Annotated in this window: 71 protein-coding genes and 3 tRNA genes (1 of these 74 only partly in view); 31 read left to right on the plus strand and 43 right to left on the minus strand. The window is 40.1% G+C overall.

The genetic code is table 11. The features are described 5' to 3' along the window. Positions 1–1,327 carry the 3' portion of an Asp-tRNA(Asn)/Glu-tRNA(Gln) amidotransferase subunit GatB gene (gene gatB / locus N3A72_03130; protein MCX7918604.1) on the plus strand. Its footprint begins 101 nt before the window's first position, so 1,327 of the gene's 1,428 nt are visible here — the last part of the coding sequence; the start codon falls outside the window, past its left edge; the stop codon is at positions 1,325–1,327. A gap of 278 nt (positions 1,328–1,605) precedes the next feature. Continuing rightward, positions 1,606–2,397 carry an SAM-dependent chlorinase/fluorinase gene (locus tag N3A72_03135; GenBank protein MCX7918605.1) on the plus strand — a complete coding sequence of 264 codons (792 nt, stop codon included), beginning with the start codon at positions 1,606–1,608 and terminating at the stop codon, positions 2,395–2,397. Position 2,398: 1 nt separating this feature from the next. Here N3A72_03135 and N3A72_03140 read toward each other — a convergent pair whose 3' ends face one another. The 3 genes from N3A72_03140 to N3A72_03150 form a co-directional block, all read right to left on the minus strand. After that, entirely contained in the window at positions 2,399–3,757 is a 1,359-nt protein-coding gene (locus N3A72_03140) for a deoxyribodipyrimidine photo-lyase (GenBank protein ID MCX7918606.1), read from the minus strand. A 10-nt stretch (positions 3,758–3,767) separates the two neighbouring features. Continuing rightward, positions 3,768–4,571, minus strand: coding sequence for an A/G-specific adenine glycosylase (locus N3A72_03145; GenBank protein MCX7918607.1), 804 nt, complete (start codon positions 4,569–4,571; stop codon positions 3,768–3,770). 137 nt (positions 4,572–4,708) lie between these two features. Further along, positions 4,709–5,329, minus strand: a complete 621-nt coding sequence (locus tag N3A72_03150; GenBank protein ID MCX7918608.1) for a hypothetical protein — start codon at positions 5,327–5,329, stop codon at positions 4,709–4,711. Between the two features lie 187 nt (positions 5,330–5,516). Here N3A72_03150 and rsmB point away from each other — a divergent pair, with 187 nt between their 5' ends. The 9 genes from rsmB (at position 5,517) to N3A72_03195 (ending at position 16,321) form a co-directional block, all read left to right on the plus strand. Beyond that, positions 5,517–6,899 carry a 16S rRNA (cytosine(967)-C(5))-methyltransferase RsmB gene (gene rsmB, locus N3A72_03155; protein ID MCX7918609.1) on the plus strand — a complete coding sequence of 461 codons (1,383 nt, stop codon included), beginning with the start codon at positions 5,517–5,519 and terminating at the stop codon, positions 6,897–6,899. Positions 6,900–7,354: 455 nt separating this feature from the next. Further along, entirely contained in the window at positions 7,355–8,029 is a 675-nt protein-coding gene (rpe, locus tag N3A72_03160; GenBank protein MCX7918610.1) for a ribulose-phosphate 3-epimerase, read from the plus strand. Positions 8,030–8,115: 86 nt separating this feature from the next. Beyond that, positions 8,116–9,198, plus strand: coding sequence for a glycine cleavage system aminomethyltransferase GcvT (gene gcvT, locus N3A72_03165; protein ID MCX7918611.1), 1,083 nt, complete (start codon positions 8,116–8,118; stop codon positions 9,196–9,198). Positions 9,199–9,326: 128 nt separating this feature from the next. Beyond that, positions 9,327–9,707 carry a glycine cleavage system protein GcvH gene (gene gcvH / locus N3A72_03170; protein ID MCX7918612.1) on the plus strand — a complete coding sequence of 127 codons (381 nt, stop codon included), beginning with the start codon at positions 9,327–9,329 and terminating at the stop codon, positions 9,705–9,707. A 54-nt stretch (positions 9,708–9,761) separates the two neighbouring features. Beyond that, on the plus strand, positions 9,762–11,111 hold the full coding sequence (gene gcvPA, locus N3A72_03175; GenBank protein ID MCX7918613.1) for an aminomethyl-transferring glycine dehydrogenase subunit GcvPA: 1,350 nt from the start codon (positions 9,762–9,764) through the stop codon (positions 11,109–11,111). Between the two features lie 94 nt (positions 11,112–11,205). Next, positions 11,206–12,657, plus strand: coding sequence for an aminomethyl-transferring glycine dehydrogenase subunit GcvPB (gene gcvPB, locus N3A72_03180; protein ID MCX7918614.1), 1,452 nt, complete (start codon positions 11,206–11,208; stop codon positions 12,655–12,657). Positions 12,658–12,729: 72 nt separating this feature from the next. After that, entirely contained in the window at positions 12,730–13,941 is a 1,212-nt protein-coding gene (locus N3A72_03185; GenBank protein ID MCX7918615.1) for a TIGR00300 family protein, read from the plus strand. A gap of 142 nt (positions 13,942–14,083) precedes the next feature. Then, positions 14,084–14,950, plus strand: coding sequence for a lipoate--protein ligase family protein (locus N3A72_03190; GenBank protein MCX7918616.1), 867 nt, complete (start codon positions 14,084–14,086; stop codon positions 14,948–14,950). Positions 14,951–15,070: 120 nt separating this feature from the next. After that, positions 15,071–16,321: a metallophosphoesterase family protein gene (locus N3A72_03195; protein ID MCX7918617.1), complete on the plus strand. Its 1,251-nt coding sequence runs from the start codon at positions 15,071–15,073 to the stop codon at positions 16,319–16,321. Positions 16,322–16,393: 72 nt separating this feature from the next. Here N3A72_03195 and N3A72_03200 read toward each other — a convergent pair whose 3' ends face one another. The 4 genes from N3A72_03200 to N3A72_03215 all read right to left on the minus strand — a co-directional run bounded on the left by N3A72_03200 (position 16,394) and on the right by N3A72_03215 (position 23,024). Beyond that, entirely contained in the window at positions 16,394–16,939 is a 546-nt protein-coding gene (locus tag N3A72_03200) for a hypothetical protein (GenBank protein MCX7918618.1), read from the minus strand. Between the two features lie 178 nt (positions 16,940–17,117). Further along, entirely contained in the window at positions 17,118–19,931 is a 2,814-nt protein-coding gene (locus N3A72_03205; GenBank protein ID MCX7918619.1) for a CBS domain-containing protein, read from the minus strand. 76 nt (positions 19,932–20,007) lie between these two features. Continuing rightward, positions 20,008–20,463, minus strand: a complete 456-nt coding sequence (gene rimI / locus N3A72_03210; protein MCX7918620.1) for a ribosomal protein S18-alanine N-acetyltransferase — start codon at positions 20,461–20,463, stop codon at positions 20,008–20,010. Between the two features lie 140 nt (positions 20,464–20,603). After that, on the minus strand, positions 20,604–23,024 hold the full coding sequence (locus N3A72_03215; GenBank protein MCX7918621.1) for a PBP1A family penicillin-binding protein: 2,421 nt from the start codon (positions 23,022–23,024) through the stop codon (positions 20,604–20,606). A 379-nt stretch (positions 23,025–23,403) separates the two neighbouring features. Here N3A72_03215 and N3A72_03220 point away from each other — a divergent pair, with 379 nt between their 5' ends. The 6 genes from N3A72_03220 to N3A72_03245 all read left to right on the plus strand — a co-directional run bounded on the left by N3A72_03220 (position 23,404) and on the right by N3A72_03245 (position 32,544). Further along, positions 23,404–24,285 carry a mechanosensitive ion channel family protein gene (locus N3A72_03220; protein ID MCX7918622.1) on the plus strand — a complete coding sequence of 294 codons (882 nt, stop codon included), beginning with the start codon at positions 23,404–23,406 and terminating at the stop codon, positions 24,283–24,285. 227 nt (positions 24,286–24,512) lie between these two features. After that, positions 24,513–26,843 carry an O-antigen ligase family protein gene (locus tag N3A72_03225; protein MCX7918623.1) on the plus strand — a complete coding sequence of 777 codons (2,331 nt, stop codon included), beginning with the start codon at positions 24,513–24,515 and terminating at the stop codon, positions 26,841–26,843. A 70-nt stretch (positions 26,844–26,913) separates the two neighbouring features. Further along, entirely contained in the window at positions 26,914–28,095 is a 1,182-nt protein-coding gene (locus tag N3A72_03230) for a glycosyltransferase (protein ID MCX7918624.1), read from the plus strand. A 76-nt stretch (positions 28,096–28,171) separates the two neighbouring features. Beyond that, entirely contained in the window at positions 28,172–30,865 is a 2,694-nt protein-coding gene (locus N3A72_03235) for a YfhO family protein (GenBank protein MCX7918625.1), read from the plus strand. A 3-nt stretch (positions 30,866–30,868) separates the two neighbouring features. Further along, complete coding sequence (locus N3A72_03240; GenBank protein ID MCX7918626.1) at positions 30,869–32,011, plus strand: glycosyltransferase family 4 protein; 1,143 nt, start codon at positions 30,869–30,871, stop codon at positions 32,009–32,011. A gap of 209 nt (positions 32,012–32,220) precedes the next feature. Then, positions 32,221–32,544, plus strand: coding sequence for a hypothetical protein (locus N3A72_03245; protein MCX7918627.1), 324 nt, complete (start codon positions 32,221–32,223; stop codon positions 32,542–32,544). A gap of 8 nt (positions 32,545–32,552) precedes the next feature. Here N3A72_03245 and N3A72_03250 read toward each other — a convergent pair whose 3' ends face one another. From N3A72_03250 to N3A72_03330, 17 genes are all read right to left on the minus strand, one after another. Beyond that, positions 32,553–33,041 carry a hypothetical protein gene (locus tag N3A72_03250; GenBank protein ID MCX7918628.1) on the minus strand — a complete coding sequence of 163 codons (489 nt, stop codon included), beginning with the start codon at positions 33,039–33,041 and terminating at the stop codon, positions 32,553–32,555. Between the two features lie 173 nt (positions 33,042–33,214). Further along, complete coding sequence (locus tag N3A72_03255; protein MCX7918629.1) at positions 33,215–33,616, minus strand: PaaI family thioesterase; 402 nt, start codon at positions 33,614–33,616, stop codon at positions 33,215–33,217. A 112-nt stretch (positions 33,617–33,728) separates the two neighbouring features. Then, entirely contained in the window at positions 33,729–36,470 is a 2,742-nt protein-coding gene (locus N3A72_03260) for a phosphoenolpyruvate carboxykinase (protein MCX7918630.1), read from the minus strand. A 137-nt stretch (positions 36,471–36,607) separates the two neighbouring features. Further along, a complete protein-coding gene (locus tag N3A72_03265; protein ID MCX7918631.1) occupies positions 36,608–37,693 on the minus strand; it encodes a sugar phosphate nucleotidyltransferase in 1,086 nt (361 codons plus the stop codon). Positions 37,694–37,746: 53 nt separating this feature from the next. Beyond that, positions 37,747–39,276: an RNA polymerase factor sigma-54 gene (gene rpoN / locus N3A72_03270; GenBank protein ID MCX7918632.1), complete on the minus strand. Its 1,530-nt coding sequence runs from the start codon at positions 39,274–39,276 to the stop codon at positions 37,747–37,749. A 132-nt stretch (positions 39,277–39,408) separates the two neighbouring features. Continuing rightward, entirely contained in the window at positions 39,409–40,347 is a 939-nt protein-coding gene (bamD, locus tag N3A72_03275; GenBank protein MCX7918633.1) for an outer membrane protein assembly factor BamD, read from the minus strand. Positions 40,348–40,444: 97 nt separating this feature from the next. Next, positions 40,445–41,050, minus strand: a complete 606-nt coding sequence (pal, locus tag N3A72_03280; GenBank protein MCX7918634.1) for a peptidoglycan-associated lipoprotein Pal — start codon at positions 41,048–41,050, stop codon at positions 40,445–40,447. Between the two features lie 136 nt (positions 41,051–41,186). After that, positions 41,187–42,497 carry a Tol-Pal system beta propeller repeat protein TolB gene (gene tolB / locus N3A72_03285; GenBank protein ID MCX7918635.1) on the minus strand — a complete coding sequence of 437 codons (1,311 nt, stop codon included), beginning with the start codon at positions 42,495–42,497 and terminating at the stop codon, positions 41,187–41,189. 17 nt (positions 42,498–42,514) lie between these two features. Then, a complete protein-coding gene (locus tag N3A72_03290) occupies positions 42,515–43,216 on the minus strand; it encodes a TonB family protein (protein ID MCX7918636.1) in 702 nt (233 codons plus the stop codon). Between the two features lie 4 nt (positions 43,217–43,220). After that, a complete protein-coding gene (locus N3A72_03295; protein MCX7918637.1) occupies positions 43,221–43,640 on the minus strand; it encodes a biopolymer transporter ExbD in 420 nt (139 codons plus the stop codon). A gap of 55 nt (positions 43,641–43,695) precedes the next feature. Beyond that, complete coding sequence (locus N3A72_03300) at positions 43,696–44,445, minus strand: MotA/TolQ/ExbB proton channel family protein (GenBank protein MCX7918638.1); 750 nt, start codon at positions 44,443–44,445, stop codon at positions 43,696–43,698. 15 nt (positions 44,446–44,460) lie between these two features. After that, positions 44,461–45,846, minus strand: a complete 1,386-nt coding sequence (locus N3A72_03305; protein ID MCX7918639.1) for a DUF4340 domain-containing protein — start codon at positions 45,844–45,846, stop codon at positions 44,461–44,463. Positions 45,847–46,098: 252 nt separating this feature from the next. After that, positions 46,099–47,196: a hypothetical protein gene (locus tag N3A72_03310; protein ID MCX7918640.1), complete on the minus strand. Its 1,098-nt coding sequence runs from the start codon at positions 47,194–47,196 to the stop codon at positions 46,099–46,101. A 54-nt stretch (positions 47,197–47,250) separates the two neighbouring features. Further along, the gene (mnmA, locus tag N3A72_03315) at positions 47,251–48,321 is read right to left on the minus strand and encodes a tRNA 2-thiouridine(34) synthase MnmA (protein ID MCX7918641.1); all 1,071 of its coding nucleotides are present in this window, start codon (positions 48,319–48,321) and stop codon (positions 47,251–47,253) included. Positions 48,322–48,468: 147 nt separating this feature from the next. Continuing rightward, positions 48,469–49,182: a hypothetical protein gene (locus tag N3A72_03320; protein ID MCX7918642.1), complete on the minus strand. Its 714-nt coding sequence runs from the start codon at positions 49,180–49,182 to the stop codon at positions 48,469–48,471. A gap of 317 nt (positions 49,183–49,499) precedes the next feature. After that, positions 49,500–49,646 carry a hypothetical protein gene (locus N3A72_03325; protein MCX7918643.1) on the minus strand — a complete coding sequence of 49 codons (147 nt, stop codon included), beginning with the start codon at positions 49,644–49,646 and terminating at the stop codon, positions 49,500–49,502. A 243-nt stretch (positions 49,647–49,889) separates the two neighbouring features. Further along, the gene (locus tag N3A72_03330; GenBank protein ID MCX7918644.1) at positions 49,890–50,438 is read right to left on the minus strand and encodes a hypothetical protein; all 549 of its coding nucleotides are present in this window, start codon (positions 50,436–50,438) and stop codon (positions 49,890–49,892) included. A 104-nt stretch (positions 50,439–50,542) separates the two neighbouring features. Here N3A72_03330 and N3A72_03335 point away from each other — a divergent pair, with 104 nt between their 5' ends. After that, on the plus strand, positions 50,543–50,941 hold the full coding sequence (locus N3A72_03335; GenBank protein MCX7918645.1) for a hypothetical protein: 399 nt from the start codon (positions 50,543–50,545) through the stop codon (positions 50,939–50,941). Between the two features lie 249 nt (positions 50,942–51,190). On the opposite strand, the gene N3A72_03340 is transcribed toward N3A72_03335, so the two are convergent. The 9 genes from N3A72_03340 to N3A72_03380 form a co-directional block, all read right to left on the minus strand. Continuing rightward, the gene (locus N3A72_03340; protein MCX7918646.1) at positions 51,191–52,471 is read right to left on the minus strand and encodes a response regulator; all 1,281 of its coding nucleotides are present in this window, start codon (positions 52,469–52,471) and stop codon (positions 51,191–51,193) included. Positions 52,472–52,595: 124 nt separating this feature from the next. Beyond that, entirely contained in the window at positions 52,596–54,536 is a 1,941-nt protein-coding gene (locus N3A72_03345) for a HAMP domain-containing histidine kinase (protein MCX7918647.1), read from the minus strand. A 33-nt stretch (positions 54,537–54,569) separates the two neighbouring features. Continuing rightward, positions 54,570–55,043 carry an N-acetyltransferase gene (locus tag N3A72_03350; protein MCX7918648.1) on the minus strand — a complete coding sequence of 158 codons (474 nt, stop codon included), beginning with the start codon at positions 55,041–55,043 and terminating at the stop codon, positions 54,570–54,572. Between the two features lie 104 nt (positions 55,044–55,147). Then, positions 55,148–55,369 (minus strand): DUF4911 domain-containing protein, encoded by a 222-nt coding sequence (locus N3A72_03355; GenBank protein MCX7918649.1) that lies wholly within the window; start codon positions 55,367–55,369, stop codon positions 55,148–55,150. A gap of 60 nt (positions 55,370–55,429) precedes the next feature. Then, the gene (locus tag N3A72_03360) at positions 55,430–56,527 is read right to left on the minus strand and encodes a type IV pilus twitching motility protein PilT (GenBank protein MCX7918650.1); all 1,098 of its coding nucleotides are present in this window, start codon (positions 56,525–56,527) and stop codon (positions 55,430–55,432) included. A gap of 56 nt (positions 56,528–56,583) precedes the next feature. Next, positions 56,584–57,681 (minus strand): PilT/PilU family type 4a pilus ATPase, encoded by a 1,098-nt coding sequence (locus tag N3A72_03365; GenBank protein MCX7918651.1) that lies wholly within the window; start codon positions 57,679–57,681, stop codon positions 56,584–56,586. Positions 57,682–57,746: 65 nt separating this feature from the next. Further along, complete coding sequence (locus tag N3A72_03370; GenBank protein ID MCX7918652.1) at positions 57,747–57,926, minus strand: hypothetical protein; 180 nt, start codon at positions 57,924–57,926, stop codon at positions 57,747–57,749. 2 nt (positions 57,927–57,928) lie between these two features. Then, the gene (locus N3A72_03375) at positions 57,929–58,426 is read right to left on the minus strand and encodes a hypothetical protein (GenBank protein ID MCX7918653.1); all 498 of its coding nucleotides are present in this window, start codon (positions 58,424–58,426) and stop codon (positions 57,929–57,931) included. Positions 58,427–58,444: 18 nt separating this feature from the next. Further along, positions 58,445–59,419: a sugar phosphate nucleotidyltransferase gene (locus tag N3A72_03380; protein ID MCX7918654.1), complete on the minus strand. Its 975-nt coding sequence runs from the start codon at positions 59,417–59,419 to the stop codon at positions 58,445–58,447. 243 nt (positions 59,420–59,662) lie between these two features. On the opposite strand from N3A72_03380, the gene N3A72_03385 reads away from it, so the two are divergent. The 7 genes from N3A72_03385 to N3A72_03415 all read left to right on the plus strand — a co-directional run bounded on the left by N3A72_03385 (position 59,663) and on the right by N3A72_03415 (position 70,883). Beyond that, complete coding sequence (locus tag N3A72_03385) at positions 59,663–60,799, plus strand: alanine--glyoxylate aminotransferase family protein (GenBank protein ID MCX7918655.1); 1,137 nt, start codon at positions 59,663–59,665, stop codon at positions 60,797–60,799. A gap of 123 nt (positions 60,800–60,922) precedes the next feature. After that, the gene (gene serA, locus N3A72_03390) at positions 60,923–62,503 is read left to right on the plus strand and encodes a phosphoglycerate dehydrogenase (protein MCX7918656.1); all 1,581 of its coding nucleotides are present in this window, start codon (positions 60,923–60,925) and stop codon (positions 62,501–62,503) included. Between the two features lie 123 nt (positions 62,504–62,626). Continuing rightward, the gene (locus tag N3A72_03395; GenBank protein MCX7918657.1) at positions 62,627–63,913 is read left to right on the plus strand and encodes an adenylosuccinate synthase; all 1,287 of its coding nucleotides are present in this window, start codon (positions 62,627–62,629) and stop codon (positions 63,911–63,913) included. A gap of 268 nt (positions 63,914–64,181) precedes the next feature. Next, positions 64,182–64,256, plus strand: a tRNA-Lys gene (locus N3A72_03400). Positions 64,257–64,356: 100 nt separating this feature from the next. After that, positions 64,357–64,434: transfer RNA gene (locus N3A72_03405), tRNA-Glu, on the plus strand. 264 nt (positions 64,435–64,698) lie between these two features. Continuing rightward, entirely contained in the window at positions 64,699–67,857 is a 3,159-nt protein-coding gene (locus N3A72_03410; GenBank protein ID MCX7918658.1) for a UvrD-helicase domain-containing protein, read from the plus strand. A 170-nt stretch (positions 67,858–68,027) separates the two neighbouring features. Next, complete coding sequence (locus tag N3A72_03415) at positions 68,028–70,883, plus strand: PD-(D/E)XK nuclease family protein (GenBank protein MCX7918659.1); 2,856 nt, start codon at positions 68,028–68,030, stop codon at positions 70,881–70,883. A gap of 231 nt (positions 70,884–71,114) precedes the next feature. On the opposite strand, the gene N3A72_03420 is transcribed toward N3A72_03415, so the two are convergent. From N3A72_03420 to N3A72_03445, 6 genes are all read right to left on the minus strand, one after another. Next, on the minus strand, positions 71,115–71,981 hold the full coding sequence (locus tag N3A72_03420; protein ID MCX7918660.1) for a diacylglycerol kinase family protein: 867 nt from the start codon (positions 71,979–71,981) through the stop codon (positions 71,115–71,117). Positions 71,982–72,044: 63 nt separating this feature from the next. Further along, a complete protein-coding gene (larA, locus tag N3A72_03425; GenBank protein ID MCX7918661.1) occupies positions 72,045–73,361 on the minus strand; it encodes a nickel-dependent lactate racemase in 1,317 nt (438 codons plus the stop codon). Between the two features lie 13 nt (positions 73,362–73,374). Then, positions 73,375–73,463, minus strand: a tRNA-Leu gene (locus tag N3A72_03430). Positions 73,464–73,532: 69 nt separating this feature from the next. Next, complete coding sequence (locus tag N3A72_03435; GenBank protein ID MCX7918662.1) at positions 73,533–73,982, minus strand: nucleoside 2-deoxyribosyltransferase; 450 nt, start codon at positions 73,980–73,982, stop codon at positions 73,533–73,535. Positions 73,983–74,106: 124 nt separating this feature from the next. Next, entirely contained in the window at positions 74,107–74,661 is a 555-nt protein-coding gene (locus N3A72_03440) for an Omp28-related outer membrane protein (protein MCX7918663.1), read from the minus strand. Positions 74,662–74,697: 36 nt separating this feature from the next. After that, complete coding sequence (locus N3A72_03445) at positions 74,698–74,832, minus strand: hypothetical protein (GenBank protein MCX7918664.1); 135 nt, start codon at positions 74,830–74,832, stop codon at positions 74,698–74,700. 137 nt (positions 74,833–74,969) lie between these two features. Here N3A72_03445 and rsmI point away from each other — a divergent pair, with 137 nt between their 5' ends. After that, on the plus strand, positions 74,970–75,650 hold the full coding sequence (gene rsmI / locus N3A72_03450; GenBank protein ID MCX7918665.1) for a 16S rRNA (cytidine(1402)-2'-O)-methyltransferase: 681 nt from the start codon (positions 74,970–74,972) through the stop codon (positions 75,648–75,650). A gap of 32 nt (positions 75,651–75,682) precedes the next feature. Continuing rightward, a complete protein-coding gene (locus N3A72_03455; protein ID MCX7918666.1) occupies positions 75,683–77,002 on the plus strand; it encodes an ATP-binding protein in 1,320 nt (439 codons plus the stop codon). Positions 77,003–77,115: 113 nt separating this feature from the next. Here the strand turns inward: N3A72_03455 and N3A72_03460 are convergent, their stop codons facing one another. Beyond that, entirely contained in the window at positions 77,116–78,240 is a 1,125-nt protein-coding gene (locus tag N3A72_03460; protein ID MCX7918667.1) for a sugar phosphate isomerase/epimerase, read from the minus strand. A gap of 172 nt (positions 78,241–78,412) precedes the next feature. On the opposite strand from N3A72_03460, the gene N3A72_03465 reads away from it, so the two are divergent. Further along, positions 78,413–79,621, plus strand: a complete 1,209-nt coding sequence (locus N3A72_03465; protein ID MCX7918668.1) for a methyltransferase — start codon at positions 78,413–78,415, stop codon at positions 79,619–79,621. Between the two features lie 72 nt (positions 79,622–79,693). Here N3A72_03465 and N3A72_03470 read toward each other — a convergent pair whose 3' ends face one another. From N3A72_03470 to holB, 3 genes are all read right to left on the minus strand, one after another. Then, entirely contained in the window at positions 79,694–80,269 is a 576-nt protein-coding gene (locus N3A72_03470) for a Maf family protein (GenBank protein MCX7918669.1), read from the minus strand. Between the two features lie 140 nt (positions 80,270–80,409). Then, positions 80,410–81,180, minus strand: a complete 771-nt coding sequence (locus N3A72_03475; protein MCX7918670.1) for a stage 0 sporulation protein — start codon at positions 81,178–81,180, stop codon at positions 80,410–80,412. A gap of 73 nt (positions 81,181–81,253) precedes the next feature. Continuing rightward, complete coding sequence (holB, locus tag N3A72_03480; GenBank protein MCX7918671.1) at positions 81,254–82,282, minus strand: DNA polymerase III subunit delta'; 1,029 nt, start codon at positions 82,280–82,282, stop codon at positions 81,254–81,256. A gap of 509 nt (positions 82,283–82,791) precedes the next feature. Between holB and murI the strand changes: the two genes are divergently transcribed. The 3 genes from murI to N3A72_03495 form a co-directional block, all read left to right on the plus strand. Beyond that, positions 82,792–83,610, plus strand: coding sequence for a glutamate racemase (gene murI / locus N3A72_03485; GenBank protein ID MCX7918672.1), 819 nt, complete (start codon positions 82,792–82,794; stop codon positions 83,608–83,610). Positions 83,611–83,690: 80 nt separating this feature from the next. After that, positions 83,691–84,830 carry a M20/M25/M40 family metallo-hydrolase gene (locus N3A72_03490; protein ID MCX7918673.1) on the plus strand — a complete coding sequence of 380 codons (1,140 nt, stop codon included), beginning with the start codon at positions 83,691–83,693 and terminating at the stop codon, positions 84,828–84,830. A 171-nt stretch (positions 84,831–85,001) separates the two neighbouring features. After that, the coding region (locus N3A72_03495) for an HD domain-containing protein (protein MCX7918674.1) at positions 85,002–85,874 on the plus strand (873 nt) is incomplete at its 3' end.

Raw genomic sequence — 85,874 nt, forward strand, 5'->3', positions numbered from 1 at the left:
CTCGCAAATCTGTCCGATATGTAGTGGATTTCCTGGGGTTCTACCGGTTTTAAATAAAGAAGCGGTAGCGATGACGATTAAAACTGGATTAGCGCTCCATTGCGAAATTGCAACGTATAGTCGGTTTGCCCGGAAGAACTATTATTATCCGGATTTACCGAAAAATTATCAGATATCCCAATATGCAGAACCATTATCCCGAAATGGATACATTGAAATACCAACAAAAACTGGGTTAAAAACTATCGGAATAACTCGCGTACATCTAGAAGAAGATGCAGGAAAATTATTGCATTCACCTGACGGATACAGTCTCGTTGACTTGAACCGAACTGGGGTACCGTTAATGGAAATTGTTAGCGAACCTGATATTCGTTCACCAGAAGAAGCTAAAGATTATCTCATGATGTTGCGGGCGATTTTGCAATATTTAGAAGTTTGTAATGGAAATATGGAAGAAGGAACGTTCCGCTGTGATGCGAACGTATCGATTCGTCCGGTCGGAACAAAAGGATTGGGTACAAAAGCTGAAATTAAGAATATGAATTCATTTAAAAATGTACAAAAAGCGTTAGAATATGAAGTCGAACGGCAGATTGAAATGATAGAAAGTGGAGAACGGATTATTCAAGAGACACGATTATGGAATCCTGATAAAGGAATCACTGAACCGATGCGGTCAAAAGAATACGCTCATGATTATCGCTATTTTCCAGAGCCGGATTTGGTACCAATGGAAATAGCTAAAGAATGGATTGAAGAAATTCGAGCGACGATGCCAGAATTACCTATGGCACGGAAATCCCGATTTATAACCCAATATCAACTTCCGGAATATGATGCCGAATTATTAACGGTTAGCAAACCGGTAGCGGATTTCTATGAAGCAGCGGTTAAACTTCATCCGAACGCAAAATCTATCAGTAATTGGATAATGACCGAACTCATGCGAGAGTTGAGCGGAAAAGAATTCCGATATACCGAATTTCCTATCACTCCTATGCAGTTAGCGAATCTAGTTAAATTGATTGATACCAATATGATTAGCGGGAAAACTGCTAAACAAGTTTTCAACGCAATGCTGCGAACGGATATATCACCAGAAAACTATGTGAAAGAAAAAGGACTTATCCAAATAACTGATACATCCGCAATCGAAAAGTTAGTCGATGAAGTTATTGCCCAGAATGAAGCAGCAGTTGCTGAATATAAAAAAGGAAAGGAAGGAGCAATTAACGCGCTTGTCGGTCAGGTGATGAAAGCATCTAAAGGGAAAGCGAACCCGCAGGTCGTTAACCAACTGCTGAAACAGAAATTAAGTTCTTAAATCAAACTGAACAGTGTACAGTTTGTTCCATAACTATAGTAATATCAAAAAACAACGTTTTACCCCTGTTTTCTTGTGATTAAATTGACTTGATTTACAAATTCTACCCGCTTCATTTTCAATCTTAATCCCATTTTTACCTATCAATCATTACACCTATGAACAATGAAAGATTTTATGGTTTGATATTATTTGAATTAACTTCAACTTCTTCAGAACCAATTGATTGGAATCTAAAAAATCTAGCAAAAGGTCAGGTTTCGAGGTAAGATGATAGTATGAAATCTAAAATAATCACACTAACCACCGATTTCGGAACCACTGATACGTATGTTTCGGTGATGAAAGGGGTTATACTATCAATCAATCCACAGGTAACTATTGTCGATATAACTCATGCTATTTCACCGCAAAATATTCAGGAAGCAGCATTCATATTCCATACCGCATACCGCTATTTCCCAAAAGGAACGATACATATTTTCGTTGTCGACCCCGGTGTTGGTAGCGAACGGAAAGCGTTATTAGTTCAAACTGAATCCTATTATTTCCTCGCGCCGGATAATGGAGTGCTCAGTTATGTTTTCCAACATGAGAAAATCAAATATGTTATTCACCTCGAAACTCGCAAATATTTCCGACATCCTATAAGTTCAACATTTCATGGTCGGGATATTTTTGCACCGGTTGCTGCACATCTATCTTTAGGTATTCCACCGACGAAATTTGGGCCAGAAGCAGAAACCCTAATAAAATTTTCCATCCCTGAACCGGGAATGATTGATAACCGCATTTATGCACATATCCTGCATATTGACCATTTCGGGAATATCATTTCCGATATCTCAAAAGAATTCTGGAATAAAACGATTGCGAAGAAGAAGTTCGTTATCCTGATTGGGAAAAAGAAAATAATGCAGATTAAACAAACCTATGCTGAAGGTAAATCAGGAGAATTAATCGCTTACTTTGGCAGTTCAGGATATTTAGAAATCGCACTAGTTAATGGAAATGCTAAATCGCAACTAAACTTAAGAAAAGAAACTCCTATACTTATTGATTTCAAATAACCTATTGAACCGGAGTTGATAAATATTTATTGATATACCGTTTCACATCAAACTTCGATTTGCAGCCGTTGTAACTCATATATCGGATTTTACCGAATATCGGTCGTTCATTCCAAGGACGATCGTGTACCCCGCCGATACTCCATGCGATACCAGTATATCCGTTCGGGTCTCGTCCATCGAGCGAATATTTATCGTTCAGATATATTGCGATTTCCATCGCCTGTTCCGGTGATTCCGTCCATTCAAGAATCTTTTTCGCCCAATACATTCTGAGATATCCATGGAGTTTACCGGTTCTGACCATTTCCAGTTGTGCAGCGTTCCAGAGCGGGTCGTGCGTTAGTGCATACTCAAATTGTTCTAAAGAATAAAGATATACTCGCAGGTCAGCTCGATGGTTATCGAGCGTTTTCTTTGCCCATTGAGGGAATCCTTTAACCGAATCATAGTTTGGATTATAATAACAGTAATTATCTGATAGTTCCCTACGGATTATGAGTTCTTCGAGAAACGCATCTTTAACCTTTTTAGGGTGCTTGCTTTTAATAACTTCTAATGCAACTCGCTGCGCTGATATCTGACCAAAATGGAGATATGGTGATAGGTTCGATTGTGCGTCCTGATTCGGGTTATTTCGGTTTTCGGCATAACTACTTAACTTCTGGTTAATAAAATATTTCAGAACTGTTCCAGCTGTTTTTTCTCCAGAAACGAATTGTGAGACTTCTGGAACCGAACGGTCAACGATAAGCGATGCGAGTATCCTATTCCAAGTTATATTATGTGGTTTCTTTAGATTATAAGAAATAGGCTGTTTCTTAACTTTCGGAAACTCTTCTAAATATTCTGGAAGTAACCGATGTAGTTTCGGTCGTATCGTATACGCGCCAAACTCCTGTTTCGAAGATGTTAACCAACACGGAACGATATTATGCGCATCAACTTCATAGAATGGGATGTTAATGTTCTCGCCAACCTGTTGTTTCCAATTCCGTTTAATTGTTAACGGGTCAAAATCAGTTATCAATACACTACTTTTCGACTGGAGAATAAATTTCGGGATAACATGTTCTGGTTCGCCGGTCAATAGAATAAAAGGAATATGGTGTTTCGCAAGGATCTGCTCAACCTCTTGTAATCCCTTCACCATAAACGTATACTGCCGAATGGTTGCTCCCAAGAATTTCGGGACTAAACAGAATATTACTATCATCGGCACTTCCCGTTCTATTGCTAATTCTTGCGCATGGAGTAATGCCCAATTATCATTAACGCGCTGGTCTCGACTCATCCAGTAGATAACCGGACCTGACCTAATCTCACCTTCTTTTAACAATCTAACCCTATTTTTATTCATAATCTTGCTTTCATTCCGGTAAATCCGTGGCTAAGAATCCTTCTTGTTTCAGTCGAATTAAGTTGTATTTTATTTTCTCTTTCTCCAACTGCAATTTACGGACTAATTCCGATTCAGTTAGGTTCGGGTTTTTTAACAATGTTTGAAGAATCAGTCCTCGTATCTGCCGATTTGACCCTTCAAACCGACTCTGTTTCGTATAATGTGCACTTCTTCGATTTGGGTTCGGCACCTGTTTTCTAAGCATAGCCCCATAATCCATTAACGCATAATACCATTCTCGCGGATTCGTTCTATCAACGGTTAATTCTACTAGTGGCAAGATATCTTTATCTTTAACTCGCCGTTTCTTCTGAAAAAAGAAATGAATATATACTCGGCGAATATTCGTTTCAATAAATATAGTTGGCTGATTATATGCAAACGCACAGACCGCTGCCGCTGTATACTGCCCTACCCCAGGGAGTTCGATAAGTTCACCCACGGTTTCTGGTAAGTTTCCTTGATACTTCTCTACAAGAATCTTTGCCGAGCGATGTAATGCAATCGCTCGACGATTATACCCTAATCCTTGCCAAAGTTTAAGCACTTTGTTGAGCGAGGATTTCGCGAGAGATTGCACGGTGGGAAAAGTTTTTAGGAATAACCTATATTTATCCACTACTCGCTCAGATTGTGTTTGTTGTAGCATGATTTCAGAGATGAAAATATGATATGGATTTTGGGTATCCCGCCAAGGGAAAAAACGTTTATTCTTGTGATAGTATTGGTAGATAATTTTATGAAATTCTTTAATTTTCGGTTTGGACAACACAATTTGATTCTACGGCTCGAATTATAGAATGCGTTACTATGTTTTGTTTTAGCTAGGTGACCAAACTGAACTTGCCACCGATAGGACATAGATTGTAAAAGATAATATTGGGTAGTCTGACACCTAAATAACTGGTCCTATCTACTCGGTCGGGTAAGAATACTATCTAGATCGCGGAGCGCTTGTTCCATGATACTTTCTAATGAAGCACCGAGCATTTTTGCGGTCCAGACACGCTGATTCATTGTACGTAATAAATCTTTATTTGCTTCTCCAGAATAGGTGGTCGTATTAATTTTTACGCCATCCGGTTTGCTGATAGTTATCCGGAGTTCAGTTTTTCCGACAATCATTTGCGGAATCGCCCATTGGGTGATTTTTTTCCCAGGTTTCGGTTGGGTTATTCCAGAAAATAATAAGATTTCGATATCTATTCGATATAAGTTTAAACTCGAAATTGCAGTAGGCGGTTTTGCTATTCCGCTTAACTGTAATTCTTTCTCGAAGATAGATTTCATCATCTCTGCGACTGGCCGCATCCAGAGGATGGTATCCGCAGCAATATCAGCTTCGGGACGTGTATCAGTTACTTGCAATTCGAGATAAATCGGTTTGTTAAATTTCGAACTATATTTTGTATAGGTATAAAACTTGGGATTATCTAAATCAAATCGTTCCTGTTTCTTATCTTTTGCTACCGCAACTGAAAATAAAAATAAAATACCTATCGATAAGATACTGGATAATACTTTTTTCATATCAACCTCCAAAGCAATAGCTATTGGTAAATCATTGTAGCATAAAAACTAAATAATAAAAAATATGTGAGTTACTTCAAGGACGATTAACCATCTCAATGTTAATTCTTTCAATAGGAAAAGCTATAGCCACCGTTTGCAGGAGCATTCATAAACAGGTATAATATTGCCGAAAAACGAATTATCCATGAGTAAATCGAGTACTAGAAAACCATCCGCGCGATTGATAGCGTATCAGGTGTTACTTCGTGTTGAGCAAGATAAAGCATATGCGGGATTAGCGCTGGATAGTGCCTTAGCTAAATCAACATTATCTAACCGAGATAAGCGACTGGTTACCGAGCTGGTGTATGGAACGATTCGACATCAGGGAACAATTGATTGGCTGATTGGCCAGTATGCGAACAAATCGGATAAATGGATTTCTCTAAAGTTAAAACTAATCCTGCGATTGGGCGCTTATCAACTGTTATATTTAAATAAAATCCCGGAATTCGCAGCTGTCCACGAAACGGTTAAACTCGCAAAACAATCGGGATTAACGAAATTTGCTGGAGTGGTTAATGCGGTATTACGTCGTCTTGCGGAACATCGTGACCGGATAGAATATCCGGATAAAACGGTAGATATGGTTCGATATCTATCCGTGAAGTATTCGCATCCGGAATGGATTATTCGAATTTTTTTATCGCAGTTCGGTGTTTCAGAAACAGAACATTTATTAGCGGTGAATAATCAACCTGCGCCGATAACTCTTCGGGTGAACCAATTAAAATGCACTGTTAACCAGGTAGAACAACTATTGACTCAGGCGAACTTGGATGTTGTGAAACATCAATACGTATCGAACGCATTACAAATTAGCCGATTACCGAGGTCAATTCAGGATTTACCTGGATATCAAGAAGGGTATTTTACGGTACAGGATCCCGCTTCAATATTAGTTGCCGATTTAGTGCATCCAAAACCAGGGCAGACGATAGTCGATTTATGTGCGGCACCAGGTGGAAAAGCAACTCGACTTGCAGAACTAATGCAAAATCAGGGAAAATTATTTGCTATTGATTTACATCCGAAAAAAGCGAAATTAATCGAACAGACCGCTGTTCGGCTTGGACTAACGAATATCAAAGTTATTGTTGCTGATGCTACACGATTAAACGAAATAATCTCAGAACCAGTTGATGCCGTTTTAGTTGATGCACCATGTTCCGGGTTGGGAGTCCTGCGTCGCAAAGTTGATAGCCGATGGAGAAAACAACCGACGACAATTCCTGAACTTGTTCGTTTACAGGAACGGTTGCTAGAATCTGCATATCAGATTTTAAAACCTGGCGGTGTTCTCGTATATTCAACCTGTACGTTAACTAAGGAAGAAAACGAACTCCAGGTTAGTCGATTCCTGCAATTACATCCGGATATGCACCTTGGTTTAGCAAAAGGCTATCTTCCTTCTTCAGCAGTGGAATTGATTACTAAAGAAGGATATTATTTAGCTTTACCGCATAAACATGGAACCGACGGCATCTTTGCAGCACGTATGATTAAAAAAACTTCATCAGGGCTTTAACTTATGGTTCATAACCCTATACTTTTGACTGATCTCCGATATGCATCGAGGTAAACTTTAGCTCAGGGTTAATAACCTTTAGAGCTAAAAGATTATTGGTAGGCTAAAGCTAAGTCCAAGTTGGTCGTCCCGTATATAAGAGAGGGCGAATACCCCGTAGTAATTGCTCAGGCGAAGATTCAGTTTATCCTGGCGGGATTAGCGGTACGTGGTTATCCATAACAACCCAGTTATGAATAATTGGGCTAATATCAATCATCCGCTTTCAGCGGATTTACAAGAAGCAGGTTTGCAAGAGGAATCTTTGACGGCGATTTAGCGCACGATGAACAACCTTATAAGGTTGACTGTTTATTTCGGCTTAAACCTATTGAATCCTCGGCTGAAGGTGGGTTGAAGGGTTTTCAGGTTAACGGCTCATCAACCTCGACTCAAGGCAGGTAGAAAGCAAAATTATGAAAATGAAACCGAAAATCGTTCCATCAATTTTATCTGCTGATTTCGGCAATCTTAATACTGCCGTTAAATCCGTCCAACGGGCAGGATGTGATTGGGTACATCTGGATATTATGGACGGTCATTTCGTTCCCAATATATCTATGGGGATTCCGGTAGTCGCTTCGTTACGGAAACAAACGAAATTATTGTTTGATACCCATCTCATGATTTCTGAACCGGAGAAATATCTCAATGCATTTATCGATGCTGGCGCTGACCTGGTAACGGTTCATATTGAAGTCTGTCCGGATATAAGAAAAATGATTCGGGTTATTCAGAAAAAGGGAGTGAAAGCAGGGGTATCACTCAATCCGGAGACACCGGTTGATTCGGTTTATCCGGCGATTGGATATGCGGATTTAATTCTGGTGATGAGCGTCCATCCTGGATTTGGCGGCCAGAAGTTTATCAAATATTCGCTAGACAAACTCCATAAATTACGGTATCAGATAGACAAACAAAAAGCGAAAACCGTTCTAGAAATAGATGGTGGCATTAATGAACAAACTATCCCGCAAGTTGTCAAATCTGGAGCGGATTGGCTTGTTATCGGGTCAGCCATTTTTGAAGCAAAAGATATCATTCGACAGATAGATAAGTTTAGAAATATGATTACCAAGGCATTAAAATGATTAAGAAATATAGTATACCCTATTTTGTGTTACAGGAGATTAACCTTGGTGTCTTGGTGGTAATATAGTTCTATTGAGTAAGGACCATGAATAAGCGAACTCCCTTATATGACGAACATTTGAAATTGAAAGGGAAAATCGTTGAATTTGCTGGCTGGCAGTTACCGGTTCAGTTTTCTGGAATTATTGAAGAACATCAGCGGGTTCGCAGTGATGTCGGCATTTTTGATGTTTCACATCTCGGTAGAATAGAAGTGAGCGGTGAATCCGCACAACCGTTCTTAAATCGGATTATAACCAATGATATCAGCAACCTAGAAATCGGCAAGATTCGATATTCTCTCATCTGTAACGAACAAGGCGGAATTATTGACGATATTCTGGTCTATCGCTTGCCAAAATATTTTCTGGTTATTGTTAATGCAATCAATACGGACAAAGTATATGAATTATTACTCTACTACGGGCAAATCGAGAATGTGTTTATCAGCAATCTAACTCCACATACTGCGATGATATCAGTTCAGGGACCGAAAGCAATATCTGTTCTGCAACCAATTACTACCGCTGATTTATCGTTATCGGCGTTTCCACATTATACAGTTACGGCAACTACAGTTGCTGGATTAAATGTTTTACTATCACGCACCGGATATACTGGTGCTGATGGATTCGAACTGATTATCGTTGGCGAAAAGGCACCGGAATTATGGAAGAAAATACTAGCAGCAGGTACATCGTCGAATATTCTCCCATGCGGATTAGGTGCACGGGATACGCTTCGATTAGAAGCTGGTAATCTATTATACGGACAAGATATGGATTTAACCACTAATCCTTACGAAGCGGGATTAGGGTTTGCGGTTAAACTCGATAAACCGGAATTCATCGGACGACAGAAATTGATTGAACTTCATCAGAAAGGAGTTAGTCGAAAATTAGTCGGGTTCAAGATGATGGATGCTGCTATTCCACGGCATGGATATCAAATCTATAAATCGAATCGGGAAATTGGCAAAGTTACCAGCGGGTCGTATATTCCATCCCTTAAATGCGGCATAGGATTAGGATATATCGCTCATGAGTATACGCAACTTGATGTGCAGATAGAAATTAAAATCAGGGATACTTTGCATCCTGCAAAAATTGTTAAGAAAAAACATGTGTAATAAATCAATGGGAGAATGAAAAAACGAAAGAACGGAAGAACAATATACTCAAATAATTTATTCCAGTTTGTTGTTTTTTCGGTCTTTCGGTTTTGCGATTTCCATTCCCGAAAGAACGGAGGTATAGAATGGATTTAAGCCAATTTAAATTTAGTAAAACGCATGAATGGGTTAAACTAGAAGGCGAAATTGCAACGATCGGAATAACTGATTTCGCTCAGAAAGAACTCGGTGACGTGGTTTATGTTGAACTCCCGAAAGTAGGAGCTGAACTGGTTGCTGGGAAAGAGTTTGGAGTAGTTGAATCAGTTAAAGCAGCGTCGGATTTATATTCACCGATTTCTGGGACAGTGGTTGATGTCAATACTTCGTTAAATGATAAGCCCGCTTTACTCAATAATGACCCTTACGGTGCAGCGTGGTTGATTAAAGTTAAATGCAGTAATCCTGCTGAACTCGATTCGTTGATGGATGAGAAAAAATACAAAGAGTTGACAGAAGTATCTTAATAGTAATAGAAAACCTAAATATGGACTCATTTAGTTTTCGTTCATTCGTTTACTATGAAGGAACATTATATACCTTTTTCAGAAGAAGAACGACAGCAGATGCTAAATGCAATTGGAGTCAATTCAATTGCAGAGTTATTTTCCGATATTCCAGAATCCGTTCGATTAAAAGCCCCGGTATCTTTACCTCCAGTATTATCCGAACCGGAACTGCTCGCTTATTTTGAATTTTTATCGGATAAAAATCTTGGAAAGAGATATATCTGTTTTCGTGGTGCTGGTGCATATGACCATTATATCCCTGCAGCAGTGGATACCGTTATTTCCCGGAGTGAGTTTTATACCGCTTATACTCCTTATCAAGCGGAAGCTAGTCAAGGAACGCTGCAGACAATATATGAATATCAATCGCTAATCTGCGAATTGACCGGAATGGATGTAACGAATGCGTCGATGTATGACGGGGCAACAGCATTAGCTGAATCCGCATTGATGGCAACTCGCGCTACTGATACCTCTGAAATTTTAGTTTCTCGAACAGTTCATCCGCATTATCGACAAGTGTTGAAAACTTATTGTCATACCGCAGGTATTAAATTGACCGAAATTCCGTATCACGAAGGGATAACTGATGTAGGTGAATTGCAGAAACGGATACATCGTTCGATTGCAGCGGTTATTGTCCAGCATCCGAATTTTTTCGGGTTTCTTGAACCAGTGTTTGATATTAGCGCGATGATTCATCAACACGGTGGATTATTTATCAGTTTCGTCAATCCGATTTCAATAGGTATGTTTGCTCCGCCGAGCGATTATCAGGCGGATATAACGGTTATGGAAGGACAGCCGCTAGGAAATCCGTTGAATTTCGGTGGCCCGTATCTGGGCATACTCGCTTGTAAACAAGATTTTCTTCGACTACTACCCGGTCGAATAGTTGGACTGACGAAAGATGCTGCAGGTAATCCCGGATTTGTTTTAACCCTACAAACTCGGGAACAACATATTCGCCGGCAGAAAGCAGTCTCGAATATCTGCTCAAACCAAGCGTTAACCGCACTAGCCGCAACGGTATACTTAAGTTTGCTCGGAAAACATGGACTACAAAAAGTCGCTGAACTGAACATTCAAAAAACCCATTACGTTAAACAACAAGTCGCGCAACTTAATGGATATGAAATTATCTGGGATAACCAACCGAGATTTAACGAATTTATCGTTCGATGTCCGATATCTGCACAAGCGGTTAATCAGAATCTATTACAATCCGGAATCATCGGTGGGTATCAGTTGGAAACCCATTATCCTGAACTTAAACATTGTTTATTATTCTGCGTAACGGAAAAAAGAACGAAACAAGAAATCGATAAACTCATAGACATTTTATCATCGCTAAGACACTAAGCCACTAAGATGTTTTCATTTAGAATTTAGTATTGAGTATCTTAAATTTCATAGTTCTTGGTATTCTCGGTGTCTTTGTGGTAAAAAAGATTTTATGGAATTGATTTTTGAAAAGAGTATACCCGGGCATAAGGGCTATTCGATTCCAGATTGCGATGTTCCGACTACTTCAATCGAAAGGCTTATCCCGACGAAATATCTACGGAATAAACCGGCTGAACTTCCGGAACTAGCTGAACCAGAAATTATCCGACATTATGTTCGTTTATCGCAGAAGAATTATGCGGTTGACACCCATTTCTATCCCCTCGGTTCTTGCACCATGAAATATAATCCGAAAGTTAACGAACGAATCGCACGGTTTGCTGGTTTTACGGGTTTACATCCGCTCGTTGACGATTCTTTAGCGCAAGGAACCTTACAACTGCTCTACGAAATGGAACAGTGTCTCATAGAACTTTTTGGGTTTGATGCCTTCACGTTCCAACCCGCAGCAGGTGCTCATGGTGAACTGACTGCATTGATGATGGTAAAAGCTTATTTCAATGATATCGGGGAACGGCATCGAACTAAAATTATCATACCGCACACTGCCCATGGAACGAATCCGGCAAGCGCAGCGTTATGCGGATTCCAGGTGATTGAAATCGAATCAAACGGGCATGGCAATATTGATTTTACTGAACTGAAAAACCAGTTAGACTCGACTGTCGCTGGGGTGATGATAACTAATCCGAATACACTCGGATTATTTGAAGAACAGATTCTCGAAATCGCACATGCAGTGCATCAAGTTGGAGCGGTGCTCTACGGTGATGGTGCGAATGCAAATGCTCTCCTTGGTAAAACACGTTACGGCGATTTAGGATTCGATATGCTCCATCTGAACTTACATAAAACATTTTCTGCACCGCATGGTGGTGGCGGTCCTGGCAGTGGTCCGGTTGGAGTGAAATTGAGATTTGCGCCGTATCTACCTACGCCGGTGGTGATAAAAAATAATGAATCATACTCCTGGGACTACAATCGTCCCAAATCCATTGGTCGGATACATTCATTTTACGGGAATATCGGCGTGGTAATTAAAGCGTATGCGTATATTCGTTCACTCGGTGCATCTGGACTAAATGCGGTCTCCGACCAGGCAGTTCTTTCTGCGAATTATTTAAAGAAATTGGTTGAACAAAAAATCGAGGTACCGTATTCACGAACATGTATGCATGAATTCGTCGCTTCCGGACAAAACATACTCCAGCAGACTGGAATAAAAACCGTTGATATCGCCAAACGATTGTTAGATTATGGATTTTATGCACCGACGGTATATTTTCCATTAACGGTTAAAGAAGCGCTAATGATAGAACCGACGGAAACTGAAAATAAAGCAACGTTAGATGCGTTTGCGGCAGCATTGGAGAAAATAGTTCAGGAAAGTATGGATAATCCGGAATTAGTCAAATCCGCACCGCAGAAAACGCCGGTGCGCCGGCTCGATGAAGTTACTGCGGCGCGACAACCGAATCTTAAATTCAAAATACGGAGTTAGAAGCCAAGATTGAGAAACTAGGAACCCGTCCTAGATTCTATCTTTTTGATTCTAACTTCGAAAACCATAATTATGCTAAATGAAACGATTGTTCTCGAAGGGCACATCATCAATTCGCTAGCGTTAACTCGGGTACTTGATACCATTCTCGAATTAGGTGGAAATTTTACTATCGATGAAATTCGAATTGGTAAACAAAGTACTGACCCGAGTTTCGCACAGATAACCATTTCCGCTACTGATGAAACGACATTAAACAATATTCTTGGCAATATCCAGAAACTTGGTGCAGTGGTCAAAGAAAAAGCTGAAGTTCAGTTTATCCCTGCAGATATGGATGGCGCATTTCCAGAAAATTTCTATGCTACCACCAATCTCGATACTTTCGTTTTCTATAAGGGAAAATGGATTCCGGTCGAGAACATTGAAATGGATTGCGGAATTGTTCTTGATACGAAACGGAATACAGCTCGATGTATTGCAATTAACGAAGTGCAAAAAGGGGATAATATCGTGGTTGGCCATCAAGGGATTAAAGTTATTCCGTTACCCCGAGAGCGTGAAAAAGAGATATTCAGTTTTATGACCAGTTCGGTTTCATCAGAGAAACCGAAAAAGCTGCTCATTAGTGAAATTGCGCAACGGATGAAATTGATACATAACAAGAACGGAAAAATTCTAGTAGTAGGCGGTCCGGCAATCGTTCATACCGGTGCTGGAAAACATTTATCCGCATTACTCCGTGCCGGATATGTTAACGTTCTTTTTGCAGGAAATGCGTTAGCAGTTCATGATATCGAATCTGCGTTATATGGGACATCGTTAGGCATCTCGTTACAAGATGGACAGGTTACCACCGGAGGACATCGTAACCATCTCCGTGCAATTAATACGATTCGGCGTTGCGGGTCAGCGAAATCTGCTGTTGAACAGAATATTCTACGGCAAGGGATAATCTACGAATGCATAAAAAATCACATTCCGTTTATTCTTGCTGGGTCAATTCGCGATGATGGACCATTACCAGAAGTTATTACGGATACAATGCAAGCACAAAAACTAATGCGGGAATATGCGCAACAAGTCGATATGGCGCTGATGCTTGCGACTACGTTACATAGTATTGCAACGGGTAATGTTCTGCCAGCACGAGTTTTCACCGTTTGCGTTGATATCAACCATGCGGTTGTTACCAAACTTATTGACCGAGGTAGCGCACAAACGCTCGGAATTGTTACCGATGTCGAATCATTCCTTAGAGAGTTAGTCCAAGAACTGATATAAGTTCTAAAGATTTTAACCGAAATAACGTAACGTATATTCGTTATACCCACAAAATGATATAAATTTCTTAGGTATTTTCTGGTTAGCTTTTCATTCAACATACATATGAAATTTGGATTTTGACATTTAACGTGTATTCTTTATGATATGGAGACTTATACTTGACGGAGCTAAAGATGCGTTCACCAACATGGCGATTGATGAAGCGATTCTACAGTATACGGTTAGCAACTCACTTCAATCCCCTACCCTACGGTTCTATACCTGGTCGAAACCGTCAATCAGCATCGGCAGATTCCAGAATATCGAGCAGGAGATAAATTTAACTGCATGCAAACAAGATAATGTTCCGGTAGTTCGTCGGCCTACCGGTGGTAGAGCGGTATTTCATAACTCTGAACTAACCTATAGTCTCGTTATTCCGGATAGCTATCCGAATATCCCGAAGAATATCACCGAATCGTATCGAGTTATCAGCGCAGCGTTTGTCAAAGGTCTGAAGTTATTAGGGATCAACGCGACACTCGAACGCCCGAAGCTTAAAAAGCAAGAGTCGGTAACTCGGAAAATAGAAGACCGAACGGAAAACGCTGGTATCACCGGTTTCGTTTCGAAATCACCGCTCTGTTTCGCCGCTACGAGCCGATATGAAGTAACCGTTAACGGAAAAAAACTAATCGGGTCAGCGCAACGCCGTATTCAAAACGCGATGTTGCAGCAAGGGTCAATCCTACTCGATTACGACCCGAAACAAGACCAGCGATATTTTCTTGCAATCGCTAATGAAACTATAGCTCCCTGTGTTACTGCGATTAACCATCATCTTCCAACGCCGATTCAATTAGAGACTCTTATCAACCATCTCATCCAAGGGTTCGTAATTCAATTCCGAATAGATTTCGAACCGATTGAATTAACGAACTCTGAACGAACTCTTGCGGAAAAACTCCTTACCCAAAAATACCGTACTGATAGTTGGAACTATCTACGTGGAAAAACAGCTGAATAGCACAACGAAGTTTGCCTCACGATTGAACCGGTTTTATGCATGTTCATTGCCAAATGGGTTCCGTTCATATTATAATCTATTGAGGAATACACAAATCTACATTTCAAGGAGATTACCCGAATGGTTTACGCTAAATCGCTTAGATATAGATATGGTAAAGTTCTCTTCGTTTTTTTCGTTTTATCCTTAAGTAGTTATTTACTTTACGCTGCGCAACCGCAGCTGGATAATTCTCCTGAACGAATTATTTTGAATTTAACCGCAACACCAGCGAATAGCGTAGCGGTTACCTGGCGGACTAACGCTGCGGTGATAAATCCGCAAGCACAGATTACACTCGCCAATGAATCAACGGATTTAACAAAAAGCGCGAAAACCGTTCCCGCGAAAACAGAATCAGTGCAATTAGATAACGGAACGACGGTATATCAGTATTCGGTTATATTCGATGCGTTAAAACCGAATACACTCTATGCGTATCGAGTTGGTAATGAAAAATATTGGAGTGAATGGAATCAGTTTAGAACCGCAACGGATACCATTGCAGCATTTAAATTTATCTATTTCGGCGATCCGCAGAATGATATCAAATCGATGTGTTCGCGAATATTTCGTGCAGCATATACGAAAGCGCCTGATGCTCGGTTTTGGCTCATAACTGGAGATATAGTTAATAACGGTAATAAAGATGAACTATGGGCGGAACTATATGATGCGTTCGGTTGGATACCGCGAATGACCCCGATAATCTTACTCCCTGGAAATCATGAATATCTGCCGAAACCTGGCGCTACCGAGACTACACCGGCGCTTACCTATCTATGGCGTCCGCAATTTACATTACCGGAAAACGGTCCTGCAGGATTAGAAGAATCCGTTTATTACCTTGATTATCAAGGGGTTCGACTAGTTATGTTAAATGGCAACGAAAAGCTCGAAGAACAGGCGCAGTGGCTGGACTCAGTTCTAGCGAAAAACCAGCAACGGTGGACAATTGTTGCGATCCATCAACCGTTTTATTCAACTGCGGTCAATCGAGATAATCCGCAGTTACAAAAGCTGTTCTTACCGATTTTCGATAAATATACCGTTGATTTAGTTCTCCAGGGGCACGACCATACCTACGGTCGAACTTATAAACTGCGCAATGGCAAGAAAGTTGCAGATACTGAACCAGGAACGGTATATGTGGTTTCAGTTAGTGGAACGAAAGTGTATGGTCTAGGTCAGAAGTATAAAGATGTAATGGTGAAAATGGAAAACGGAAGGCAGTTATTTCAGGTTATCAGCGTAGATAAAAACAGCTTATCGTATGAATCGTATAATGCGTTAGGCGAATTATATGATTCTTTCAAATTGAAAAAGAAATAAAAGTAATACTGCATAGATTATACAGAACTACCAACGTATTGTTTATCCATAGCGCACGCTGCGGTTAGTTTTTTACGGTTTAAATCCGAGCTTCGGATATTGTCCAGTTTCTTTCCCAATTTTAAACCAGTGTTTGATATACATCGTTTGTCCGCTAGCGAATTCTATCTTTTTTGCGTAATCATTCCATAAGGATTTAATTGCGTCCGATTCATGTTTCCATTGTTGGCTAACCTGTTTAAACAGAGTCCGATGTTCAATTCGTTTTGCGGTGAGCGTGTTCTTCGGATTAACCCATTTCCGAATATACGGTTTATGTTTTTCCGTACCGGGAACATAAACGATAGAACCTGCATCAGGGTCATCGAATTTCCCGCTAGCGGACAGCGAACCTAACGGAAACTGTACCAGTTCTACAATCCCTTCATTCGCGAATTTTGATACCAGAATTTCGGATATTGCAGATTCAAACGAATTTATAACCTGATTTTTAAGTGCTGGATTAAGGTTAAGTTTATTTAATTTCACTTGAAACCTTGTTTTCGCTTCCCGGATAAACTTTTCTAATGGAATTTTTATTGTAACCTGCGGCGAATCAGTTGTTTTTTTCCTTTTCATATCCTTTTTATATCCTAGGTATAGAGTGGAGATGAACCAGTGTGCCTTTAACCCACACTGGTTCATCTCCACTTTTACTTCAAGAAGTCATCAATTTAGCACTTAATATATATCTATATATTATTATAGCATAAATATTCCGGTAAGTTTATATTTATATTTTTATTATGCGATTTGTTTAAAGAGGAAAAACCTTGGAAAGATACTTCAATTCATCTTCTTTTGTCAGTACAATTCCATCTAATTTTGCAAGTAGGAGAGAGAGCAATATCTTCTTATATTCCGGACCAGGGGGATAACCGAGATTTAATAAATCGTTACCGGTAGTGAATATTTGGACAAATCGATATTCGGCTAAAAATCGTTTGATTTTTTCAGCAACCGGTTCTGATGCTTGAGCATGTCCCTGAATATACTGCTTACTAGCCGGCGATACCGTTTTCGCTAGCCAGAATAATACCGATTCGAGTTTCTTCTCATAGAGGACTAGGTAGATTCGGCTCGGTTTATTTATTTCAGGTTCTGCAAGGTTATCGAGAACCGTATTCGTTTCGACCTTAACCTGTTTAACCACCGTAGTTGCATACATCGGCATAACCAACCGGTTACAAACGGTAAGCGCAGTATCCAAATCCAATTGGTCGAGTAACGCCAAAAAATATAATAACCAACTTTCAATTGCAGAGTGCAAAGTGCAAAGTGCAGAGTGTTTCTCTTCTCGCTTTTCACCTGTCGCTTCTTGTTTCTGATTTTCCCAGTCTGACGGCTGAGTTCTGAGTTCTATCCTCTCGAAGTTCTCTCGGTACCAAGTCAGCGTTTCCTGAACCGAATTGAATAGCTGGGTCAATGCCTGATTGAGTCGAATCTGCGGATGGATAAACTGCAAGATATTTAGTTCTTGCATACGTCGAATCGCTTTAATCGGATTAGGTTCACTTAATATCTGCACGAGTTCTTCGCGCACCCGCTGATTCCCGAGTTGCGCAAATAGCTCTAACTCTAATGCATTTTCCAAACAATGTCGGGTATGTTTATCTATCCGGAAATTATACCGCTGTTCGAACCGAATCGCGCGGAATATCCGGGTCGGGTCTTCAACGAAACTCAAATTATGGAGAACGCGTACAGTCCGTTTTTTTAAATCTCGTTGCCCGTTGAAATAATCATACAGCAGACCGAATTCTGTCGGATTGAGTTTTATTGCCATGGCGTTAATGGTGAAATCGCGCCGGTATAAATCGTGTTTTATGGTACTCGCTTCAACTTGCGGTAACGCTGCTGGATATTCATAGAATTCGGTTCGGGCAGTAGCGATATCAATTTTTTGTACCGGAGCTAACATCCCTTCACCACGAAGCGGGTTTGCTAAAGTTACAATAGCTGTGTTAAACCGTTTATGCGATTTACAGTGCCCGTTAATGATTCGGGCGAATTTCCGTGCAAAGGTTATGCCATCACCTTCGACTACAATATCAATATCATAGTTCGGAACATTCAGTAACAAATCACGTACAAACCCACCGACGACAAACGCTGTATATCCAATCTGGTCAGCTACCTCACCGATTTGTCGAAGGAACCCAATAAGTTCAGCTGGTAATCGTTCGCGCATAAGTGCAGCGATATTCTGAAATTTAGCGGTGGCAGATTCGGGTAGCGGTAACGTAGTTCTTGAATCTGATTGTGGTTCTGCGGTTATGAATTCTTGATGCGTTATTTTCAACAAATCATGACGGGTAATAACGCCAATAAGTCGATTCGAATCGATAACTGGTAAAAGGTTAATATCATGTTCAAGCAACAAAGCGCGAACTTGATGTAACGAAGCGAGCGGGTCAACGGAAATAACATTGGTACTCATAAACTTATTAATCGGCGATTGTGCCAATCCAAGGTGCATTGCCCGGTCTATATCGAATCGAGAAACAATTCCTACGACATTATTTCCTGCCATAACGGGAAAACTACTATGTCCATAACGGAGAATAATCTTCCGCACCTGGTCAACAGTATGATTCGGCGAAACGGTCATTACCGGTGAACTCATCATATCTTTGGCACGAATTAAGGGAACGATACAACCTTGGATAGTTTCAATTAACTGCTGTTGTAATTGTTCCGCCGTAATATCCTTAACCAACGCAGAGGCTGCGGTCCGATGTCCGCCACCACCGAAATGAGATAATACTTCTGCAACATTTAGCGCTTTCGTCTGGCTTCGAGCAATAACCTGGACACGGTCAGGGAGCTGAACTAAAGCGAAAATAACCGGTAGATTCTCGATATCCCGAAGTTTATGGACTAAATACGCTAAATCGCCGATATATTTCTCCGCACGAATTATTGAAATTGCAATTTTCACCCCGTCAATATAGTGTTCGGTTAACGCACGAATTAAATCACCTAACATCGGGATTTGTTCAGTATCTAAATCATGGAATACATACGTCGGGACTAGCGTCAAATCCGCACCGCAATCCAGCAAATATTTAACCGCATCAAGGTCAGCTTTTGTCGTGGAAAGAAAGGTTAGTGACCCAGTATCTTCGTAGATACCGAGCGCCATTAACGTCGCTTCTTCCGGAGTAAGGGTAAGGTTCTGTTTTTTGATGAGTTCGATCAAAATAGTCGTGGTAGCACCAACTTCTTGAATCACTTCAACATCTCCAGTAATATCACCTTGACTTTTCGGATGATGGTCAAACACGGTAATTTTAACATTAGGACGATTCAATAATTCAGCGAAAATTCCAATGCGACTCGCATACCGAGTGTCGACTAGAATCATCTCGGTTACCTCAGCTAAATTAATCTGTTTCGCTTTCACTGCAGGAACAAGCTGCGGATATGCAGCGAGATAATTTCGAACTGATTTTTCTTGCGACCCAGCGAAAACCAATTGCGCATGCGGGTAGAGTTTTTTCGCGGCTACCATTGACGCAACGACATCAAAATCACTATTGCTATGCCCAACGATAATTGAAAGATTCATTGGAGAATGTAACATTAGCAAAGCACAATGTACAATTGAAATGCTAATTGTTGTTCAATGTTAAATGTGAAATGAATTATAGCATGCTTTTCAGCATGACATACGCATCTTCGATAGGATTGTGATAGAAATTATGGCGAATAGCGATTTCGCGGAAACCGAATCGGCGATAGAGTTCAATTGCGGGAGTATTTGAAACCCGAACTTCGAGTGTGATCTTTTTTATCTTCCGTTTAATGGCAAGTTCAATGATATGCTGCATGAGTAAACTACCGATATGTTTTCGGCGATATTCTCGATGGATAGCGAAATTGCCAATATGCGCTTCGTCAAGTACTTGCCAGAATATCGCATATCCAATGACTTTACCGTTATCTTTAACGACTAACGGTGTAGAAAATCCCTGTTCTTTCAATTCTGTAGCGAACATGCTCTTTTTCCATGGGTCGCTGAATGATTCTTCTTCAATCTGCACTACGGCATCTAAATCCGATTCCTGCATGAGCATGATTTGGATATTATGCTCTACCATTGCTAAAAACATTAACCGTGATGACACGTAAAGATGTTCTTTCTGTATTATACTTCAGCGATTGCTGTGTGTCTTTTACGGTTAATTTTTTGTGTTAATCTCGAGTTTCAAATTTCGATATTCACATTTCGTTTAGAATTTTACGGTGCATCTGTCGGAGGCGCTTCCGCATCAATTTCCCCTGTCGAAATTGGAGTTAATCCGGTATGTTCGGAATCGCAATATTCCCTAGGTTCGGTACCTTCTTTGAATGCTTCTCGATATATATAGAAGGTTTTCCCGCCATCTAAATCAGAGGCTTCTTTACATCGCGCGGTCGCCTTTTTCCCAGTGGCACTGCATAAATCAACAAAAACAATTCCCGGCGGAACTGGGAAATCAGTTACTTCTGTTCCTTCTAATACTCGCAGCATAAAATCTCGCCAAATTGGTCCGGCACAACGACCGCCAGTCATCGCATGTCCGAGTGGAGCGCGTTTATCATACCCGACCCAGACGCCAACCACTAAATTCGGCGTATACCCAATAAACCACGCATCAGAATAATCACTCGAGGTTCCGGTTTTCCCGGCAGCAGGTCGATTGAATTTACTTCCAACATAATAGGCAGCGGTTCCGCGTTTGATAACCCCTTTCATCATATCGGTTATCAGATAACAGGTTTGTGGACTGATTACTTCCTTCGATTGTATGGTAAACTCTTCAATCACCCGCCCACTATGGTCAGCAATTGACCGAAATATGTTCGGCTGATACCACGTTCCACCATTGCAGAAAATCGCATAGACTGAAACGAGTTCTATCGGCATAACATCGCAACTTCCAAGCACCAACGATAAATCCCGATTTAATGTTCTATCTTCCGTATCCGGTATTCCTAACCGATGTGCATATTCGAGTATCGTATCAATCCCTATCTTCGACCCGAGCCGAACCGTAGCGGCGTTTAACGAATGCTCTAATGCATATCGAAGCGTTACTGCCCCGCGATATTTCCCATCATAATTTTTTGGTGCCCAGGTTTTATTACCGAACGTGAAACTAATCGGTGCATCCGTGATAATATCCGAAGGAACATACCCATTATCTAACGCAGCAGCGTAAACAATCGGTTTAAATGCAGACCCCGGCTGACGATACGCCTGTATTGCACGGTTAAACTGACTTTCATTAAAATCATATCCACCAACCATAGCTTTAATTCCACCTGTCTGTGGGTCAATCGCAATCAATGCCGCTTGGACATGCGGTTCTTCGACTAAAACAAGCACAGGATCACCTTTAGCATCAACACTAACCAGTTTAACCAGCAGATAATTCGCTGGTTTCAAAATATTCTCCGGCGCTAACCACGGCAACTCCTCCGGAAGTTTTAGCGTCACTTGTTTTCCAAGAGCATCTACGATAACCGATTTCGGAAATTTTCGGGTTTTCAAATCGATTGGTTCAGATAATCGGACGATTTTAACCAATCCAGTCTGATTCAATTTCAATGCGGTTTTTTTACTCTTGCCAGCGAGATTCCGCAATTCCTGTTGTTCTTGTTCAATTCGCTGTAAATGGAGTTTGATTAACTCTTGGGCAGCTAATTGCATTTGCATATTCATCGTGGTATACACACGGAGCCCTTCTTTATAAATTGCATTCGTTCCATAGTTCGGATCGCTTTCCAACTCGCGCCGTACCTGTTCAGTAAAATATGCAGCTGCGGTAAATCGTTCACGGCGTTTGGACAAGATGATTGCAGAAAGTTGCGCCCGCGTTGCAAGATTTTTAGTGATATAACCTTCTTCGAGCATTCGAGAAATAACATAATTCCGGCGTTTTTTCGCTCGGTCAAGATTCCGAAACGGCGAATAATATTCCGGAGCGCGAATTAATCCAGCTAACAACGCGCATTCTGCTAGATTTAATTGTGTAGCAGATTTCCCGAAATAGAGATTTGCCGCTGCTTCAACTCCGTATGCGCCATGACCAAAATAAATCTGATTCAAATAAATTTCAAGGATTTGTTCTTTCGAATACTTTTTCGATATCTGCATCGCTAGTACTGCATCTTTTATTTTCCGTTTAATTGTTCGTTCTCGACCGGTATAGAGGATTTTCGCTAGTTGCTGCGGGATCGTTGACCCGCCTTGAACCACTTTCCCTGCTAATAAGTTCCGCCAGGCAGCCCGAACTAATCCACTATAATCTATCCCATGATGTTTATAAAAATTTTTATCTTCAACAGCAATAACCGCATTCTGCAGATTTTTGGGGATTTTCGAGAGTGGTATGCGAATTCGGTTCTCAATGGCAAGTTCGCCAACCAGTTCATTCGTATCGGAATATATTTTGGTTACCTGAAATGGCTGATATTGCATTAGAGCGTCCAGGTCAGGCGTTTTGAATACCGCCGGTGCAGTTATCGCGAATACCACCCCAGAAACTAAAATGAGTCCGATTAACACTAAACAAATAATTAACATTCGACGGAACCACGGATGTCGATGACGCCAAGTACCGCTCGTTCTCTGAAGATATCTAGGCGGGTTCCGTTGCGCAAAATCCTTTCCCATCTTCAATTCCTCTTTCCTAAAATAATAGTTAAACCATAATATATGAGCAAAAAATACACCAAGATATTAATTGGATTTTAGTAGATACATTTTTAATTGATTTTATTTAAGTTAGAAAAAATATTCAATTTGTTTATTTATATAATTAAGAATACCCTGAATTCTGTTCTGTGTCAACTTATCTACATAACAAAAAGATAACGTTTGATATTAACCAATTTACATTTTTTTAAGTTTAGTTTTGTACCAATCTTTTACAACGATTTTATCCGATAAAAATTAACGTTATCTCTATTGTTATGAAGATTATATTGTCAATAAATTTATGATATACTATTCATTAATTTATAAAACCGGCAAATATTACTTGATATACAGTATGACGTCAAATACCACGAGCCAGTATTCAGGTCAAACTACGATAAATTTCTTTGATTTCCATCAAGTTATTTTGAATTATATTGACCGATTTTTTAATCTTTTACCGAATATTTTCCTCGGTCTACTCATTTTCCTACTATTTTATCTCCTATATCGGTTTTTGCGGGTAATTTCAGAACGCGCAATGCAGAAAGCGAAATTAGCCCCTTCGGTTATTGACGCGCTCCTATCTCTATTAAAATATTCAGTGCTCGGGTACGGTATCATTCTCGGTTTAGAACCGATTTTCCCGCGGATAACTTCGCTTCTCGCTGGATTAGGAATTCTCGGAATTGCTATCGGTTTTGCTGCAAAAGATACACTGGCGAACCTTATTGCCGGATTTAGCATTTTTTGGGACAAACCATTCGAAATCGGCGATATTGTTACACTCGATGGCACTACAGGGAAAGTTGACCGGATTACCCTTAGAACAACTCGATTGGTTACTCCGGAAAATTATATGGTTAGTATTCCGAATCAAAATGTAATTAATAATAAAGTAATTAATCTAACTAAACTTAAAAAACAACGCATTGTGGTTCCGTTTTATATCGAATATACTGATTCGATAGAAAATATGCGCAGTGAAATTCAGGCATTATTCAATCAATGGCAAAAAGAAAATCGGATACTTGCAGAACCAGCTCCACAAATTGTCGTGACCGAACTACGCTCTCCACTTCCCGCTCAACCGATTGCGACATTGGAAGCGTGGGTATGGATAGACCCGACAGATAATAAGGCTTTAACTCCGTTTATCCTACGGGAAAAAATACTAGCGATACTCACATATTATCGTAAGATAACCGGACAAAAATCTTCGAATAACGTTAGTTAAAAAGGTTACTGCTTTTTAGGTTTAAGGCTACAAGCAATATTGGATTCTTTGCAATGACACGTTCTCTATTTTGGATTAGTTTTATTTTTTTCCTTATTGCTTTCGGTTTATTGCTTATCGACTCTGATTATCTCCCCTGGCTGGTTATCCTAATAACAATCGTATATTTATTTATTCTCAATCTGGACTTACTATCCGGTTTAATATTATTTATTTTTATTTTCCCAATGCTTACACTTTTACCGACACAATTAAAGGGGTTTCCCATTTCGTTAGCTGTAATCATGTTATGTTGGTTAATGTTTATCACCTTATTTAAAAGAAAAGAAGCTAGAATCCTGAAAAAATCACCGTTGGATATTCCCCTAACCTATTTAGTGATTCTACTATCATTTTCAGTTGTTACTACACTTCTTACTCTTAGTTATGCACCGATAACATTCGTTTTCTTGAAATGGTTCCAAAGTATCCCAAGTATTTTTACGACTTATCCAGAAGACCGGTTTATCAGTGCTATTCACAGTTATCGAACCCTAGTTATCGGCATTGCGTTTTTCTATTTATTATTATTCTACCTGAAAGAACACGATAAAAATTGCGACCGTATTATCACTACGCTCTTAATTGCAAGCGGGTTTATGAGCGGGTACGGTCTCATTCAATACGTTACTCAATGGAATCTATTGGAATACTGGAAACACATTTCACCGAACTTAACCCGGATAAACTCAACATTCACTGACCCGAACACCTATGGTGTATATCTTATTCTCGTTATTCCGATAGTTATCGCAAAGGTGTTATCCGCTCGAGGGGTATCATTCATCAAATACAGTGGATTAATCTTCTTATTATTGCTCAATTTACTTTGGACAGGCTCGCGTGCTGCTTGGTTTAGTTTTGTATTGAGTTCAATTTTCATGGTAATAATCATTTCCTTTTCTCGAATGCGGAAAGAAATTTCATATCAGTTTATTCGAAACCATTTCACTAAAATTAGTATTATACTGCTGATTGTAGGCATATCCACCACCATAATCCTGATTATCATTTCTACCCAAAATCCTACCACAACAGATTTAAGTCAACATAAATCGTATTGGGATGTGTTGAAATTTTCGCTTAATACCCACGCGGACGCAGATACGATTCTCAAAAATCGGATTCCGTTATGGCAAGCAGCATTCGCTATGGTTACTTATCAGCCGTTGGTAGGAATCGGGATTGGTTCATATCCATTTTGGTTAGAATATTTCCTTAAACCGGGTGTAACCACTTTTTTGCGAATCGCATATGCCCATAATTATTATTTACAATTTGCAGCAGAACTCGGGTTAATTGGATTCGGTTTATTTCTGTGGCTGATTATCGTAATCTTCATTATTGGCTGGAAAGCGATTAGAAATAATGGATTGGTTCCCTTAGGGTTGTTGACGGGGCTTATAGCATTCCTGCTAGCGCAATTAACCCAGCATTCTCTCGTTCAAGTTGAAATGCAACTTTTATTCTGGATCCCTGTTGCATTACTCACTTCGTTGTCCCCTGATTGTTCTTCGACTACAACGTTCCGACACGAAACGAACCTGCAAAGAAAAAATATAAATGTCATATCTGCAAAAGCGAACATTGGAGTATTTATTCTTCTTCTTATCGCGGTTTATGGGTATAATTCTATTACTTCAGACAAAGTTAAAGACCGGTTGGATTATACGGTGGGAATGTATAAACCGGAACAAAATTCCGGATATTATTTTCGCTGGATAAATAAACTTGCTTATAAAAAGATTGGTATCCGTGCGCGGAAATTTACGCTACCGATACTTACCTATCGACTCGATACCACACAATATCCGGTTACTGTTTCAATTTATCTGAATCATACACTAATTGACCGATTGACTCTAACCCGAAATGGCTGGGGAGAATATGAATTTATCGTTCCGAATACTATTCCATCAAGTAAACCAGGGAAAAAAGATGCGGTATTATCCATTCTGGTTGATAAAACTTGGAATCCTTGGCAGAGGCAGGAAGGAACGACCATCTGGGATTACCGTCGGCTTGGGATAGGTGTAGCGCAAATTCAATGGGCACAACCGATGGAACCTACTGATCACCTCGAGCTCGATCTCGGTAACATCTCTGCTCGACCTTATCTGGCAACCGGTTGGTTTGCTGATGAATTAACAGCTGATAAACGAACTTCTTACATCTGGTCACAAGGAACCCGTTCAGAACTGTTTCTCCCGTTAATTCCCGAAAAAAATTATGCAGGAATACTTCGAGTTATGCCATTTGTTTACCCAAATGCACCGCCGCAAATAATTCATATTTTTATGAACAATTTCCCGCTACAATCAATTACTTTAAAAAATGAATGGTCCTGGCAGGAGGTTAAATTTTCAATACCTTCATATACCTTATCAACAACTGCAAATAATATTCTCAAATTGGAATATAGCCGTGTTAATGTGCCGAAAGATGTGATTCCGGATAGTATTGATACGCGGGAGATAGCGGTTTCGTGTGATTCTGTTATCGTTATACCTGAACCTTGATACCAGACAGGTAATTTCGTAGACAAAAACTATGATACCTTACGATTCAATCAAATCCATTTAAAAATGTATGAAAATAGCTATCGTTATACATCGGTATGGTCTCGACATAAACGGCGGCTCAGAACTGCATTGTCGATGGATTGCAGAACGACTCGCTAAAACCAATCAAGTTGATATACTAACAACCTGCGCGAAAGATTATATAACTTGGCGAAATGAGCTCCCGGAAGGAACCCAAGAACTCAACAGCGTTACCATCCACCGATTTAAGGTTGAGCGAGAACGGAATATATATGAATTCGCCTTGCAATCAAAAAGAGTATTTCGCAATCCGAAGATGAACTCTGAAAAAGCGGAACTTGCCTGGTTAAAATCAGAAGGACCGTATGCTCCGAAATTGATTGAATATATAACACGATACCAACATAATTATGATATATTCATTTTCTATTGTTATCGTTATTATTTAAGCTATCATGGCATACTTACTGTTCCTAAAAAGAGTATCTTAATCCCAACTGCTGAACACGACCAGACGATATATTTAAAAATTTCGAAAACTCTGCTGAATAAACCGAAAGCCATAATCTATCTAACCCCGGAAGAAAAACAACTGATCGAAAGTATAACCCATAATGAATCGATACCAAATGCAATACTCGGGGTCGGAATCACCCCTCCTGCTACTTTACAAATAGAAGATTTTAAAAAGAAATATCAGCTAAACGATGATTTTTTACTATATGTTGGCCGGATTGACCCGAATAAAGGATGCGACCAGCTATTCCAATATTATTTGCACTATTTAAAAACTCATCGTGAAAGCAGACAAATCCCTAAATTGGTTTTGCTCGGGAAAAATGTAATGAAAATCCCAAAACATCAGCAAATTGTTTATCTCGGTACTTTAAATGAGCAAGATAAATGGAACGCACTCGCTACCGCGAAACTATTTATCATGCCATCAAAATATGAAAGTTTGTGTATAGCATTACTTGAAGCAATGAGTGTAGGAAAAGCAGTGCTAGTTAATGGAACCTGTGACGTACTTAAAGGGCATTGCCGACGGAGTAACGGCGGACTATATTATCAATCATACGAAGAGTTTGTAGCAACCCTAGACTATTTATTACATCACGATGCCGAACGAAGACAACTCGGCGTTCAAGGTAAAGAATATATAGATAAAAATTATTCTTGGGAAACGGTAGAATTTGCTTATCGTGAATTTATCGAAAAACACATATAATCAATTCCATTCAATCTATTACATGCATCGGTTGCTAAAATACATTACAGAATACCTATTTCCATTAGTATTATTTTTGTTTATAGCTTTATTGATTTTTGGTAAACCTATTATTACCGGAAAATGGTTGGTAGTCTTCGATGAATTTGATGAAGCATATCCGTTACAAAAATATTTTTTTGACTCTATAAAATCTGGTATATTCCCATTATGGAATCCATATATTCTTTCTGGATATCCTCTAATTTCACAGACGCAAGCAAGTATTTTTTATCCCTTAACCTGGCTGTTGTTAATCTTGCCGTATCGTATAGCAGCAAATACTCTATTAACCTTACCTTATGTGTTAAGCGCTTTTTTCACCTATCTTTATTGTCGGGAAATCAAATGTAGTCGAATAGCTAGTATCCTTTCCGGTTTAACCTTCGCTTATTCGGGATATCTTATCGGTCATTTTTCGTATAACCTCGGCGTAACGCATACTGCGATTTGGCTTCCGGTTATCCTATTTTTTGTTCAAAAAGCAATATACCAACATAATTGGATATACCTTTCCGGTAGCGCATTAGGTTACGGGCTAGCAGTATTAGCTGGACATGGACAAATTTTTGTATATACTGCTCTGTTGATAATTGGATATGGAATCTATATGAGTTATATTCAGAAACGTTTTTTCCCAATAGTATTTTGTTCGCTCACCATATTTCTTGGTGGACTCCTTGCCAGCATCCAAATTCTTCCTTCTTTCGAAGCATTACAACTTAGCATCCGGAGTAAATTATCCTACGCTGCATTTAGTGCAGGTTCTCTCAACCTGCCACAAATCTTAAAAGCGATATTAGTTCCCATCACCATTTCACCCGATGCAAGTATATTCGTTTTACCTGTTTCTTTATTCCTCGTAGGTCTTTTGGTAATTGTAATATTCACAAAACGAAACCATCTTGAATTAATCCATAACCAATTGGTTATATTTTGGGGATGCATAGCATTTCTAGCCTTACTGCTCATCGCGGGTCGACATACTCCATTGTACCGTTTATTATACCTTGTGCCTCCATATAATTTATTTCGGGGTGCATTTCGGAATAGTTTTGAGTTTTGCTTTGCCCTATCTATTCTTGCAGGAATCGGATTTGATATTGTACAGAACCAAATTACTAAAACGCTCCAATGGAAATGGTCTTGTTACCTCGGGACGATTATTCTCTCTATCATTTTCATTTTCTTATGTCTTTCCTCACAACTTGCGATGCAATATTCATTATGGTTTCTTATGTTGAAATTCATATTAGCTGGCAGTATAATCAGATTACTTTTTTCGATTAAAAAACCGGCGATACAACTTGGGTTAATACTGATTTTTCTATTCGAACCAACACTCTATTTAAAAACCTGGTTTATTCAATATTCACATACTTGGTTATCAACCTATACAGAATTACCGCTAGTTAAATTTCTTCGTTCACAATGTCCTGTTGAACGATATCGATACTTACCCTATAACTTTTTCGAAAATCTGCCACAAAATACTCGAGTGTTTGGAATGAACCTACCGAATCTTATCGCTGCAGGCAGTATCGCTGGTGTTGAACCGGTTATGCTGAAACGTTACGACCAACTTCTTGGCAATAACACTGGAACAATACCTCCTAGCATTGGAAGCAATACATTTTCTTTTTCTAGTATATTCCGAAATCATCAGCCCCTTTTAAATTTACTCAATACCAAATATGCCTTAATCCCACATGAATGCGAAAATCTACATTTTGAATATCCTGATGGCACTAGCGCTACCGGTAGAACAGTTGCTGTAGAAATTAAACCCACTTATATTTCTCGAGTTGATGTTGTTTCCTATCTCAGCAATGCGGTAGAAATCGCACAAAATGAACCTGTAGCTAATATATATCTCACTACTACCCAAAATCAACAGATAAAAAAAACGATGCGTGCCGGGGTAGATACCGCAGAATGGGCTGCGGATAGACCAGATGTCACCTTGCGCTTAAAACATCAGAAAACCGCAATTCAAACGAGTTTCCTGGTTGCTTCAACGTATCAAGGGCATATATATCGAACTAGCTTCAAACTTGATACCCGTTCAGAAATAAAACATATTGAATTTGAATTTATAGCACCTGTTCCGCAAATAGGGATTCATATTTGTGATATACTTGGATATGATGCATCAATAAAACAGGGCAAGCGATTTTTTATCATCAAGACACTGATAGACCCTATTTGGCAAAAAATAACCACGATATCTCAAATTGAAATTTACGAAAATAGAAACGTTCTCCCTCGAGCCTGGTTAGTATCCCAAGTCAAAAGTTTACCAGCTGAAGAAATTTGGAGAACAATTTATACCGGAAAATTTGATGATGGTCATGAATTTAACCCTCATAACGAAGCGCTGATAGAACGTGAGGTAAATTTACAATTTGAGAAACCAACTCAACAACCATCGGTAAATATTATCAAGTATGTTCCAAATAAAATAGAATTAGAAACGTTCTCTCTTACTTCATCATTCTTAGTATTGAGTGAAATAGATTATCCCGGTTGGAAAGCGTTCGTAAACGGTAAAGAACAGCAAATATATCAGACGAACTATATTTTACGTGGGCTCATATTACCTCCGGGAAATAACCGAATACAGTTTATATATCAACCAGTTTCATTTAGGGTTGGATTTATTATCTCTAGCATTACCTTCATTGTTCTTATGGGAATGATTGTAATTAACTTTCTTAGAAGGAAAGAATAACCTATGAACGTTGCTATTGATGCTCGTGCATTAATACCTCAGCCGACGGGAATTGGTGTTTATCTAAAACATCTGCTTGATGAATATGCGCAAATGACAGAGGAACATACCTATTATCTCCTTTCAAGTCGTAATATCTGTTATACAGCACCAGCAAACTTAGCACGATTTAATCGTATTGAACAATATGGTCTACCAGGTAATATCTGGCTACAACTACAGGTACCGAAATTGCTAAAGCGATTGGGAATAGATATATTTCATTCGCCGTTCGGCGTAATCCCATTTCGGTGTCCCTGTGCCTCGGTAATTACCGTCCATGACTTAACGTTCCATTTTTATCCGAAATTAACCGATATAAAGAATCGGTTACTCTTGCCGCGATTAATTCCTAAATCATTGAATCGAGCAACAGCAATCATTGTTGACTCAAAAGCGATAAAAAACGAGCTGGTTGAGCTTTACAAAATCCGAGAAAATCAAATCGAAGTTATTCATCTCGCTCCAAGTTCTTTTTCACGTCTTATCCCAAAAGAAACCGCTAGAAAATATCTTGCTGAGCGCTACGGTATTCAATCTCGATTTATCCTTTTTGTCGGTACGTTAGAACCACGGAAAAATATCGAAGTATTGCTAAAGACATACCACCAACTTCCTACAGAATTACGGGAAAAATATCAACTCGTTCTGGTTGGTAAAAAAGGATGGCAATATCAATCTATTTTTAAATTAATTGATGAATTAAATTTACAAAACCAGATCATTTTCATGAATTATGTTTCCGAAGAAGATTTACCTTTTTTTTATAATGCAGCAGCAGTGTTTGTGTATCCTTCACTCTATGAAGGGTTTGGATTGCCGCTGGTAGATGCACTCGCTTGCGGAACTCCGATTATAACCTCTAAAATCTCATCTATGCCGGAAGTTGTTTCGTATGCTGGAATTTTAATAGATCCGAAAAATGAATCTGAGTTAATTAAAGCTTTATCCCGATTGCTCACCGACCAAGAATTAGCTAACCATTTATCGGAAAAAGCATTGAGTCGAGCACACCATTTCTCTTGGCAGGATACCGCACGTAAAACGTTCGAGGTATACCGCAATGCGGTTCGGAAATTTACCGTCCAGCAATTTCAATCAAAATAGATAAATATAGAATTTTTCACTTGACAAAAGCATGGGTTAGGAGTAAACTAAGAGTGGTAAATGGTTATAATCATACTGAGGGTATTCTTATGAAACAATAAACCCACCGAAGTATTATTCAAGGCTACTGCGGTGGGTTTTTCTATTGATAAAAATAAACCAACGGTTAATCCAGGGATTTGAGGGGGACGGCTAATGAGGTGAGCCAAATGTATTATCCATTAAAAAAGAAGAATTTTTTGGATAGAATCAAACAGTCCCCAGATGAACAGCAAATCGTTAATTATTTCTATCATCATCCAAATGCTTGCCAGACTTTAGAAGAAATTGCACAAGACCTCGGAAAACAACCTGATGAAATCGAACCATTCGTCCGTGAACTGGAAGAACTCGGCGTGTTGCATAACTGCGGTCCGTTATGGGGAAGTCCTTTCTATGCTAGCAGATATACCGAATTCTATTCTCTGTCAAAAAATGAAGAATTGCAAAAGGTTTTTGAAGAATTAATTGATACCCAACTGCTTAGTTCGTAACTATCCTTCTATTGATATCGCGGGATATATCGTATCCAAATAACGGCTTCAACAATTTGCCTGCCGTCATTGTCATACATTATCTTGTATCCTTTAGAGATATTTTCGATATCCCGTAGATTTATTCCACGTTCAATTGCATCAATAAAATTGAAAATATCGTTTTTATCCCGGGCACGTAGTCGCATTGTTACGGTACCGATTTGCAGTTCATCGAACGACAATATTTGCACCTGATTTTCATCCGCCATACGCCGTATCTTAAGGTATTCAGATATCGGTTTTCCTAGCGGTGCAGATTGGGGTTGACTTGGCTGATAAACTTGCTGCGAATTAGGTTGTGCTTGGGTCGTGTTCGTCGCCAATTTCTTTTCTTGCTGTTTAATCGGATTAATCGAATCGCTGAAATATCCGATAACATTTTCCCGTGGAAAATAAAGATATACTAAAACCCCAACGGTTATCAATATTCCGATAGTCACTAATTTTCTACTCATAATTGCGAACGGCCTCTATTACGGTAAAAGTATAATACTAAACCAACTCTTTATCAACTAGTCTGTTAGTTACTCCCATCCCAATATACAGTTCAATTAGCTTCCAAGCAAAAATTACCGTAGAATAAAATCGAAGCATTTGATAAATTCATCTCGACTCTTAATGAAACTGGTTATAAGAGGATCAATTTTGCCGTAGCAAAAGCATACCGGATAGTTCGATCAGCTGAGAGAAGCTCAGCTTCCGTTTGGACTAATCGTTTATTCTGCTGGATTAGCTTTGATTCCGCTACTAACGGTGTACCTATTTTAACTGCTTTTTTATATCGGATATTAATTTCCGCGGTCATCACACGCAAACCAAGTTCATAAGCCAAGCGAACCATAACTTCGTCAAGAATCGTTGAAATTAATCCACCATGAAGATATTCTGCCCAACCCTGATGATATTCCCTAGGAGTAAATGTAGTTCGGAGAGAATTCTGGTCTATCCGAGTAAATTCCAAATGCAAACCGTAAGGATTAAGTTTTCCACAAGCAAAACATTTCTGTTCATCCTTCAAAGGAATTACCATAAGATTTTTTTCTTTAACAAAAGAATACCTCCATTAAGAAACGAATAACATCTATCTCGCCACAATTAGACCGATATCCAGCGTGAAGATTTGAATATAAAATAGATTAAATCTATAATTCTTTAACCGCATCAACAATTTTTGAATCTAATCCTTTGAAATTCTGGATATATTCAATTCGTTCAAGTCGTAATTGATGTACTAATTCTTCTATTTTAACCTCGGGATAAAATTTTGTTAATTCAAATCGATTGATATCCATACCTTCTACACTGTTAGGAACCATCACATTCCAATATTCATCTTTCTTCCATTCAATAGAACCTCGCGCAATACCTCGAATGATTGCAGCCATTTCTGGTATCTGGACTCGTAGTACTTTTTGTCGGACAACTTTTGTCCCCTCTTCAGAAATTTCGGTTATTTCACCTACTCCGCCAGTGTTCAATAAATAACAATGTACTTTCTCCGGATGTGATTTTAAAAAGTTGTAGAAAATATTGCCTTCTTCAGCTTCACTACCAACTATGAAAGGATTAGTTCCTACTTCACGCACGGATTCGCCAGCTCGGCGCGGGTCTGAACCCGAACTCTCGATTGATTCTCCAAGCATAAACGCAGCTGCTGCTTGTTCGATAGTTAATTTGGATACGATTGGAACGACTGTATTCCTGCGAGTGATAAAAGCAACAATCATACCGTCAACTTCTTCTAACGGCGGTAAATTAATACTCGGACTTGCATAGGTACCAAAATCTGAGCGCTGCATAATTCCGCGTCCATTTCCGGTAAGCGTTTCATCATCAAAAAGAACATTACCGAGATAATCTACCATAACATTTTCGAAAATAGCGTTGGGAGTTGTTGCCGCTTGATAGATTAATGGCTGGACTTCCGGATTAACCCCTTCCGTTTTAAGATAGAACCCTTGTTCTGTTCCTAAACAAGCCCCATCTTTCCGTAATGCAACAAAATCATCCTGTACGATTTCTATTCCTTCACCTTTTCCGGTCAAACCATGGTCATGACAGGAATGAGTTGTTTTCCCTGTGGCAGTTAATCCGAAAATAATCATACTATATTTACGAATCTTACCATCTATACCACGAGCTTTCAGGATTTTTGCGCCTGCATGTAACCCAAGCATACCTTGTTCTTTCGCGTGCCACATTGCCATCCGCAAAAATCCTTTTTTTGCTTCTCCATAATAATCTGACCCAAGCACATAGGTTATCCCAATTTCCGGAAACACCAATATCTGTCGGTCTTTTTCTTGCCATTCTGGAATATAAACGAGGTTAAGCAATGGTCCTTTTGTTTTTTCTTTTAAAGGCAACAATGTTTGGTTAATCATATGCGCTAACCGAACCATCTCTTTTCGATGAACGGAAACAAATAAACGGCATCGAGGCGCAAAATAATTATTATCTCCCATAGTTCGTTCAGTGCAGACGAATGGGGCTCGTTTTAAATATTTATTGACTTCTTCAATTGTTCGGGGTAGACTTTTTAATATTTCTTTCTGTCGCGGATTCAATTTTGACTGCATTACCCGTGGACTACCAACATACACGGTCAATCCTGCACTGCGATTTTTTACGGTAGAAACAAAATTATAATTCCCGAACCGAGTTTTCGTACCATAAGGTTCTGCCATGCGTTTCGCTTCAAGCGGAGTAATATGTTGTACATTCGACTGTTGATATAATTCCGTTACAGCTGCACTTAATAATTTCGTATCAATCTGTGGAAGTTTTAATTCTAAAGCAACCGGCATAACAATTTCTTTCATCGGTTTCATATATTCGCCGGAAATAATAATCTCGCGCATTTTCCGTTGGACTTCGAAAACCGGATGGACAGTATTAATTTGATATGCAGCCGCGAAATTGAATACTTCTTTAAAAAATTCGGTTTGTAATGCTTTCCGTTGATTGTTGATTACTAAAGCATGCGGATTAAAAAACGGCTGTTTGGCATTGACTAATAGAGATAACGCTTCTTCTGGTTTCAATCGCTTCGCTAATTTTGGATCATTCACGTCAGGTACAAGAAAAAAGAATAGTTTGATACGAGTCGTATCGAGGTATTTCTCCTGACCACCGATCCAAAGTGGGTCGAGCATTATATATCCATCTTTTTCTTTACATTTTTTCAACAGTTCTTTAATTCGCGGATTAATTTTAGCTGTGCTGGATTTGAGATAAAATTTTCTATCAGAAACATGAGTGGATAACCGTCCTTTTTCACCACCAAGATGTTCAACATAAATCCATTCATTCGAATGAATCCGAGCGCGATCCATTTGTAATAATAAAAAACTATGAGTCGAACGACCACTATCGGTCAATCCGGTGATAACGACTCCTTCACCATTAACATCAACGAGTGCTCCCCGGATAAAATGTACCGCATTGTGCTCTTCAGAAATATCTAACGCTATGCCAAGCGCTAAAGACCGTACTTCACCATAAAAGTTTGAACTCAATATAAATCCGGTTTTACTTCCTGAATGATAAAATAACCCCGGTGCCATATCAGTTATTCCACTAATTGCATAGAGTGTCCCATGAGGACGTAGACTATGGTCAAGGAGTGCAGGATACCAATTTTCACGCCAGAAATCATCTAGATGCGCATCATTAGTTCGTAATTGCAAAATTATCCCATTGAGGTTTGCGTTCCAAATATAAAGTGAGTCGTATCCGAGATATCGTTCAGCAAGTTTAATCAACTCATTTCGTTCCTGCAGTGAAATATTAAGGTTACGTGATATCGGTTTCGGTTCAGCCAATGGTATCACTTCATTTACTTTTTCATGGCTTGGTTTTGGTTTATCTTTTTCTTTTTTCATACGTTATTAACCATCCTTATTTAATCTAACAATTGACTGATCTATTCATTTTGTCAAATTAGAGAAAAATATAATTCCGTTTTATAGAACATTGTTAAAAATTCAATAGATAAAAGTAGTTTAAAAAATTAAAGATATTACAAATATCGACCATATTTGGGATCTGACGCTAATTGGGTAACAATCTGTTTAACTTCCTGGGTTCGCTCCTTAGGGCAAATCAAGACCACATCTTTCGTTGCTACAACCACCATATCTTTAATTCCTATCGCTGCCACTAATTGGTTGTCAGAAACTATAATATTATTTTTAGTATCTATCCCTAAGTAATCTCCAAGCGCAACGTTTCCATCCCCATTTTTTTCTCGAATTAAATCTAAGGTCAACCAAGAACCAATATCTGACCATGGAAATATACTTTTAACTACTGCAACTCGGTCAGATTTCTCCATAATTCCTTTATCAATCGGTATTTTATCGAGGTTACGATAGACAGCGTGAATAACTGATTGTTCCTGTGGCGTTCCAATAACCGACTGGATTTTTTGTAAACCATTATAAAGCTGCGGCATAAACCGCTGGATTTGTGCAAGGATAGTTGACGCACGCCAGACAAACATCCCGCTATTCCAAAAATAGGTTCCGCTGACGACATAGCGTTCCGCAGTCGGTTTATCGGGCTTTTCAATAAACCGTTTCACCCGATACACTGATAAACCATTGGAAGTAAGTAACATATCTCCGGATGCGATATATCCAAATCCAGTTTCGGGATAACTCGGATTTATCCCAAAAGTTACCAAATAATCATGCTGTTCAGCGATTTGCACCGCTAACAAGAGATGTTGTCTGAAACTATCACCATCCGGTATTAGATGGTCGGCACAAATAACCGCAATGATCGCATCCGGATATTTCTGGGTAATATATACCGTTCCTAATCCGATACAAGCAGCGGTGTTTCTTCCCATCGGTTCGATAATAAGATTCTTTGCTGGAAATGTCTGCGGAAGAACCGCACAGATCGGTTTCGCAACCGATTTTTCAGTAACAATAAAAATCCGCTCTTGCGAGATCACAGGGGTTAACAGATTCAGTGCACTGTTGATAAGGGGTTGTCCATTGAATAAGGTTAAGGTTTGTTTTGGGGATTTCTTTCTACTTTTCGGCCAGAATCGTTCTCCTCGCCCTCCAGCCATGATGAGTGCAGTTAATGTCATCATATGTTGTCCCTGCTGATTTGTAACGTATAATGTTTTTCCCAATTCTTCCGTTTTTAGGTAATTCGTTTCCGCATATGCGCAGGTAGTATTTTCATTTGTTCCCGATATTTTGCGACAGTCCGGCGTGCGATGTTTATTCCTTTCGCGTTGAGAATATCCGCAATAGTCTGGTCAGATAACGGCTTTTGGGGATTTTCATTTTGGATTAATGATTGAATCATCTGCCGAATACTCCGTGCAGAAACCATATCACCGCCATCACTATCAACGCCGCTGCTAAAGAAATATTTTAATTCGAACAATCCATGCGGTGTCTGAACATATTTATTGGTAGTTACTCGCGCTACCGTAGATTCATGGACACCAACCTGTTCGGCAATTTCCCGTAGTTTGAGCGGTTTTAAAAATTCTATTCCTTTTTCAAAAAAATCACGTTGCATTTTAACGATACTTTCAGTAATCAGTAGTATAGTCTTCTTTCGGCGTTCAATATTGCGAATCAAATTTTTCGCTGATTTATACTTGTCAAGGAGAAATTCATATTGTTCTTTCGATAGTTTCTCTCGGTTACGTAGCATCGATTGATACACCGGACTAATCCGCAACTGCGGAATATCATCATCATTCAACCGAACCTGATATTCACCGTCAACTTTTTCTACAATAACATCAGGAATAATTGTCTGCGGAACAATTGCAATAAATTGCCGACCTGGTTTAGGTTCTAATGTAGAAATAATATCGATTGCTTTCTGAATGCGACTTAACGGTACTTTCAACTTTTTGGCTAATTGCGGATATTTATGTCGTTCTAACTCTTGGAAATGATTCGTTAATATTTCTTTTACAATCGGGTCATCAATTTTTCTTGCTGGGAGTTGAAGCAGGAGACATTCTTGCAGAGAACGCGCTGCTACCCCTGGTGGGTCAAACTGTTGGATTTGATCGAGAACTTTCTGAACCTCTTCTGCCGTTATATCTTGTAATCCTTGGATACCGCGTTCCGCTGCTTCTTTTTGTACCTCTTGAACAATTTCCTCGATGGTAACATTCAAATAACCATCAACATCAATATTACCAATAATTGTCTCTGCAATCAGCGATTCGCGCTTAGATAACTCGGCGAAACTAAGTTGGGAAAGCAGATATTCTTGTAAAGTCTGGCCACGAGTTGCTATATTAGAAATATATCCGCCCCGTTTTTCTTCACTATATGGTTCAACTTCTGATGATGTACTTTCCCAAATTCGGTCATCCGAAAATAAATCATCCCAATTTATCTCTTCAACGGCTTTTAAATCATCCGCGGTCAATTGTTCACTCGAATCTGACCCTTCGGTTCGCTCAGGTTCTGATAAAGGGGGAACGCTGATTGATGTATCTACCTCATCAGAAGCCACGGTCGGTTCTTCTTCCGGTTCAATAGCCTCAACCTGCTCTAGCATCGGATTCTGTTCCATTTCTTGTTCAATCAACTGGGCAAGTTCCATGGTTTGCAGCTGCAAAAGTTGGATCGCCTGCTGCATTTGCGGTGTCATGACCAATTTTTGAACCTGTCGTTGTAATAACCGTTGAGTAAGCATAAGATATGCCAAATTATGTTGTTTTGACTAATATCTTACCATAATCTACCTATTCTGATAAATAAAAAATGGGAGTGAATACATTTTTCCGAATGATTCACTCCCAAATTATGTCTCGCTAACTGTTAGAATTTATTTTTCTGATTTCAATTCATCAATGGCAATTTCTGCTTCCGGAGACAAGGGATACTTTTTAATCAACGATTTCAATTCTGCAACGTATTCTGTATCCTTTTTTTGTTCGCGGTATATATATGCTCGTTTCAACATCACAGCAGGAATTTTATCGCTTGTTGGTGTCTGTTTAATAATTTTATCAAATTCAGCTAATGCCAAGTCATATTGCTTTTTGTTGTAATAGCAATCACCTAGCATATAGCGAATAGAATGCGCGTTTTCGGATTCAGGAAAATGTTGAAGATAGAGTATCATTTGTTCAATTGCTATATCGTAATTCCCTTTGACGTAATCACTATAAGCGGTACGATACAATTGGTCTGGATCGGGTGGTTCAGTAGTATCAATCGTTGGATTAACTCCAGTAGTATCACTGATTGGTTCAACAACACCACTCGTTCCACTAGCAGCAACTTTTGCTTCCAACGTATCAATCCGTTTATTAATCGTTGATTTTAATGAATCTAGTCGTTTCCCTAAATTCACTTCAATAGTATCAACTTTTTGCGCGGTAGCAGTAATTCGGTCTTTATATTCATCCAATTTCCCTTGAACGACACTAATATCTTGACTTAACCCATTGATTTTCATATTCATTTCCGCCTGATTCTTCTGGATCCGATCTATATTATCTCTCAATGCTGCTGTTTCTGCTTTTAGCTCTTTCGTATTCTGGGTTAATATTTTTGCTGTTTCTTCTTTATTCATCAGCATATCTTTACGTAACGTTGCAAAATCATCACGGTTTTGAGCTAATTGTTGTTGAATTAATCTTAAATCTATGGACATCTGTTCAGCTTGTTGAGTTGTTACACAACCGGAAAAAAGTAATAATATAGCTATACCTGAGATACCTATAATGATGCCAGTATTATTTTTTATGAATGTCTTCATAAGAAACGTAAGAAAGAAGCTGAAGGTTTTATTTATAATATGCATAAAACCTTCAGCTATACTCAATCTGGTTTAACAAATACAGCACAGCAAGATATTATTGAATTTCTTTGACGGTCTCGCTACGTCGATTTTTCGCCCAAGCTTCTTCGTTATGTCCAGGATCAATCGGTCGTTCTTCACCGTAACTAATAATACGAATACGACTTTTATCAATTCCAGCAGAAATATAGTAATCCCGGACAGCTTTCGCTCGCCGTTCACCTAACGCCATATTATATTCAACTGTCCCCCGTTCATCGCAATGTCCTTCAACGACTACTTTCAGGTCCGGATTCGCTTTCAGCACTGCAACGTTTTTATTTAAGGTTGCTATTGCTTCAGGAGTTAAATCCGATTTATCAAACGCAAAATATACCGGCAATAACTCGATTGCTTTCGGCGGTGCTGGCGGTGGCGGCAATTTAACCTCTTCTTCAGTTGGTGGCGCTGGTGGTGGCGGTTCAGGTTTCTCCATGGGCTCTTCCGGTGGTTTCACCGGTGGTTTCGCTGGTGGTGGCGGCGGTGGTGGTGGTTGCTGTTTTACTTCCGGTTTCGCTTCAACCTTTTTTGCTTTTTTAAAACAACTACAACCGAATGAAAAAATCAACACTACTACCAACGTTGTTACCACCATAAACCACATCGTTCGTTTTAAGGTCATAAATCGTTCTCCCCCCCTTCAAAATTAATTTTCTTAAACAACACAATTAACTATACTATATCAAATTTTAATAGTTTTGTAAACATAAATCGGATGATTTTTTTGTCTTTTTACCCGATATAAACAGTTATAAGTATCATTTCGTCCAGTCAGGTTCGGTATTATTCCCTTTCAAATTGCTCAGCTGAACAATATGGTTATCGGAAACTCTCACTGCAAAAATCTGTTCACTCCCATATCGATTTGAACTGAAACAGATATGCCGACCATCGGGAGACCACGAAGGATTTTCGCAATTACCATATCCAGTAGTCAATTGTCGTAATCCTTGCCCATCAACTTGAATAATACAAATATTCAATTCATTTCCCTGCATGGTAACATAACTGATATAGTCACCTCGCGGCGACCAGTTCGGCGAAGCATTATATTTCCCTTCAAAGGTTAATCGGCGGAGATTACTACCAATAGCATCCATAATATAAATTTGCGGACTCCCACTCCGGTCAGAAACAAACGCAATTTGCTTGCCGCTCGGAGACCAACACGGAGATGTATCAATCCCGCGGTCAAACGTCAATCGGCGTGGAACACCATGTCCATCAGCAGGAATTAAGTATATTTCCCCATTCCCATCTTTGCTCAACGATGCGGCAATATATCGTCCATCAGGGGACCACGCCGGTGCTGTATTTTGCCCTTGAAACGAAGCAATACATTTCGTCACTCGAGACGAAACATCAATCACATATAGATCCGGATTTCCGCGTTTATAACTTACATAGGCGATTTTTGTTGTATCCGGAGACCACGATGGTGATAACGTGATAGATTTATCGTTAGTTAACTGGATGACATTATAACCATCATAATCCATCATGTATAACTCTTTATTTCCTTTCGCATTGGAAATGAATGCAATTTTACTATTTCCAATACCAGATAGACCAAAACTTGCTAAAATAGTATCAGATAACCGATGCATTATTTCCCGTTGTGATTCTACATCGCCGGTATATCGTTTGCCCCAAATCATCGTTCCTTTCGCCACATCATAAACTTCCGTGTCAACCTGCAATTGCTCCCCTTTCAGCGAATAGGTTCCTTTCGTCGCAACGATCGCTTTCAATTCACGTAAAAACGGATAATCGAGCTCCGCAGTTAATTCCTGACTGGTAGTTATCACATCAAATAATCCGGTAAACTCTAAATCAAATTTTGGAATTGCAGATAAATTCTTCACTGAGTAATGTGAAGGAGATGATTCGGATCCAGATTGTGCTAACCATTCATTCAAAACCACTACTATTTTCCGAACCGTGCCTTCCGTTTGCAGATATACATCCTGCGTATGAACTATACTTCCAAAAAGGAAAATGAGCATGATAAGTATTAATAATTTGAATGTTATTTTCTGTTGTACAATTATTTTATATTTCAATGCCATATGTTTCTCACTTTCGGTTATTCTGCATAGTAGACGAACCCAAAATGGATCCGTAGTACCTCCGATTGAAACCCTTGTGGTAATGGCGGTAATGGGTCAGCTAATTGCACTGCACGAACTGCCGCCGCATCAAGCTGTATCGAGCCAGAACTCTGTTCAACTTGAATATTAGTTATCCGTCCAGTTCGTTGTATCTGAAAAAAAACAACGGTTTTTGATTCACGTGAAGCGGTAGCTCTCGCTGGCGGTTGCCAATTTTCACTAATTTTATTCTGAACGGCGACTAGATAATATGGATACGGAAACGGAATCCCATCGGTTGCAAGTCCGGTCCCTGCTGGACCGATAACAATGGTTGGAGATTCTCTACCAGCAGAACTTACGGACGGAACATTCGTCCCTGGTATTGATTCTTTCAGGAATGACGTGGATATTTTCGGTTCAGGAATTTTCGCAACGATGACCGGAATTTTTTCTTCTTTACTTATTTTTGGCGTAATATTAATTTGAGGAATTTGTTTCACTGTCGGTTCTACTAGCTGTGGTGCCGCTGCATTCGGCACGAAAAAGCCTACACCTGATGGTAAATCAACTAAACTAACATTATATACCGGTACATAGTGTGGTTTCGGTTTTAATGTAGTGCCCCAAACCCATAGCATCGAAATGAAAAGTAAATGTATTGCCGTTGAAAATGATAATGAAATTCGCATGTTCATAATCTTATTGGGTTCCGGTTATATCCGGACTCGTTACAATACCTAACCGATGTATTCCGGCTTTCTTAATAACATCCATGACCTGAACTACATAGCCATACGATACTCTTCGATCCGCACGAAGAAACACCTCAGCACTTGATGTAGTCTGTCCAATCGCATTCATTTTCGATGCTAGTTCAGATAAGGTAATCGATTTATCATTCAAATAAATCTTTTTATCATCTGCGATGGTAACCACCCACTTGCCGGTCACTTCGGTTCCTTGCGATTTGGTTTTTGGTAACTGAACGTTTAAACTCTGATGTAATACCGGCGTAACTATCATGAAAATAACTAATAATACCAACGCTACATCTATCAATGGAACCACATTGATAGTTGACATTGTTGTAATCGAATCATTTTTTTTATTGAATGGCATAATGATATTAAAGCAAAATGGTAATATTCAACATAATTTTTAGATTGTTTTGGTTTTACTGTTTTTCAACGAGACTTAATATTTCTGACCCTACTTGTTCCATCTGTCGACTGATAAATTTAATTTGTCCGATAAAATAGTTATAGGCTATTAACGCAGGGATAGCTGCAGTTAATCCCGCAGCGGTCGCAATCAGCGCTTCAGCTAAACTTGGACCGATAGTTGTTATACTTGCGGTTCCTGCAGAACCCATAGTATAGAAAGCACTTAATATTCCCCAGACAGTTCCGAGTAATCCCCAATATGGACAAGCGCTAGCGGTTGTCCCTAAAAAATTTAAATATTTCTCCAATTGCGCTACTTGCATTTGCATCACCCGGGTTAATACTCGGTCAAGATTTCGCAGTTTACTTTCGTTCTCTAACGGATTCGAGACTGAGAGATGCGGTCCTATTTCGTGATACGCAGCTCGGACTACTGCGACGACCGGATTATCCGGTACCTTTTCCAATTCGGTTACCTCCGGCAAACGACCTATCCTTGTCCAAATAGCATTGATAAAATTAACTGCTCGTGTTTTTGCTCTATGAATAACGAAAAAACGATTGAAGATAATCGCCCAGGATACTATCGAATAGAATAATAAAATTAACAGGATAAGTTTACCGACTGGTCCGCTATGGATAACTGATTGAACGATAGTTTGTATAAATATATTCCATGCACTATTATTGTTCGCCACATCAATCAATTGGACATTTTGTTGCGTCTGGATATGAGCAATACTGAAAAAAAAGGTTAGCATGGTACCTATAACTCCTTATTGAGATTTTGACTCTGATTTCTGTTCCTGTAACTCTGTTTCATCAACCTTTAGCTCTTGGAATATACTGGCATCAAGTTGAAACACAAAATCTTTATCACTACTCTGAGCATACAGTAACCCAGATTTATGATCTATCGTACCAAAAGATAATGTTGGTAATTCTATATTACCTGTTCGCAACTTGATGATGAGAGAAGGTTTACTTAATCCATATCGAGCAAGGTTTTTCGGGTTTGTTTCCCCGAACTCTTTAATAGTTATACCATTTATTTGCCAAATAAGCTCGTCTATTTTCGACGCATCCGCTTTGCATGTTTTCGGTGAGATTATATACCATCCCCTTTTTTCCTTATTACAGATAATAGTTTTATTTGGGTATTGCAATTCAATTCGCGTGATACTATCAACATCAAAGGTTAAAACCGTCCGATCACGCAATTCGGTTAGTGAACGAACCATCAACTCGTTAATCGCAGATGTTTCTATACTAAATATATACGATTTATCTGCTGTTTTTGCATACACCGCCTTAGATTGCGCGTCTATTTTCCCAAGCGATAGTAAATATATTTTTCCATCCGGCGATTGCAATTTAAACTCTGCTTGCGGTTTATCTAATCCATACTTGCGCAATTCGTTCGGCGATTCATCAATAAACTGTTTAACTTCCAATCCTTGAATTTTCCAGAGAATATCATTGAGTTTATTCCGGTCAGCTTTAACTCTTACTGGTTTAATTACCCACCATTCATCTTTTTGTTTTTCGCAGAGAAATTCAGTATTCGGGTATTTTAGGTTAACCTGAACGATACTATTCGACTCAAACTCGAATACTTTTTTATCCCGTAAATCTATCGGTTCTTTTTTCCACTGATTGATACTATGAGCCGGAAGCAAATATATTTTGTAAGGTTCATTTTCCCGCCGAACATAATAATCTTCATCATTCGGCGTTTTATTCCCGACATAGATATTTACGGTAGAACGTTGCACGGTATTGAATGTTAGTCTAATACTCATTGCTGGACTATCGAGTCCATACGTTGCCATTTCCAATTCTTTTCCTTCAATAATTCGTGATGGTTTAAGCTCTTTGAATTCATTAATAAGACTATCCACTTCAAATTTATCTGCTTTTGCGACAACCGGCAATTTCATTTCCCATTGATTATCTTTTGTCCGTTCAACTCGAATTATGTTCGTGGTATCCTGCTGAATAATTTCAAACTGCACTACTGCTGCTGGGTCATATTTAGCAATAAACGGTTCGCTCGGTTTACCCGGTTCCTGCTCCGGAATAGGTTTTCGTTCAAAAACATAGATATAACTACCGAGTAAAATTACAATAATTATTGCAATGATGGTGTTTCGATATTTCATAGTTTGGAAATAAAAAATAATAGGTTAATATTAATATCAGATTATTTTACACGAAAATGGCGGAATCCTGCTAGCGATATGGGTTATATACTTTCAGGGTTCAGAACGACTCAGTGCTTAATGAACGAATCACAACGAAGTTGCGCCCAGATAACCATGGGGTAAAAATCATTAGGGTTTCAACGTTGACTTCTCATCCCTTGAAAGTGGGGTGGAATGGATAGTGTTGCAGGATGCAGAACAACCATGGAGCTAATGGAGATATTTTTTAGGATTGAGGGTAATTTCTTTCATGCGATTCAAGTAATACATATAATGCTCAAATGAAACATCTGGCGGTACTAAATGGTCACACCACGGAACATATCCCCCGGATACACATAAATACGGTAATTTCGTTTCCAGTTCCTGGTCAATCGCCTGTTTCCCTTGCGCTAGAGCGCGTTTATCTATTCCGCCGAGTAACTGGAGGGTTTTACCATATTTTTTCCGTAACGCAACGGGATCCATTCCGCTCGCTACTTCTATTGGATACACTCCGGTAACTCCGCCTTCTAGCCATAACGGAATAAGTTCTTCGATATTACCATCGCAGTCAACCAGAATAATATCTATCCCATGCTCTATTAGGAAAGACGTAACTTTTTTATAACAGGGAAGAATAAATTCTTTAAACATCGCTGGAGATAATAACGATGCGGTTTTATAACACATATCTTCCCACATCGTTGCGTAATCTATATCCGGAATTTCTACAACTGCACGACGAATGACCTGAATATAGAACTCGGTCAGATACTCCATCATTTCGTGAACGAACTCTGGCGAGTCATAGAACATCAGCGAGAAATTTTCCACACCAATCCAATTCCGTAGAACACCATAGAAACTCCCCGCATGGATTGATATTGGATAATCCCGCTCTTTCCACATACGTTTACGGTCTTCCCAATCATAAGGGTATCGTCGGGGTGAATTCGGATTAAGCCGTTCTTTTTTCAATTTCTCCCAATCAGCGCGAGTTTTTATCGGATATTCGAGAAATAACGGCATCGTTGCCCGACCGTGCTCTTTAAACTCTTGACGTTTAACGCCGTTCCAATCGATAAAAATGCGGTATTTATCCGTTTCTTCCAACGTTGTTTCTTTAAACGCAGGAACCAAACCGGTATTAACACCGACACTTTCTCTACGATCAACACCGAAGTAATCTAAAAGATGTACATCTTGCGGTAACCCTTCTTGATACCATCTTTCTACCGTATCGTCCCAATACCACAGTTCCCACCACGGCGGGCGGTCAACCTCCTGAAATCGCATGGTACGGAGAAATCGTTCTCGTGCATTCATATATTTTTCCTCTTTCATAATAACGATTTAAACTTCAATCGTAAATTTTCAATCTCATCGAATCCAACCACCACCGAGAACAATATCGTCTTGATAGAATACTGCCGCTTGACCGGGAGTAACCGCACGTTGCGGTTGGTTAAATTTAACGATAACGGAATTAGCAAGTCTAGGATTCGGAGTTATAACCGCATCCGCAGGTTCGTGTTTATATCGGATTTTAACCTGCGCTACAATCGGTTCAGTCAGCGTATCGAACGCTATCCAATTCAAGGTATCTACGACCAGTTCATCACGATATACATCCTCCGCCCCGCCAACGATTACTTCATTTTTCTTGGCATCTATGCCAACGACGTATAATGGCCGTCCGGCAGAGATTCCTAACCCGCTTCGCTGTCCGATGGTATACCGATAAATCCCCTGGTGTTTCCCCAGTTTTCTCCCCGCAAGGTCAACAATGTATCCTTCTTGTGGTTGCAACGCTAACTCTTTTTGAATGAATCGGATATAATCATTATCCGGGATAAAACAGATTTCTTGACTATCCGGTTTATCAGATACCGGAAGACCGAACTGTCGCGCTAATTTCCTCGTTTGCGGTTTCGTATATTTCCCCAGCGGAAACTGAATCCGTGCAAGTTGCTCCTGTTTCATTGAAAATAATGCATAGGATTGGTCTTTTGCCTTATCAACACCTTTTTTGAGTAGATACCGCGATTTCTGGGAATCATACTCGATATTCGCATAATGACCGGTGGCAAGTTGTTCTATCCCAAGTGCTGCAGATTTATCCAGCAAAAAATGGAATTTTATTTCCTGATTACAGAGAATGCATGGATTCGGAGTCCGCCCGTTAACATATTCGCGGCAGAAATAATCAATAACATACAGTTTAAATTCTTGTTCATAATTCATCACATAAAACGGGATATCTAGTTGCGTGCAGACACGCCGTGCATCATCGATATCGCCGACTCCACAACATCGGCTAGCTTCAGACCAGAGTCGCATGGTTATCCCAACCACGGTATACCCTGACTGTTTCAAGAGCGCTGCTGCCGTGCTACTATCCACGCCGCCGCTCATAGCGACAGCTATTTTCGGTTTATTCCGTTGCCTCATATATAGTTACTAAATGATTAATAATGATACAATACGATTCGGGAGAAATAATAACCGGAATAGACACGTGGAGGCAAGATTGATTATTTGATATTTTTTACGTAGAACCTGGCTCTTCGTCCTTGACACTCTGAGCAGTTGAGTATCCTACCACCAAACCATACTTCGTAAATCTTCAATCCGATGGATAACAGCATCACGGACTTTAATCGCTTGTTGGAACAGGGTATCGGTTTGTGATGGTAAGACGGTTTCAGTTTGTTTAATTTTTACTATTGCATCTAAGCAAATATTGATACTACGTAACGCACGTTTACATTTGGCAATATTACCAACAATCCCGTCGCGATCATATCCATATGCATGACCACCGGCAATATGCGCAGCAATCTGATATCCGTGATAATGCAACTGACGGATTGACTCGTTCTCAAACGGGGTGTCGTAGAGTGGTTTAACGAACTGGTTGACTAAAATAGCGAACTCATATGCTATCTGGTATGCATAGATGTTATGGAAATCATCTAATTCTTCTTCGAATTCTTCTACCGTCCATGGCGGTTCTTCCGGTTCGTATTCGACTTCAGCTTCAACATCCGATTCATTAACCGTGTCGTCAATTTCAGCGGGAACTTCTGGAAACTCAGCACCTTCAATTTCAGCAAATAATTCGTTGAACGCCGCTTCAACCGGGTCAGGGGTTCCTGCTGCTTCATATTTTTTTAATGACTGTTCAAACTTTTTTAGAAAATAATCCGCTCGCCGGTCTTGCTCCTGAAAAAACGCTTCCCACTGGTCTTCAGTCCAATCAGCAGCATCATCCCAGTTATTGACTGAGTTCTCTTCTTCCCAAATCGCCATAAAACAGTGTATGCAAAATGAGACGATTATTTCGGTTATATCTTCCGCTAATTAAGATAACCTGAAACCGGAAAAAAAGCAAGTCGAAAAATAATAATAATGAACCAACGACGAAATAGCGGGGTAGAATGAGAATTGAACCGTTCAATTCTCATTGAACTCCGCTAGTGCAAAAGAGCGGAGAAACACCGTAACAAGATATTAACCCTATGTAAATCAATAATTTATAAACATAGGGAATGAAAAAGAATAAAAAAACCGACTTTGGTGATAATCCAAAGTCGGTTGTAGCTCAGATAGTATCGATTAAGTTCCGGTTATTTCTTAATATCAGCTGATTGTTTCGCCAAGAAAAATTCCATAGTCCGGAATATAACCGATAATGACCATGAAGCTAATCCGATAGTGATAAGCGTTATACTACTCATTACGATGATGGTTGATATATTCATTATTTCTGCCATAAAGATACACTCCCCCTTCGTTAACTATTTATAGGAGCAATATTTATGCCAGAACCTATCTATATCGTAACTATAATATTTACAATAAAATATAAAAATATTATTAGGGGATAACCTGCATTTGTGGCAGGGATTAGACAGGGGTGATAGTTCTACCTGTGGAGAAAAAGCAACAGGGGTGTTTAAGTAAGTTTGATAATATCACTCAATAAATCTTAGGGGGAAAACTTGTTGAAGTCAGTCCTATGATTTTTTCTTTTCAGCAGTATCTTTTTTATTCTCAATGAACGACTCGAGCTTTTTCGTCCATTCTTCCAACTTTTTACTAACATTCCCGGCACCGGTTTCAACATCTTTATTTATCTCTTCTAATTCTTTTTTAAGTTTTTCGATCCCAGGTTTAGCTTTTTCTTCTGCTGTTTTCGATGCGGCATCTAATTCACTACCAGCTTTTTCTAACAATCGTTTAACCTTTTCTTTACCTTTTTGCGTGGCAAGTTCCAACCGTGCCGCTGCAACTTCTGCTTTCGACTGCAACAGATGGAGTTTCAACTCTAATGTCTGTTCTTTTTGTCGCTGTTCATCGACCGCAGCAGCAGACTCTTGCTCTTTCTCCGATTTCATCGATTGCGATTGAAGCTCGCGAGAAGCAGCAGTTCGGTTTATCTGTTGTAATTCTTTAGTTTGAAAATAAACATATACCGCTAATCCTAACGCTACCAGCGCAATGAGAAACGTTAGAAATGTCATAATTCCGCCATAAGATTTTAACCGTTGTTGTTCAAAGTTCATAGGTAAACTCCCCTCAAATAAAAATGTTTGCAAACGCGTTATTTTATGCTACCATATTACCACTAAATTTGATACATTTCAATAACTTTTTTGAGAGGAATCTTATGGAACTCACTCGCTCACAAAAAGGAAGTACGAATTGGATATTAATCGTTCTCTTAGTTATCGCTATTGTATTAGCGATATGCTTTTATACTCAAAAACGGATTATCGAAAAAGACCGGGATAATCTTGCTGCAGAATTACAGTCTTCCAAAGATACGACGAGTACGACGCTAATGCACGGCGCTAATCAAGAACTAGAATCATTGAAAAAACAGAATCAAGATTTAGCTCAACAATTAACCTTTGCGCATGATAGTATCAAACAGTTACAATCGGAACTCGCTGACCTGAAAAAGAAACAGAGTCAACCGGATAAAAAACCAAAAACGACAGTAAAAAAACCCACCTCGAAAACTTCAACCAAGAAAACTACCACCGCTAAAAAAACGAAGAAGTAATCGTATGCGGTGATAGATAGAAAATCATGCTGATGCTATAACAATAAACCTACCCAAAACTAGTTCCGAGACCAAATCGGGGTTAAATCATAGTGCCGTCTTTCGCATCAGATAAATCTGCATAAATCAAGATTAGCCGGAGCAAACTCCGGCGTCTGGACTTTGATAAATCCCTAATGTATTTAGGATTAGATAATCCGGATTTGTTGCTATATCAGTTCCGCTTGTCTCAGATAATGTTCTTCTCGATTATTCCTGCAGTTTACTCACGTATTCAAGACATTTGAGCGCAGAATCGCGAATGATGGTTATTTTTTGCCGAGCGGTTATTTCCGGATGAATATATGGATTCCGAAAATGCTGGAGTTTAATCAACTCATGCGCTAGTTGCAGAATTTCATCTTCATTAGCCAACCCTTTCAATCCCAGCGGATTATAAATATCCACCGCTCCGTGGGTAGTTGGCGCTTGATATTCTCTACCGAAACAAAAAATGATAATGCCCATCGCTTTCAATCCATCGGGTTTATATCGTTCACCATGCTGTAACATTTTTTCGAACACCAGTTTAATTTTATCTACCTGAAAATCAAGCGATTTATTCTGTTGCAATCGCATAATATATTGATAGAAAAATAAATCGATATTTTTCAAACGAGCATCATACAATTTCTGTAGTAAATCACGGAGCGTTGCAGAACGCAGAAATTTCGGGAGTTTATATCGGAACTTATGTTTCGTTTCATTTTCAACGGCAAAACAGTATGAGAATCCGATACTTCGAGTGAAATCATAGCCGGTCTCGAATTCTGTTTGATAGCGATATAAAAATTCTGCGGTTCGGATATTTTCCTTTGATTCCTCCTGCAATTCCGGAAACTGCGAAAATACCTTTTCAATATCGCGTTCAACCTGTTGGGGTAACGTAACTGTAGTCTGTAATTGTTGCGCTTGGTACAAAGCGGATTTCGTTTCTGCGGTCAAACTCGGAACGGAATACATATACAGTAATTCTATAGCTTCACTTTTCACGTAGTTACTTAACGTATCATCATTCAGAATATTCCGCAATTGCGTGATGATATTATCTACTTGGCTTGGTTCAACCGTATCCTTCCATTGTTCGAATTGATGGAGTAACCGGGTTTCTTTCTCCTGATGCGATATCGCACGTTCAATCAGTTTAAATAAATGTTCTATTTCATTCCCGACTCGACTTTTACTAATCACATATTTCGCACCATATTCTTTCGCCAGCGCCCCTTCATCAAAAGTACCGACTGCGGAGATAAGAATAATTGGTATTTCCGGTCGTTTCGCTTGCAGTTCTTTAATCAAATCTAACCCTTCGGTTCTGGTGCGCATATCCAAATCGGTAACGACCACCTGCGGCGTCTCGCGTTCGATTGTAGCCATCGCTTCGGTAGCGTTTTCCGCTTCAATGACATGATAGTTCCGAAGGAGCAGATTCCGTTTAACTGCCTGACGATATAACGGGTTATCATCTACGATAAGAATCGTTTTTCGCATAATCTAAAACCTTATTCGTTGAATAAATCCATTATAATATCCAATAAAAATATAAAATGTTCAATAGTTTCGATCGAATATTAGTTCACCTTATTTCTAAGCGCAACAATTCCAACCTCTGATTTCAGGGTTCATGACTCGGTAATTCTATACAGAACGTTGCGCCACCAGTAGGATTATTCCGCGCACTAATTTTACCGCCGTGGAATTCACTGATAATTGTCTGCACCCACGCCAATCCCAACCCACCAGCGGCATCTTTATCTTTCGTTGAATAACCATAATTGAATAACCGTTTAGTTTGCTCTTCAGGAATGAGATTACCGCGTTCATCGCGAATACCCCAACCGTTATCTTTGATGAGAATCGTTATCCGACCATTTTCTTTATTGATGGTTGTTTGTAAGGTTACAGTTCCATTCAACGGTTGGGAAATACTCGCCAGTTTAATCGCTTCCAAAGCATTGGTTATGAGATTAAAGATTGCTAATTTGAATAAGCGTGGTTCTAGTTCGATTTGTGGGAGCTCGTTATCCAGCTCAAGTAAAAACTCTATTTTCCCGGCAGTAGATAATCGAAACAAATCTACCATACCCAGTAAAAGTTGATTCAGGTCAACCAGTTCATATTTCGGTTTTTTCAAATACGCAAATGCGCGATAGATATCAACTATTTCTTGCAGGAATTCGGTATTATTTTTCAATCCTTGAATCGCATCAATAAACAATGTTTTTTGGTTCGGCGGTAATGCGTTCGGGTCAAATTGTTCGATTAACGATTGTAAGGTATTTAAATCCCAGCGGGTTGCTGCAATGACATTGGTTAAATCGTGCCCTAAATTCCGGGCGAGATTGATACTCACCTGATTTTTCTCTTGGTCAATCAATCGGCGTTGATATTCTTTCTTTTGCAACGCCAAACTCATTTGCTGAGCAATAAACGTAACAATTTCCTTATCTTGTTCGGTAAACGCGCTATATTTCTGGGACGAGCTGACTGCGAGTAATTCGATACTATCCTCTTTTGTACTCACGGGACAGAGGACTAAAGATTGCGTCTGAAAATAATCCAGCAGCACGTTTGCCGATTCTTCCGAACGATGGAGTATCATCGCACGATTCGTTTGTCCCAATTCTACTAAACGTTTATATAATGGCGTATCGAGCGGAATTTTTTCTTTTACATGATATACTTCAAGTTGGTGCGTTTGCTTATCCAGAAGCAGCAGTGACACCCGGTCATATTTCATCTGTTGTTCGACGATGTTACATATTTGCGCAATCGTTTCTTCAATAGTCAAATTCGGTTGGGATGCTACTAATTCCGCTATTTTTAAGTTTACGGTTAACAGTTTGGTATTTCGTGCCATCCGATTATATACATGTTCAATCAACGTTTTCGGCTTCCGAATAACTTCGATTGTTTCAAGGTCTGGAATCGATAAATGGTCAACCACGCGTTTAACCGGCAGGAGAAACCAGCGCATGATTAATCCATAGAGCCCGATTAAACATATCGGGATCAATAGCGCATAGTGAACATACCGACGGGTTAATTGCTCTATTTCCGGTGAATTGATTGGCGATGTATAATATGCAACTAATCGGCCATATTCCTTATCGCCAACACTAATACTAATCTGGGTTAAATGCGAAAAAGAACGGGAAATCAGGCAATTATTCCGATTATTCATCCGGCGGAACTTCGCTTTATCTTCATAACTAAATTTAACCGTATTATTATTGGTAAACAGTTCAATCCCATAAATGATACTTTCTGGATTCGCTACGATTTGTTCAACCAGTTTCTTGAATTCCAAATAATTTTGTGAGTTGCCTTGCGTTAACACCTGGATAGATAATTCGGTAAGTTGGGTGGTATAAGTCTGCCGCAGGTCGGCAAAATACCGATTCGGATTACTCACAATCAGACTATTTTTTTCCCGTTGAAAGGTTACTTCGAGATAATATAATACTGCACCAATAGCTAAGATTAACCCTAGCGTAGCAAATAGGATAACAGAATAATTTCGGAGTGTTTGAATAAATCGAACGATTCGTTTCACAGTATATCACTCGCATTGGAATACTAACCGTTGCTATGTCTTGATTTTCTTTTTCGTTAAGTCAATAATCAGTGGTACTTCCTTACAATCAGGGAATTTAACGCATTTAATACATTCAGTCCAGATTTTATGCGGCAATAATGAACGGTCAATTTTTCTGAAACCGAGTTTCATAAAAAATTTCGGTTTATAGGTTAATGCAAAAACTCGATAGACACCGAGTTTTTTCGCTTCGGTTAAACAGGCGGTAACCAGTTGTTTTCCTAAACCTTGATTCTGATACGCACTCGATACCGCAAGTGATTTTAGTTCCGCTAAATCCTTCCAGGTAATATGTAAAGCACCGCAGGCAACAATTTTCCCGTTATGTTCAACCACAAAAAAATCTCGCAGATTTTCATACAGTTCACTCTGCGACCGTGGTAACATTTCATCTAACGCCGCGAAATGATTGATTAATTCTTGGATTTGGGTTACGTCTTGGATTTTTGCTTTTCGTAATTTCAACTAGTTTTTCCCCTCCCACATAGAGTATGACCAACGGTATAGATAAAGTTTTTCTTTCGTTACCGTTAGCAGGTATCACAGACACACCGATAGAATATTATCCTCTACGATACAATGTCGATTATTTTTAAATACAATGAGTTCGATAAATCGTGTAAAATTTCAATAACTTCAGGATAAAAATCCGGCGAAACCCAAAGCTGAATCAACCCTAATTTCGCATCATCCGTTCGAACCACAGCAAACCCAGGATATCCCTCGAAAATATTGTTCAGATATCCAATCTCCCGAGGGTTAATCTGACATCGGATAGTAATGGTATTCATCGCTTAAGGTCACGGTAATATTAGTACTTTGAACGGAATATTGACATGTGGATATACTTCTCACCGGATAGTTCTGATTTCCGCAGTATTCGATTCATTCGTTCGTAATCGTTCTATTTCCGCAGGGACACGGGCATGGAGTAACGCGGTTTCAAACGATATTTTTTCTTGTAAATATAACTCTTTGAGCGCTCGATCCATCGTAATCATTCCATCGCGCATCGAAGTCTCCATCTGGCTATGGAGCTGATGCGTTTTATTCTCACGGATAAGACTCCCGATAGCAGGCGTGTTAATCATGATTTCTACCGCTAGCACCCGCCCTTTTTTATCCGCACGAATTAATAGCTGTTGTGCAACTACCGCTAACAATGTCGCCGCTAATTGAGTCCGCACCTGCGGTTGCTGATGTGGCGGAAAAACATCGATGATTCGATCGATCGATTGCGGTGCGTTATTCGTATGTAACGTTGCTAACACGAGATGCCCGGTTTCCGCTGCGGTTAATGCTGCAGAAATCGTTTCTAAATCTCGCATTTCACCTATCAGGATAACGTCAGGATCTTGTCGCAACACATATTTTAACGCGCCAGCAAACGATTCGGTATCGGTATTAACCTCACGCTGGTCAACAATACTTTTCTTATGATGATGGACATATTCAATCGGGTCTTCAATCGCAATAACATGGCATCGGCGATGGTTGTTGATATAATCAATAATTGCGGCTAACGTTGTAGTTTTCCCATGTCCAGTCGGTCCCGTGATCAGAATCAATCCTTGATGTCGTAACGCTAACGATGCAATCACCTTGGGTAAACCTAATTCAGCAAATGACGGGATACGCGATGGGATAGCGCGTATTGCACAGGATAACGACCCGCGCTGGTAATATACATTGACCCGGAACCGATTCTCCTGATGGAATCCTAACGAGAAATCTAACTCTTTCTTCAGTTTGACTTTCTCTTGCTGTTCGATACTCAACATACTATTGATTAACCGTGCAGTATCTCCTGGGGTTAGGATACCAAAATCTGTCGGAACTAATTCGCCATGGATTCGTAGTATCGGCGGTGCACCTGCGGTGAGTAATAAATCAGAAGCGTTCTTTTCAATCGCTAAATTTAATAACGTCTCTATTTTCAATTCACTCATAGTACTATCTTTTACCTGAAGGTTAGGAAACGTTCTCCTTTAAGGTTTGCTGACTATTAATACATATCATGGACAGATTTCGCTTTCACGCCAGTAACGATACCTTCAACACTCTGTTTAAATTCTTCCGGACTCGTCGCATTAGCAATTGCTTCTTCATAGGTTATAAGATTCTTACGATAAAGTTTCAAAAGCGATTGATTGAAAGTCTGCATGCCATAGTATTCCCCTTGTTCAATATACGTCGCAAGTTCGGTAGTTTTCCCTTCTAAAAGCAGTTTTTTAATCGTCGGCGTAACTACCATAACCTCAACTGCAGGAACTCGACCGACACCACTCGCTCTCGGTAATAGACGCAACGAGATGACACCACGCAAACACAACGCTAATTCTAACCGAATCTGCTGCTGCAAATATGCCGGGAAATAATTGATAATCCGTTCGATAGTAGTTGTAGCGTCTATAGTATGCAACGTTGAAAAAACTAAATGACCGGTTTCCGCAGCGGATATCGCCGTTGAAATGGTCTCTAAATCCCGCATTTCTCCGATCATAATCACATCCGGACTCTGCCGAAGTACATGCCGTAACGCTTCCGCAAATGAAATGGTATCCAACCCGATTTCCCGCTGATTGATGATACTCAGATTATCTTCATGGACAAATTCAATCGGGTCTTCAATAGTCATAATATGACATTTCCGAGTATTATTGATATGATTCAACATTGCCGCTAAACAGGTGGATTTCCCGCTGCCGGTTGTTCCAGTTACCAAAACCAATCCACGCGGTAATTCCGCTAATTCTTGCACGACCGGCGGTAGGGTTAATTCTTCAAACGTTAACGTCGGTCGTCGAACTAATCGTAGCACCATGCCCATGGTTCCGCGCTGACGGAAAACATTTATCCGAAACCGACCTACTCCACTTAACCCATAGGCTAAATCCATTTCCCAGGTTCGTTCAAACTGTGCTAGCTGTTCTTCGCTCATTAACTTTTTAGCGATACTTTGCACATCTTCCTGTTTTAACGCAGTAGCTTTCATCGGATAGAGTTTTCCATCAACGCGCATCACCGGCGGTCGACCGACTTTAATATACAAATCGGACGCATTCGAAAACGCCATTTTCTTAAGTAATTCTTCGATTTCCATAATCTTACCTCCTTAACGACGAAACACCAAATCGTGCTGCCGATTGAACAATATGGTATTGCTCTTTATCGAGATAACAGAAACACCACTACTGCTAATGCAACCACACCGCCAACTAACTGACCGAAAACAACCAAACCATGGTACACCTGTTTTTTGAACGTATCTTTCGTTAATGCTGCTACGACCACGGCAATAATTGCACTTAACGCTAAAAAATAAAATATATTCTGTATCGCTAGCATAATCAAGTTTGGATTGCGGATTGTACGTTACGGATAGCGGCGCGATAAGTATCTAACGCATCTAACACTACAAAAAAGTTTAATGACCCGGAAACTACCATGTATAATGTTCCTACTTCGTAGGTAACCGCAGCGAGATTCCCGACATGGAACCACGGGGTTAATTCTAATAGAGACATCAATCCATTCCCTAAACCGAATATGAACACAAAAATATTGACGATATTAAATTCCGGTGAAGAAAGTTTTAATACCGGAAACGCTATTTCTCCTTTAAGCCACATCCCCCAGAGAAATAATCCGTTAAGTAACAGGAAAAAAAGCCAACCTTTTTTGATAAGTCCGAGATACCAATGCCCACTTCCTGGAACCAACCAACCTAAAATACACAGGAACACACAATGCCGTTTTTCTTTCCCAGTCAACGGCCGTTGTGCGGATTCAACTGGTTTTTGTTTTTTCGTCTCTTTGGAAGCAGTCCGTAGTCGTTTCGTCGCCATAGTGAGTTATATCAATCGTTAACTAAAATCAACTTCTGAAGAATCTCCAACATTCAGTTTATTAAATTTGCCATTTACACTCGCTTTATCGCCGACGACTGATTCTGCGAGTAAAATATTTTTAACCACCGCATTTTTATTGATGATACTGTTTTTGATCACCGAATTGCTGATAAACGAATTATCCGCTATAGATACATAGGGACCGATAATTGAATTCTCTATGGTAACGGTATCAGCAATGAATACTGGCGGGATAATGATTGACCCTTCAACCGAAACTTCATGGTGGATTTGTTCCAGAATATACCGATTGGTTTCCAGCAACGTTTCTGGTTTCCCGCAATCATACCAGCCGTCAATTAAAAAGGTTTTGATTTTTTCATCTCGTTCAATCATCATCTGGAGCGCATCGGTTAATTGATATTCCCCTTTCGTTCGAATATCGTTCGTAATCAATTCATCCAGACATTTAAACAACAAATTGCTATTTTTGATGTAATAAATCCCGACGATAGCTAAATCGGTTTTCGGTTCATCCGGTTTCTCAACCAGTCGGGAAATAAACCCATTTTTCATTTCAACGATTCCGAACCGATGCGGGTCGCGGACATTCTTAACGCCGATAGCGCTATATTCTCCATTCAGCACAGAGTGTAAATCCGCTTTGAATATGGTATCACCAAGAATAATCAAGATCGGTTCATCTTTCACATAATATCGTGCGAGATGAATTGCATGGCCTAATCCTTTCAATTCTTCTTGACGGACATAATAGGATTTAAACCGATAGGTTGCATCAACGTATTCGGTGATCATTTCACCGAGATACCCGATAATGAAAATGATTTCGGTTACCCCTAACGATTCTAATTCATCTAATATATGGCCAAGAATCGGTTTGCCAGCAACATAAATCAACGCTTTCGGAACGGTATGAGTATGTGGTTTCAACCGGGTTCCTGCCCCGGCAACAGGAATAATTGCTTTCATAGGTTTCCTTTATTTTAAATTCAATTTTATCAATTTAACTGTTGAATATACCATAACTTTCGAATGCTTTTCAAATCCACATACTGCTAAACGGAATCTGCATGTACATAAAACCGTTATTTCTCTCTTGACACAACTAGCTAATCTCGGTTAAATTAGTTACTAAATTAGTTAAGTATATTGTATTCAATATATCAAAATTTATCAAATCACTGCTAGATTTTTTGAAAGGAGTATCAAACGATGAAAAAGAGATATTTATTAACTCCTGGTCCGGTAGAAGTCCCGCCGAAAGTTTTACTCGCGATGGCACAACCGATGATTCACCATCGTGCGCCGGATTACATCCCGTTATTTCGTGAAGTGAATGAAGGATTAAAATATGTGTTTCAGACCAAGAATCAGGTATATACGTTTGCGTCATCTGGAACCGGTGCAATGGAAGCGGCAGTAGTCAACATTCTTTCACCTGGGGATAACGTTATCACGGTACAAGGCGGTAAATTCGGTGAACGATGGACTGAGATAGCTCGCGCATACGGTGCAAATCCGATTGTCATTGATGTCCCTTGGGGAGAAGCGGTATCCGCTGAAGTGATTGACCAGAAGCTGAAAGAGCATCCAGACGTTAAAGCGGTATATATAACATTATGTGAGACCTGTACTGGCGTGGTAACTGATGCGCAAGCTATTGGCGCGGTAGTAAAAAACTATCCGGCAGTATTAGTGGTTGATGCGATTAGCGCGCTCGGTTCAATTCCCTGCAAAACTGATGAATGGAATTTGGATATAGTCGTTGCCGGGTCACAAAAAGCGCTGATGATTCCGCCGGGATTAGCGTTTTGTTCCGTGAGTGAAAAAGCGTGGCAACTCGTTGAAACAGCGAAAATGCCGAAATTCTACTGGTCATTTAAAGCGGCGAAGAAAAATCTGGAAAAAGACCAGACTGCGTTTACGCCTGCGATATCACTGATTGTTGGACTTAAAGAGTCGTTAGCGATGATTAAAGAAGAAGGGCTCGAAAATGTTTGGGCGCGACATCATCGGCTAGCGAGTGCAATGCGGGCAGGCGTGGTTGCGTTAGGGTTGGAACTATATGCAAAAGTTCCTGCGGATACGGTTACGGCAATTAAGGTTCCGCAAGGGATTGATGGGAAAGCGTGGGTTAAGTTATTACGAGATAAATACGGTTTAACCGTAGCTGGTGGTCAATCGCAACTTGAAGGGAAAATTATACGGATTGCGCAAATGGGATATTCGGATACGTTCGATGTTACCATTGCGTTATCTGCATTAGAATTATCGTTAAGCGATTTAGGGTTCCCGGTTAAACTCGGTGAAGGAATTAAAGCTGCTGAATCTGTTCTATTACAAAAATAGCCGGGTAACCTGAATCGGCGATAACATAACCGTACGCTGGGATTGATTTTTTCCCGAACCGTGCTGTTTGTTCACAGTTCTCATTGGTTAGTTCTTTAATACTATTATCAAGGAGGTATGCAAATGAAAATATTAGTGAGCGACCCATTATCAGAAAAAGGATTAGAGATTCTTAAATCAGAACCTGGGATAGAAGTAGATGTGAAACCTAAAATGTCGAAAGAAGAATTGCTCGCCTGTATAGGGAACTACGATGCGCTGGTAGTCCGTAGTGAAACGAAAGTTACGAAAGAGGTTATTGAAGCGGGTAAAAATCTTAAACTAATCGGCCGGGCGGGAGTCGGACTCGATAATGTTGATGTAGAAGCGGCATCAAAACGTGGGATAATTGTTATGAACACGCCGGGCGGGAACACCATTTCGACTGCAGAACAAACCATGGCGTTATTATTATCCTTATCGCGGAATATCCCGCAAGCGGTTGCTTCGCTGAAAGCGAAAAAATGGGATCGGAAAAAATATACCGGCGTTGAAGTGAATGGGAAAACGTTAGGTATCCTTGGTCTCGGTCGTATCGGCGCTGAAGTCGCAAAACGAGCGCAAGCGTTCGGAATGAAAGTTATCGCGAATGACCCATTTATCGCACCGGAACGAGCGCAACAACTCGGGGTTGAACTAGTTAAAAAAAGTGATTTAATTAAACGGGCGGACTATATCACGGTTCACACGCCACTCACTGCAGAAACCAAATCATTAATCGGTCCGGAAGAGTTTGAATATATGAAAGATGGGGTACGGATAATCAATTGCGCACGAGGCGGAATTATTGATGAAAAAGCGTTGTATGAAAATCTGAAATCCGGGAAAGTTGCGGGAGCTGCACTTGATGTGTATGAAGAAGAACCGCCGTTCAACAGTCCGCTACTGGAATTAGAAAATTGTATTACAACACCGCATCTCGGCGCTTCAACTGAAGAAGCGCAAGTCAATGTTGCAATTGAAATCGCCCAGCAGGTAATAGATGCGTTGAAAGGGCGAACGGTTCGCAATGCGATCAATGTTCCGGCAATAGAACCGGAAGTATTAGCGTTAGTCCAGCCGTATCTGACGTTAGGCGAAAAACTCGGGAGTTTGCAAGCGCAACTTACTGAAGGGCGAATTCAGGAACTTCGGGTTCATTTCGGCGGTGAGGTATGTAAATGCAATGTTTCCCCGATAACCACCGCTGTGCTCAAAGGAATGCTCGATCCGATTCTCAATGAAACAGTGAATTATGTTAATGCACCGTTCCTCGCAAAAGAACGCGGAATTAAAGTTATCGAAAGTAAAAGCAGTGAAGCGGAAGATTTCGCGACGTTAGTTGCGGTAACCGTTAAAACGGAATCGAAAGAAAGCACCGTGGTAGGAACATTATTCGGGAAAAATGACCCGCGTATCGTTCGTTTTGACGGATTTCATGTTGAAATGGTTCCGTTCGGATACATTGTGATTATTACGAACGAAGATATGCCAGGTGTTCTCGGGAGTGTTGGGGTTATGTTAGGGAAACATAACATTAACATTGCCGGATTAACCCTCGGTCGGAAAGAAAAAGGTGGTTTAGCGTTCACCGGATTAAATGTCGATGAGTCTGTTCCGGATAATGTGCTGAACGAAATCCGGAAACTACCGCATATCATTAGTGCGCGATTGGTTAAACTATAATCGGGTTCAATTCGGGGAATACGCGCGTTTCATAAGCGACTCTTACGATGAGTCGCTAACTCTTCTTTACAGCTTCAATGAAATTTGCTAAAAATAACCTTTTTTTCGAAAGGAACTAATGTTGTGTCTGCAATTATCTTAGTTGGCGCACAATGGGGCGACGAAGGTAAAGGAAAAATTATCGATATATTAAGTGAACAAGCGGATTTGGTTGTTCGCTATCAAGGTGGAGCGAATGCCGGGCATACCGTGGTAATTGATGACCAGATGTTCGTTCTCCATTTAGTACCCTCGGGGATACTGCATCCTGGGAAAAAATGTTTAATCGGGAACGGAGTGGTTATCGATCCGGTCGTGTTAGTTAAAGAAATTGATGATCTAACCGCGCGGGGATTAACTTTTGAAAACAACTTCTATATCAGCGAGAATGCGCATCTGATACTCCCCTATCATCGGATACTCGACCAGCTCCGTGAATCGATGAAAACCATGCGGAAAATCGGGACGACCGGTCGTGGGATCGGACCGGCGTATGCGGATAAAATGGCACGGGTTGGTATCCGAATTGCCGATTATATTGACCCGGAACAATTCAAGTCGGTGCTTGAAATCCAGCTTGCGGAAAAAAATTATCTCTTGCAACGGGTATATAACCATCCTGGATTTAAACTCGATGACATTCTCAGCGAATATCTCCCGTTAGCGGATCGGATTCGACCGTATGTTGTTGACGGGTCACTTATCGTCGAACAAGCGCTTAATAATCATGAGCATATCTTATTCGAAGGCGCTCAAGGAACGATGCTCGATGTAGATTTCGGCACGTATCCGTATGTCACTTCATCCAGTCCGATTGCTGGCGGTGCGTGTATCGGTGTCGGGATAGGTCCGACGAAAATCAACCATGTTATCGGCGTAGCGAAAGCATACTGTACCCGAGTCGGGGAAGGACCATTTCCGACGGAATTCCCGCCGGATATAGACGAAAAAATGCGGTTACGTGGGAAAGAATACGGCGCGACTACTGGCAGACCGCGCCGTTGCGGTTGGTTTGATGCTGTTGCAGTGCGTAAAGCGGTGCGGATAAATGGTATTGAAAGTTTAGCGATAACCAAACTCGATGTTCTCGATGAAACGGACGTGATTAAAGTGTGCGTTGGCTATAAAGTTAACGGGAACATTTTATCCGAATTTCCGTATAGTCTAAAAGTATTAGAACGTTGCGAACCGGTATATCAGGAATTACCAGGCTGGAACCAGCCGACGAATGGAATCACCGATTACGAACAATTACCAGCAAATGCGAAGAAATATCTCCATTGGCTTGAAGAGTATCTTAATGTGCCGATAGCTATCCTATCCGTTGGCGCTCGCCGAGACCAAACAATGATTTTACGGAATATCTTTTAAGTGTAAAATAGTATCCATCATTTGCGGTTGTTGAACGAACCCGACATTATTTCACGCTTTAATCATACGATAATAATCCACCGTAGTTGATGTGATTATATTCGTTTTTACACTTAAAACCGAATAATTAAAATTGACAAAAATAACGATATTAGAGTAAAATATTTAGCTCAAAAACTCGATTGAACTGTTATGTTGATAAGCAGCGTTTAATTTCCGTGAGCTGTTGCCCTGCTACGGCAGGGAATGTTGCGTGAATACTGAATGGGGGCCGCTAGCTCAGTGGTAGAGCACCTGCCTTTTAAGCAGGGAGTCGAAGGTTCGATCCCTTCGCGGCTCACCAGGTTTACCAGTTGTCAGTTGTTAGTTGAATACTCTCAGAAATTTCTATATATTTTAACATTTAGATTTGGGATGTTAGATTTCCCCTCATCGAGAGGTATGTCCCCATCGTCTAGCCCGGTCTAGGACATCGCTCTTTCAAGGCGGTAACGTGAGTTCAAATCTCACTGGGGACACCAACCTTATTGTGCATTCAGGTTACCCCGAGCTTAAGCTCGGGGCAATTCATTTCCTTGTAAATCCTTGTGAACCAGCTGACTAGCCCCTAGCTTTAGCTAGGGGCTAGTCAGCTCAACAAAAATGCATCGCTTCGTGGTTGTTCAACGAGGTTTGACCGCAAGAGTTCTAAATTGTTCAGGCTGATTTTTCCCTATGCTTCCTCCGTGGTTTTACAGTATAATATAGTGTCGTACAACTTCATCAGAACTTCATTTCAATCTTCTATGTCGGGTGAACCGATATTAACGAAAGATACCGAGTTGCAGTTCCCGAACTTTACTATCCTGAAAGCATCCGCTGGCTCGGGTAAAACCCATGCGTTATCGCTTCGGTTCGTCCAGTTCCTCTTATCCGAACAAATCCCGTATAACCAATTGCAAAATATTCTGGCGATAACCTTCTCGAATAACGCTGCAAAAGAAATGAAAGACCGGATTCTCGATTGGTTGAAAAAAATCTATTTTGCTGACCCGGATAAAACTGACGAGATTTTAGCGGTTACTTCCCTTGACAAAAATAGCTTGAGTCAAAAAGCGGAACAAGCGATAACCAATATCCTATCGAATTATACGGATTTACAAGTCCGAACGATTGATAGCTTTATGACCTCGATTTTTAAATCGTCTGCGCTCGACCTCGGGTTTCCGCCGGAATTCGATATTGTGATGGATAATAGCGAGTTGATTGAGTATGCGTTCTATCGTTACCTGCGTAATGTTAAACCGGGTACGGAACCAGCGGTTCTAATTGAATCAATCATCCAACGGATACAGGAACAAATCGGTAGTGAAAAAGGTTATGTTTGGGATCCGGCATCGAAAATATTGGAGGAAATTAAGCAACTCTATACGAAACTTTCCGCACTTACGAAACCACCAACGGTTTACGATTACCAGCGAGAAATTGAAGAAACGAAACAAACGATTGCTGACCGAGCAGAGAAATTGTATCAGGCATTGCGTAACTCTAGTTTAGTTATCAGCGGGAAAAACACGTTTACCAAAATCTACGAGGCAATTCAACGGAACGCATACGCTGACCTGCTCGACTGTGGAATTAAGTCGAACCCGGTGAATCAACCAAAGGGTAACAATGCGAAGCAAAATGAAATGTATCAGCGGATTCTATCGTTATGGACAGAGTTAACCGATGCGATTCGGCTATATCGCGAATATCATGCGAAATCATTCTATTATCCCTATCTTAAAATGTATACGGAACTCATGGAAACCTTGAACCAGGTTAAACGACAGGAAGGAACGGTTTTCATTGAAGATATCAGTAAACGGTTGGTGGAATATATCAATGCAGAAATTATCCCGGATGTGTATTTCCGACTCGGAGATAGAATTTATCACTATCTGATTGATGAATTTCAGGATACTTCCCCGATCCAATGGGAGAACTTAAAACCGCTCATTGAGAATTCGCTCGCTACCCAAGGGAGTTTGTTTATCGTCGGCGATACCAAACAAGCGATTTATGGATTTCGAAATGCGGATTTTCAAATCATGCAACGAATGGTTACCGGAGAAGTTCAACCGTTCGGGTCGGTTCACCAACAGGTAGATGAACTGCCGATAAATTATCGGAGTTATGAGAAAATCGTTGAACTTACCCGAACAGTTTTCCAGGGTATTCTACCGACACTAAAAGATTCGCTCGCTGAATATCGTTCCGCAGGGGAACGCTCCGGATTAACGAGCTATCAACAATCGGTTAAAGATGAACATAAAAATAAAGGGTATGTTGAAATCAAACTATTCGCTAAGAATGCGGATGTTCCGGAAGAAAAAACATATATTCAATCGCTCGTGCAAGAATTAGCATCACGCGGGTATCGTTGGTCAGATATCGCCATATTAACCTATAAAAATGATAAGGTTACAGAAATTTCATCGTGGTTGAACGAAATCAGCGTCCCTTTTATTTCATATAGCGCGCTGGATATCCGGAAACAGCAGGTTGTTGGTGAACTGATTGCATTATTAAAATTTCTCGATTCACCGCCGGACGATTTATCGTTTGCAACGTTTATTTTAGGTGATATTTTCCAGCGAGCGTTGGCTCAGGATACTTCGCATTCGATCTCTATCGAGAGGATTCATCAATTCTTGTTTCAAACTAATACGCAAAAACTCCGCCCGATATATACCGCATTTCGGACGGATTTCCCCGAACTCTGGCAGAAATATTTCGACCCGTTATTTAGATCGGTCGGATATCTGCCGCTGTATGATTTAATGACGGAAATATATCGGATATATTCAATACTACCACGGTATGCATCGAGCCATGAAGCGACGTTTATCAAACTGCTTGAAGTGATTAAAGATTTCGAAGGGAAAGGATTGAATTCGCTCGGCAGTTTTTTAACGTATTCCGCTGATGAAGAATCGGAAGATACCAGCTGGAATATTGCGGTACCGAAATCGGTTGATGCGGTATCGGTCATGAGTATCCATAAGGCAAAAGGACTCGAATTTCCGGTAGTGATTTCTGTCGTCTATGATGCTGATGCGATACGATTCGATTATGTAATGGATGATTCTGGCGAAAATATCACGGTGTTAAAAATTACCAAATCACTGGCTGAAGCAACTGATTATTTACAGCAACGTTATGACCAAGAACGGTTGAAAGAATGTGTGAATCGGTTGAATACGCTTTATGTCGCTATGACTCGCGCGATTGGAGAACTGTATATTATTGGGGTTAGCAATGACGAAAAATATTTTGCTGGTGAACAGACGGTTCCAGCTAAATTTCCGATGCCATTACTTCCGATATCCGATTATCCGCCGCAAAGTAATAAACCGCTGAAAACTATTGGAAAAGAAAGAGAAACACCGAAACGATTCACCCTGCGCCATACTTCTGCAGGGAAAACATTCCTATCAAAGCAGCAAGATAAGTTAACTGATGCGGTGCAAGAACGCGGTGAATTAATCCATCGGATTCTATCGGAAATAGAGTTTCTAGATCAAGATAGTAACCTCGACCAGCAACTCAACGGAATTATCGATAAAGATACGACGTTATCGGATAAATCACTTGATTCGCAAGGATTGATTCAGAGTTTGATTCCGTTCTTATCGAATCCGGATGTTAAAGAATATTTTACGTCAAAACCTGGTCGGCGCGTTCTCCGTGAACAGGAATTGGTAGCGCCGGATGGACGATTATTCCGTCTGGATAGAATTGTTCTTGATGATGACCGCATTACCGCTGTCTCTTATAAAACGGGAACGGAATCTGACCGTGAAGAATTATACCACGCACAGGTTAAGCAATATCTAGAATTAGTATCAGCTATATATCCGCATAAACCTGTTGAAGGGTATATCGGATATATTGATTTGAACCGATTAGTTAAAATTTAAACTATACTGAAGAACAGAATTTTGTTTCACCGCAAAGTTCGCTAAAACCGCAGAGAAATATTAGACTGGTTCTTTGTCAAACGTTCAGCTCGGCGGTAGAAAAATGAAATATAACCTCCAAAATACAACGGCACTAAGGTAGCAGCGGATGGAATCCGGTACCGTATTCTATGCAATATCAAATTATCTCAGCTAAAGAAAATTTCATTGAATGCATTGCGCATAATCTCATTGCTGATGGCAAAGATTATTCATCGAATCTGGTCGTGTTTCCGGGAAAACGACCTGCGCATTTCCTCCGGAAAGAACTTGCTCGGATAAACCAAACGAGTATTATCCCGCCGGTTATCTTTTCAATAGATGAATTTATTGATTTTATATATATCGAAAAGTTAGGAAAATACGATCGGCACCTCGATGTCCTCGATGCAACTGCGCTCTTATTCAACTTACATACGCAACCGACGGAAACCTACCAACCGCTTGGCGGTCAGTATTTTCTGACTGCGGATAATTTTTTCCCGCTCGGTATCAAGCTGTTTAATGATTTAGAAGAACTGTATATCGAATCGGTTCCAGTTGATAGAATTCGGCAAATCGAACCAGCACTCGCTATTCCAGAACAAACCGCAGCGCGATTACAATCTTTATCCTATTTTTATACGCAGTTCTATCAATCGCTCGCGGAAAAAGGATATTCAACTCGGGCGTATCGGTATCGAACTGTTGCGGAGAATATTTCGAAAGACTATCTTAACGAATTCAACCGGATCATATTTGCTGGGTTCTATGCATTTACCGAATCGGAAAAACAAATCGTCCGAAAACTTAAAGGTGCTCAAACGGTTTTCTATTATTTCCAGCAGGGGGTTGGATTAGATACAAAACTTGAGGAATTGGGCTTTAAACAACCGCAGTTTCCGGAGCAACCGCCGGCTACTCCGCAATATTATTTTTATAAAAGTCCGGATACGCATGGGCAGGTGTTCGCTTTGCAAACGCTCTTACATCCTAATTCCGATATGGGAAAACAGACGGCGTTAGACGAAAAAACGGTAATCGTTCTACCGACATCAGAAACTTTATTTCCACTGTTACATCAGACATTATCGCAATTTGATGAATCCGCATATAACATTGCACTCGGTTATCCGCTGAACCGAACTCCGATATTCGGATTTTTCAATTGTTTAATGGAACTCATCAATTCGATTGATGATGAGGGCAGAGTCTATATCCCGCGATATATCGAGTTTATTCTCCATCCCTATACGAAAAACATTTATTTTAACGGAACGACAGCAACTGAACCGACTCGAATTCTAATGCATACGGTTGAAGAAATCCTTTTACAGAAACGGAACCGCACGTTCTGGACATTAACTGAAATCGAATCCGATTCCGATTTGCGAACAGCATTATCAAAAAAACTGGAAAATGTACCTGATTCGAACATGAACGCTGATACCTTACTAGCCCATCTGCAGTCCATCCATAAGGAAACAATCTTAAAATTAACCAAGTTCAATAATATCGCTGAATTCGCACAAAACGCTATCTCTATTCTGAAATATATTTATGACCATAGCACGGCAAAAATGCATCAGTTTTTTTATCCGTATTCAGAAGCGTTTATCGCTGTCCTCGATACGGTATCGAATTCGCTCATTTCCAACCTGCAATTTACGGAAAAAAATAATTATTTTTTACTATTTAAAAAATATATTGAAACCTGTTCGGTTCCATTTTCCGGGACTCCGCTTCGTGGTCTGCAAGTGCTCGGTCTGCTCGAAACCCGAAATATCAAATTCGATACGGTCTATTTCCTTGATTTCAATGAAGGGATTATTCCGTCAACTAAACGGGAAGATACGTTACTGCCGGTGAAAGTTCGTGAGCAACTCCATCTGCCAACGTATCGCGATCGAGAACAACTTCTCGCCTACTATCTCGATACCTTATTTAAAGGAGCGAACTCGGTGCATCTCTTGTTCATCGAGACTGATGAAAAAGAAAAAAGCCGGTTCGCGGAACGATTGCTCTGGCAAAAACAACAGACGGAAAAAGTTAAAACTGCGGAACAATATATCCAGACTATCCAATATGCGGTAGATTTACATACTGACCAGCCGAAACCGATTGCGAAAACAGCGGATATGATTAAATTCTTAGAGCAATTTGAATTCAGCCCGAGTTCACTGAACCGGTATTTAGTATGCCCGCTGCAATTTTACTTTGCGGATGTGCTCGGATTGCAGGAGAAAGAAGGGATTACTGACCAGACTGAACAACGAGAAATCGGAAGTATGGTGCATGATTTATTAAACAAATATTTCAAAGATTTAATCGGTCAGCCGTTAACCGAACAAGCATTGTCATTAAACAAGTTAAGGCGGTTGGTTCAAGAACGATTCCGAGAAGATTATGGTTCAACGTTAACCGGGGCAAGCTATATGTTATACCTTCAGGTATTGCAGCATCTACAAGAGTTTCTCGAAGAATACCAAAAAGAAATCATTAAAAATACTTCCGTAACTATTCTCGAATTAGAGCGCCGAATAGCCATAACTAAAAATGGTTTTGTTCTGAAAGGATACCTCGACCGAGTTGAATCTCGGGGTGACAACTATGTTATTATCGATTATAAAACTGCAGCGAATCCTAATAACTATAAGATTAAATTCGATAAACTCAATGTTACCGACCGTAACACTTGGCAGAAAGCGATTCCGACGGTGCAACTCCCGTTCTATCTCCTCTTATATTCCGAGGATAAAAAGGTTCCATTATCTCAACTGCAGAGTATGTTCCTACTCCTTGGGAAAAATCGGTTAACCCCGAATTTAATCGAGTGTCCCCTATTCGCTCAAAATGAGCCTGAACCAATGGATAAACTTTATGAGAAGTTAGAAAAGATTATTTTTTCATTACTAAAGGAGATTGTGGATCCAAAGGTTCCGTTTAAGCATACTGCGGAATCGAAAGAAACCTGCCCAACCTGTGAATTCTATCATATCTGTTATTAGGGATATACGAAGAGCAGTTTGCCTGCTACACTGCACCGCATTAACTCCGACAGGAGCAAGTAATTCTACCCTAGTATTATAGTATTATAGTATGCTGGTTTTTTTTCTGGTGATTGAATTCGTCCCGAAAGATTCCGTCATCCCAAAAACCTATGACTGGCTTGAAAAAAATTGAATAGCGCTTGCGTTCTGCTGCAATATTCGGGTTCCATTCGTTCCATTCACGGTGATTTACATGATTATTTTTATACATTTCGGTAGAATCGTATAGGTTGCAGTTGTTGCGGTTCCCATAAACTCACCATCGCATTGGATCGGTTGCTCGGATTCAGTTGTAATCGTAACATTCTTCCCGGAAAAATATGTTTTTGGGGTTAACGTTCCGTAAAAAGCATAGAGAATCCGCCAGCTTATTGATGCTGAAGACTCGGTTATTGGCCGAATATGAATCAATCCATCGTTCCATTTTGCATACGGATTCGCTTTAATTCCATAACCATAATATGGATGTTTTCCTAGACTGATGGTGAGAATATTATCGACCGATTTTTTTTCGCCATCAATTTCAATCGTTGCTGAAAACCGTGGTTCTCGGAACAGTATCCCTTTTGCTATCGGAATACCATACGCTAGCAGACCGTTATATCCTTTTCGGCGCATCACCTGCCGGTCTTGCATCACTTTCGCTTCGAATCCGAATCCGGAAAAACAACAGCGATATGTAGTATTATAGAGTATCAAATCCAGTTCTTGTATCTGTTTCCGAGAAAAAACGGTTAGCCATTTTTCAACCGAGTTCGGTAAGTGCAATCCGTACCGGAGCGCATTGCCGGAACCGAGCGGTAAATACGCTAATATAATTTTAGGATTTATCTTCGCGTTGAGCACATCAGAAAACGTACCATCTCCGCCAGCAACGATGAGTATCTCGCTCTCAAAAGAGAGCGATTGTGCTATCGATTGAAATTCAGATTTCGATTTCGAATCTAACCCGTAAATCGGAATGTTCAATCGTTTCGCCACGAGGTTAAGAATCGCTTTCTTCCGGTCGAACGATTTCGGATTCCCAGCGGTCGGATTAGCAATAAGTGAAATCATTGGTAGTGCAAAATACGTAAGATGAAGATGTCTTGAGTTCCATCCAATCTCAAACGCAACGTTCTATCCAGTTTTCTTTACTTTGGTTAAAACATACGGTCCGTCTGGAATAACCGCAATGGTTGCGTTTGATCCATATCTAGTCAAAGCAAGGTTAATTCCAGCTTCAACGCTCGAAATCGGCTGGACGTGACATCGTTTCAGTTCTTCAAACGATATGCCAGTTGAATAAAATTGAACGGTTACCTTGCGTAATACCTTTATTAACTCTTCTACTTCCCATTGGTCGAGTTGAAAATAATCCGGCGCTGAAATCATCTGGATAAACTGTTCCGGCGATTGCATATTGAATAATAATTTACGGAATTCCGGACTCCCAACTCCGTCAGAACATTCCGCAGCACAAATTATCGTTCCGCCATTTTTAACAATCGCTAACGCACCAACTAATCCTTTAACCGATTGATAGAAGTTCTGGTCGAGCGGATACCCGCCGTTCGTGGTTATAACAATCTCAAACGGTTGTTCAACGGTAACCAACGTCTGCAATTCACATTGTTGTACCCCAGCGTAAAACGCTTGGTCTAAATCACCAGAGAAAACGCCGGTAATCTGCTGCTCTCGGTTTACGAGCACGTTCAGAATAAAATCTACCCCTACCCGTTTAGCTACCGCTACGGCAAATTCATGGCAAGGATTATGGTCGAGGTTTCCCGGGATAGCAAACGGTGATTCAAGTAACTTCGGCCCGTGAAAATATTTCATCGTATCGAGTCCGGATATACCAGGACAGATAGATTTTCTCCCACCGGAAAATCCGGTCATAAAATGCGGTTCGATACATCCAGTTAAAATTTTCATATCTGATTCCACATACCGTCTATTCACCGAGACCGAAATATCGTTGAGCGTAAAAGAAACTAACGAAGTTTTATCCAGTGCAGTATGGTCGAACACACGATAGGATTCTAGAATCTCTTGACCGAATAAGGTTAATCGTTCTTCGGGAGTAGATGCTCGATGCATGCCGGTCGCAATCAGAATGGTTATTTGTTCGTTATGAATCCCAGCTCGGTGTAATTCTGATAATAGCGGCGGTAGAATAATTTTATACGGTACCGGGCGAGTATAATCCGAAACGACAATACACACCGTTTTAGGGCGTTTTTTTCGGATAAGTGCATATAACGATACCGAACCGATTGGATTTCGTAGTGACTCTAGAATACTTTCATGCGGTCGAGCGAGTGGAACGATGGTATCATCAGGAGTGAGAACTTGCGTCTGTTTGGGGACAGTTACGGTTAATGTATCTTTCCCATACGCTAACTGTATCTGGTGAGATGGATGCATGGCTTTACAGCTTGATGCTTGAGCCATAATTGAGATGGATTGGTGCCGGAGGGGGGAGTTGAACCCCCACGAGGGGTGAGCCTCGGTGGATTTTGAGTCCACTGCGTCTGCCAGTTCCGCCACTCCGGCATTGCAACCAGAATTTGAATCTAATGGAGCAATAATTTTACTTGGGAATAGTTCTTTTAAGCAAGTGTATCATAAAGACCGAGTTGTTATCTGATGATCTACCCAGCTCTGGATACATTCCGCTAACGTATCCTGGGTATATCCTTGTACGGTTAATAAAGGAGAAGGATTACCCCGAATTATGGCTGAAATCCGTTGTTTTGCAGATTCAGCAATATCGTAAAGGCAGAGAACCGGTTTGTTCTGATGAATAGCGGTAGCGATTTCGTAGCCAACTCCTAGACTCGGAATAGAAATTTCTGCAATCACCAGTTCAGATTCCGCTAACTGCTGCATATCTCGTAAAAAGATTTGGGTAGGGTCAGCGGGTTCACCTTTACCATCATCGGTAACATTCGGGTCAAAAACCTGCGGGCTGGTTATCTTATGACCTAGCGAATAAACGATTCCTGCTATTCGCTGATATACAGCTACCTTTTGGCGACCGGCAGCTATTGCGCCTGATAAATAGATATTCATCACCAAACCAATGTTGAAAAAGAGATTTGAGGGTATGAAACTAAAAATTCAGCATCGGGATAAAAGAAAAGGTTCAACTGCTTCTAGACTCAAATCTCTTTCTCTAGATTCTTTTCTTCTCAAATTATTTACCAGCTTTAAATACCGCTGCTTGTAAAATTTCTTTCGAACTATCGTCCTGAATGAATGCAACGATGCCAAGATTCGTATATTTCCATGCCGGATTGACCTTAAACGTTCTTTTTATATCTACCGGTTTTTTCCCTTGTAAGGGCAAACTATCTTCGGTAACTATTTCCCGAACTACAAACCGATACCGCTTGCCTTTCAATTCAACATTATCTTCATACATCGCCCAGCGAAATTTCAGGTTTGACCGTGTCGCTGTTGTTAGGGGAGTAACAGTAGCTTTCATCATTGCATGTTCCGAGCTGATGTTTCCTGAAAGAGTTATGCTGAACGATGCTGTAGTTTGCATGAGTTCATTAACGATTTTTTCATATTCGGTCTGGATGGTTTCCGAACCGCCAACCTGAGTTTTCGTTCCGTTAAATTTTGCGGTCGGTAATCCACGGGCATTATACCACTGCGCTCGCGATTCAGTTTGCGAAGTAGCAAGTTCGTCATTCGTATGGTATTCAAGAACGATACATTTTTCAGACCCATACTTTTCAGCCAACTGGCTGAACGCTGATTCAGCGTATTTGCAGTAGGGTCACCAATTGGCGGTGAATAGTTCAGCAAGAACAGTTTTCTGGACAGGCGCAGATACCACGAAATTAATCGCTCCGGCAATTCCAATTAACCCAATACAAAGAACAATTAAATGAAACCGTGATAACCTATTCATAGAAAATAACCCTCCTTTTTCAGAATGTATAGTATCCAATGGTGAGTATACCTTACATTATCTAATTTTGTCTATCAATATTTTATTTATTATTTTATTTATTTGACCAAACACAATCAGGTCAAGTATAATTTTGTATGATGGACGGAATATTATATATCGTTAGCACGCCTATCGGTAACTTAGAAGATATAACGTATCGGGCAATACGGATTCTAAACGAAGTTGACGTGATTGCCTGCGAAGATACCCGGCATACTCGAATTCTACTTAACCACTACCACATTCAAAAACCGACAACTAGTTATCATGATTTCAATAAATATACGAAAGGAAAAGCATTATTACGAGACCTTCAATCCGGTAAAAAAATTGCGCTCGTATCCGATGCGGGTACGCCAGGTATCTCAGACCCGGGATACGTTTTAATTAATCTGGCTATAGAAGCAGGCATAAACATTATACCCGTTCCGGGAGTGAGTGCAATCATTACTGCATTATCAATAGCTGGATTACCCACAGATAGTTTTCTTTTTCTCGGGTTTCTCCCGAGGAAATCCGTTGCTCGGCAGAATAAGTTACAGTCGATATCAGAATTGGATTGTACTTTGGTATTCTATGAATCTCCCTATCGGATAACCAGTTTACTTGCAGATATACAAACTGTTCTCGGTAACCGACGCATAGTACTCTGTCGGGAGTTAACAAAAAAATTTGAAGAAATTATACGCGGGACAGTAGAAGAAGTCATTCTGCAAACGGTAAAGCGAACTTGGAAAGGTGAGCTGACGGTGATTGTTGAAGGGAAAACACCATAATCACCTAAAAAACTAAAAACGGATTTGAAATTATGCCGCATGCTAACCGCAGACGGAAAGCTACTCGCCGAAACATAATCTTAATGATTATCCTGCTGGTATTAATCAATTTTATCGGCTGGGTATTTTATCTTTCGATTCGCGAAACGCTGGATGACGAATTCGGATACCGGCTCGTCTACATTGCGAATACCGCTGCGTTATTCATCGATGGTACGATGGTTTCTCAGCTGAAATCCGGTGATGAAACGAAACCGGAATATATCCGTTTGCGAACGCAACTGAATAAGATAAAAAATCTCAATGGATTACGCGAAATATTTATTATCAATCGCCATTTACAGACATTAGTAGATGCAAATACCACGATCGCAATCGGATATCCTAACCGATTATTAGAAATCGATGCGGCTGAAATCGATTCAGCGTATGCTGGTCAAGCGCAATCGTCTATCCTCTATACCTTAAAACAGAATTTTTATAAACGCGGATATGCGCCGATTCGGAATAACGAAAATCAGGTGGTTGCAGTACTCGGAATAGAAGCGGGTGCAGATTTTGCGCGGGTGATTTTCCGTATCCGCAATAGTCTCCTCGTGCTTGGTCTCATTAGTGTAGTGTTAATCATTGCGACGATAACCACGATGAATCGAATCTATACTACCCTCTGGCATTATGAAGAGCAGGTACTTTCTGCAGAAAAATTCCGTGCCGTAGGTCAACTTGCTGCCGGCGTCGCGCATGAAATACGCAATCCACTCGGAATCATTCGCGGTACTGCCGAATTGCTGAAAGACGATGTATCGAATCAGGAAAATGTACTGAATAAAATTAATGATATTCTGCATGAAGTTGACCGGATGAATCAAATTATTTCGAATTTTCTCGATTTTTCGAAAACGATGCCGATAAAGGTTACCGAACAGGATATTAACGCTGTCCTCGAAAAAGCATTACAGTTATGTCAATATCAACTTGAACAATCGAATATTATTATTCAAAAAAACTATTCAGAGCAACTACCTGCGGTTAACCTTGATACACAACAGATGACCCAAGTTTTTCTCAATCTGATATTAAACGCCCGAGATGCAATGCCGAAAGGTGGAACGCTCACATTAACCACAACGAAAAAGGGGAATAAAATTATTATAGAAATATCTGACTCTGGCTGTGGGATACCCGCCACGCAACTATCACGTTTATTCGAACCGTTCTACAGCACCAAACCTGATGGTATCGGGTTAGGATTAACAATTTCGAAACGGATAATTGAAGACCATCACGGAGAAATCGAAATCGAGAGTGCGGTAAATAAAGGAACCACTGTCCGAATCATATTACCGCAATAACACCTTATTTCAAACTCCGAATACTCCAGTTAACAGTAACCTTAACTCTCTACTTTTTAACCGCCCAGCATCAAATCTCATTTCAGATTTCGCATAGCAACATTGCGTAATATTTATATTAGGATTTCTTTAACCACATCAATGGTTGCGGCAGCATCTCCAGTCGCTTGCGCTTTTTTAAGTACAGATTTTTTCGCATAAATCAACAGCGCTTTTTTCATGATATTAGCGAATAACTCGCGGGATAACGCCATTGCTTTAGTCGGTTCAATCCGATAGGTAAACTGGTCTTCACCGAACCAGCCAGAATACCCGGTATCAATCGCTGCATAACAGAATTCCGCAAGTTTCCAGTTATCGCCAGTACCCGTTATTCGGTCTTCATCATTACTATGATACTTAGCATTATTCAGATGGAAATTGGTTACTGGCACACCAAACCGTTTCATGGTATATAACATCGCTCCAGGTTCAACGCCATACATCTGTTCATGACCGTAATCAATAGCTACCCCCATATTTTTACCGCCACACACCTGATTGACTTCTTTTGCAATCAACGCAGCTAGATGCGTGGTAGATACTACCATATTTCCTTCCCGCGGTTCTTTTAATTTCGCTTCTATCCCAAACTTCAACCCATACGATTTCGCTTTTTTATTTATCGCAATACACCCGTCAATGAACCAATCAAGCATCTGTCCATAATCTACTTCAAAATTGTAATCCCATCCATCAGAACCAGGCCAGAGCGATACACTCGAACACCCAACCGCATCAGCGATTTCTACCGCTTGTAACGCTATAGCCAGCGCGTCTTTCCGAATCTGTTTATTTGCATTGGTTATCCCACCAAGTTTCCATTTCGGGTCAGTAAATAAATTGGTATTCATATTCGTCGGGGTAACCTTAAACTTTTTTAAGGCTAATTTAATCTCGTTAATTTTATTTTTATCAGCTCTATAGTTCGCATCGATAAACACTTGTTCGTGAAATTCAATACCTTCAATTCCAGCAGCTGCAACTCGCTTAATCTGCCCGATTACCCCCGGTTCAAAGGTTTTATCTTGACTGAAATATCCCGCTGGCGCAAATCGGTCGCAAAAATCACCCGCCGCCCAATGCCCGGCAGCGAATTTTATCCCAAACTCACGAAAAAATCGACTGATTTTATCACCTGTTAAATATCCCCGATATTCAGTAGTTAATTTGGCTAAATTCGATTGAGATATGTTCATAGTTATGGTTGGTTTTTACCTCCCCAAAGAAAAATGTATTGAATATGCACTAATTATAGCGGTTTTTATCAAACTTTTGCAATATCCGAAATTTTATATTCCGTTTTTTCCCATTTTACGATATACTAATAAATACAAAATAAATATTTAATAATTGGATCCAATCGTAATTATGACGTCACGTGAACGGGTATTAAAAGCGTTAAACCACCAGGAACCGGATAAAGTTCCTATTGATTTCGGGTCAATGCGGTCAACTGGAATTATGGCAGTAGCATACCATCGGTTAAAAGAAAAACTCGGGATTACAACCGGTGTAACGCGGATATATGATTGGATGCAACAGTTAGCTGAAGTTGAAAAAGAGATAATTGATTTATTTGAAGTTGATGTTGTAGATTTAGAAAATACTTCAATATGTCCTGATCGGCGTCGGTGGAAAAAATGGACGTTACCCGATGGTTCACCAGCCGAAATTCCGAGCGCATTGAACTTGCGCCGTCAGAAAAATGCTTGGGTGGTTAAAGATAAACGGGGTAAGATTATCGCACAAATGCCGGATGGCAGTTATTATTTTACCCGATGTGAGCATCCGCTCGAAAAATCAAAATATCCGAAAGATATTCGGAAATATAAATTTTATATTTATACTGACCAAGAATTAGAACGGTTACATCGTCGGGCACAATGGCTTTATCGATATACCAACTATGCGATTATGGGTGGCTTCGGTGGAAATATTCTAGAATCTGGCCAGGGACTTCGCGGTTGGGAACAGTTTATGATTGATCTCGCTAGTGACCGAGTTTTTGCGGAAGAACTCATGGACCGTCTTGTGGAAACGCATCTAATTAATCTTCGTGATTATCTTGCTGCCGTTGGTGACTATATCCAAATCATCCAGATGGGTGATGATTTAGGTACCCAAATTTCATCGCAAATCTCACCCCAGATGTATGCAGAACTGATTAAACCGCGACATAAGAAAATATATCAATATGTTCGGGAGCATTCCCAAGTTAAAGTTTTCCTGCATAGCTGTGGAGCTATTTATGACCTTATACCCGACTTAATTGATGCAGGAGTAGATATTCTTAACCCGGTTCAGACCTCGGCTGCTAAAATGGATCCGAAAAAATTAAAAGAACGGTTCGGTACTCAGGTCTCGTTCTGGGGCGGTGGTTGTGATACCCAGAGTATCCTGACTAGTACCCCAAAACAAATCGAACATCATGTGAAAGAACGGATAAAAATTTTCGCACCCGGTGGTGGATTTGTTTTCTGTCAGGTACATAATATCCAAGCAAACGTTCCGCCGGAAAATATTATTGCTATGTTCGAAGCGGTAAAAAAATATCGAACATATCCTATTCGACTATAGCTTTTATCCAGATGCTATTATGAGGAAAAACTCACACCATTGGTAAGTTGGCTTTCCATTTCGTAGTGTATATTATCTCTTGGGGACCTTTCGTACTCTTTTTATCAGCTCCATCAGTAATACTAATGGCAAACCGACGACGTTGAAATAATCCCCTTCAATTCGTTTAACGAATAGTGCTCCCTTTCCCTGAATACCATACGCACCAGCTTTATCAAACGGTTCTCCAGTTTTGATATATTCGTCTATCTCACTTTTGGTTAATTTTCGAAAGGTCACAAAAGTAACACAATGACCAACCACTTTTCGATTCGATTTTGCATCTACTATTGCAATGCCAGTTATAACTCGATGCGTTTTCCCGCTTAATTGAGTGAGAAGCCGTTGCGCTTCCGTGATATCTTTAGGTTTCCCGAGTATTTTTTGGCCTAAAACGACTACGGTATCCGCTCCGACTATCAAACCAGCTTTATATTGTTTCGCAACGAATTTCGCTTTTGCTATTGCTAATTGTCGTACTGCAAGAACCGGATTCTTTGATACATGAATAGATTCATCAACATGACTCGGAACGATTGTGAATTTGAGTCCAATCTGGGTTAATAACTGCGCGCGACGAGGAGATTTTGAGGCAAGGATAACCTGCATAGAACTCGACAAATTTTCAGTTGGTGTTGGTTAGTTGGTTGACTGAAAGCTAACCACTAAATTAATATAAGAAAATTCATAATCAATCTGTTTCGATTTGGTTTCCATTCTAATAGTTCATGTGATGTCGGACTGGTAACTTAACTATCATGTTCCTCATCAGAAGCATTGTTATCCTGTGGTTTACTTCTCCCTTTCGGTTTAACATTGTTCTGATACGCATCGAATTCGTATGCCAGACAACACATCAGCCGACCGCATAACCCAGAAATCCGTTGCGGGTTTAACGCAAGATTCTGTGCTTTCGCCATTTTCATTGAAACAGACGGTAGTTCATCGCTTGAAATCATCGTGCAACAGAGCTGTAACCCACAGCTGCCAATTCCGCCAAGTAAACTCCCTTCATCTCGGGCTCCGATTTGTCGAATCTCAATTTTCGCTTTTAATATATGCGCGATATCTTTCGCTAATTCGCGGCAATCAATTCGTTTTTCAGCAGTATAGAAACAATAATAGGTATTCTCTTCTGGATGGTATTCAACATTAACAATTTTTATCCCGATTTCACGTTCTTCGACTTCTTCCCGGCAGAGTTGATATGCTTCTTTCTCTTTTTTAACCTGAAGTTCGTATTTTTCTATATCCGCTTGTTGTGCTAAACGAACAATGCGAAATAGTTTCTTCTGTCGACAACGTGTACCTACTCGCAATTTATACGGCATCGATATCGCTTGCCCTAACTGCAAACCGGTTTCCGTTTCTAGGATACAATATTTCCCCGGTTCGATAAGGATTTCGCTATCGAGCAATCCGAGATAACAATGCATCGCGCGTGAACTGCAGAGTAAAATATCGACTACGGTTTTCTCTTCCGTTTGTTCTCCTCGATGTTGTCCAGGTTTAATTGACATATTCATACCATGTTCATTCATCTTGGTTCAATTTCTGCGATTATTAAAACTATGCTCTGGAATTTAGACCTTTTCACTTCGATAAGAGTAATAGTACCGATTCTAACGCTAACTGCTGGTTCATGCCACCATACCAGCTAGTCGATCCATATCCTTTCCCGCCAAGTTTGCGATATATTTGTTTAATGTAATTCAGTTGTTGAATCGCTTGTTCGATTTGTGCAGTTGACCACATCATAGCGGATTGTGCGACTGCCGGTTCTCTATCCGGATTCAATAAAACCCGACTCTTTTTCTGGCTGATTTTCTGATAGATTAGAATATCACGGAACCATAAAATCAATAATTCGATTAATTCAATAAAATCAAGCTCTGCTTTTAATAAATCTTCTGCTGTACGAAAAACATTAATCGGTTTCACTCCGATAAACTTGCTGAGGATATCTAACACTTGATTTCGTAACGTTAAAAAATCACCTTCTACAAGACGTAACGCCCGACCGAGCGAACCTTCCGCTAACAAAGCATATAGTTCTGCATCCGATTCTTTAATCTGAAATTGTTTAATCAACTGGGATTGAATCAAGTCCCGTGATAGACGATAGAATCGAACCAGCTGACATCGAGATATAATCGTCGGTAATATTGCCTGGATATCCGTTGTGATGAGAATTAATACCACATTCTCCGCTGGTTCTTCTAACGTTTTCAGCAGTGCATTTGCAGCTTGCGGCATCATCCGATGCGCATCCGGAATTACGTATACTCGTCGTGCTCCTTCAAACGCTTTTAATCCAATTTCTTTTCGAAACTCGCGGATAGTATCTATTTTGAGAAAACTATCCGTTTCTTTCTGCTGGAGACGGATGAAATTGGGATGCACCTGATGCTGCATCCGTTTGCAGGATTCACATAACCCGCAGGAATCACCTTGGTTCGGCGTCTCACAGAGTAACGCAGTCGCAAATTTTGTCGCTATATACTCTTTGCCAATCCCTTCAGGTCCATAAAATAAATAAGCGTGTGAAATTCTTCCGAATTGAAGAACATTGCGTAAAAACGTTAGTTCTGCGGTATGCCCGATTATCTCGTTATACCCCATAAAACGCTAGTTGTTAATTTTTATGTTATGTATCGTTGATTAAATCTATAAAATGAACAATGTAACCTAAATAATTTTATCCTATCATGACCTATTTCGCTAGTCGAAACCCCATTTCAAGTAATATTTTAGGAAATACTGTATTCTTATAGTGAACACGATAGTTTTTAGTTATAACTGCTATATACCATTGATATATTTATGATTATAACTGATACTACAAGTTAATTTTGAAATATTCTAGACCAATTTTTTTACCGCATTTAATCCCATCAATCTGGATTTTTTAGGATTCTTCATCAAACGGAATGTTTTGAAAATTTATTATTCACTGAGATAAGATTGTCTTTTGCAAGAGATATTTATTCTGTACTTTAAACTGTATGGATTCTCAGTAGTTTTAGAGGTAACCTCCGCAAGAATCGTTTAGGTTACAGTGCTATTAGTTATTTGACCAAAGGAACTAATCATTGCTAAAATTAAATATTTAAAACAAGAATAAATAATGTATGAGTAATGCACCGATAGGGATATTTGATTCTGGAGTTGGTGGATTAACTGTCGTTAAAGAACTGATTCGTCAGTTACCGAACGAATCGCTGATATACTTTGGTGATACTGCACGGGTGCCGTATGGCTCCAAAACAATCGAAACGATTCGACGATATGCGTTTGAATCCGCCCAATTTTTAATTGCCCATCAGGTTAAAGCGCTCGTTGTCGCTTGTAATAGTAGTACTGCCGCTGGATTAGACCATATCCAATCGCAGTTTAAGCAACCGGTTATCGGTGTTATCGAACCGGGAGCAAAAGTCGCAGTAGCAACAACAAGAAATAATCGCATCGGTGTAATCGGAACGAAAGCGACTATACGTAGTGAAGCGTATCCGCGGATAATCCAGCGAATAAATCCAGCCATTAAAGTATATTCTGTCGCTTGTCCATTATTAGTCCCGTTAGTTGAAGAAGGTTGGCTAACCGGACCGATTACTGAATCGATTATCCGCGCGTATTTAACCCCGTTATTAACGCAACGGGTTGATACCATAGTGCTCGGTTGTACCCATTATCCCCTATTAAAAAAAAGTATAACAACTGTGGTCGGAAAAGAAGTGAAACTCGTTGATTCCGCATCAGCTACCGCGCATAAGGTTAAACAGGTTTTAAGTGAAGCGAATCTTACTGCGGATCGTTCGCTGAAACCGGAATATACATTCTACGTTAGCGATGTGGTAGCGGACTTTGAACGGATTGGGAAAATGTTTCTCGGTCAGCAATTGGCAAAAGCGATTAAAATTAATGTATCGGATTATATAGAAAAGGGTTAACTGCAGAGACCGTAGAAGAGACAGAGCGGCCGTAATGATACCTTTTTGTTCTTATTTATTTCAATCTTTGGAGGGAATACATGCAACTTAATCGAACGCGGTTATTAGAAACATTCGTTGACTTAGTTAAAATCGAAGGGAAATCTAAGTCAGAACGGAATGTCGCTGACTATATCAAATTACAATTGCAAAAGGTAGGACTCACGGGAACGGAAGACGATACCGGTTCGAAAATTCAAGGAAATTGTGGAAATCTGGTTTACCATCTACCAGCAGTAGCAAAAGATATTCCCCGCTGGTTGCTGTTAGTTCATATGGATACGGTTGTTCCCTGTGCTGGGGTTAATCCGGTAATTAAAGATGACACGGTTTATAGTTCCGGGGACACGATTCTCGGTGCGGATGACCGTGCGGGTATAGCGATTCTGATTGAGCTAGCCCGTGTCATTCGTGAATACAATCTACCGCATAATGAAGTATGGCTAGTGTTCACGGTAGCGGAAGAAGTTGGACTTCTGGGAGCGACCCATCTTGATATCGAACCGATTAATGTAGATTATGGGTTAGTGTTGGATAGTTCTGGAAACGCAGGGCGGATAACGGTTCGGCAACCGACAGCAATTACACTGGATGCAACGTTTATCGGTAAATCTGCGCATGCCGGAGTTTGTCCAGAAGATGGGATTAGTGCAATTCAGATGGCAGCATGGGCAATTAGCCAGATGCCGCTCGGTCGAATTGACCCGGAAACTACAGCTACCATCGGGTTGATTTCCGGTGGCACCGCTCGTAATATCATTCCGGAAAAGACAGAAATTAAAGGCGGTGCCCGCAGCCATAATGAAACGAAGTTAATCCAGCAAATAGCGCTGATGAAAAAGTGTATTGAAGATGCTGCGGGTAAGTATGGCGGAAGCGTGGAAATAACAACAACAGAATCATTTAAGCGGTTTGCATTTGAAGAGAACCATCCGTTAGTCCAGCATTTAATTTGCGCTGGAAAAGATGTCGGGTTGACCCCAGTACTCGAAAGTACCGGTGGCGGAAGCGATGCTAATGTGATAAATCAAAAAGGGATTCCGACTGTAAGCCTTACGGTTGGATATCAAAATGCCCATACTACCCGAGAATGTATTTCTATTTCGGAATTAAGTAAATCTGCGGAATGGATTTTGATGGCAATCACGACGCAATATAATAATGTAAAACGAACATCGTAAAAATATTTTTTGAAACATCAAACAACAGGATAGATGACTTTAATCTATAGGGTATAAACAAGTAGGTTATCTTTTAAGAGCTAAAGTGCATATACTGCACGGCTACCGTCAGCTGAAGATATAATATATACTTAAAGTTTTCCTTCGACTAAACTTAGGTCGAAGATATATATGACCATAGCAGAGCTAATTGATAAAGTTAAACAGCAAAATCCCCAAACGGATATCTCAAGATTAGCCCGTGCGTATGAATTTGCTGAACATGCACATCAGGGACAAATGCGGTTATCTGGTGACCCGTATGTTTCACATTGTCTAGAAGTAGCAAACATTCTCACCGAACTTCAGCTCGATTTAACCACTATCATCGCTGGATTACTCCATGATACTCTGGAAGATACTTCAACCACCCAAGAACAACTCAAGTCCGAATTTGGAGTAGATATATCGAATCTGGTTGCTGGCGTATCGAAAATTAGCGCTATTGCATTCCGTAGTCAGGAAGAACGACTTGCGGAAAATTTCCGTAAAATGATTATCGCTATGGCAGAAGATGTTCGCGTTCTGCTGATAAAACTTGCTGACCGCTTGCATAACATGCGGACGCTGCAATATTTACCGGAAGCTAAGCAAAAACGGATTGCGCGGGATACACTTGATATTTATGCCCCGCTTGCTCATCGGTTAGGGATAGGAAAAATCAAGTCGGAATTAGAAGATTTAAGTATGCGGTATTTATTTCCGGAAATATATTTTAAACTTCTTGAACAAGTCGCTAAAAAACAGCAAGCGCGAGAAGCAAGTATTGCAACCGTTAAACAAATGTTACAATCAAAATTAGAAGAACATCATATCCCTGCAGAAATTAGCGGGCGCCATAAGCATTTATACAGTATATATCGGAAAATGGAACGACAGAAAAAAGAACTGAACGAAATTTATGATCTCACTGCAGTCCGAATTATTACCGATACCATCCGAAATTGCTATGCAGCATTAGGTATTGTCCATACTCTCTGGACACCCATTCATGGCTATCTCTTA

The organism is bacterium (assembly GCA_026416715.1).
Classification (GTDB): Bacteria; UBP4; UBA4092; order JAOAEQ01; family JAOAEQ01; genus JAOAEQ01.

Bases quoted from the DNA above. Each gene is read 5' to 3' on its own strand.
- N3A72_03135 (MCX7918605.1), top strand. From the start codon at position 1,606: ATGAAATCTAAAATAATCACACTAACCACCGATTTCGGAACCACTGAT.
- N3A72_03140 (MCX7918606.1), bottom strand. From the start codon at position 3,757: ATGAATAAAAATAGGGTTAGATTGTTAAAAGAAGGTGAGATTAGGTCA.
- N3A72_03150 (MCX7918608.1), bottom strand. From the start codon at position 5,329: ATGAAAAAAGTATTATCCAGTATCTTATCGATAGGTATTTTATTTTTA.
- rsmB (MCX7918609.1), top strand. From the start codon at position 5,517: ATGAGTAAATCGAGTACTAGAAAACCATCCGCGCGATTGATAGCGTAT.
- rpe (MCX7918610.1), top strand. From the start codon at position 7,355: ATGAAAATGAAACCGAAAATCGTTCCATCAATTTTATCTGCTGATTTC.
- gcvT (MCX7918611.1), top strand. From the start codon at position 8,116: ATGAATAAGCGAACTCCCTTATATGACGAACATTTGAAATTGAAAGGG.
- gcvH (MCX7918612.1), top strand. From the start codon at position 9,327: ATGGATTTAAGCCAATTTAAATTTAGTAAAACGCATGAATGGGTTAAA.
- gcvPA (MCX7918613.1), top strand. From the start codon at position 9,762: ATGAAGGAACATTATATACCTTTTTCAGAAGAAGAACGACAGCAGATG.
- gcvPB (MCX7918614.1), top strand. From the start codon at position 11,206: ATGGAATTGATTTTTGAAAAGAGTATACCCGGGCATAAGGGCTATTCG.
- N3A72_03185 (MCX7918615.1), top strand. From the start codon at position 12,730: ATGCTAAATGAAACGATTGTTCTCGAAGGGCACATCATCAATTCGCTA.
- N3A72_03190 (MCX7918616.1), top strand. From the start codon at position 14,084: ATGATATGGAGACTTATACTTGACGGAGCTAAAGATGCGTTCACCAAC.
- N3A72_03195 (MCX7918617.1), top strand. From the start codon at position 15,071: ATGGTTTACGCTAAATCGCTTAGATATAGATATGGTAAAGTTCTCTTC.
- N3A72_03200 (MCX7918618.1), bottom strand. From the start codon at position 16,939: ATGAAAAGGAAAAAAACAACTGATTCGCCGCAGGTTACAATAAAAATT.
- N3A72_03205 (MCX7918619.1), bottom strand. From the start codon at position 19,931: ATGAATCTTTCAATTATCGTTGGGCATAGCAATAGTGATTTTGATGTC.
- rimI (MCX7918620.1), bottom strand. From the start codon at position 20,463: ATGGTAGAGCATAATATCCAAATCATGCTCATGCAGGAATCGGATTTA.
- N3A72_03215 (MCX7918621.1), bottom strand. From the start codon at position 23,024: ATGGGAAAGGATTTTGCGCAACGGAACCCGCCTAGATATCTTCAGAGA.
- N3A72_03220 (MCX7918622.1), top strand. From the start codon at position 23,404: ATGACGTCAAATACCACGAGCCAGTATTCAGGTCAAACTACGATAAAT.
- N3A72_03225 (MCX7918623.1), top strand. From the start codon at position 24,513: ATGCTTACACTTTTACCGACACAATTAAAGGGGTTTCCCATTTCGTTA.
- N3A72_03230 (MCX7918624.1), top strand. From the start codon at position 26,914: ATGAAAATAGCTATCGTTATACATCGGTATGGTCTCGACATAAACGGC.
- N3A72_03240 (MCX7918626.1), top strand. From the start codon at position 30,869: ATGAACGTTGCTATTGATGCTCGTGCATTAATACCTCAGCCGACGGGA.
- N3A72_03245 (MCX7918627.1), top strand. From the start codon at position 32,221: ATGTATTATCCATTAAAAAAGAAGAATTTTTTGGATAGAATCAAACAG.
- N3A72_03250 (MCX7918628.1), bottom strand. From the start codon at position 33,041: ATGAGTAGAAAATTAGTGACTATCGGAATATTGATAACCGTTGGGGTT.
- N3A72_03255 (MCX7918629.1), bottom strand. From the start codon at position 33,616: ATGGTAATTCCTTTGAAGGATGAACAGAAATGTTTTGCTTGTGGAAAA.
- N3A72_03260 (MCX7918630.1), bottom strand. From the start codon at position 36,470: ATGAAAAAAGAAAAAGATAAACCAAAACCAAGCCATGAAAAAGTAAAT.
- N3A72_03265 (MCX7918631.1), bottom strand. From the start codon at position 37,693: ATGATGACATTAACTGCACTCATCATGGCTGGAGGGCGAGGAGAACGA.
- rpoN (MCX7918632.1), bottom strand. From the start codon at position 39,276: ATGCTTACTCAACGGTTATTACAACGACAGGTTCAAAAATTGGTCATG.
- bamD (MCX7918633.1), bottom strand. From the start codon at position 40,347: ATGAAGACATTCATAAAAAATAATACTGGCATCATTATAGGTATCTCA.
- pal (MCX7918634.1), bottom strand. From the start codon at position 41,050: ATGACCTTAAAACGAACGATGTGGTTTATGGTGGTAACAACGTTGGTA.
- tolB (MCX7918635.1), bottom strand. From the start codon at position 42,497: ATGGCATTGAAATATAAAATAATTGTACAACAGAAAATAACATTCAAA.
- N3A72_03290 (MCX7918636.1), bottom strand. From the start codon at position 43,216: ATGAACATGCGAATTTCATTATCATTTTCAACGGCAATACATTTACTT.
- N3A72_03295 (MCX7918637.1), bottom strand. From the start codon at position 43,640: ATGCCATTCAATAAAAAAAATGATTCGATTACAACAATGTCAACTATC.
- N3A72_03300 (MCX7918638.1), bottom strand. From the start codon at position 44,445: ATGCTAACCTTTTTTTTCAGTATTGCTCATATCCAGACGCAACAAAAT.
- N3A72_03305 (MCX7918639.1), bottom strand. From the start codon at position 45,846: ATGAAATATCGAAACACCATCATTGCAATAATTATTGTAATTTTACTC.
- N3A72_03310 (MCX7918640.1), bottom strand. From the start codon at position 47,196: ATGAATGCACGAGAACGATTTCTCCGTACCATGCGATTTCAGGAGGTT.
- mnmA (MCX7918641.1), bottom strand. From the start codon at position 48,321: ATGAGGCAACGGAATAAACCGAAAATAGCTGTCGCTATGAGCGGCGGC.
- N3A72_03320 (MCX7918642.1), bottom strand. From the start codon at position 49,182: ATGGCGATTTGGGAAGAAGAGAACTCAGTCAATAACTGGGATGATGCT.
- N3A72_03325 (MCX7918643.1), bottom strand. From the start codon at position 49,646: ATGGCAGAAATAATGAATATATCAACCATCATCGTAATGAGTAGTATA.
- N3A72_03330 (MCX7918644.1), bottom strand. From the start codon at position 50,438: ATGAACTTTGAACAACAACGGTTAAAATCTTATGGCGGAATTATGACA.
- N3A72_03335 (MCX7918645.1), top strand. From the start codon at position 50,543: ATGGAACTCACTCGCTCACAAAAAGGAAGTACGAATTGGATATTAATC.
- N3A72_03340 (MCX7918646.1), bottom strand. From the start codon at position 52,471: ATGCGAAAAACGATTCTTATCGTAGATGATAACCCGTTATATCGTCAG.
- N3A72_03355 (MCX7918649.1), bottom strand. From the start codon at position 55,369: ATGAATACCATTACTATCCGATGTCAGATTAACCCTCGGGAGATTGGA.
- N3A72_03360 (MCX7918650.1), bottom strand. From the start codon at position 56,527: ATGAGTGAATTGAAAATAGAGACGTTATTAAATTTAGCGATTGAAAAG.
- N3A72_03365 (MCX7918651.1), bottom strand. From the start codon at position 57,681: ATGGAAATCGAAGAATTACTTAAGAAAATGGCGTTTTCGAATGCGTCC.
- N3A72_03370 (MCX7918652.1), bottom strand. From the start codon at position 57,926: ATGCTAGCGATACAGAATATATTTTATTTTTTAGCGTTAAGTGCAATT.
- N3A72_03375 (MCX7918653.1), bottom strand. From the start codon at position 58,426: ATGGCGACGAAACGACTACGGACTGCTTCCAAAGAGACGAAAAAACAA.
- N3A72_03380 (MCX7918654.1), bottom strand. From the start codon at position 59,419: ATGAAAGCAATTATTCCTGTTGCCGGGGCAGGAACCCGGTTGAAACCA.
- N3A72_03385 (MCX7918655.1), top strand. From the start codon at position 59,663: ATGAAAAAGAGATATTTATTAACTCCTGGTCCGGTAGAAGTCCCGCCG.
- serA (MCX7918656.1), top strand. From the start codon at position 60,923: ATGAAAATATTAGTGAGCGACCCATTATCAGAAAAAGGATTAGAGATT.
- N3A72_03410 (MCX7918658.1), top strand. From the start codon at position 64,699: ATGTCGGGTGAACCGATATTAACGAAAGATACCGAGTTGCAGTTCCCG.
- N3A72_03415 (MCX7918659.1), top strand. From the start codon at position 68,028: ATGCAATATCAAATTATCTCAGCTAAAGAAAATTTCATTGAATGCATT.
- N3A72_03420 (MCX7918660.1), bottom strand. From the start codon at position 71,981: ATGATTTCACTTATTGCTAATCCGACCGCTGGGAATCCGAAATCGTTC.
- larA (MCX7918661.1), bottom strand. From the start codon at position 73,361: ATGGCTCAAGCATCAAGCTGTAAAGCCATGCATCCATCTCACCAGATA.
- N3A72_03435 (MCX7918662.1), bottom strand. From the start codon at position 73,982: ATGAATATCTATTTATCAGGCGCAATAGCTGCCGGTCGCCAAAAGGTA.
- N3A72_03445 (MCX7918664.1), bottom strand. From the start codon at position 74,832: ATGAATAGGTTATCACGGTTTCATTTAATTGTTCTTTGTATTGGGTTA.
- rsmI (MCX7918665.1), top strand. From the start codon at position 74,970: ATGATGGACGGAATATTATATATCGTTAGCACGCCTATCGGTAACTTA.
- N3A72_03455 (MCX7918666.1), top strand. From the start codon at position 75,683: ATGCCGCATGCTAACCGCAGACGGAAAGCTACTCGCCGAAACATAATC.
- N3A72_03460 (MCX7918667.1), bottom strand. From the start codon at position 78,240: ATGAACATATCTCAATCGAATTTAGCCAAATTAACTACTGAATATCGG.
- N3A72_03465 (MCX7918668.1), top strand. From the start codon at position 78,413: ATGACGTCACGTGAACGGGTATTAAAAGCGTTAAACCACCAGGAACCG.
- N3A72_03470 (MCX7918669.1), bottom strand. From the start codon at position 80,269: ATGCAGGTTATCCTTGCCTCAAAATCTCCTCGTCGCGCGCAGTTATTA.
- N3A72_03475 (MCX7918670.1), bottom strand. From the start codon at position 81,180: ATGTCAATTAAACCTGGACAACATCGAGGAGAACAAACGGAAGAGAAA.
- holB (MCX7918671.1), bottom strand. From the start codon at position 82,282: ATGGGGTATAACGAGATAATCGGGCATACCGCAGAACTAACGTTTTTA.
- murI (MCX7918672.1), top strand. From the start codon at position 82,792: ATGAGTAATGCACCGATAGGGATATTTGATTCTGGAGTTGGTGGATTA.
- N3A72_03490 (MCX7918673.1), top strand. From the start codon at position 83,691: ATGCAACTTAATCGAACGCGGTTATTAGAAACATTCGTTGACTTAGTT.